At 67.8% G+C, this 110,939-nt stretch carries 122 protein-coding genes and 1 riboswitch (2 of these 123 running past the window's edge); of the genes, 55 read left to right on the top strand and 67 right to left on the bottom strand.

Features of this window, described 5'->3' with window-relative positions:
- Positions 1 to 466: the start of an alpha/beta fold hydrolase gene (locus ACH438_RS06025; RefSeq protein WP_397001726.1), read on the bottom strand. Its footprint begins 506 nt before the window's first position; only the first 466 of its 972 coding nucleotides appear in the window; the start codon lies at positions 464 to 466; the stop codon falls past the left edge of the window.
- Between the two features lie 54 nt (positions 467 to 520).
- On the opposite strand from ACH438_RS06025, the gene ACH438_RS06020 reads away from it, so the two are divergent.
- Genes ACH438_RS06020 through fadD8 form a run of 3 tightly spaced genes read left to right on the top strand, consistent with a single transcriptional unit; the run spans position 521 to position 4,248 of the window.
- Complete coding sequence (locus tag ACH438_RS06020) at positions 521 to 1,369, top strand: SDR family NAD(P)-dependent oxidoreductase (protein WP_397001724.1); 849 nt, start codon at positions 521 to 523, stop codon at positions 1,367 to 1,369.
- A gap of 44 nt (positions 1,370 to 1,413) precedes the next feature.
- A complete protein-coding gene (locus ACH438_RS06015) occupies positions 1,414 to 2,607 on the top strand; it encodes a thiolase C-terminal domain-containing protein (RefSeq protein ID WP_397001722.1) in 1,194 nt (397 codons plus the stop codon).
- A gap of 33 nt (positions 2,608 to 2,640) precedes the next feature.
- Positions 2,641 to 4,248 carry a fatty-acid--CoA ligase FadD8 gene (gene fadD8 / locus ACH438_RS06010; RefSeq protein ID WP_397001720.1) on the top strand — a complete coding sequence of 536 codons (1,608 nt, stop codon included), beginning with the start codon at positions 2,641 to 2,643 and terminating at the stop codon, positions 4,246 to 4,248.
- On the opposite strand, the gene ACH438_RS06005 is transcribed toward fadD8, so the two are convergent.
- Positions 4,249 to 4,935 (bottom strand): DUF1361 domain-containing protein, encoded by a 687-nt coding sequence (locus ACH438_RS06005; protein WP_397001718.1) that lies wholly within the window; start codon positions 4,933 to 4,935, stop codon positions 4,249 to 4,251.
- 149 nt (positions 4,936 to 5,084) lie between these two features.
- On the opposite strand from ACH438_RS06005, the gene ACH438_RS06000 reads away from it, so the two are divergent.
- Positions 5,085 to 5,372 carry a hypothetical protein gene (locus tag ACH438_RS06000; RefSeq protein WP_397001716.1) on the top strand — a complete coding sequence of 96 codons (288 nt, stop codon included), beginning with the start codon at positions 5,085 to 5,087 and terminating at the stop codon, positions 5,370 to 5,372.
- Entirely contained in the window at positions 5,365 to 5,706 is a 342-nt protein-coding gene (locus tag ACH438_RS05995) for a hypothetical protein (protein ID WP_397001714.1), read from the top strand. The genes ACH438_RS06000 and ACH438_RS05995 overlap by 8 nt, the downstream gene beginning before the upstream one ends.
- 129 nt (positions 5,707 to 5,835) lie before the next feature.
- Here ACH438_RS05995 and secG read toward each other — a convergent pair whose 3' ends face one another.
- Complete coding sequence (gene secG, locus ACH438_RS05990; RefSeq protein WP_397001712.1) at positions 5,836 to 6,069, bottom strand: preprotein translocase subunit SecG; 234 nt, start codon at positions 6,067 to 6,069, stop codon at positions 5,836 to 5,838.
- Between the two features lie 156 nt (positions 6,070 to 6,225).
- Here secG and ACH438_RS05985 point away from each other — a divergent pair, with 156 nt between their 5' ends.
- Genes ACH438_RS05985 through ACH438_RS05975 form a run of 3 tightly spaced genes read left to right on the top strand, consistent with a single transcriptional unit; the run spans position 6,226 to position 7,911 of the window.
- Complete coding sequence (locus ACH438_RS05985; RefSeq protein WP_397001710.1) at positions 6,226 to 6,705, top strand: hypothetical protein; 480 nt, start codon at positions 6,226 to 6,228, stop codon at positions 6,703 to 6,705.
- Positions 6,693 to 7,004, top strand: a complete 312-nt coding sequence (locus ACH438_RS05980; RefSeq protein WP_397001708.1) for a transcriptional regulator — start codon at positions 6,693 to 6,695, stop codon at positions 7,002 to 7,004. The genes ACH438_RS05985 and ACH438_RS05980 overlap by 13 nt, the downstream gene beginning before the upstream one ends.
- Positions 7,005 to 7,014: 10 nt before the next feature.
- Positions 7,015 to 7,911 carry a TIGR03621 family F420-dependent LLM class oxidoreductase gene (locus ACH438_RS05975; RefSeq protein ID WP_397001706.1) on the top strand — a complete coding sequence of 299 codons (897 nt, stop codon included), beginning with the start codon at positions 7,015 to 7,017 and terminating at the stop codon, positions 7,909 to 7,911.
- Between the two features lie 5 nt (positions 7,912 to 7,916).
- Here ACH438_RS05975 and ACH438_RS05970 read toward each other — a convergent pair whose 3' ends face one another.
- Both ACH438_RS05970 and ACH438_RS05965 read right to left on the bottom strand, forming a co-directional pair.
- Positions 7,917 to 9,533, bottom strand: a complete 1,617-nt coding sequence (locus ACH438_RS05970) for an MFS transporter (RefSeq protein ID WP_397001704.1) — start codon at positions 9,531 to 9,533, stop codon at positions 7,917 to 7,919.
- 51 nt (positions 9,534 to 9,584) lie between these two features.
- A complete protein-coding gene (locus ACH438_RS05965) occupies positions 9,585 to 10,208 on the bottom strand; it encodes a TetR/AcrR family transcriptional regulator (RefSeq protein WP_397001702.1) in 624 nt (207 codons plus the stop codon).
- 172 nt (positions 10,209 to 10,380) lie between these two features.
- Here ACH438_RS05965 and ACH438_RS05960 point away from each other — a divergent pair, with 172 nt between their 5' ends.
- The 4 genes from ACH438_RS05960 to ACH438_RS05945 all read left to right on the top strand — a co-directional run bounded on the left by ACH438_RS05960 (position 10,381) and on the right by ACH438_RS05945 (position 15,688).
- Complete coding sequence (locus tag ACH438_RS05960) at positions 10,381 to 11,787, top strand: lipase family protein (protein WP_397001700.1); 1,407 nt, start codon at positions 10,381 to 10,383, stop codon at positions 11,785 to 11,787.
- Positions 11,788 to 11,806: 19 nt separating this feature from the next.
- Entirely contained in the window at positions 11,807 to 12,592 is a 786-nt protein-coding gene (locus ACH438_RS05955; protein WP_397001698.1) for an META domain-containing protein, read from the top strand.
- A gap of 97 nt (positions 12,593 to 12,689) precedes the next feature.
- Entirely contained in the window at positions 12,690 to 15,080 is a 2,391-nt protein-coding gene (locus ACH438_RS05950) for an ATP-binding cassette domain-containing protein (protein WP_397001696.1), read from the top strand.
- 53 nt (positions 15,081 to 15,133) lie between these two features.
- Positions 15,134 to 15,688, top strand: coding sequence for an exonuclease domain-containing protein (locus ACH438_RS05945; protein WP_397001694.1), 555 nt, complete (start codon positions 15,134 to 15,136; stop codon positions 15,686 to 15,688).
- A 17-nt stretch (positions 15,689 to 15,705) separates the two neighbouring features.
- Here ACH438_RS05945 and ACH438_RS05940 read toward each other — a convergent pair whose 3' ends face one another.
- From ACH438_RS05940 to ACH438_RS05930, 3 genes are all read right to left on the bottom strand, one after another.
- Positions 15,706 to 15,864: a hypothetical protein gene (locus ACH438_RS05940; protein WP_397001692.1), complete on the bottom strand. Its 159-nt coding sequence runs from the start codon at positions 15,862 to 15,864 to the stop codon at positions 15,706 to 15,708.
- 289 nt (positions 15,865 to 16,153) lie between these two features.
- A riboswitch (M-box (ykoK) riboswitch) is annotated at positions 16,154 to 16,324 on the bottom strand.
- Between the two features lie 37 nt (positions 16,325 to 16,361).
- The gene (locus ACH438_RS05935) at positions 16,362 to 16,721 is read right to left on the bottom strand and encodes a hypothetical protein (protein ID WP_397001690.1); all 360 of its coding nucleotides are present in this window, start codon (positions 16,719 to 16,721) and stop codon (positions 16,362 to 16,364) included.
- Complete coding sequence (locus ACH438_RS05930; RefSeq protein ID WP_397001688.1) at positions 16,706 to 17,116, bottom strand: hypothetical protein; 411 nt, start codon at positions 17,114 to 17,116, stop codon at positions 16,706 to 16,708. The genes ACH438_RS05935 and ACH438_RS05930 overlap by 16 nt, the downstream gene beginning before the upstream one ends.
- A gap of 56 nt (positions 17,117 to 17,172) precedes the next feature.
- Here ACH438_RS05930 and ACH438_RS05925 point away from each other — a divergent pair, with 56 nt between their 5' ends.
- Positions 17,173 to 17,832, top strand: a complete 660-nt coding sequence (locus tag ACH438_RS05925; protein ID WP_397001686.1) for a TetR/AcrR family transcriptional regulator — start codon at positions 17,173 to 17,175, stop codon at positions 17,830 to 17,832.
- A gap of 13 nt (positions 17,833 to 17,845) precedes the next feature.
- Here ACH438_RS05925 and ACH438_RS05920 read toward each other — a convergent pair whose 3' ends face one another.
- On the bottom strand, positions 17,846 to 18,439 hold the full coding sequence (locus ACH438_RS05920; RefSeq protein ID WP_397001684.1) for a helix-turn-helix domain-containing protein: 594 nt from the start codon (positions 18,437 to 18,439) through the stop codon (positions 17,846 to 17,848).
- An 83-nt stretch (positions 18,440 to 18,522) separates the two neighbouring features.
- On the opposite strand from ACH438_RS05920, the gene ACH438_RS05915 reads away from it, so the two are divergent.
- Together ACH438_RS05915 and ACH438_RS05910 are read left to right on the top strand one after the other, a co-directional pair.
- The gene (locus tag ACH438_RS05915) at positions 18,523 to 19,527 is read left to right on the top strand and encodes an NAD(P)/FAD-dependent oxidoreductase (protein ID WP_397001682.1); all 1,005 of its coding nucleotides are present in this window, start codon (positions 18,523 to 18,525) and stop codon (positions 19,525 to 19,527) included.
- A gap of 254 nt (positions 19,528 to 19,781) precedes the next feature.
- A complete protein-coding gene (locus tag ACH438_RS05910) occupies positions 19,782 to 22,007 on the top strand; it encodes a thiamine pyrophosphate-dependent enzyme (RefSeq protein ID WP_397001680.1) in 2,226 nt (741 codons plus the stop codon).
- A 191-nt stretch (positions 22,008 to 22,198) separates the two neighbouring features.
- Here ACH438_RS05910 and ACH438_RS05905 read toward each other — a convergent pair whose 3' ends face one another.
- Entirely contained in the window at positions 22,199 to 24,451 is a 2,253-nt protein-coding gene (locus ACH438_RS05905) for an ATP-binding cassette domain-containing protein (RefSeq protein WP_397001678.1), read from the bottom strand.
- 62 nt (positions 24,452 to 24,513) lie between these two features.
- On the opposite strand from ACH438_RS05905, the gene ACH438_RS05900 reads away from it, so the two are divergent.
- Both ACH438_RS05900 and ACH438_RS05895 read left to right on the top strand, forming a co-directional pair.
- Positions 24,514 to 25,491 (top strand): helix-turn-helix transcriptional regulator, encoded by a 978-nt coding sequence (locus ACH438_RS05900; RefSeq protein WP_397001676.1) that lies wholly within the window; start codon positions 24,514 to 24,516, stop codon positions 25,489 to 25,491.
- Positions 25,492 to 25,571: 80 nt separating this feature from the next.
- Positions 25,572 to 26,546, top strand: coding sequence for a M56 family metallopeptidase (locus ACH438_RS05895; RefSeq protein ID WP_397001674.1), 975 nt, complete (start codon positions 25,572 to 25,574; stop codon positions 26,544 to 26,546).
- An 86-nt stretch (positions 26,547 to 26,632) separates the two neighbouring features.
- On the opposite strand, the gene ACH438_RS05890 is transcribed toward ACH438_RS05895, so the two are convergent.
- Positions 26,633 to 27,007, bottom strand: coding sequence for a BlaI/MecI/CopY family transcriptional regulator (locus ACH438_RS05890; RefSeq protein ID WP_397001672.1), 375 nt, complete (start codon positions 27,005 to 27,007; stop codon positions 26,633 to 26,635).
- A 188-nt stretch (positions 27,008 to 27,195) separates the two neighbouring features.
- On the bottom strand, positions 27,196 to 27,558 hold the full coding sequence (locus tag ACH438_RS05885; RefSeq protein WP_397001670.1) for an ACT domain-containing protein: 363 nt from the start codon (positions 27,556 to 27,558) through the stop codon (positions 27,196 to 27,198).
- Between the two features lie 113 nt (positions 27,559 to 27,671).
- Between ACH438_RS05885 and ACH438_RS05880 the strand changes: the two genes are divergently transcribed.
- A complete protein-coding gene (locus tag ACH438_RS05880; protein ID WP_397001668.1) occupies positions 27,672 to 28,493 on the top strand; it encodes a TIGR02452 family protein in 822 nt (273 codons plus the stop codon).
- Between the two features lie 9 nt (positions 28,494 to 28,502).
- Here ACH438_RS05880 and ACH438_RS05875 read toward each other — a convergent pair whose 3' ends face one another.
- On the bottom strand, positions 28,503 to 29,375 hold the full coding sequence (locus ACH438_RS05875) for an NAD(P)-dependent oxidoreductase (RefSeq protein ID WP_397001666.1): 873 nt from the start codon (positions 29,373 to 29,375) through the stop codon (positions 28,503 to 28,505).
- Between the two features lie 9 nt (positions 29,376 to 29,384).
- Positions 29,385 to 30,038 (bottom strand): TMEM175 family protein, encoded by a 654-nt coding sequence (locus tag ACH438_RS05870; RefSeq protein ID WP_397001664.1) that lies wholly within the window; start codon positions 30,036 to 30,038, stop codon positions 29,385 to 29,387.
- A gap of 91 nt (positions 30,039 to 30,129) precedes the next feature.
- Between ACH438_RS05870 and ACH438_RS05865 the strand changes: the two genes are divergently transcribed.
- Positions 30,130 to 30,573, top strand: coding sequence for a hypothetical protein (locus tag ACH438_RS05865; protein WP_397001662.1), 444 nt, complete (start codon positions 30,130 to 30,132; stop codon positions 30,571 to 30,573).
- Positions 30,574 to 30,600: 27 nt separating this feature from the next.
- Here the strand turns inward: ACH438_RS05865 and ACH438_RS05860 are convergent, their stop codons facing one another.
- Positions 30,601 to 31,287, bottom strand: coding sequence for a respiratory nitrate reductase subunit gamma (locus ACH438_RS05860; protein WP_397002310.1), 687 nt, complete (start codon positions 31,285 to 31,287; stop codon positions 30,601 to 30,603).
- Positions 31,288 to 31,503: 216 nt separating this feature from the next.
- Between ACH438_RS05860 and ACH438_RS05855 the strand changes: the two genes are divergently transcribed.
- The 3 genes from ACH438_RS05855 to ACH438_RS05845 are packed head-to-tail and all read left to right on the top strand — an operon-like array spanning position 31,504 to position 32,752.
- Positions 31,504 to 31,956, top strand: coding sequence for an SRPBCC domain-containing protein (locus ACH438_RS05855; protein ID WP_397001660.1), 453 nt, complete (start codon positions 31,504 to 31,506; stop codon positions 31,954 to 31,956).
- Entirely contained in the window at positions 31,953 to 32,315 is a 363-nt protein-coding gene (locus ACH438_RS05850) for an ArsR/SmtB family transcription factor (protein ID WP_397001658.1), read from the top strand. The genes ACH438_RS05855 and ACH438_RS05850 overlap by 4 nt, the downstream gene beginning before the upstream one ends.
- The gene (locus tag ACH438_RS05845) at positions 32,309 to 32,752 is read left to right on the top strand and encodes an SRPBCC domain-containing protein (protein ID WP_397001656.1); all 444 of its coding nucleotides are present in this window, start codon (positions 32,309 to 32,311) and stop codon (positions 32,750 to 32,752) included. The genes ACH438_RS05850 and ACH438_RS05845 overlap by 7 nt, the downstream gene beginning before the upstream one ends.
- A gap of 24 nt (positions 32,753 to 32,776) precedes the next feature.
- Here ACH438_RS05845 and ACH438_RS05840 read toward each other — a convergent pair whose 3' ends face one another.
- Positions 32,777 to 33,295: a GtrA family protein gene (locus ACH438_RS05840; protein ID WP_397002308.1), complete on the bottom strand. Its 519-nt coding sequence runs from the start codon at positions 33,293 to 33,295 to the stop codon at positions 32,777 to 32,779.
- A gap of 126 nt (positions 33,296 to 33,421) precedes the next feature.
- On the opposite strand from ACH438_RS05840, the gene ACH438_RS05835 reads away from it, so the two are divergent.
- From ACH438_RS05835 to ACH438_RS05825, 3 genes are read left to right on the top strand one after another with little or no spacing between them, the layout of a single operon-like run.
- Complete coding sequence (locus ACH438_RS05835) at positions 33,422 to 33,886, top strand: hypothetical protein (protein ID WP_397001654.1); 465 nt, start codon at positions 33,422 to 33,424, stop codon at positions 33,884 to 33,886.
- Positions 33,883 to 34,197, top strand: a complete 315-nt coding sequence (locus tag ACH438_RS05830) for a transcriptional regulator (RefSeq protein ID WP_397001652.1) — start codon at positions 33,883 to 33,885, stop codon at positions 34,195 to 34,197. The genes ACH438_RS05835 and ACH438_RS05830 overlap by 4 nt, the downstream gene beginning before the upstream one ends.
- A 60-nt stretch (positions 34,198 to 34,257) precedes the next feature.
- Positions 34,258 to 35,811 carry a dolichyl-phosphate-mannose--protein mannosyltransferase gene (locus tag ACH438_RS05825; protein ID WP_397001650.1) on the top strand — a complete coding sequence of 518 codons (1,554 nt, stop codon included), beginning with the start codon at positions 34,258 to 34,260 and terminating at the stop codon, positions 35,809 to 35,811.
- On the opposite strand, the gene ACH438_RS05820 is transcribed toward ACH438_RS05825, so the two are convergent.
- A complete protein-coding gene (locus ACH438_RS05820; RefSeq protein WP_397001648.1) occupies positions 35,794 to 36,441 on the bottom strand; it encodes a TetR/AcrR family transcriptional regulator in 648 nt (215 codons plus the stop codon). The genes ACH438_RS05825 and ACH438_RS05820 overlap by 18 nt on opposite strands.
- 91 nt (positions 36,442 to 36,532) lie before the next feature.
- On the opposite strand from ACH438_RS05820, the gene ACH438_RS05815 reads away from it, so the two are divergent.
- Positions 36,533 to 36,919, top strand: a complete 387-nt coding sequence (locus tag ACH438_RS05815; protein ID WP_397001646.1) for a cupin domain-containing protein — start codon at positions 36,533 to 36,535, stop codon at positions 36,917 to 36,919.
- A 1-nt stretch (position 36,920) separates the two neighbouring features.
- Here the strand turns inward: ACH438_RS05815 and ACH438_RS05810 are convergent, their stop codons facing one another.
- Complete coding sequence (locus tag ACH438_RS05810; RefSeq protein WP_397001644.1) at positions 36,921 to 37,520, bottom strand: class I SAM-dependent methyltransferase; 600 nt, start codon at positions 37,518 to 37,520, stop codon at positions 36,921 to 36,923.
- A 66-nt stretch (positions 37,521 to 37,586) separates the two neighbouring features.
- On the opposite strand from ACH438_RS05810, the gene ACH438_RS05805 reads away from it, so the two are divergent.
- Complete coding sequence (locus ACH438_RS05805) at positions 37,587 to 38,171, top strand: helix-turn-helix domain-containing protein (protein WP_397001642.1); 585 nt, start codon at positions 37,587 to 37,589, stop codon at positions 38,169 to 38,171.
- A gap of 16 nt (positions 38,172 to 38,187) precedes the next feature.
- Here the strand turns inward: ACH438_RS05805 and ACH438_RS05800 are convergent, their stop codons facing one another.
- Positions 38,188 to 38,994 carry a response regulator gene (locus ACH438_RS05800; protein WP_397001640.1) on the bottom strand — a complete coding sequence of 269 codons (807 nt, stop codon included), beginning with the start codon at positions 38,992 to 38,994 and terminating at the stop codon, positions 38,188 to 38,190.
- An 82-nt stretch (positions 38,995 to 39,076) separates the two neighbouring features.
- Complete coding sequence (gene secY / locus ACH438_RS05795; protein ID WP_397001638.1) at positions 39,077 to 40,396, bottom strand: preprotein translocase subunit SecY; 1,320 nt, start codon at positions 40,394 to 40,396, stop codon at positions 39,077 to 39,079.
- A gap of 197 nt (positions 40,397 to 40,593) precedes the next feature.
- On the opposite strand from secY, the gene ACH438_RS05790 reads away from it, so the two are divergent.
- From ACH438_RS05790 to ACH438_RS05770, 5 genes are all read left to right on the top strand, one after another.
- Positions 40,594 to 41,532 (top strand): EamA family transporter, encoded by a 939-nt coding sequence (locus tag ACH438_RS05790; RefSeq protein WP_397001636.1) that lies wholly within the window; start codon positions 40,594 to 40,596, stop codon positions 41,530 to 41,532.
- Positions 41,533 to 41,782: 250 nt separating this feature from the next.
- Complete coding sequence (locus tag ACH438_RS05785) at positions 41,783 to 42,256, top strand: hypothetical protein (RefSeq protein WP_397001634.1); 474 nt, start codon at positions 41,783 to 41,785, stop codon at positions 42,254 to 42,256.
- Between the two features lie 148 nt (positions 42,257 to 42,404).
- A complete protein-coding gene (locus ACH438_RS05780) occupies positions 42,405 to 43,937 on the top strand; it encodes a DNA mismatch repair protein MutS (RefSeq protein ID WP_397001632.1) in 1,533 nt (510 codons plus the stop codon).
- On the top strand, positions 43,928 to 45,409 hold the full coding sequence (locus tag ACH438_RS05775) for a DNA mismatch repair protein (RefSeq protein WP_397001630.1): 1,482 nt from the start codon (positions 43,928 to 43,930) through the stop codon (positions 45,407 to 45,409). Before ACH438_RS05780 ends, ACH438_RS05775 begins: the two co-directional genes overlap by 10 nt.
- A gap of 163 nt (positions 45,410 to 45,572) precedes the next feature.
- Complete coding sequence (locus tag ACH438_RS05770) at positions 45,573 to 45,947, top strand: VOC family protein (RefSeq protein WP_397001628.1); 375 nt, start codon at positions 45,573 to 45,575, stop codon at positions 45,945 to 45,947.
- Here the strand turns inward: ACH438_RS05770 and ACH438_RS05765 are convergent, their stop codons facing one another.
- From ACH438_RS05765 to ACH438_RS05745, 5 genes are all read right to left on the bottom strand, one after another.
- The gene (locus ACH438_RS05765) at positions 45,948 to 46,571 is read right to left on the bottom strand and encodes a DUF4232 domain-containing protein (RefSeq protein ID WP_397001626.1); all 624 of its coding nucleotides are present in this window, start codon (positions 46,569 to 46,571) and stop codon (positions 45,948 to 45,950) included.
- Between the two features lie 22 nt (positions 46,572 to 46,593).
- Positions 46,594 to 47,346 (bottom strand): SDR family oxidoreductase, encoded by a 753-nt coding sequence (locus tag ACH438_RS05760; RefSeq protein WP_397001624.1) that lies wholly within the window; start codon positions 47,344 to 47,346, stop codon positions 46,594 to 46,596.
- A gap of 55 nt (positions 47,347 to 47,401) precedes the next feature.
- Complete coding sequence (locus ACH438_RS05755; RefSeq protein ID WP_397001622.1) at positions 47,402 to 47,947, bottom strand: Clp protease N-terminal domain-containing protein; 546 nt, start codon at positions 47,945 to 47,947, stop codon at positions 47,402 to 47,404.
- 3 nt (positions 47,948 to 47,950) lie between these two features.
- The gene (locus ACH438_RS05750) at positions 47,951 to 48,181 is read right to left on the bottom strand and encodes a helix-turn-helix domain-containing protein (protein ID WP_397002306.1); all 231 of its coding nucleotides are present in this window, start codon (positions 48,179 to 48,181) and stop codon (positions 47,951 to 47,953) included.
- A gap of 123 nt (positions 48,182 to 48,304) precedes the next feature.
- Positions 48,305 to 48,685 (bottom strand): cyclophilin-like fold protein, encoded by a 381-nt coding sequence (locus ACH438_RS05745; protein WP_397001620.1) that lies wholly within the window; start codon positions 48,683 to 48,685, stop codon positions 48,305 to 48,307.
- A 248-nt stretch (positions 48,686 to 48,933) separates the two neighbouring features.
- On the opposite strand from ACH438_RS05745, the gene ACH438_RS05740 reads away from it, so the two are divergent.
- Complete coding sequence (locus tag ACH438_RS05740) at positions 48,934 to 50,694, top strand: cutinase family protein (protein WP_397001618.1); 1,761 nt, start codon at positions 48,934 to 48,936, stop codon at positions 50,692 to 50,694.
- Positions 50,695 to 50,781: 87 nt separating this feature from the next.
- Here ACH438_RS05740 and ACH438_RS05735 read toward each other — a convergent pair whose 3' ends face one another.
- The 10 genes from ACH438_RS05735 to ltrA all read right to left on the bottom strand — a co-directional run bounded on the left by ACH438_RS05735 (position 50,782) and on the right by ltrA (position 59,334).
- The gene (locus ACH438_RS05735) at positions 50,782 to 51,423 is read right to left on the bottom strand and encodes a YcnI family protein (RefSeq protein ID WP_397001616.1); all 642 of its coding nucleotides are present in this window, start codon (positions 51,421 to 51,423) and stop codon (positions 50,782 to 50,784) included.
- 78 nt (positions 51,424 to 51,501) lie between these two features.
- Positions 51,502 to 52,206: a hypothetical protein gene (locus ACH438_RS05730; RefSeq protein ID WP_397001614.1), complete on the bottom strand. Its 705-nt coding sequence runs from the start codon at positions 52,204 to 52,206 to the stop codon at positions 51,502 to 51,504.
- Positions 52,207 to 52,271: 65 nt separating this feature from the next.
- Entirely contained in the window at positions 52,272 to 52,694 is a 423-nt protein-coding gene (locus ACH438_RS05725; protein ID WP_397001612.1) for a copper resistance protein CopC, read from the bottom strand.
- 159 nt (positions 52,695 to 52,853) lie between these two features.
- Positions 52,854 to 53,477 (bottom strand): hypothetical protein, encoded by a 624-nt coding sequence (locus ACH438_RS05720; RefSeq protein WP_397001610.1) that lies wholly within the window; start codon positions 53,475 to 53,477, stop codon positions 52,854 to 52,856.
- Between the two features lie 161 nt (positions 53,478 to 53,638).
- Positions 53,639 to 54,295 (bottom strand): response regulator, encoded by a 657-nt coding sequence (locus ACH438_RS05715; protein ID WP_397001608.1) that lies wholly within the window; start codon positions 54,293 to 54,295, stop codon positions 53,639 to 53,641.
- Positions 54,262 to 55,380 (bottom strand): sensor histidine kinase, encoded by a 1,119-nt coding sequence (locus ACH438_RS05710; protein ID WP_397001606.1) that lies wholly within the window; start codon positions 55,378 to 55,380, stop codon positions 54,262 to 54,264. Before ACH438_RS05710 ends, ACH438_RS05715 begins: the two co-directional genes overlap by 34 nt.
- 5 nt (positions 55,381 to 55,385) lie before the next feature.
- Positions 55,386 to 55,874, bottom strand: a complete 489-nt coding sequence (locus ACH438_RS05705) for a hypothetical protein (protein WP_397001604.1) — start codon at positions 55,872 to 55,874, stop codon at positions 55,386 to 55,388.
- Between the two features lie 117 nt (positions 55,875 to 55,991).
- Entirely contained in the window at positions 55,992 to 56,771 is a 780-nt protein-coding gene (locus ACH438_RS05700; RefSeq protein ID WP_397001602.1) for an enoyl-CoA hydratase-related protein, read from the bottom strand.
- A 13-nt stretch (positions 56,772 to 56,784) separates the two neighbouring features.
- Entirely contained in the window at positions 56,785 to 57,672 is an 888-nt protein-coding gene (locus tag ACH438_RS05695) for a LysR family transcriptional regulator (protein WP_397001600.1), read from the bottom strand.
- Positions 57,673 to 57,936: 264 nt separating this feature from the next.
- Positions 57,937 to 59,334: a group II intron reverse transcriptase/maturase gene (gene ltrA / locus ACH438_RS05690; protein WP_397001598.1), complete on the bottom strand. Its 1,398-nt coding sequence runs from the start codon at positions 59,332 to 59,334 to the stop codon at positions 57,937 to 57,939.
- 600 nt (positions 59,335 to 59,934) lie between these two features.
- Here ltrA and ACH438_RS05685 point away from each other — a divergent pair.
- Positions 59,935 to 60,651, top strand: a complete 717-nt coding sequence (locus ACH438_RS05685; protein ID WP_397001596.1) for an SDR family oxidoreductase — start codon at positions 59,935 to 59,937, stop codon at positions 60,649 to 60,651.
- 3 nt (positions 60,652 to 60,654) lie between these two features.
- Here the strand turns inward: ACH438_RS05685 and ACH438_RS05680 are convergent, their stop codons facing one another.
- Positions 60,655 to 61,794 (bottom strand): DUF5685 family protein, encoded by a 1,140-nt coding sequence (locus ACH438_RS05680; RefSeq protein ID WP_397001594.1) that lies wholly within the window; start codon positions 61,792 to 61,794, stop codon positions 60,655 to 60,657.
- An 85-nt stretch (positions 61,795 to 61,879) separates the two neighbouring features.
- Here ACH438_RS05680 and ACH438_RS05675 point away from each other — a divergent pair, with 85 nt between their 5' ends.
- Positions 61,880 to 62,041 carry a hypothetical protein gene (locus ACH438_RS05675; protein WP_397001592.1) on the top strand — a complete coding sequence of 54 codons (162 nt, stop codon included), beginning with the start codon at positions 61,880 to 61,882 and terminating at the stop codon, positions 62,039 to 62,041.
- A 24-nt stretch (positions 62,042 to 62,065) separates the two neighbouring features.
- Here the strand turns inward: ACH438_RS05675 and ACH438_RS05670 are convergent, their stop codons facing one another.
- Complete coding sequence (locus ACH438_RS05670) at positions 62,066 to 63,259, bottom strand: citrate synthase (RefSeq protein ID WP_397001590.1); 1,194 nt, start codon at positions 63,257 to 63,259, stop codon at positions 62,066 to 62,068.
- Positions 63,260 to 63,347: 88 nt separating this feature from the next.
- On the opposite strand from ACH438_RS05670, the gene ACH438_RS05665 reads away from it, so the two are divergent.
- The 5 genes from ACH438_RS05665 to ACH438_RS05645 all read left to right on the top strand — a co-directional run bounded on the left by ACH438_RS05665 (position 63,348) and on the right by ACH438_RS05645 (position 66,783).
- A complete protein-coding gene (locus tag ACH438_RS05665; protein ID WP_397001588.1) occupies positions 63,348 to 64,511 on the top strand; it encodes a citrate/2-methylcitrate synthase in 1,164 nt (387 codons plus the stop codon).
- A 113-nt stretch (positions 64,512 to 64,624) separates the two neighbouring features.
- Positions 64,625 to 65,848 carry a cytochrome P450 gene (locus ACH438_RS05660; protein ID WP_397001586.1) on the top strand — a complete coding sequence of 408 codons (1,224 nt, stop codon included), beginning with the start codon at positions 64,625 to 64,627 and terminating at the stop codon, positions 65,846 to 65,848.
- A gap of 59 nt (positions 65,849 to 65,907) precedes the next feature.
- On the top strand, positions 65,908 to 66,126 hold the full coding sequence (locus ACH438_RS05655) for a ribbon-helix-helix protein, CopG family (RefSeq protein WP_397001584.1): 219 nt from the start codon (positions 65,908 to 65,910) through the stop codon (positions 66,124 to 66,126).
- Positions 66,117 to 66,536: a PIN domain nuclease gene (locus ACH438_RS05650; protein WP_397001582.1), complete on the top strand. Its 420-nt coding sequence runs from the start codon at positions 66,117 to 66,119 to the stop codon at positions 66,534 to 66,536. The genes ACH438_RS05655 and ACH438_RS05650 overlap by 10 nt, the downstream gene beginning before the upstream one ends.
- Before the next feature lie 106 nt (positions 66,537 to 66,642).
- Entirely contained in the window at positions 66,643 to 66,783 is a 141-nt protein-coding gene (locus ACH438_RS05645; protein ID WP_397001580.1) for a hypothetical protein, read from the top strand.
- On the opposite strand, the gene ACH438_RS05640 is transcribed toward ACH438_RS05645, so the two are convergent.
- The 8 genes from ACH438_RS05640 to uvrC form a co-directional block, all read right to left on the bottom strand.
- Complete coding sequence (locus tag ACH438_RS05640; RefSeq protein ID WP_397001578.1) at positions 66,775 to 67,341, bottom strand: hypothetical protein; 567 nt, start codon at positions 67,339 to 67,341, stop codon at positions 66,775 to 66,777. The genes ACH438_RS05645 and ACH438_RS05640 overlap by 9 nt on opposite strands.
- Positions 67,342 to 67,470: 129 nt before the next feature.
- Positions 67,471 to 68,256, bottom strand: a complete 786-nt coding sequence (tpiA, locus tag ACH438_RS05635) for a triose-phosphate isomerase (RefSeq protein ID WP_397001577.1) — start codon at positions 68,254 to 68,256, stop codon at positions 67,471 to 67,473.
- A gap of 3 nt (positions 68,257 to 68,259) precedes the next feature.
- A complete protein-coding gene (locus tag ACH438_RS05630; RefSeq protein WP_397001576.1) occupies positions 68,260 to 69,507 on the bottom strand; it encodes a phosphoglycerate kinase in 1,248 nt (415 codons plus the stop codon).
- A 4-nt stretch (positions 69,508 to 69,511) separates the two neighbouring features.
- On the bottom strand, positions 69,512 to 70,531 hold the full coding sequence (gap, locus tag ACH438_RS05625; RefSeq protein WP_397001575.1) for a type I glyceraldehyde-3-phosphate dehydrogenase: 1,020 nt from the start codon (positions 70,529 to 70,531) through the stop codon (positions 69,512 to 69,514).
- A gap of 195 nt (positions 70,532 to 70,726) precedes the next feature.
- On the bottom strand, positions 70,727 to 71,710 hold the full coding sequence (whiA, locus tag ACH438_RS05620) for a DNA-binding protein WhiA (RefSeq protein WP_397001574.1): 984 nt from the start codon (positions 71,708 to 71,710) through the stop codon (positions 70,727 to 70,729).
- Positions 71,701 to 72,747 carry a uridine diphosphate-N-acetylglucosamine-binding protein YvcK gene (yvcK, locus tag ACH438_RS05615; RefSeq protein WP_397001573.1) on the bottom strand — a complete coding sequence of 349 codons (1,047 nt, stop codon included), beginning with the start codon at positions 72,745 to 72,747 and terminating at the stop codon, positions 71,701 to 71,703. The genes whiA and yvcK overlap by 10 nt, the downstream gene beginning before the upstream one ends.
- A complete protein-coding gene (gene rapZ / locus ACH438_RS05610; RefSeq protein ID WP_397001572.1) occupies positions 72,744 to 73,694 on the bottom strand; it encodes an RNase adapter RapZ in 951 nt (316 codons plus the stop codon). Before rapZ ends, yvcK begins: the two co-directional genes overlap by 4 nt.
- Before the next feature lie 155 nt (positions 73,695 to 73,849).
- Positions 73,850 to 75,868 (bottom strand): excinuclease ABC subunit UvrC, encoded by a 2,019-nt coding sequence (uvrC, locus tag ACH438_RS05605; protein ID WP_397001571.1) that lies wholly within the window; start codon positions 75,866 to 75,868, stop codon positions 73,850 to 73,852.
- A gap of 124 nt (positions 75,869 to 75,992) precedes the next feature.
- Here uvrC and ACH438_RS05600 point away from each other — a divergent pair, with 124 nt between their 5' ends.
- On the top strand, positions 75,993 to 76,205 hold the full coding sequence (locus ACH438_RS05600) for a hypothetical protein (protein WP_397001570.1): 213 nt from the start codon (positions 75,993 to 75,995) through the stop codon (positions 76,203 to 76,205).
- Positions 76,206 to 76,296: 91 nt separating this feature from the next.
- The gene (locus ACH438_RS05595) at positions 76,297 to 76,638 is read left to right on the top strand and encodes a hypothetical protein (RefSeq protein ID WP_397001569.1); all 342 of its coding nucleotides are present in this window, start codon (positions 76,297 to 76,299) and stop codon (positions 76,636 to 76,638) included.
- A 22-nt stretch (positions 76,639 to 76,660) separates the two neighbouring features.
- On the opposite strand, the gene ACH438_RS05590 is transcribed toward ACH438_RS05595, so the two are convergent.
- Positions 76,661 to 77,872 (bottom strand): winged helix-turn-helix domain-containing protein, encoded by a 1,212-nt coding sequence (locus ACH438_RS05590; RefSeq protein ID WP_397002304.1) that lies wholly within the window; start codon positions 77,870 to 77,872, stop codon positions 76,661 to 76,663.
- Positions 77,873 to 78,024: 152 nt separating this feature from the next.
- On the opposite strand from ACH438_RS05590, the gene ACH438_RS05585 reads away from it, so the two are divergent.
- Positions 78,025 to 79,689, top strand: a complete 1,665-nt coding sequence (locus tag ACH438_RS05585; protein ID WP_397001567.1) for an FAD-binding dehydrogenase — start codon at positions 78,025 to 78,027, stop codon at positions 79,687 to 79,689.
- Between the two features lie 147 nt (positions 79,690 to 79,836).
- Here ACH438_RS05585 and ACH438_RS05580 read toward each other — a convergent pair whose 3' ends face one another.
- Both ACH438_RS05580 and ACH438_RS05575 read right to left on the bottom strand, forming a co-directional pair.
- Entirely contained in the window at positions 79,837 to 80,250 is a 414-nt protein-coding gene (locus ACH438_RS05580; RefSeq protein WP_397001565.1) for a hypothetical protein, read from the bottom strand.
- 335 nt (positions 80,251 to 80,585) lie between these two features.
- Positions 80,586 to 82,055, bottom strand: a complete 1,470-nt coding sequence (locus ACH438_RS05575) for an amino acid permease (RefSeq protein WP_397001563.1) — start codon at positions 82,053 to 82,055, stop codon at positions 80,586 to 80,588.
- 208 nt (positions 82,056 to 82,263) lie between these two features.
- On the opposite strand from ACH438_RS05575, the gene ACH438_RS05570 reads away from it, so the two are divergent.
- Positions 82,264 to 84,237, top strand: coding sequence for a gamma-glutamyltransferase family protein (locus ACH438_RS05570; protein ID WP_397001561.1), 1,974 nt, complete (start codon positions 82,264 to 82,266; stop codon positions 84,235 to 84,237).
- A 3-nt stretch (positions 84,238 to 84,240) separates the two neighbouring features.
- Here ACH438_RS05570 and ACH438_RS05565 read toward each other — a convergent pair whose 3' ends face one another.
- From ACH438_RS05565 to ACH438_RS05550, 4 genes are all read right to left on the bottom strand, one after another.
- Positions 84,241 to 84,912, bottom strand: a complete 672-nt coding sequence (locus ACH438_RS05565; protein ID WP_397001559.1) for a PH domain-containing protein — start codon at positions 84,910 to 84,912, stop codon at positions 84,241 to 84,243.
- A 3-nt stretch (positions 84,913 to 84,915) separates the two neighbouring features.
- On the bottom strand, positions 84,916 to 85,395 hold the full coding sequence (ribH, locus tag ACH438_RS05560) for a 6,7-dimethyl-8-ribityllumazine synthase (protein ID WP_397001557.1): 480 nt from the start codon (positions 85,393 to 85,395) through the stop codon (positions 84,916 to 84,918).
- Positions 85,396 to 85,435: 40 nt separating this feature from the next.
- Entirely contained in the window at positions 85,436 to 86,695 is a 1,260-nt protein-coding gene (locus ACH438_RS05555) for a bifunctional 3,4-dihydroxy-2-butanone-4-phosphate synthase/GTP cyclohydrolase II (RefSeq protein WP_397001555.1), read from the bottom strand.
- Between the two features lie 186 nt (positions 86,696 to 86,881).
- Positions 86,882 to 87,508: a riboflavin synthase gene (locus tag ACH438_RS05550; protein WP_397001553.1), complete on the bottom strand. Its 627-nt coding sequence runs from the start codon at positions 87,506 to 87,508 to the stop codon at positions 86,882 to 86,884.
- A 539-nt stretch (positions 87,509 to 88,047) separates the two neighbouring features.
- Between ACH438_RS05550 and ACH438_RS05545 the strand changes: the two genes are divergently transcribed.
- Positions 88,048 to 88,494 (top strand): hypothetical protein, encoded by a 447-nt coding sequence (locus ACH438_RS05545; protein WP_397001551.1) that lies wholly within the window; start codon positions 88,048 to 88,050, stop codon positions 88,492 to 88,494.
- Positions 88,495 to 88,561: 67 nt separating this feature from the next.
- On the opposite strand, the gene rpe is transcribed toward ACH438_RS05545, so the two are convergent.
- A complete protein-coding gene (rpe, locus tag ACH438_RS05540; RefSeq protein ID WP_397002302.1) occupies positions 88,562 to 89,230 on the bottom strand; it encodes a ribulose-phosphate 3-epimerase in 669 nt (222 codons plus the stop codon).
- Positions 89,231 to 89,410: 180 nt separating this feature from the next.
- On the opposite strand from rpe, the gene ACH438_RS05535 reads away from it, so the two are divergent.
- From ACH438_RS05535 to ACH438_RS05525, 3 genes are all read left to right on the top strand, one after another.
- Positions 89,411 to 89,833: an anti-sigma factor gene (locus ACH438_RS05535; protein WP_397001549.1), complete on the top strand. Its 423-nt coding sequence runs from the start codon at positions 89,411 to 89,413 to the stop codon at positions 89,831 to 89,833.
- Between the two features lie 212 nt (positions 89,834 to 90,045).
- Complete coding sequence (locus tag ACH438_RS05530) at positions 90,046 to 90,837, top strand: RNA polymerase sigma factor SigF (protein WP_397002300.1); 792 nt, start codon at positions 90,046 to 90,048, stop codon at positions 90,835 to 90,837.
- Positions 90,838 to 90,927: 90 nt separating this feature from the next.
- On the top strand, positions 90,928 to 93,003 hold the full coding sequence (locus ACH438_RS05525; protein ID WP_397001547.1) for an NAD(+) synthase: 2,076 nt from the start codon (positions 90,928 to 90,930) through the stop codon (positions 93,001 to 93,003).
- Positions 93,004 to 93,009: 6 nt separating this feature from the next.
- Here the strand turns inward: ACH438_RS05525 and ACH438_RS05520 are convergent, their stop codons facing one another.
- Positions 93,010 to 93,462, bottom strand: coding sequence for a YdeI/OmpD-associated family protein (locus ACH438_RS05520; protein ID WP_397001545.1), 453 nt, complete (start codon positions 93,460 to 93,462; stop codon positions 93,010 to 93,012).
- Between the two features lie 102 nt (positions 93,463 to 93,564).
- On the opposite strand from ACH438_RS05520, the gene ACH438_RS05515 reads away from it, so the two are divergent.
- The gene (locus tag ACH438_RS05515; RefSeq protein ID WP_397001543.1) at positions 93,565 to 94,290 is read left to right on the top strand and encodes a TetR/AcrR family transcriptional regulator C-terminal domain-containing protein; all 726 of its coding nucleotides are present in this window, start codon (positions 93,565 to 93,567) and stop codon (positions 94,288 to 94,290) included.
- Positions 94,291 to 94,373: 83 nt separating this feature from the next.
- Here the strand turns inward: ACH438_RS05515 and ACH438_RS05510 are convergent, their stop codons facing one another.
- The 4 genes from ACH438_RS05510 to ACH438_RS05495 all read right to left on the bottom strand — a co-directional run bounded on the left by ACH438_RS05510 (position 94,374) and on the right by ACH438_RS05495 (position 98,893).
- Positions 94,374 to 95,711: an RsmB/NOP family class I SAM-dependent RNA methyltransferase gene (locus ACH438_RS05510; protein ID WP_397002298.1), complete on the bottom strand. Its 1,338-nt coding sequence runs from the start codon at positions 95,709 to 95,711 to the stop codon at positions 94,374 to 94,376.
- Positions 95,712 to 96,277: 566 nt separating this feature from the next.
- The gene (fmt, locus tag ACH438_RS05505) at positions 96,278 to 97,201 is read right to left on the bottom strand and encodes a methionyl-tRNA formyltransferase (RefSeq protein ID WP_397001541.1); all 924 of its coding nucleotides are present in this window, start codon (positions 97,199 to 97,201) and stop codon (positions 96,278 to 96,280) included.
- Positions 97,201 to 97,776: a peptide deformylase gene (gene def / locus ACH438_RS05500; protein ID WP_397001539.1), complete on the bottom strand. Its 576-nt coding sequence runs from the start codon at positions 97,774 to 97,776 to the stop codon at positions 97,201 to 97,203. Before def ends, fmt begins: the two co-directional genes overlap by 1 nt.
- 64 nt (positions 97,777 to 97,840) lie before the next feature.
- Positions 97,841 to 98,893: a lipase family alpha/beta hydrolase gene (locus ACH438_RS05495; protein ID WP_397001537.1), complete on the bottom strand. Its 1,053-nt coding sequence runs from the start codon at positions 98,891 to 98,893 to the stop codon at positions 97,841 to 97,843.
- Positions 98,894 to 98,979: 86 nt separating this feature from the next.
- Here ACH438_RS05495 and ACH438_RS05490 point away from each other — a divergent pair, with 86 nt between their 5' ends.
- Complete coding sequence (locus tag ACH438_RS05490) at positions 98,980 to 99,528, top strand: phospholipase D-like domain-containing protein (protein WP_397001535.1); 549 nt, start codon at positions 98,980 to 98,982, stop codon at positions 99,526 to 99,528.
- Between the two features lie 75 nt (positions 99,529 to 99,603).
- On the opposite strand, the gene ACH438_RS05485 is transcribed toward ACH438_RS05490, so the two are convergent.
- Complete coding sequence (locus ACH438_RS05485; protein ID WP_397002296.1) at positions 99,604 to 100,338, bottom strand: PadR family transcriptional regulator; 735 nt, start codon at positions 100,336 to 100,338, stop codon at positions 99,604 to 99,606.
- A 113-nt stretch (positions 100,339 to 100,451) separates the two neighbouring features.
- The gene (locus ACH438_RS05480) at positions 100,452 to 101,138 is read right to left on the bottom strand and encodes an HAD family hydrolase (RefSeq protein ID WP_397001533.1); all 687 of its coding nucleotides are present in this window, start codon (positions 101,136 to 101,138) and stop codon (positions 100,452 to 100,454) included.
- A gap of 87 nt (positions 101,139 to 101,225) precedes the next feature.
- On the opposite strand from ACH438_RS05480, the gene ACH438_RS05475 reads away from it, so the two are divergent.
- The gene (locus ACH438_RS05475) at positions 101,226 to 102,026 is read left to right on the top strand and encodes an ABC transporter ATP-binding protein (RefSeq protein WP_397001531.1); all 801 of its coding nucleotides are present in this window, start codon (positions 101,226 to 101,228) and stop codon (positions 102,024 to 102,026) included.
- Between the two features lie 3 nt (positions 102,027 to 102,029).
- Here ACH438_RS05475 and ACH438_RS05470 read toward each other — a convergent pair whose 3' ends face one another.
- Entirely contained in the window at positions 102,030 to 102,608 is a 579-nt protein-coding gene (locus tag ACH438_RS05470; protein ID WP_397001529.1) for a TetR/AcrR family transcriptional regulator, read from the bottom strand.
- A gap of 78 nt (positions 102,609 to 102,686) precedes the next feature.
- Here ACH438_RS05470 and ACH438_RS05465 point away from each other — a divergent pair, with 78 nt between their 5' ends.
- From ACH438_RS05465 to ACH438_RS05455, 3 genes are read left to right on the top strand one after another with little or no spacing between them, the layout of a single operon-like run.
- Positions 102,687 to 103,544, top strand: coding sequence for an NAD(P)H-binding protein (locus ACH438_RS05465; RefSeq protein ID WP_397001527.1), 858 nt, complete (start codon positions 102,687 to 102,689; stop codon positions 103,542 to 103,544).
- A 58-nt stretch (positions 103,545 to 103,602) separates the two neighbouring features.
- The gene (locus ACH438_RS05460) at positions 103,603 to 104,043 is read left to right on the top strand and encodes a hypothetical protein (protein ID WP_397001525.1); all 441 of its coding nucleotides are present in this window, start codon (positions 103,603 to 103,605) and stop codon (positions 104,041 to 104,043) included.
- Positions 104,044 to 104,053: 10 nt separating this feature from the next.
- A complete protein-coding gene (locus ACH438_RS05455) occupies positions 104,054 to 104,500 on the top strand; it encodes a MarR family winged helix-turn-helix transcriptional regulator (RefSeq protein WP_397001523.1) in 447 nt (148 codons plus the stop codon).
- Positions 104,501 to 104,557: 57 nt separating this feature from the next.
- Here the strand turns inward: ACH438_RS05455 and ACH438_RS05450 are convergent, their stop codons facing one another.
- The 5 genes from ACH438_RS05450 to ACH438_RS05430 all read right to left on the bottom strand — a co-directional run bounded on the left by ACH438_RS05450 (position 104,558) and on the right by ACH438_RS05430 (position 108,258).
- Complete coding sequence (locus ACH438_RS05450; protein ID WP_397001521.1) at positions 104,558 to 105,541, bottom strand: Acg family FMN-binding oxidoreductase; 984 nt, start codon at positions 105,539 to 105,541, stop codon at positions 104,558 to 104,560.
- 153 nt (positions 105,542 to 105,694) lie between these two features.
- Entirely contained in the window at positions 105,695 to 106,177 is a 483-nt protein-coding gene (locus ACH438_RS05445) for a PucR family transcriptional regulator (protein WP_397001519.1), read from the bottom strand.
- A 96-nt stretch (positions 106,178 to 106,273) separates the two neighbouring features.
- Positions 106,274 to 107,134: an alpha/beta fold hydrolase gene (locus ACH438_RS05440; RefSeq protein WP_397001517.1), complete on the bottom strand. Its 861-nt coding sequence runs from the start codon at positions 107,132 to 107,134 to the stop codon at positions 106,274 to 106,276.
- Between the two features lie 91 nt (positions 107,135 to 107,225).
- Complete coding sequence (locus ACH438_RS05435; RefSeq protein ID WP_397001515.1) at positions 107,226 to 107,819, bottom strand: acyl transferase; 594 nt, start codon at positions 107,817 to 107,819, stop codon at positions 107,226 to 107,228.
- A 97-nt stretch (positions 107,820 to 107,916) separates the two neighbouring features.
- On the bottom strand, positions 107,917 to 108,258 hold the full coding sequence (locus ACH438_RS05430) for a hypothetical protein (protein WP_397001513.1): 342 nt from the start codon (positions 108,256 to 108,258) through the stop codon (positions 107,917 to 107,919).
- Positions 108,259 to 108,406: 148 nt separating this feature from the next.
- On the opposite strand from ACH438_RS05430, the gene ACH438_RS05425 reads away from it, so the two are divergent.
- Entirely contained in the window at positions 108,407 to 109,555 is a 1,149-nt protein-coding gene (locus ACH438_RS05425; RefSeq protein ID WP_397001511.1) for a hypothetical protein, read from the top strand.
- Positions 109,556 to 109,563: 8 nt separating this feature from the next.
- Here the strand turns inward: ACH438_RS05425 and ACH438_RS05420 are convergent, their stop codons facing one another.
- Positions 109,564 to 110,939: the 3' portion of a primosomal protein N' gene (locus ACH438_RS05420; protein WP_397002294.1), read on the bottom strand. The gene runs 1,009 nt beyond the window's last position; only the last 1,376 of its 2,385 coding nucleotides appear in the window; its start codon lies beyond the right edge, outside the window — the gene reads right to left on this strand; its stop codon occupies positions 109,564 to 109,566.

The following is a 110,939-nucleotide window of genomic DNA, read 5'->3' as shown; positions in this document are numbered from 1 at the left end:
GCTCCTGGAAGTAGGAGAGGTGCAGGAAGTGGCGTTCGGCGGCCTTGGTCCAGAAGGCGGAGGGCGCGCGCGGGGGCCGGGGGGCGAACGGGTTGTTCAGGACCACCACGCCGGCCACCCGTTCGGGGTGCCGCAGCGACAGTTCCCAGACGAGTTGCGCGCCGAAGTCGAGGCCGACGAACACCGCCTTCGTTTCGCCGATGTCGTCCAGGAGGGCGAGCAGATCGCCGATGACGGCCTCGTTGGTGTACGCCGCGACATCCTCGGGAACGTCGGTGCGCCCGTATCCGCGCAGATCGGGGGCCAGGGCGCGGTAGCCCGCGGCGGCGACGGCCGCGACCTGCTTGTGCCAGACGTACCAGGTGTGCGGGAACCCGTGGCAGAAGATGACCGGACGGCCCTCCCCCTGCTCGGCGACGTGCATCCGGATGTCCCCGGTATCCAGCGTCCGATGGGTCAGTTCCACTACCGCCTCCATTTTCTAGAACACGTTCCTATTTCAAGGTAGTGTCCAGAGGTCGTGAGCGAAATACCCAAGATTCTCGCCGGACAGGTCGCGGTAGTGACCGGAGCCAGCCGCGGCATCGGTAAGGGCATCGCCCTGGAGCTGGGCGCGGCGGGCGCAACCGTGTACGTCACCGGGCGCACCGTCACGCCCGGGCACCTGCCGGGCACGGTCGCCGGCACCGCCGCCGAGATCGACGCCCTCGGCGGCACCGGCATCGCGGTGGTCTGCGATCACCACGACGACGCCGCGGTGGAACAGCTCTTCGCGCGAGTGCGCACCGACCACGGCCGCCTCGACGTCCTCGTCAACAATGTCTACAACTCCCCCGCCGCCGCCCGCTGGCTCGGCCGCAAATTCTGGGAGGTGCCGGCCAAGGCGTGGGACGAGACCTTCGATATCGGCGTCCGATCCCATTACGTGGCAAGCGTCTTCGCGGCCCCGCTGCTCATCGAGTCCGGCGGGCTGATCGTCAACATCTCGTCGCCGGGCGCGGATCGGTACATGCACAATGCCGTCTACGGCGCGGGCAAGACCGCCGTCGACCGGCTCACCGCCGACTTCGCCCACGACCTCGCCGACACCGAGGTCACGGCGGTCTCGCTGTGGCCCGGCATCGTGGATACCGAACTGCTGCAACTGGTTCCGGCCGACGATCAGGGCCGCCGCCTCGTGACCCTGCCCGGTGAGGGGACCTTCGACCTGGCCACCGCCGAAACCCCGCGCTTCCCCGGCCGCGCCGTCGCCGCCCTCGCCGCCGACCCGAAACGCCGCACCCGCACCGGCAAGTCGTGGAAGGTCGCCGACCTCGCCGAGGAATACGACTTCACCGACCTGGACGGCCGCATCCCGCGCGCCGACTGACCCGAAACCAAAGACGTTCCCGCACAAGAGGAGTACAAGAAGATATGCGACGCGTTTTCGTCGTGGGTGTGAACATGACGCCGTTCGTGAAGATCGGTTCCCGCGAATGGACCTACCCCGAAATGGTCGGCGAGGCCGTGCGCGGGGCGCTCGGCGATGCGGGCATCACCTACGACCAGGTGCAGCGCGCCGCCGTCGGCTACGTCTTCCAGCCGTCGGCCGCCGGGCAGCGCGCCCTCTACGACGTGGGCCTCACCGGCATTCCGATCGTGAACGTCAACAACAACTGCGCCACCGGATCGACCGCGCTCATGCTCGCGCGCGAATGGGTCGGCGCGGGCCTCGTGGACATCGCCCTCGCGGTCGGCTTCGAGCAGATGACCAAGGAGGCCATGGCCGGGCCGGCCACCAAGCCCAAGGTCACCACGGTCGACGCGCACCTGCAGGTCAATCGCGAGCACTTCGACTTCACCGCCGCGCCGATCACCACCCAGTTCTTCGGCAATGCCGCCATCGAGCACATGAAGCGCTACGGCACCACGCCCGAACAGCTGGCGGCGGTCGCGGTGAAGAACCACCGGCATTCGACGCGGAACCCATTGGCGCAGTTCCAGGATGCCTACACCCTGGACCAGGTGCTCACCGACAAGCCGGTGCACGGGCCGCTCACCCGCTCGCAGTGCTCGCCCATGTCCGACGGCGCGGCCGCCGCGGTCGTGGTGAGCGAGGAGTACGTGAAGGCACACGGACTGGAGGCGCAGGCCATCGAGATCGTGGCGCAGGAACTCGCCACCGATGACGGCAATGCCTTCTCCACCGGCTCCATGATCGACGTCGTGGGCGCGCCCATGACCCGCGCCGCCGCCGGAAAGGTGTTCGCCACCGCCGGAATCGGCGTCGCCGACGTGGACGTCATCGAACTGCACGACTGCTTCTCCATCAACGAACTCATCACCTACGAGGCCCTCGGCCTGTGCGGTGAAGGCGAATCCGGCGCGCTGGCCGAATCCGGCGCGACCACCTACGGCGGCGACTGGGTGGTGAACCCCTCCGGCGGCCTCATCTCCAAGGGCCACCCCCTCGGCGCCACGGGTCTCGCGCAGTGCGCCGAATTGAACTGGCAGCTGCGCGGACTCGCGGGCGAACGGCAAGTCGAGGGCGCGCGGACCGCGCTCGCACACAATCTGGGTCTCGGTGGCGCCGTGGTCGTCACCCTCTACCAGTCCCACACGGCATGATCACCGGAACCGACCGGACGGAGTGAGAAACACATGACGACAATCGATCCCGAGACCCGGCTGCGGCTTCCCGTGCACAATGGCCACGCGCTCATCGCGGGGCTCGCGCGGCACAAGAACCGGCCGGTGCTCACCCTCGGCGACCACATCCTCACCGGCGGTGAGGTATTGGCGGGCGTCAGCCGCTACATCCAGGCCTTCGCCGAACACGGCGTCACCACCGGGACTCCGGTCGGCGTGCTCGCGCTGAACCGGCCCGAGGTGCTGTTCACCATTGCCGCGGGCCAGATCGTGGGCTCCCGCCGCACCGCCCTGCACCCCATCGGCGGGCTCGATGATCACGCGTATGTGCTTGCCGACGCGGGAATTTCGACGCTCATCCTGGATCCGGTGCCCGCCTTCGTGCAGCGCGCCCGCGATCTGGTGGATCGCGTGCCGGGGCTCACCAAGGTGCTGGTCCTGGGCCCAGTGCCGGATGCGCTCGCCGATGTGGGCATCGACCTGCTCGCGGCCGCGGACAAGTTCGAGCCGCAGCCGGTCGAGGCGGTCGAACTGCTGCCCGACGATGTCATCTCCATCAGCTACACCGGCGGCACCACAGGTAAGCCCAAGGGCGTCATCGGCACCGCGGTCACCATGAACACCATGACGCAGATCCAGCTCTCGGAATGGGAGTGGCCGAAGCATCCGAAGTTCCTGATCTGCACGCCGCTCTCGCATGCGGGCGCGGCGTTCTTCCTGCCGGTCGTGCTGCTCGGCGGGCAGTGTGTGGTGCTGCCGCGCTTCGAGGCCGGTGAAGTGCTGCGCGCCATCGAGGAACACAAGATCAGCGCCACCATGCTGGTGCCGTCCATGCTGTACGCCCTGCTGGATCACCCGGATTCGAAGACGCGGGATCTGTCCTCGCTGGAGACGGTGTACTACGGCGCCTCGGCCATCGATCCGAATCGCCTGCAGGAGGCCATCGATCGCTTCGGGCCGATCTTCGCCCAGTACTTCGGGCAGTCCGAGGCGCCCATGGCGATCAGCTACCTGGGCAAGGACGAGCACGACAAGGAGCGGCTCACCTCCTGTGGCCGGCCTTCGACCGCCGTCCGGGTCGCGCTGCTCGACGACAAGGACGAGCAGGTCGCCCAGGGCGAGGTCGGCGAAATCTGCGTCTCCGGACCGCTGCTCGCCGCCGGCTACCTGAATCTGCCCGAGGTCACGGCCGATACGTTCAAGAACGGCTGGCTGCGCACCGGCGACCTGGCCCGCCAGGACGAGGACGGATTCCTCTACATCGTCGGCCGCAGCAAGGACATGGTGGTCACCGGCGGTTTCAATGTCTTCCCGCGCGAGGTGGAAGATGTCGTCTCCGAACACCCGAAGGTGCTCAATGTGGCCGTCGTCGGTGTGCCCGACCCGCATTGGGGCGAGGCCGTCACCGCGGTCCTGGTCCTCGATGCCGCCACCGCCGGCGATCCGGCCGCGATCGAGGTGCTGACCGCCGAGATCCAGGAGGCGGTCAAGCAGAAGAAGGGTTCCGTCCAGGCGCCCAAACACGTGCTGGTCATCGAGGAACTCCCCCTCACCGGGCTCGGCAAGCCCGACAAGAAGGCGATCCGCGTCATCGCCCAGGAACGCCTGGGTCTCGCGTAATCACGCCTGATCGGCGGGCGGCGGTGTGAGGCGCAGGCTTCGCACCAGCCGCGCGCCGCGGCGGACGCTCTCCGCGCTCGCCTCGATCACCGCGCGGGTCACGAAGTGCCCCAGCGCCGTTGCCACGAACACGGCCGCGATCAGGACCGGCGCCCACTCCCAGGTGAGGGCGAGCATCATCCGATCGAACGCGCCCTTGGGCTGCACCACCGGTTCCCAGCTGTTGAGCCGCACCCAGCGACCGAGGAAAACGCCTACGGCACAGGCCAGATGGACGATCAGGGTGACCGGCGTCCGCCATGCGCCGAGTCCGCGGGCCTCCAGGAAGCGACCCAGTTCGGCGAGCACGATGTAGTAGGCCACGAATCCGGAGATGATGAACGCCGCGTACACGGGCAGCACCGTCGTCACCACCGGACCGTCCCCGACCGCCTTGATATCGGACCGCAGATGCACGAGATCGGTCACCACGTAGGGCGCGTTCGGCAGGAACAACACCAGCAAGACCGCGGTCGCCCACCAGCGCAGCGAGGTCGGTAGTCGCTGACCGGAAACCCGCCGGGACCGGAACACCAGCAGCGCGAGCGCCACCGGTACCCAGGCCAATACGGTGTTCCAGGCCATCCAGAGCAGATTACGGTTCACGACCCCCGCGAGGCTCGGCGCAACCGTCTTCACCAAGTCCATTCGTTCATGATGCGGTGTGCGGGCCGCGCGGACACTGGTGTTGGCACTACCGGCACACAATCCACACAAATCAGGCCGATCGGGCCGCGTTTGCACACAGCTTTGTCGACACGTAGCGACCAGCTGTTTTACGATCGTATTATGCGGCCGTGGGATATGAGATTCCCGATTGGGCCTTGGAGGCCGCGGCACGGCTCGGCGTCGCGCCGGAGGACATCATGCGCGTCCTGACCGGTCCCGGGCCACGGTGGCCGCGCCCGGTGCGCGGCACGGGCGGGCTCCCCGCCCTCATGGTCATCGGCCGCACCGGCGGCGGGCTACCGCTCGCGGTGGTGGTACGGCCGCTGTCGCAATGGGACCAGCAGGTCGTCGGCGTCCGGCCGGTGACCGGTCGGCTCCTCGCGGAGTTCGAACAATGGGAGACGGACCATGACTGACTACCCGGACCACGGATACCCGCACACGGCCGACGAGGCCAAGGAGTTCCTGGCGGACCTCACCTTCGACGACGACGCCCCGGAACCGGACCTGCCCGGCCCGGACACCCCCGTCACGGTGTTGCGCACGGTCCGCCTGCCCTTCGCCATGGATCAGCGCATCCGCGCGGAGGCCGAGCACCGCGGCGTCAGCATGTCCGACCTCATCCGCGACTTCCTCGTCATCGAACTCGCCATGCTGGACGACGACACCCCCATCAGCCGCGCCGACGCCCGCCGCGCCCTGACCGCCGCCTTGGCGAATCTGCACCCGGTACAGCACCGCCCGGCCTGACCCCACCGAACCCACACGCGCCCAGCACAAATCGGCGTCCGCCTTGCAAGCCCGGGCCACCGACACCCACCCAGCACAAGTCGCCCGGGCGTCGCTGCTGCGGCGCCCGGGCGTAAAGACCGTGTTCGGCTAGGAGAACTTGATCTCGAGGCCGATGCCCAGGATCGAGATCAACCAGATGAGGCCGATGAAGATCGTGATGCGGTCGAGGTTCTTCTCGACGACAGTGGAGCCCGACAGGCTCGACTGCACGCCACCACCGAAAAGGCTGGAAAGACCTCCGCCCTTGGCGCGGTGCAGCAGCACCAAGAGCACCAGCAGCACGCTGGTGATTATCAGGAGGATATCCAGGAACATCCGCATGCCGGACATCCTATGCGGACGTCCACCACGTAAGCGAATCAGCCCTGGTCGCACTCTCGTTTACAGCGTTCACCCCACCCGGCCACTCCGGGCACAGGCGCATCGGAACCGGGAAACTGGTTGCCGGATGGAAACCAGTTGAGGTACTTTCCACTCATGCGAGAAGCACAGACTCCGGAACAAGCGCTGGACATCGCCGCCGCTGCCACTCGCGATGCGAACCGGGCCGCCGCATTGCCCGGCTGGGCGCCGGTCGCGGCCGGTGTATCCGGGGGACTCGGTGCCGTGCTACTCGTCACGGTGCTCGACGACGGCGCGAACAACCCGCTCACGTGGATCGAGGCAATCACCGGAATCGCCTTGGTCCTGGCCTATCTCGCACTGGTGCGGTGGATGCGCCTGACCCAGCTCGCGCGCGGCGTCCTCCCTACCCCGGTGTCACAGTGGAAGCAGGAGGCCGTACCGATCGTGGTGCTGCTGGCGGTACCAATGCTCGGCCTCGCGGTCGCGGGCCTGGACGGCTGGCGGCGGGTCCTGACCGGCGCGATCCTCGGCGGATGGATCTGGTACGTGCAGGCACGGCCGCAGATCGCGGCCTGGAAGCAGCGAAGCCGGACGCCGCCGTGGAAGCACTGAACGAGCTGTTCGCCTCGCTGCCGCGACTGAAGCTGGTGGCCTTCCTGGATGGCTGCAGCGAAGCCGAATTCCTGGTCGTCACCGACCTCTGCGACCTGAACAAATCCACCCTCTCCAAGGCGATGACCGTCCTGGAGGACGCCGGATACCTCACGGTCACCAAGGGCTACGCGGGCCGCAAACCGCGAACGTGGCTGGCCCTTACGCCCGAGGGGCGCAAGGCCTATCACGCGCACCTCGCTGCTCTCACCGCCCTCACGCAAAAGGCACGCTCGAATTCCGGTGACTCGAAGGGCTAGCGTGGGATCCATGAGCGACAGTCGAAATGAGTTGACGCAGCATCCTTTTCGGTTCGCAGTGGGAATTCTGGGCGGGAAATCGCGCGCCGAGTGGCGGGACAAGGCGCGGCAGGCGGAGGACCTGGGCTTCGACATCGTGCATGTCGCGGACCACCTGGGCATGAATTCACCGTTCCCCACACTGGTCACGATGGCCGAGGCCACCGATCGCGTGCAGGTGGGGACGATGGTGTTGAACGCGGCGTTCTATCGACCGGCCCTGCTGGCACGCGATGTCGCCAGCGTGGACCAGCTCACCGACGGCCGGTTCGAGCTCGGGCTCGGTGCCGGGCCCGATTTCGCGAAGCCCGAGTTCGAAGCGATGGGCGTGCCGTTCCCGAGCGCGCGGCAGCGCATCGATCACTTGCGGGACACCCTCGGCGAGCTCCGGACCCTGTTCGCCAATGGCCATGAGCCGGCGGTCAACCGGCGGATTCCGGTGCTGGTGGCCGGGCAGGGCGATCGCATCGTGCGGATCGCGGCCACGAACGCCGACACCGTGATGCTGGCCGGCGTGCCCATCGACGCGAATATCGACTCCGATGACGCCGGGACGGCCGCGCTCGGGCGCCGGGTCGATTACGTCCGCGAGGCGGCCGGTGATCGCTTCGCCGATCTCGCGGTCGGATTGACCGTGCAGGGTCTGGATGTCACCGGTCGCAGTGACGCCGATCTGGCCCTCGCTCGCCGGTTCAACCCGAACCTCACCGAGGCGCAGCTGCGTCATCTGCCGGGCGTGCTGCACGGGACCGCACGCGATATCGCCGATACCCTCCGCCACTACCGCGACGCGTACTCCGTCACCTATTACGCCGTCGGTGAGGATCGAATGCCGGCCCTCGCGAAGGTGATCGAAGAACTGCGCTGAACCGGCTAGCGGCGGCGCACGCGGGTCACGTCGGGCGGGCCCACGGCGATCAGGTGCCGGGTCGGTCCCTCGCCGATGGTGAACTCGGAGACACGCTGTTCCGCGAGTTCATCATTGGCGGTGAGGCGGACCTGGTGCTGGTGCATGTGCTCTTCCCAGGACCGGACCACGAAGGCTTCCACATACCGGTCCTCATGGCTCACATCGCGGAACAGCCGCCATTCCATGGCGCCGGTGCGCTGACGGGAGCGGCCGACGCGGGCCATGGCCTCGATGAACTCCTCGGCGTTCTCTTCGGGGACACGGTAATTGGCCAGCACCAGGACCGGGCCGTCCTCGGGCGCGGGTTCGAAGACCAGTACCGGTTCCGGCCAGTGCGCGCTGGGGGTGGTGTCGATCGCGGAGACCCGGACGGGCCACCAGAGCACGCTCAGCGCACAGCATCCGAGCATGGCGGCGGCGATCAGCAGGGTGTCGACACTGCCGATCGAACCGGCGACCAGACCCCACACCAGTGAGCCGATGGCCTGGCCGCCCATGAACACGAGCTGGTACACCGACAGCCCGCGAGCGCGCACCCAGCCGGGCAGCAGCAACTGCATGATCGAGTTCATGGTGGACATCGAGGCCATCCACCCGAAACCGCCGATCACCAGAAGTGCGAGCACCGCAAGGATATTCGGCACCACCGCCGCACCCAGGGTGGCGAGCCCGAACCCGACGGCACTGGCCGCCAGCAGCCGGGACGGACCGAATCGGTGACGCAGCCGCCCGACTTGCGTGGCGCCGAGCACCGCGCCGACGCCGAGTGCGCCCAGCAGCAGACCGTATCCGGAGGACGACAGGTTCAACCGGCTGTGCGCGATCACCGGCAGCAGCGCCCACAGCGCACTACCCGGAGCGACGAACAGCAAGCAGCGCAACAGGACTCGCCGAATCGCGGGTGAGGCGTGAATGAATCGCAGCCCGGCCTGTAGTGCGGCGATCGGCCGCTCGGTGGGCAGCTCGAGCTCGGCCGCGGGCCGCCGCCACCGCAGCAGTACCACCAGAATGCCCACGAACGACACGGCATTCAGCGCGAACACCATCGTCGGCCCGGTCACCGCCACCAGCGCACCCGCCAGCGCCGGCCCCACCGCCCGCCCGACGTTCATCCCCATACTGCTCAAGGCCGCGGCCGCGGGAATCTGACTGCGCGGCACCAGATCCGGCTGGATCGCCTGCCACGCGGGCCCGGTCAGCGCCTGCCCGCAGCCGAGCAGGAACAGCACCAGCAGCAGCGCGGTCGGAGTGGTGTGCCCGGTCGCGGTGAGCACGGCCAGCAGTCCGGCGAGCACTGCCATGCTGGTCTGCGCGCCGATGAGCAACCGCCGCCGATCCATCAGATCCGCAAGCACTCCCGAGGGGACCGACAGCAGCATCACCGGCAGGGTGGTCGCCGTCTGCACCAGTGAAACCAGCGTCGCCGCGTTCGGCTGCTCGACCAGAATCCACTGCGCCCCGACCGTCTGCATCCAGGTGCCGAGGTTCGACACCAGCTGCGCGATCCACAGCGCCCGGAAGATATTGGACGCGAGCGGCGCCCACGCCGACCCGGCCGTCTCCGTTCGCGTGGCAGTCACCGGCTCAGCATATTCGCAGCAATGAATCCCCGGCCCGATCAGGACACGGGGTCAGTCCTGAACGCGGCGAGCGGCGTAGACGGCCATCATGTCTTCGGCCAGGCGGAGGACGGCGGTGTCGAGGTCGGCCCGGGGGTAGACGGGGTGAACCACGGCTTCACCGGAGAAGAGGTACAGCATCATGAAGAACAGAGGTTCGCGGATCTCGGCCGGGTAGCCGGAGAGCACGCCGGTGCGTTCGACGGTGGCGACCATTTCGCTGTAGTAGGTCTCGGCGATGGGCGCGATCCGGTCGCGGAGTTCGGTGTCGGAGCGGGCGGCGAGGTAGATCTCGCGCAGGGCGTGGGTGAGGTTGGACTGCTGGGCCTGGCGCAGGAACCGCAGTGCGGTGTCGAGCGCATTGTCCTGTGCCCCAAGGTGTTCCATGGCGGCGCGGTAGGCGTCGAGCTGGCGCCGGACGACCTCTTCCGCGGTGCGCACGATGAGGTCGAGGCGGGTGTCGAACTGGCGGAACATGGCGCCGGCCGACAGTCCGGCGCGGCCGCAGACCTCCTGCACGGTGGTGCGCTGATAGCCGACCTCACCGATCGCGGCGATGGTCGCGTCGACCAGCTTGGCCACGGTCGCGGCCCGGCGTTCCTGCTGGGTGCGCCGCGGTGGGGAAACTTCGCTCACGGCGCACCATCCTGCCTGGCCCGTCCGGCGGCGCTCGCAGGCGGTCCGGGGTGACCGTTGACACACTCCATGCCCGCATCTTATGGTCTCGTCACCAACTTAGAAAATGATTGCTTCCTAACTTACCTGGGGGCGAGCACTCGGCCGTGGCAGCGGCCCGGAGGAGTTCGATATGACAGCGGGGACGCGGACAGCGATAGTTCAGGCCTGCCTGGCCATGGCGGCAGGGGTCGCTTTGGCCACCAGCCCCATCGTGGCGACAACCGCTGCGGCGCAACCGATTCAGGTGCAGCCGCCGCTCCCGTTCCCGGTGCCGCCCGCGCCGCCGTATCTGGATCCCGCCTTCTACCAACCGGATCCGGCCCGGGTGGCCGCCGCGCAGCCCGGCGAGATCCTCTCCGCCCGCCAGGTGAATCTGGCAAATCTCTGGTTGCTACCGCTCAATTCCAATGCCTGGCAGCTCTCCTTCCGCAGTACCAATACCCGCGGCGAGCCCATCGCCGCCGTCGCCACCGTGATCGTCCCGCATCGCGCCGCCCCGACCGGTCAGCGCGCACTGCTGTCGTTCCAGATGGCCGAGGACTCCCTGTCGGTCAACTGCGCACCCTCCTACGCCCTGCAGATGGGTTCCCTGCCCAATCCCCTGAACCCGGTGCCGGAGGCCGAGTTCGTCGAGGTCCAGGCCATGCTGCAGCTCGGGCACGCCGTGGTGATCCCGGACCATCAGGGCCCGAACGCCGCCTACGCGGTGGGTCCGCTGGGTGGTCGCATCACCCTCGACGCCATTCGCGCCACCGAGAACTTCGAACCGGCCGGCCTGTCCGGCAGCGATACCCGGGTCGGTCTCTGGGGCTATTCGGGCGGCGCGATCCCCACCGCGCACGCGGCCGAACTGCAGCCGACCTACGCGCCGGAATTGAACCTGGTCGGCGCCGCGAGCGGCGGCCTGATGGCCGATATCCGCGCGGCCATCGACTACAACAACGGCACCTCCACCTTCGGCGGTGCGGTGCTCGGCGGCCTGTTCGGTGTCGCCCGCGAATACCCGCAGGTCGACAAGTTCATCGACGAGCACATGAACCCGCTGGGCAAGGCCCTGCGGGTGGTGCACGAAAACCAGTGCGTGGCCCTGCAATTCGCGGCCTTCCCGTTCGTGAACATCAAGGGCCTGTTCGACTATCCCGGCGACCCCATGCTGGCGCCGGAAGTCCAGCCGGTGCTCGACGAACTGAGCCTGGGCCACCGCGGCACCCCGACCACCCCCATCTACATCTACGAGGCCCCGCTGGACGAGGTGATGCCGATCAACGCGGTCGACAATGTCTACGACATCTACTGCAAGGATCCGAACGCCCGCGTGAACTACACCCGCGATCTGCTCAGCGAACACGGCATCGCCGCGGTGTCGGGCACGGCGAGCGCGGCGATGTGGCTCGACAACCGGCTCAACGGCATCCCGGCCCCGGCCGGTTGCCACAATCGCGATGTGCCCAGCGAGATCACGGACCCGGGCGCCATCGGAACATTCGTGAACGCAATCGGTCAGACACTGGCGTCGGCGCTGGGAATGCCTGTCTAGGCTCCGTACGATCGCCCCTATGCCGGCAACTCGCATGTGGTGTGGTGTGCTGCTCGCCGTGGTAGCCCTGGGCGTCGCCGGGTGCTCCTCGAATACGAGGCCGAGCGACAAGGGCGTGACGCCCATGGGCAAGACCTACGTCTCGACGGACGTCAAAGGCAGTCCGATCCCCGGCGGCGGCCCGCTCACGTTGAGCTTCAAGGACAATCGCATCTCCGCGAACGCGGGCTGCAATACCGCGACCGGGCCGGTCACCCTGGACGGCCACGTGGTCACCACGACCGACAATATGGCCAGCACCCTGATCGCCTGCCCCGGCGACCTCGCCTATGCCGATCAATGGGTGCAGGGTTTCCTCAGCTCCTCCCCCGACTGGAAGATCTACGGCTCCAACCTGATTCTGACCGGCAACGGCCAGACCGTGACGCTGCGCGACCGGCAGGTGGCGCAGCCCCCGAAGCCGCTGATCGGGACCACGTGGATCGTCGACGGTTTGATCCGGCCCGATGCCACGGTCCGATCCCGCGCCCTGGACGAGGCCCGGCCCGCGCTCACCATCGCCGCCGACAACACGCTGTCGGGTTCCGCGGGCTGCAACAGCATCACCGGCAATGCCGAGGTGAACGGCAAGGACGTCACGTTCCACGTCGCCACCACCAAGATGATGTGCGATGCCGATGTCATGGCGGTCGAGGCCGAGGTGCTGCAGGCCCTGGACGGCAAGACCACCACCAGCATCGACGGGGACACGCTGACCATCCGCAATACGGCGAACAACACCGGCCTCGAGCTCCGCGTGGAGTGATCGGGGTAGTGATCAGGAATCGAGAAGCACCGGTTAGCGCGCGGCATTTAGCCTGACTTCCGAGGACATCGAGACTCGCCCGAAGATGGAGGCACCAATGACCAAGGCCACGAGGACGGTCAAGCAGTCGACTGCAGCGTCCGCCGCCGACAGCCACGAGATCATCCGTGTGGTCGGCGCGCGCGTGAACAATCTGAAGGACGTCAGCGTCGAGATCCCGAAGCGGCGGCTGACGGTGTTCACGGGCGTTTCGGGCTCGGGCAAGAGCTCGCTGGTGTTCGGCACCGTCGCGGCGGAATCGCAGCGGTTGATCAACGAGACCTACAGCGCGTTCGTGCAGGGTTTCATGCCGACCATGGCGCGCCCCGATGTCGATGTGCTGGACGGGCTGACGACCGCGATCCTGGTGGATCAGGCGCGGCTGGGCGCGGATCCGCGCTCCACGGTCGGCACCGTCACCGATGCCAATGCCATGCTGCGCATCCTGTTCAGCCGGCTCGGGAAGCCGCATATCGGCTCGCCGCAGGCGTTCTCGTTCAATGTGGCCTCGATCAGCGGCGCGGGCGCGGTGACCATCGAACGCGGCGGGCGGTCCACCAAGGAGCGGCGCACCTTCAGCATCACCGGCGGCATGTGCCCGCGCTGTGAGGGCCGCGGTTCGGTCAACGATATCGACCTGACCCAGATCTACGACGAGACCAAATCGCTCAACGACGGCGCGCTGACGGTCCCGGGCTACAGCATGGACGGCTGGTACGGCCGGATCTTCACCGGCGCCGGTTATTTCGATCCGGACAAGCCGATCAAGAAGTTCACCAAGCGTGAGCTGAACGATCTGCTCTACAAGGAGCCAACCAAGATCAAAGTCGACGGCATCAACCTCACCTACGAGGGTGTCATCACGCGGATGCGGAAGTCGATGCTGTCCAAGGACGTCGACGCCTTGCAGCCGCACGTGCGCGCCTTCGTGGAGCGGGCCGTCACGTTCACCGTGTGCCCCGACTGCGAGGGCACCCGGCTCAGCAAGGAAGCCCGGTCCTCGAAGATCAAGAACGTCAATATCGCCGACGCCTGCGCCATGCAGATCAGCGATCTGGCCGAATGGGTCGGCGGACTGCAGGAGCCGTCGGTGGCGCCGCTGCTGACCGCGCTGCGGCACACCCTCGATTCGTTCGTGGAGATCGGGCTGGGCTACCTGTCGCTGGATCGCACCTCGGGCACGCTGTCGGGCGGAGAGGCGCAGCGCGTCAAGATGATTCGCCACCTCGGCTCCTCGCTCACCGATGTGACGTACGTGTTCGACGAACCCACCGTCGGCCTGCACCCGCACGACATCCAGCGCATGAACGATCTGCTGCTCCGCCTGCGGGACAAGGGAAATACGGTGCTCGTGGTCGAGCACAAGCCGGAGATGATCGAAATCGCCGACCACGTGGTCGATCTCGGACCCGGCGCCGGAACCGCGGGCGGCACCATCTGTTTCGAGGGCACCGTCGACAAGCTGCGGTCGAGCGGCACCATTACGGGTAGGCACCTCGACGACCGGGCAAAGCTGAAGGACACCCTGCGGAAGCCGAACGGCAAGCTGGCCATTCGCCGCGCGAAGACGCACAACCTGCAGAACGTCAGCGTCGACATCCCGCTCGGCGTGCTCTGCGTGGTCACCGGCGTCGCCGGATCCGGTAAGAGCTCACTGATCCACGGCTCGATCCCCGCCGGTGAGAACGTGGTGTCGGTCGATCAGGCCCCGATCCGCGGTTCGCGGCGCAGCAATCCGGCCACCTACACCGGCCTGCTCGAGCCCATCCGCAAGGCGTTCGCCAAGGCCAATGGCGTGAAACCCGCACTGTTCAGCGCGAATTCCGAGGGCGCCTGCCCCAACTGCAACGGCGCCGGCGTCATCTACACCGATCTGGCCATGATGGCCGGCGTCGCCACCACCTGCGAGGTCTGCGACGGCAAGCGATACGACGCCTCGGTACTGGAATACAAACTCGGCGGCCGCGATATCAGCGAAGTGCTCGCCATGCCGGTCAGCGAGGCCGCCGACTTCTTCGCCGAAGGCGAGGCCCGCATCCCCGCCGCGCACGCCATCCTCACCCGGCTCGCGGATGTGGGCCTGGGGTATCTGACCATCGGCCAGCCGCTCACCACCCTGTCCGGCGGCGAACGGCAGCGCCTCAAGCTCGCCACCCACATGGCCGACAAGGGCGGCGTCTACGTCCTCGACGAGCCGACCGCCGGCCTGCACCTGGCGGACGTCGAACAACTGCTGGGCCTGCTCGATCGCCTGGTGGAATCCGGCAAGTCGGTCATCGTGATCGAGCACCACCAGGCCGTCATGGCGCACGCCGACTGGATCATCGACCTGGGTCCGGGCGCCGGCCACGACGGCGGCCGCATCGTCTTCGAGGGCACGCCCGCGGACCTGGTGGCCGGCCGCTCCACCCTCACCGGCGAGCATCTCGCCGCCTACGTGGGCGGCTGACGGCCCGAAAATCGTTGTCGCCGGAGGGTACCGGACCGGTACCGTCCGGCGACATGAACGAACGTTTCCTGAATGTGGTGGATGTGGAGGCCACCTGCTGGGAGGGCAAGAACCCGCCCGGTATGCCTAGCGAGATCATCGAAATCGGTTTGTGTGTCATCGATGTCGAGCGGTTGGAACGGGTGGAGAAGACCAGCATTCTGGTCCGGCCCGAGCATTCCACGGTCAGCGAATTCTGTACGCAGCTCACGACTCTCACGCCGGAGCAGGTGGCGTCGGGGATTTCCTTCGCGGCGGCGTGTGAGCTGTTGCGCGCGGAGTACCGGGCCGATTCGCGGGGCTGGGCGAGCTGGGGCAATTACGACCGCACGCAGTTCGAACGGCAGTGCGGGGCAACGGAGGTGCGGTATCCGTTCGGGCAGCGGCATACCAATGCCAAGGTGGCTTTCTCCGCTGCGCGGGGTACCAGCCATCGGTACGGGATGGCAGGCGCTCTGCGGATGACGGGGCTGCCCCTGGAGGGAACCCATCACCGTGGCGGCGATGATGCGTGGAATATCGCCGCACTCGTCATCGAGTTGATGAAGCAGAGCGCCTGGCCGGTGTGATGCCGTGCCGCAAGGGATTACGCGATGCGGGCGTGGCCGCCGAGGGAGGCGGTGTAGACGGCCCCGCGCGGGCGGGTGGCGCGCAGGTTGGCGCGCTCCTGCTCGGTCAGGGTGTTGCGGCCGCCGAGGACGGAGAGAACGGTCATCGGGGTGCGGTTGAAGTTGAAGAAGGCCATGACAAGCTCCTGTTGCTTTACTGGCCGGCTCACCGGAAAAGGGTGCAGCCCAACAGATCTCCGAGCCGGATGCTCGGCAAGCGCGGCGCGGGGGCCGGGCTTCAGGAATGGGCGGCGTTCACCTGACGGCGAGACGGGTACGAACTGGGTTTTCGAACCGGACTCGGATACGGACTATCGCCGGAACTCATTCGTCCCTCACCTCCTTGCCGTCGAGACGCATGCGAACGTCAGTAGTGTTCTGCAGCACCGGAAAGGGGGGACGCGAGCAATACCGATTCCGGTACTGCGGGCACCCCTCTCGTCAGAGCTTCGGCACTGTACGACGTATCCCGGAGCCGGGAAGCCACTTTGGATCACCCCTTAATCCGGGGGGATCTGTCCTAACCCTGGGCGTCTCTCGACGTCGTCGGATCAGTGGCCTGTGTTCGTACAGGAGCCTCGCCTAGCGAGGTGCTGACAGCCGAACCTATATGTAGAAACATCGTCATGTCAAATCAGCGCCGGACCAGGCGGGCCACCGGCGCCGCCAGCACGGCCGGGACCAGGAAGATCAGGTACAGCCAGCGGGCTGCGCTCGCCGTATGGGCCGAGTCGGAGAAACTGCCCAGATTGGCGATCGTTCCCGCCAGCGCCGAGCCGAACGCGGTCGCGGTCAGCTGCACGGTGGTCGCCGAGGCGCCCGCCAGATCCTGATCACGATCTCCGGCCAGGCGCAGCACATCGGTGAGCAGGTGCGGGAACACCGCACCGATCCCCCAGCCGAGTAAGACCAGGCCCAGCGCCACCACCATGACGACCGAGATCGACTGCGAGGCAATCGGACCGGCGAACACCAGGATCACCAGCCCCAGCACCGAGAGCAGGGGCGCGTACCCGATGACGGCGGCCCGGCCAGCAACACCGCCATGCTCGGCGCGACCGTACAGACCACGCTCCCCGCCACCAGGATCAGCGCCGACCATCGATAGGCCCAGCGCGGCCCGGTGCGCGCCAGCAGCGCGGCGGCCGCGGCCGACCCGAGCACCGAGGCCACCACGAAAATCGTTGTCGCCCAGGCATAGAGCCGCTCGCCACCGATATCGGACACCACCGAAGGCAGCACGGTCGTCGCGAGATACACATTGACGGCGTGCAACCCGACGCCACCGGCCAGCGTCGCCGCAATCGCACCGTGCCGCCCGAACAGCGCACCCCACCCGGCGGGGGCAGGATCCGCGGTCGGCGTGGATATGTCCGGGGTCGAAGTCATTGCTGTCACCACTTTCATTACGGTCCGTAACGTAATCAATAGGCTAGAGTAGGCCGATGACAGCTGGCAAGACGCGCGCTGGGCGACCTCGCGACACCGGCATCGACGCCGCGGTGCAGGAAGCCGCATTGGCCGCGCTGGGCGAGGTCGGTTATCGCGGCCTGGCCATCGAGGCGATCGCCCGGCAGGCGGGCACCAACAAGCCGGCGGTCTATCGGCGGTGGCCGAGTCTGGCGGCGCTGGTGCTGGATGCGCTCGGGGCGCGATTGGGCGATATCCCCGCCCCGGACACCGGCTGCACGATCTGCGATCTGGCCGATGCGATCAAGTTGCAGCTCAATGTCTTCCGGCGGATTCCGCCGGATGCGCTGGCGGCGTTGCTCGCCGACTGCAATGCCGATCCCGCGCTGCGGGAGACGTTCATGGCCACCCTGTTCCAGCCGCCGCGCGCGGCCGTCGCCCGGGTGCTGGACACCGCCATCGCGCGCGGCGATCTGCGCGCGGAGACCAGCCGCGAGCTCATGCTCGACCTGCTGGCCTCACTCGTGCACTACCGCGCCCTGTTCGGGCATGCCGCGACCTCCGACGACGAGGTCGAGCAGGCGGTGCACGCGCTGCTGCGCGGCGTGGCGGTCGATTACGACAATCTGGTGGCGATCAGTCGCGCCAACGAGGGCGACCCGCAGTTCCACCCGCACCACGCCGAAACGCATTGAGCGACCGCGACTCTCAGTCGGCCTTCTGTTTCCCCTTGGGGCGCACCCGCATGTGAGCGCGCTCGCCCTGCTTGCCGAACAAGCTGAGGAATTCGACGGGATGGTCGTCGGCACTGCCGAACCAGTGTGGGACGTGCGTGTCGAATTCGGCTGCCTCACCGGGCATGAGGATCAGATCGTGGTCGCCCAGCACGACGCGCAACCGGCCGTTGAGGACGTAGAGCCATTCGTAGCCCTCGTGCGTCCGCGGATCGGGTTCGCGGCGGCGGCCGTCGGGCGGGATGACGATCTTGAAGGCTTGAATGCCGCCGGCCCGGCGAGTGAGCGGCACCATGGTCATGCCATTGGCGGCGACCGGGCGCATATGGATGCGCGGATCGCCGGTGGCCGGGGCGTCCACCAATTCGTCGAGGGTGACGCCGTGCGCGCGGGCCAGCGGCAGCAGTTGTTCGAGGGTCGGGCGGCGGGCGCCGGATTCCAGCCGCGACAGGGTGCTCACCGAGATGCCGGTGGTCGCGGACAGTTCCGCGAGGGTGGTCTTCCGTTGCTGACGCAGGGTGCGCAGTCGCGGGCCGACCGCGTCCAGGGCTCGATCGAGATCCTCCATGCAGCCATTTTGCCGGATCGGCAAAGAATCTTGCCAGCTTTCCCGGTCGCCGGGCATCGTCGATCACGAAGGAGGTAGTCGAGATGACCGACAGCTATGACGTGGTGGTGATCGGCGGCGGAGCCGCGGGATTGAACGGTGCGCTGATGCTCGCACGAGCCCGGCGCTCGGTGCTGGTGATCGATGCGGGCGCACCCCGCAACGCACCGGCCGACGGCGTGCACGGACTGCTCGCACGCGAGGGCATGTCACCGATCGAACTGCTCGAACGCGGCCGCGCGGAGGTGACCTCCTACGGCGGCGAACTGACGACCGGTGAGGTGGTCTCGGCCGAACGCACCGGCGACGAGTTCACCGTGACCCTGTCCGACGGCCGGACCGTGCGGGCACGGCGCCTGCTGGTGACGTCCGGCCTGGTCGACGAGCTGCCCGAGGTCGCGGGCCTGCGCGAACGCTGGGGCCGGGATGTCGTGCACTGCCCGTACTGCCACGGCTGGGAGGTGCGCGACAAGGCCATCGGCATCATCGGCAGCGGCCCGATGGCGGTGCACGGCGCGCTGCTGTGGCGGCAGTGGACCTCGGATGTCACGCTGTTCACCCACACCGTGACGCTCACCCCCGAGCAGTCCGAACAGCTTGCGGCACGCGGCATCCGGATGATTCCCGGCCTCGTGGAGTCCGTCGAGACCGCCGACGATCACCTCGTCGGTGTGCGCCTCGCCGACGGCACCCGCGTGGCGCGGGAGGTGCTGGTCGCCCCGACCCGCATGGTCGCCCGGGCCGCGTTCCTGGCCCCGCTGGGCCTGCGTCCGGCCGAACACGCCAGTGGCGCAGGCGAATACATTCCGGCCGATCCCATGGGCCGCACGGAGGTGCCCGGTGTGTGGGTGGCGGGCAATGTCACCGACCTGTCGGCGCAGGTCGGAGCGGCCGCCGCGGCGGGCGCCATGGCCGGCGCCCAGCTCAATTTCGAGCTGGTCACCGAGGAGACCGAGCGCGCGGTCGCCGCGCACCGCGAATTATTTTCGGCGGCAGTGGAAGCCGAGGTCACCGAGCAGGTTCTCGGCGACCGCGCCCACGGCATGTGAGGACGAGGGGCGCGCGCGATCTCCGCGCGCGCCCATCATCGCAGCTCGGCCGCTCCCGGCCGCGGTTCCCGCCGGCCGGTGCGCGAGGTCCGCCGAATAATCGCCGAACCGTTGCCGACTCCCCGGCCCGCGTCGATCATGGATGGCACAACACGCGACGTCAGGTCCGTAGGTGTGGAGTTGCCGCGGAAGCCTCCGTTTCACATCTAGGCTGAACCCGGCGCACGCGGCATATGAACACACACCGGGGAGAGGTGGGGCATATCAACGAGCGGGAAGCCGAACTGGATCAGTGGTTCCGGGCGGAAGTAGCCGCCGCGAAGCCGGGTCCCGTTCGCGCACAACACGAACCGGCCGCACCGGGCGCCACCCGCACCGGCGCGCAATGCCTCGAACTCTTCGACGCGCAGACCACCTCCCGGCACCTCGATCTGGCGGCCAGACGGCTGACCCGGGAGGGGCGCGGGTACTACAGCATCGGTTCCTCCGGGCACGAGGGCAATGCGGCCGTCGCGGCCGCGCTCCGGGTGACCGATCCGGCGCTGCTGCACTACCGTTCGGGGGCCTTCTTCGTGCAGCGCGCCCGCCAGGTGCCCGGCCTGGATCCGATCCGGGACGTGCTGCTGGGCGTCGCCGCCGCGGTCGCCGACCCGATTTCCGGTGGGCGGCACAAGGTTTTCGGCAGCCGGCCCGCCAATGTGATCCCGCAGACCTCCACCATCGCCTCCCATCTGCCGCGCGCGGTCGGGCTGGCCTTCGCCCTCGAGCGCGCCGCCCAGCTCCGGGTGCCGTGCGACTATCCCGAGGATGCCGTGGTGGTGTGCAGCTTCGGCGATGCCTCCGCCAATCACTCCACCGCCGCCGGGGCCATCAATACCGCCGTGCACACCGCGCATCAGGGCGTACCCGTGCCGATCCTGTTCGTGTGCGAGGACAACGGGATCGGCATCAGCGTCCCCACGCCGCGCACCTGGATCGAGCACGCCTACGGATCACGGCCGGGACTGCAGTACTTCGCCGCCGACGGCTCGGACCTGCTCGACGCCGCCGCCACCGCGACCGCCGCGGCGGAATGGGTACGCGCACACCGCAGACCGGCCTTCCTGCGCCTGCGCACGGTCCGGCTGCTCGGGCATGCGGGCTCGGATCTGGAGGCGGCCTACCGGAAGCCCGCCGATCTGGCCGCGGACCTGCGCCGCGATCCGGTCACCCGGACCGGCGAATTCCTGGTCACCGCCGGCATCGCCACGCCCGCCGAGGTGATCGCACGGTACGACGAGGTGGGCGCCCGGGTCACCGCCGCCGCCGAAATGGTGTGGAGCGAACCCAAACTCACCTCCGCCGCCGCGGTCACCGCGCCGCTGGCGCCGTCCCGGCCCACCGTCGTCCGCACCGACGCGCTGCGCGATACGGCCGCGGCCCAGCCGGGCCGCTCCCCCACCCCGGACGGCGCGACCGGTGACGGGACGCCGATGACCTTGGCGCAGGCGGTGAATCACACGCTCACGCAACTGCTGGCCCGCGATGACGACGTCCTGGTGTTCGGCGAGGATGTCGGCCGCAAGGGCGGCGTATACGGCGTCACCAAGGGCCTGCAGCAGCGGTTCGGCATGCGCCGCGTCTTCGACACCCTGCTGGACGAGCAGAGCGTGCTGGGCACCGCATTGGGTGCGGGGCTGGCCGGATTCGTGCCCATCCCCGAGATCCAGTACCTGGCGTATGTCCACAATGCCGAGGATCAGTTGCGTGGCGAGGCGGCGACGTTGTCGTTCTTCTCCGCCGGCCGGTATCACAATCCGCTGGTGGTGCGGATCGCGGGCTTCGCCTATCAGAAGGGTTTCGGCGGGCACTTCCACAATGACAATTCCATTGCGGCCCTGCGGGATATCCCCGGGCTGGTGATCGCCGCCCCGGCGCGCGCCGACGATGCGGCCGCCATGCTGCGCACCTGCGTGTCGGCGGCGAGGGTGGACGGGCGGGTGTGCGCGTTCCTCGAACCGATCGCGCTCTATCACACGCGCGACCTGTACCGGCCCGGCGATGGCGCGTGGCTGGCGCCGGTGTCCGGGTTGCGGCACGCCGAGATCGGCCGGGCCCGGGTGGAGGGCACCGGTTCGCATCTGACGATCGTGAGCTTCGCCAATGGCGTGCCCATGTGCCTGCGGGTGGCGCGGCGGCTGGCCGCGCGCGGCGTACATGCGCGGGTCGTGGACCTGCGCTGGCTGGCGCCGCTGCCGCAGGATGATCTGCTGGACAATGCCCGCGCCACCGGCCGGGTGCTCATTGCCGACGAAACCCGCCGCAGCGGAGGCGTTTCCGAGGCGGTGTGCGCCGCGCTGCTCGACGCCGGGTTCGACGGCCGCATCGCGCGGGTCACCAGTGAGGACAGTTTCGTCCCGCTCGGCCCGGCGGCCTCCACGGTGCTGCTGGACGAGGCTCGCATCGAATCGGCCGCGGACAAACTCCTGGCCATGGACTGAGCCGCGCAGACCGGTACGACGAGGTGCGGATGGGCCGGGAAACGGGAGGCTCCATGCCCATCCGCGCCGCATCGACGCCCGTCCGGTGGGCGCCCCTGTGCCGACGACAGGCGGCACAAGCTCTTCTACGATCTACGTACGTAGATAGTAATACCGGACGGGGCGCACATCGGCAAACGGTTTGCCGATTCCTATTCCGCCGCCAGCGCCCGGCCCGTCGGCGAGTCCGCACGCCGCGCCAAATCTGCTGGCACGCCCTCGAATAGAATTCGGCCACCGTGGCGACCGGGACCCGGTCCCAGATCGATCACCCAATCGGCGCGGCGGATGACATCGAGGTGATGTTCGATGACGACCAGGGTGTTGCCCTGCTCCACCAGCCGGGACAGCACCTCGAGCAACGTATCGATATCCGACAGATGCAGCCCGGTGGTGGGTTCGTCGAGGACGTAGAGGGTGTCATCGGTGCGGGAAGCGAGCTCCTTGGCGATCTTCAACCGCTGGCACTCGCCGCCGGAGAGCGTGGTCAGCGACTGACCGAGACGCAGATAGCCGAGTCCGACCGCCGACACCTGACGCAGGGCGCGCGCAATGCCGGGCGTCCGAAGGCGTTGCGCCGCTTGATCCACGGAGAGGTCCTCGATATCCGCGATGGACAGCCCGTCGACGGTGTAACCGAGCGTCTCCTCGGTATAGCGCCGTCCCCCGCAGGTTTCGCAGACGACCTCGTGACCGTCCATGAACGCCAGATCGGTGTACACGACGCCCAGCCCGCGGCAGACCGGGCAGCCGCCGGCGGAATTGGCGCTGAAGAGGGCCGGTGCCACACCGTTCCGGTCGGCGAAGAGTTTGCGGAGGGCCGTGGCGATGCCGGTATAGGTGATCGGCGTCGAGCGGCGGTTGGTGGTGACCGGGCGCTGATCCACCAGCACGGCCGGATGCTGATCGACGAGTTCGGCCACGAGACTGGACTTTCCGGCCCCGGCCACACCGGTGACGACCGTCAGCACGCCGGTGGGGATATCGACACCGAGGCCGCCGAGATTGTTGCGAGTGGCGTTGTCCACGCGGAGCTTTCCGGTCGCGGGTCGTGGGCGTCCGCTGCGCCGGCGTTGCCGGAGCGCCCGGCCCGTGCCGGTATCGGCGGACCGCAGTTCGCCGAAACCGCCCTCGAAGACCACCGTTCCGCCCGCGGCCCCGGCGCCCGGCCCGATCTCCACGATGTGGTCGGCGATGCGCATGACGTCGGGATCATGTTCGACCACCAGGACGGTGTTTCCCTTGTCCCGCAACTGCTTCAGCAGTTCCGTCATGGCCCGCACATCGTGCGGATGCAATCCCACGGTGGGTTCGTCGAAGACGTAGAGCAGCTCGGTGAGGCTGCTGCCCAGGTGCCGCACCGTCTTGATGCGCTGGGATTCTCCACCCGACAGCGTGGTGGCCGGACGTGCCAGTGACAAGTAGCCGAGGCCGATGCCCGTGAGGGCAGTGAGCTTTTCCCGCAGCGCCTCCACCACGGGCTCGACGTGCGGATCGGTCACCGCGGCAAGGAATTCGGTGAGCTCGCCGATCTCCAAGCGGCTCAGTTCACCGATGGTGCGGCCGAGCACGGTGGCGGAGCGCGCGGCCGGGTTCAGCCGTTCACCACCGCACTCCGCGCAGGGCCGGGTGCGGGTGAATCGTGCGAGCACGGCCTGCTTGCGTTCGGAGGGGGTATCGGCGGTGTGCAGGTACACGCGCTCGAAGCGTTCGATCACGCTCTCGTAATCCGAGGGCGGACGAACCGGCAAGCGCTGCAGCGCTTCTCCGCCGTACAGCAGTGCGCGGCGTGCGTCCTCGGACCATTCGCGCAGTGGTGTCTTCGGATCGAACGACCCTATGTCCGCGTACTGCCGATACCAGTACTGGCCCGCGCCGAACCCGGGCAGCAGGATCGCACCCTGCTCCAATGACTTGTCCGGATCGAGTAGCCGGTCCGGGTCGGTGGCAATGGTCTCGCCCAGTCCGGCACATACCGGGCACATCCCGGCGGGGTCGTTGAACGAGAAGTGGTTCGACTCACCGACATACGGATCACTGATTCGCGAAAACAGCAGCCGCAGGTAGGTGTAGGCGTCGGTGCTGGTGCCGACGGTGGAGCGGGCATTGCCGCCCAGCCGTTTCTGGTCGATCACCACGACCGGTGAGAGTCCGTCGATGGCGTCCACGTCCGGGCGGGTCCAGCGGGGCAGCCGATTGCGCACGAACGGCGGGTAGGTCTCGTTCACCTGGTAGCCGGCCTCGGCGGCGATGGTGTCGAACACCAGGGAGGACTTGCCGGACCCGGATACTCCGGCGAACACCACGAGGCTGTTGCGCGGGATGTCGATATCGATGCCGCGCAGGTTGTTGGTCCGTGCGGCGCGGATACGGATGGCGCGGGGCCGGGCGGGTGCGGTGGTCATATTCGCGACGGTAGGGACAGATGTGGTCGGATCTCGACCGCATTTCGAGGGATGATCGGGGTATGCCCGATGTCACCCGCCGCATGCTCGAACTGCTGGCGCAGCTGCAGACCGGCCGGCGGTTCGCGGGCGGGGAGCTGGCCGCGCGACTGGAGGTGAGCCCGCGCACGCTGCGCCGCGATGTGGAGCGGTTGCGCGAGTACGGGTATCCGGTCACGACGCAGCCCGGTCCGAGCGGCTTCTATCAGCTCGCCGCGGGACGGACCTTGCCGCCGCTGGTGCTCGATGACGACGAGGCAGTGGCCACCCTGGTGGGGCTGGCCTTGCTGGGTTCGGCCGGTCCGCCGGAGCCGGAAGGCCATTCGGGCATCGCGTCCGCTGCCGACCGCGCCTTCGGCAAGATCGATCAGTTCCTGCCGAAACGCCTGCGGCCCAGGGTGACTGCGCTACGCGCCACCGTGGAGGCCGCGCCGCAGTCCGCGCCGGCGGTGGATCCGGAGGCGCTGGCGGTGCTCGGGCTGGCGGCGGCACGGCACGAGCTGGTGACCTTCGACTACGTCGGGCGCACGGGCCGCAGCTCACGTCGCCGCGTGGAGCCGTATCGCCAGGTGCATCTGCATCTGCGCTGGTATCTGCTGGCCTGGGACATCGAACGCGCGGACTGGCGCTCGTTCCGACTGGACCGAATGAGCGGAATCGTCACCACCGCAGTGTCTTTCGGCCCGCGTCCGCTGCCCGCCCGTTCGGCCGCCGAGTATTTGCGGGAGGGCATCACCGCGCCCCGGCATCGGGCGGTGGTCACGGTCGAGGCGGCCGCGGCGGCGGTGCGTGACGCGCTCCGGTTCCAGGATTGTGAGATCGACGTGGTGACGGCTACCCGGTGCCGGATCGTCACCTGGGTGGATTCGTTCGAGTGGCTCGTGCTGAATATCGCTCTGACCGGGGCCGAGTTCACGATCGAACAGCCGGCGGAGTTCCGGGCGCGGAGTCGCGAGCTGGCGCAGCGGCTGTGGGAGGCGGGCGGTGAGAGCCCACGGTAAGGATCCCCTCAGTTTTCGCACATAGACTCTGCCGGACCGAAGGGAGCGCTGTTGCAGGGGACAGTCGAGGGAGCGGCGAGATGAGCGTCGCGGCGTGTTTGCTGCTGTACGGGTTCGCCGTGGCTGTGCTCGCACCGCGATTGCTGTGCCTGGTGGGTCACAATGGCGCGGCGCCGCATTTCGCGCTGGCGGCCTGGATGTCGGCGATCGCGACCACCGTACTGGCCTGGATCGCGGCGCTGGTCATTCTGGTCGTGGACCTGCTGACGCATCAGATCTCGAGTGTGCCGGAGCGGTTCGTCAACAGCTGCCTGTGGCATCTGCACGATGCGTGGATCGGCAGTTACGGCGCGCCGGTGCAGATCGGGCTCTGGCTGCTCACCGGGTTGGTCGGGCTGGCGATGACGGTCGTGGCGATTCGCCTGTGCCGCACACTGCTGCGGGCGCGGCGGGTGACGCTCGAACACGGGCGGATGGCGCGGATCGCGGGACGGCATCACCCCGGCTTGGATGCGGTGATTCTCGAGGTCGACCAGCCGGCCGCGTATTGCGTTGCGGGTAAACCGCATACGGTCGTGGTGAGCCGGGGCGTATTGGCCGCGCTGGACGAACAGCATCTCGAGGCGGTGCTCAGCCATGAGCGTGCGCATCTGGCGGGCCGCCATCACCTGCTGCTCGGCCTCACCCGCGGGCTGGCCACCGTCATGCCGCGCATCAACCTGTTCACGCTCGGCGCGGCCGAGGTGGCCTGGCTGCTCGAGATGGTCGCCGACGATGCCGCGGCCCGCGCGCACGGGCGCGACACCGTGCTGCAGGCGCTGCTCGCGCTTTCGGGTATTACCGGGGAGTCCGCCCCGCAGCGGGGCACGGCCGAGGTCGCACTCACCGCCCGCGTCGCCCGGCTCGCCGCACCGGCGACCATGCCGGTCCGGGCGCGAGCCCGGCTGAGCCTGACCGCGGCCGCGACCACCGCCACCTTGGTTCCGCTGGCCGCGGTGGTCGCCGCCGCCGTCGGTTTCGTCATCGGCGACCCGATGTTCGACAACCACAACTGACCGCGAACCACCGGACCCGGCAGAATCCTGCGGAACGTGACGGCGGTTCGGGCGTGCGAGACCGGCGGCCGTTCGGCCGGGCGGGGCTATGCGCGCTTGACGCGGGCCAATTTGCGGAGGGCGGCGCGTAGGCCCTCGGATTCCTCGGCGCTCATCTGCTCGACGAAATGGGCCAGGACCAGGTCGGAGCGGCCGCCGCTGCCCAGGGCCTCGCGCATGAGATGCGCGCTGTACTCCTCGCGGGAGAGCTTGGGCCAGTAGCGGTATGCCTTGCCCGCGCGTTCGCGGTCCAGCCAGCCCTTGCGGTGCAGGTTGTCCATGGTGGACATGACGGTGGTGTAGGCGATTTCCCGCTCGGTGGCGAGTTCGTCGTACACCTCGCGGACGGTCGTCTTGTCACCACGGTCCCAGATCCGTTCGATGACGACCGCTTCCAGATCTCCGAAGCCTTTCGCGCTCATGGTTGACCACTCCCTCATTTCACGAATCCGGCCGGCACCGGACCGCTAATACGTTCTACGTACGTAGACAGTACTATCGTGCATCGGGGGTGCACACGCCGCAACCTGACAAAAGTCCCGAATTGTCCCGGCGTTTCGCAACCCTTAAGACGCGATGCAGTCTCCCTTGGTCCGCGATGCGGTGTTCTCTAGTCCGCGATGCGGTGTCCCGCGTCGCGTAGCGCGTCGCTCGCCTCCTCGAGGCGGTGACTCGGCACCAGCACGAGATCGGCGTGATAGGTCGACGCCACGAAGACCGGGATGGCCGCCTCGGCCAGCGGGCCGACGACCGCGGCGAGCTGACCCGTCGAATTCGGGGAGCTCGGGCTCGCGCTGTAGAACCCCTTCCACAGCTCGCCCTCGACCCAGGCCGGCGCCTCGCGAATCACGGTGAGCCCCTCCGGCGCTCGCACCAGGGCGATCCACTCGTCATCCTCGGGGAACGTCGAATTCGGCAGGTGCTCCACCGCGAATTGCGAGGGGACGATCCGTAGCCGCTGGGCACTGGTCATTGCGACATAGTAGGTGCCCGCGCCGACAACCGCGGCAAGCCCCCGGACAAGAATTAGTGCAGGAGACTAAAATTCACGTGACTGCACGGCCCGACCGCCGTAGGGTCGCTGAAATGAGTACCAGCCCAAGGCAGATCGCCGACGAGAACGAGCGGATCGCCGACGCAGGCAGCTACCGCGCACCCGACGGTACGAGCGTGGACATCGCCGCCGCGCTCGCCGCCGCCTGCGCGGGCACCGTCTCCTATGCGCCCGCGGACGACGTCTCCGGCGGCCCGCGTGGACCTTTCGCGGGCAGCTTCGAGGTCACCGGCGAAGGCAGTATGCAGGCCGCGCGGCGCTGCTACGACGAGGGCGGGCGCGCGGTCGGCGTGCTGAACTTCGCCTCGGCCCGCAATCCCGGTGGCGGCTACCTGCGTGGAGCGCGCGCTCAGGAGGAGGATCTGTGCCGCAGCGCCCTGCTCTACCGCTGCCTGCTGCAGGCGCCCGACTACTACGCGGCCCATCGCGCGTCTTCGGATCTGAACTACAGCCACCGCGTCATCTACTCCCCCGCCGTCCCGGTGATCCGCGACGACCGCGGTGCGCTTGCGCCACAGGCGATTCCGGTCTCGTTCCTGACCTCCCCGGCGCCCAATGCCGGTCAGCTGGTCCTGCAGGCCGGCGCGGCGGTCGACGTGCGCGAGGTGCTCATCGCCCGCGCCGACCGGGCGCTCGCGGTGGCCGCACGGCACGGGATTCGCGAACTCGTGCTGGGTGCTTGGGGTTGCGGCGTGTTCCGCAATGACCCGGCCGAAGTCGCGGCGGCCTTCGATCTGGCCCTGCGTGAGCACGGTGCGGCCTTCCAGCGGGTGGTCTTCGCCGTCTGGGATCGGAACCCCGTGTCCCCCAACCGCGCCGCCTTCGCATCCCGCTTCGGCGCGGCTCTCACCTGACGGCGCGGCTCACTCCCGCAGCAGGTCGATGATCTTGCTCTCGTTCAGGTCCCCGTAGCCGGCCTCGACCAGCCGCCGGAAGTGGCCGAGCGCGGCATGACCGAGCAGCGCCGGGGCGGCGAGGGCATCGGCCTGCTCCACGCCGATGCGAGTGTCCTTGAGGCGCAATGCGGCGGTGAAGGCGATATCGCGATCGTGAACACCCTCGAGCATGAGCCGGCCGAGACGGACCACGGTGGGGCTGGCCGCGCCGCCGCGCGAGAGTGTGTCGACGACGGTCGCGAGGTCGAGGCCCGCGAGTTCGGCGGTGCGCAAAGCCTCTGCGGTAGCGGCGATCTGAACGGAACCGAGCAGATTCTGCACCAGCTTGTAGGCGGTGCCCGCACCGATGTCACCGAAGTGCACGATATCGCTGCACAGCGGCCGCAGCAGTGGGCGCGCGGCCGCCAGATCCGCGGCGGTGGCCCCCACGAAGAGGACGAGTTCACCGGCGGCCGCGGCGTCGGGCAGTCCGGTCACCGGGCTGTCGAGGAATCGAAGTCCTTGCGTATCGGCCTGTTTCGCCAGTTCCAGCAGCCACGGCCGGGACAGGGTGGAGCATTCGATCGCGAACGCGCCCGGGGCGGGTTCGCCGGCGAGCGCGCCGTGCTCGCCGAGCCAGACCGTGCGCGAGGCGGTGTCGTCGGCGACCATCGCGAAGATCGCGTCCGCGTGCCGCACGGCGTCCCGGGGCGTCGGCGCGTGCACGGCGCCGGAGGCGACCAGCTGTGCCGTCTTCTCCGGTGATCGGTTGTACACGGTCACTTCATGTCCGGCGGACACCAGCCGTGCCGCCATGCCCGACCCCATCCGGCCTGCTCCGAGAAACGCGATCTTCGCCACGACCGCACCCTACCGGGCGAGCAGGCGCGCCCGGATGCGCTCGTAGCCGATGCCGTAGGCGAGGATGGCGATCACGTACAGCACCAGCGCGGCGGCCGGCACCACCAGCCCCATGACCGCGATCAGGTCGAAGAGCACGAAACCCAGGATGGCCTGGCGGCTTTCGCGGCGCGCGTACCCGCTGTCGTAGCCCGGTTCGAACAGGGCCGGATTGCGGCGCAAGGCCAGCCACATCACGTACCAGGCCACGGTCTGCACGGAGGCGATCACGCCGTAGAAGGCGGTGGCGACGCGGGCGTTCCAGCCGCCGTCCTCGAGGTGGTGGGCCAGCACGGTGGTGGGGAACGGCAGGAAGGCCACGGTCAGCAGGAGCAGCAGGTTGCCCGAGTGCAGCAGCCCGTCCATGCGCCGGATGCGGTCGAAGAAGCGATGGTGGCACAGCCAGATCACACCCACGGTGAGAAACGAACCGGCATAGGCGAGATACGAGGGCCACAGCGCGCCCAGCTGCCGCAGCAGGCTCCCGCCACCGGTGTCGGGGAGGTGGATCTCGAGGACCAGCAGGGTGATGGCGATGGCCATGACGCCATCGCTGAAGGTTTCGACGCGGCTGGTATCGGTCAGCCGGTCTTCGGTCACGGTGGGCGGCGAAGGGTGTTGCACCTCAGCATTATCGAGGTCTCGCCGGAACCGGGGGTGTTTCGATACGCTGAGATGTGAAACGACTCCCGTCAAGCGGGAAGGACAGCGGCTGATGAGGGTGCGGCGAACGGCGGCGGGGATCGCGGCGGCTGCGGCGATAGGCGCCCTGGCGTGTGGGATGGAAACGGCTCCGGCGCAAGCGGATCCGCTGCCGCAGTTCTCGCCGTTCGGGACGACGCTCTTCACCTTCGGTGATGCGAATTTCTGTACCGGGATGATCGGCATCGCCATGGAGGCCGCGCCGGGGATGCCGGGCCATGTGCTCGCGCATGTGACTCCGCTGGGGTATCAGCGGGGGCCGTGCGGTAATACCGTCTCGTTCGGCTGGGTGGGTTCGGCGGGGGCGCAACATCAGAACGTGTACGTGTACACCGATGACACGCCCGGCGATACGGTGACGCTGGATCTCTGGGTGGGCATGGGCCCGGCCAAGATCATGGCCGATACCTGGCCGGTCCAGGGCCCGTTCGTGGACTGGTACATCTGGGTGCCCTGAACCCGGCACGTCCGCCCGGGCGAACTCCTATGCCGGACCCGGTGAGCCCAGGACGGGGTCATGGCGGCGGAAAACGCCTGTGCGCGCGAGCTTCCGGAGCAGTCGCGCGGTGGGGACGGCGAAGATGCCGGCCAGCCTGGTGTAGGGCCAGACTGCGATCAGCAGCATGACGATGAGGCCGCGCGCCTGATACATGGTCGGCGCGTGCTGCATGACCGCGACATCGGGATGCAGGGTGACGAGCGAGCGCACCCAGGTGAAAAGCGTTTCGGCCGCGAGGTATCCGTGATCGGTGGAGTGTGGATCGAAGCTGATCAGGATCGACGACAGCAAGGCGGCGATCAGGACCGGCAGCGTGATGCGATCCAGCGGGCTCACCCGGGCGTGCGCGTCGGCGGCGATCAGGGGCGGGACCAGCAGCACCGCCGCGCCGGCCACGGCCAGCGGGATCGCGATGGCCTGCAGGGTGATGAGAAACGGCCCGATATGGCCGCCGGGCCGGGAATGCGGCCCGGAGGCGAGTACTTCGGCGATGCGCGACACGAACAGCAGCGGGACGCCGATGCGGAACGAGAGTGCGCCGAGTCGCTGGGCGGTATCGGCGTACGGGCCGTAGCTGGGACCGTGGAACCGGTCGCGGCGGTAGCGCCACAGGTGACCTCCGGCGAAGGAAGCCACGGCGGCGCAGGGTAGGAGCGCCCACACCACGTACATCATCGGTCGAACCTCCGCGCCCCTGCTCCGCACTGATGCGGACTACCTTTGCACGCACATCGGCGGGGCGAAAGGGGCCAAAGCCGCCTTTTCCGAACAGATTTGCGGGGTCGCCCGACCGGTTTGCTCCATTCGCAACCGATGGTTGCGCGACCGCATTCGGTCGGCTACCGTAATACGCAACAAAAGGTTGCATATCCGGAAGGAGTCGAGCGCATGGAGTACGGCAGCATCGAACGGGAGATCTACGTGGACGCCTCGCCCGAGGTCGTCTTCGAAGTGGTCAGCAAGCCCGAGCACATCTCGGAATGGTGGAGCGACGACGCCGAATTCGAGGCGAAACCGGGTGCGACCGGACGGCTGATCTGGGGCGATGGCGAGGAGATCGTCCCGATGACCGTGGTGGATGCCGATCCACCGCGGCGGTTCTCCTTCCGCTGGTGCTATCCGGAGGGCGCGGTCGGCGGTGCCACGAATTCGCTGCTGGTCACCTTCGAGCTCGTCCCGTCCGGCGCCGGCACGACGATCCGGGTCACCGAGACCGGCTTCCGCGAAATGGGCTGGGAGATCGCGAAATTGGAGGAGCAGTACAACGAGCACGCTTCCGGCTGGAGCAAGTTCGTGCCCCTACTCGGGGAGTACGTCACGCGGCTGGTCTCGGCCCGATGACCGCTGTCGTCGACGACGATCTGTGGTCCGCGGTCGGGGATCCGACCCGGCGGCGCATGCTCGACCTGCTCTTGGCGACCGGCGATGGCACGGCCACCAGTCTCAGTGAGCAGTTGCCGGTGACACGGCAGGCCATCGCGAAACATCTCGGCGTGCTCGACCGTGTGGGCCTGGTGCACGCCACGCCCGCGGGGCGGGAACGGAGGTACCGGGTGGACGAGGCACAACTTGCCCGCGCGGTCGCGCAGCTCTCCTCGGTGGGGGCGGCGTGGGATGCCAGGCTGCGGCGCATCAAGCGGATCGCCGAGGCAATTCAGCAGCAGCAAGATCAGCAACGGAAAGAAGAGCGGACATGGTAGATATCCTGCACCGGATCGGCATCGAAGCGCCTGTGGCCGAGGTCTATTCGGTCTTGACCACCAACAAGGGGCTGACCGACTGGTGGACGAAGGACACCGAGGGTGAAGGCGGGGAGGTCGGCGACGAACTCCGATTCCGTTTCGCCGCAGGCGGATTCGATATGCGGGTGCGCGAACTCGATCCGGGCAAGCGGGTCCTGTGGGAGGTGGTCAGCGGACCCGAGGAATGGGTCGGCACCCACGTGGACTGGGTCCTCGATCAAAAGGACGACTACGCGATCATCCTGTTCACCCATCAGGGCTGGCGTGAACCGGTGGAGTTCATGCACCACTGCAGCACCAAATGGGCCGTGTACCTGTTGAGCCTGCGGTCACTGATCGAAACCGGTACGGGCGCTCCGCACCCGCATGATGTCCGGGTCGACGAATGGGACTGACGCCCACGCCGATCCGCGGCGGTACTACTGGTGGATCGGCGTCTCGTCCTCCGCCGCAGCGGGTTTCACGGCGTGCGGGAAGACGAACTTGCGCATCGCCCACCAGCGGAAGCCGGTGGCGAGCAGGGTGCCGATGAGGGTCGCGCTGATGAAGTCGGCGACGTTCTCGGCCAGCATCGACACGTGCGGGGTCTGCAGGTCGAGGGCGTAGCGCGAGACGGCCAGGGGTAGCTGGTTGATCACCAGGCCGACGCCGGCCACCACGAAGAACAGCGCCGCCTCGTGCCGGGGCTGGCGGCCGCCGCGCTCGGTGAAGGCCCACTCGCGGTTGAGCACGTAGGACAGCACGGTTGCCAGCAGGACCGCGATGACGTTCGCGGTCACCGGCTTCCCCTGCAGCACGGTCCACTTCAGCCCGAAGAACAGGACCGATGTGGTCACGAAGGCAATGGCCCCGACGGTGAGGAACTTCAGCAGTTCCGCATTCCGCACGAGCACCGTCAGCAGCCGCTTCGGCACTCTGGCCGCGACCAGCTCAGCTATAGACACATGGTCAGGCTAGCGGAGAGGGCTGCGAGCTACTCGAGTGAACCGTGTCTCGGCCGCCATTGACTTTCCTACCAGGAAAGTGGGACTCTTACTTTCCAGGTAGGAAAGTGAGGAGTTGTCATGGACAACGTTGCTCCGGACCAGGCCCGCGCCGCCCTCGACGCGGCGGAAAGGGCCAGGCAGCAAGTGGCGGCGGAGGTGGGACTACCGCGCTGGTACTGGTGGGGAATGGCGGGCGGCTGGCTCGTCCTGGGCGCGATCGGCGAACTGGGCCCGCAATGGCTGACGATCGTGGCGACCGTGGCCTTCGGTATGGGCCACTCGACAGTCGCCTCGCGACTGCTCGACGGACGCCGTCGTACGGACCGGCTACAGGTCAGTGCGGCCGTCGCCGGGCGGCGGACACCGATCGTGGTCATCGGGATGCTGCTCGGGCTGGTCGCGCTCACCGTCGGTGCGGCGCTGGCCCTGAACGCCGACGGCGCTCGCCACCCCACCATCTGGGCGGCGGTGCTGATCGCGGCGATCATCGGCTTCGGCGGGCCGGAAATCCTGCGCACCCTGCGGCATTGGGTACACGCATGACCGAGGCGCGTTTCGACGAGCTGATCCACCCCAGCACCCGGCTGTCACTGGTGGCGACCCTGGCGGCAACCGACTGGGCGGAATTCGCCTTCCTCAAAGAGCGGCTGGGACTCTCGGATTCGGCCCTGTCCAAACAGCTCACCACGCTCGAGGAGGCCGGCTACGTCACCACCGAACGCCGCCTCGACGGCAGCCGTCGCAAGGTCCGCGCCCAGCTGACCGATACCGGTCGCGAGGCCTTTCACGGGCATATCGCGGCCCTCCAGGAGATCGTCGCCGGGGCCACTCCGCCCGCCGCCCGGCCCAATTGACATGTACCGTCCCGTAACTCGATCTTGAGTTGCGGGACCGGCCACGCATAGGGTCGGTGCATGGGAGGACCGATCGGCAGCGAGGAGTCGATGCTGCGCCCCATGGTCGCGCTCGCACCGCTGCGTCCCAGGCCCGAACCCCAGCCGAGCGACACCGCGCGGGGCTGGCTGGTCACGATCGCCCTGACCCTGTTCGCCGGGGTCCTGCGATTCGCCCGCCTGAACTACCCGACCGACGGCGGCACGCCGATGTTCGACGAGAAGTACTACGCCGATCAGGCCTGGCAGATGCTGAGCGGCGGCCGCGGCATCGAGGACAATCCCGGATACGCGCTGGTGGTGCATCCACCGGTCGGCAAGCTCCTGATCGCGCTCGGCGAGGCGATCTTCGGCTACACGCCGCTGGGCTGGCGCTTCTCCGCGGCGGTGGCGGGCACGCTGCTCGTGCTGCTGGTGATCCGGATCGTGCGGCGCATGGCCCGCTCGACCCTGATCGGCGCCATTGCCGGAGTGCTGATGCTCGCCGACGGCGTCACCTTCGTGAACTCGCGCATCGGACTGCTCGATATCTTCCAGACCCTGTTCGTCACAGCCGCATTCGGCTGCCTGATCGTGGACCGCGATCGGATGCGGGAACGAATGGCCCGCGCCGATGCGGCCGGCCGCCTCCTCGCGCACCGCTTCGGACCGCGACTCGGCGTGCGGTGGTGGCGCTTCGGCGCGGGCGTGCTGCTCGGCCTGGCCTGCGGAACCAAATGGTCCGGGCTGTATTTCGTGATCTTCTTCCTGGTGCTGAGCCTGGGCTTCGATATCGCCGCGCGGCGGGCCTACGGTGTGCGGCAGCCGTGGCTCGGCACGGCCGTGCGTGATCTGGCGCCCGCGGTGTACGCGCTCGTGTTCATCGCTCTCGCAGTCTATTTGGCGAGCTACGCCGGATGGTTCGCCGATGAGACCGCGGTGGACCGCTACGAGGTCGGGGTGCACGTCGGGCCGGGCGGCCCGTTCTCGTGGGTGCCGGACGCGCTGCGATCGCTGTGGTTCTATCAGGGCGCGATGCTGGATTTCCATGTCCAGCTGACCAATACGAACGGTTACCACCATCCGTGGGAGTCCAAGCCGTGGACCTGGCCGATGGGCCTGCGGCCGACGCTGTACTACTTCCCCAAGCCGCCGGAGACCACCGGCTGCGGCCAGGCCTCCTGCGTGCGTGCGGTCATGCTGGTGGGGACGCCGGTGATCTGGTGGCCGGCCTTCCCGGTGCTGGGCTGGTCGCTGTGGCAATCCGTGGTGCGCCGGGACTGGCGTTTCATCGCCGTGCTGACCGCTTACGGCGCCGGCTGGCTGCCGTGGTTCGCCGACCTGGATCGGCAGATGTACTTCTTCTACGCCACCGTGATGGCGCCGTTCCTGGTGATGGCGCTCGCTCTCACGCTGGGGCAGGTACTCGGGCGGCCCGGGCAGTCGGCGGAACGCCGGGGTATCGGATTGCTGCTGGTGTCGATCTATCTCGCGCTGGCCATCGCGAATTTCGCGTGGCTGTACCCGATTCTGACCGGCGTGCCCATCACGCCCGCCACCTGGAATCGCGAATTGTGGCTACCGAGTTGGCAATAGGCCGGCCACCAGGGCGCGCAGTCCGGCTTCGTAGGTGTCCATGGCGGTGAGTTCCGCCCAGCGCTCCCCGACCTCGGCCAGGCGCGGGAATTGCGCGGCATCCACGTCGTCGAAGATGCGTTCCCGAAAGGTCTTGCCGGCGTTCGCGGTTCGCCGCCGGGCCGCCGAGGCGTGCACGAGGATCTCGCCGACCGTGTAGTACCAGATCTTCCGGTAGGCGTGCACGGCCTCGTCGAGGCCGAGTCCGCCGGCCATGGCGGCCTCGATGATGGTTTCCGGATACCACAGTGCGGCAGGCGAGAACAGGTCGTCGGAGGTCAGCACCTCGACGATCCACGGGACCCGCGCGAGGGTGTCGTGCATGGCGCGCGAGGCGATGACCAGCCGCTCCCCCGGCTCGCCCGGCAATTCGGGTCGTTGCATACCGGCCGCCGCTTCGTCGAGGACCAGCAGCAGCAGTTCGTCCTTGTTGCGGACGTGGTGGTACACCGCCATCGGGGTGGCGCCGAGCTCGGTGGCGAGCCGGCGCATGGTCAGCGCCTGGACGCCGTGGGTCTCGATGAGCTCGCGCGCCGTGGCCGCGATCTGCGCGCGCGACAGGCGTGGCGGCCGTCCGGTACGGGTTTCCACCGCACCATCTTGGCACGCGCTCTCGACAGCGGGCACTCGCGTGGACTAATTTTTTATACGTGTACAGAAAGTCTCTACATGGAGGAATGCCATGCAACTGACCCCGATCGACCTGTTCGCCCGCGGCGTGCGCCTGCTCCCCGACGGCCGGGTCTTCGACGAGCAACGCCGCATGAGCGGTGATATCGACGGCTGGACCATGGCCACCTTCCACGTCGAAACCGATGCCGAGGCGCACGGTGATCACTGGGAGATCCACCCGCACGGGCAGGAACTCGTCGCCGTCCTCGCCGGCGGGATCCGCATGTACCTGCGCCCGGAAACGCCCGGCGGCGAGGAGGATTCGGTGACCGTCGGCCCCGGCGAGACCTACATCGTGCCGCAGAACCGCTGGCACCGAATCGAACTCGACGAGCCCACCGACCTGATGTCGGTCACCCTCCGCCGCGGTACCCGCCTGACCCCGCGCGCCGAATGACTCATCGCCCGCGCTGCGCCCGGAGCACCACATCGTGGGCGTGCCCGGTGCCCGCCGGAGCGGGATCCACGCGCGGGCGAGTCTCATCGACCACGATGGTCCACTCCGCACCGAGCAAGGCACCGACCTCACCGGGCAGATAGAAATCCCCCGGATCCAGGTCATCGCCATGGTGCGCACCGAGATCCGCGAGATCGTGCCCGGCGAAGAGCAGCGTTCCGCCCGGCGCCACGGCAGCCAGCAACCCGCGCAACGCCCGGTGATCACGCTGCCGTGGCAACGGAAAGTACAGTGCCGAAACCAGATCGAACGCACCCGCGGGCGGCGGCGTGACGGTCAGGTCGGCCCGCATCCACGCCACCCGCCCGTCCGCGCCGGCCGCCGCCGCGGCCCGCCGCAACGCGACCTCGGAGATGTCGATCGCGGTGACCTGCCATCCCCGCCCGGCCAGCCATCGCGCATCCGCGCCTTCCCCGCATCCGATATCCAGGGCCTGCCCCGCCGTCAGCTCGGCCACCTCGATGACCAGCACCCCATTGACGTTCCCGCTGAACAACTGCTCGCGGCCGGCGTACCGCTCGTCCCAGAATTCTGCATCCATCCCGCCAACCTGCCCTGCCCGCCGGCCGCTTGACAAAGTTCTTTGCCGAAACGGCAAAATGGCGGAATGAGCGACGAGTTCGAGGCGGTACTCAGCGCGATCGGCCCGCGAGTGCGCGAGCTGCGCCACCGCCGGAACCTGTCGCTGGCCGAGGTCGCGGCCGCCACCGGGATGCCCATCAGCACGCTGTCACGGCTGGAGTCGGGCCTGCGCAAACCGGGTTTGGAGATGCTGCTGCGGCTGGCGAAGACCTATCAGGTGCCGCTGGACGAACTCGTCGACGCCCCGCAGACCGGTGATCCGCGCGTGTACCCGCGCCCGATCAATCGCAATGGCATGATCATCGTCCCGCTCTCGGGCAGACCCGGTGGGCTGCAGGCCTTCCGGCACATCCTCCCGGCCGGGCCGAACGATCTCGAACCGGATCCGCGCTCACACGAGGGATATCACTGGCTCTGCGTGCTCGACGGGCGGCTGCGCGTGGTGCTCGGCGACAAGGAACTGATCCTGAACACCGGGGAGGTCGCCGAATTCGACACGCACCTGCCGCATTGGTTCGGCAATGCGGACGACCGGCCGGCCGAATTCCTCAGTATCCTGGGCCCGCAGGGGGAACGGTTCCGGATCAAGGCGCGGTGGCGGCCGACCTGACCAACAATGTTGCCGGTCAGACTGTTTCAAGGGGGACGACGCGGCGGGTGTGCGCGTAGACCACGGCCTGCACGCGGTCGCGGACACCGAGTTTGGCCAGCACGTTCGAGACATGGGTCTTGATCGTCTGCTCGCCCACGCCGAGGGTGCGGGCTATCTCGGGGTTGGTGTAGGCCTTGGCCATGAGCAGCAGGACCTGATGTTCGCGGGTGGTGAGGGTGTCGACTTCCGGTGCGGCGGGGAAGGGCTCGATGCCGTAGGACAGGCGGGAGACCAGGTTCCGGGTCAGGCGGGGGTCGATCAGCGCGTCGCCGCGGGCCACGGCGCGGATGGCGGAGATCAGATCCTGGGAGGGCAGCGCCTTGGTGAGGAAGCCGCTGATGCCGAGTTGCAGTGCGCGGTACAGGTTCTGCTCGGTTTCGCCGGTGGCGAGGGTGAGGATGCGGGTGGTGTCGGCGAGGGCCGCGACCGACGCGATCGCGGCGGGGTCGTCGAGGCCGGGCATGTCGAGGTCGAGGATGGCCACGTCGGGTCGTAGTCGCTGGATCTCGCTGATGGCGGTGAAGACGTCGGGAGCCTCGGCGACGCAATGGATGTCGGGCTGGGCGCCGATCACGGCCCGCATGCCCGAGCGGAAGACGATGTGGTCGTCGGCGAGCAGAACCGAGATCGTCGACTGCTGTGCGGCGTGCAGGACGCTGTCCCGGCCGGCGACCGTGGTCTCGGCTTGCGCGTAGCCGACCGACAGCATGGTGGCGGTGATCGCGAGCAGCAGCGAGGACACCACCCGGAGCAGCGTGCGGGTGGACGTGGTCGTGGCCATATTGTCAGACCGTAGATACAAGATCCGTCCGCGTATATAGGCAATCGGGCGTATCCGGGGCTCCCCCGATGGAGGGAGCCGGTCAGCGCAGGAATCCCGCGTAGTTCCGGTTCATGAGTTGGCTCTCCAGCTGTTTGACGGTGTCGAGGCCGACGCTGGACACGATCAGCAGCGAGGTGCCGCCGAAGGTGAGGGTCTGCACGGGACCGGCGGCGCCGAAGTGCAGCAGCAGATTCGGCAGGACCGCCACGGCGCCGAGATAGATCGAGCCGGGCAGGGTGATCCGGCCGAGGACGAAGTTCAGGTAGTCCGCGGTCGGCCGGCCGGGGCGGTAGCCGGGGATGAAGCCGCCGAACTTCCGCATCTCGTCGGCGCGCTCCTCCGGGTTGAAGGTGATCGCGACATAGAAGTAGGTGAAGAACAGGATCAACGCGATGTATATCCCGACATAGACGGGGTTGCCCGGATTGACCAGATACTTCTGGATCAGCTCCTGCCACTTCGCCGGATTGCCGGTGCCCTGCTGCGTCAACCGCGCCAACAGGTTCGGCAGATACAGCAGGGACGTCGCGAAGATGACGGGAATGACGCCCGCCTGGTTGACCTTCAACGGCAGATACGTCGAGGAACCGCCGTACATCTTCCGGCCGACCACACGTTTGGCGTACTGCACCGGAATCCGGCGTTGCCCCTGCTCGACGAAGATCACTCCGACCAGCGTGAGCAGCACCGCGGCGCAGATCACGGCGAACAGCAGTCCGCCCTCGCTGTCCAGAATGGCGGTGCCCTGGGCCGGGATTCGCGCGGCGATACCGGTCAGGATCAGCAGCGACATGCCGTTGCCGATGCCGCGGTCGGTCATCAGCTCGCCGAACCACATGACCAGTGCGGCGCCGGCGGTCATCACCGCCACGATGGCCAGCATGCCGAAGATCGATCTGTCCGTGAGTATGTCGGTCTGGCATCCGCGCAGCAATTGCCGGCGCGCGGCGAGTGCCACCAAGGCGGAGGCCTGCAGTATCGCCAAGGTGACGGCGAGATATCGGGTGTACTGCGTGAGTTTGGCCTGGCCGGTCTGGCCCTCCTTGCGCAGCTCGTCGAACCGCGGGATCACCACGGTCAGCATCTGCACGATGATTCCGGCGGTGATGTAGGGGACGAAACCGATTGCGAAGACCGAGAGTTGCAGCATCGCACCGCCCGAGAACAGGTCGATGAGCTGGTAGATACCGGCGGAACCGCCATCGGAGACGAGATGCAGGCAACCGCGGACGGCCTTGTAGTCGACACCCGGTGACGGGAGCAGTGCGCCCAGCCGGAACAGGGCGAGTATGCCCAGGGTGAAGAGGATCTTCCGCCGTAGGTCCGGGGTCCGGAAGGCCGAAACGAAAGCGGAGAGCACAGATCCTCCTTGACGTGGGACGGACCGAATCGGTCTGTATTGCTGCGACCGTACGGTCGGCGGGGCCCTCGGCACGTCGGCCGGGAGTCGGACTTCGGACTCCCCCGATAGCGGGAATTACCGCTGGTACAGGCGTTTTCGTTGGGTCGGCGAAACTCGGGTGACAAGCGCTCAGCTCGTCTTTAGCGTTCTGATGCGTGGCAGTGACGACCTCCGACCGTGCCGTCCGGCAACGGGTCAGATCCGGTGTGGTGTGCGCGGTGGTCTCCGCGTCGTCGTTCGCGGCGTCCGGTCCGCTGGCGCGCGGAGTGCTGGACGCGGGCTGGAGTTCCGCGGCCGTGGTCTCGGTCCGGGTGCTGGTGGGGGCCGTTGCGCTGGCGCCGATCGCGGTGCGGCAGTTGCGCGGCTACTGGCGGATGTTGCGCCGCAATGCATCTCTGATCAGCGCTTATGGGCTGATCGCGGTGGCCGGGACGCAGCTCGCGTATTTCAATGCGGTGGCGCGCATGAATGTGGGTGTGGCGCTGTTGATCCAGTTCGCGTCGCCGATTGCCGTGGTGGCCTGGTTGTGGCTGCGGCATCGCCAGCGGCCGGGGGTGGCGACGCTCGTCGGCGGCACGATCGGGCTTGCCGGTCTGGTTCTGGTTATCGACCCGCATCCGGGTCTGGCCACCAGCTGGTCCGGTATTGCCTGGGCGCTGCTCTCCATGGCCGGTGGGGCGGCGTACTTTCTGCTGTCCGCACGCGCCGGCGGGACGCTACCGGGGACGGTGCCGGCCGCCGGTGGGTTGCTCGTCGGTGGCCTGATTCTGCTGGTAGCCGGGGCGATCGGGGTCGTCCCGCTGCACGCGACCACCGGACCGGTTGTGTTCCAGAACTTCACGACTTCGTGGTGGGTGCCCGTGCTGGTGCTGGGTACCGTGACCGCGGCGCTCGCCTACGTCTCCGGTATCGCGGCGACTCGGCTGATCGGGTCGCGGCTGGCCTCGTTCACGGCATTGCTGGAGGTCCCGGCGGCGCTGGCCTTCATCTGGGTGCTGCTGGGCGAGGCTCCCCGGGTCATCCAATTGCTCGGTGGCGCACTCATCCTCGCGGGTGTGGTGGTCGTCCGCCGCGGCGAGAACGGCGACCACTAGGTGATCACCCCGAGGTGCTACATCCTTCGGCACCCGCAGATCCACCCAGGGGTGGACAAATCGAAGACCAAGGGTCGATGACCCGGGCCGGATTTCGGCGCAGAATTTCTGGTATGAGCTCGTGATCACAGGGTGCTCTAGGGAAGCTCTCAGCCGCAACGGATTCGACACACAGGTGCGGATGTGAGGGTAGTGATTGCGACAAATGTCAACGAGTGAACACGATCAACCTGGTGAATGGGAGAACACAGTGGCCACAACGTTTCCGAGCATTGTCCCCTCGGCAACTTCGCACGCTGTGCAGGACTACCGCAGCCTGGGCTGGAATGTCACCGAGACATCCACCGGTATCGACCTGACCACCGACAACCGGATCGCCGCCGTGGAACTCACCGGCGCCCAGGCCGCCTCCGTCCGCCGCTACCTGCGCGCGAACAACCTCTCCGGCCCCGTGATCGAACTCCGCGGCCCCCACCGCCGCGAAATCCACCTCGTTGTCGGCGCCGCCAAGGCCGCCCTGGCCATCGAGGCCCTCCGCGCCGCCGGCGCCACCGTCCACACCGACGGCGCCACCATCGCCCTCCCCCACACCAATGCCGCCATCACCTGGGGCGTCTCCCCCGCCGAGGCCCGCTGGACCCCGCCCCTCGTGGCCCTCTCCGCCGCTGTCCGCGCCACCGCCGCCACCACGATCCGCCCCCAACTCCGCAACGTAGCCTGCTGACCCCTACTCCCCCACGGAGATCGACTGCTCGGGGAGCGCGGCGACAGCTTCGATCTCGATGAGAACTGGCGGCAGGTGATTGCTTGACGACCGGCAAGGTAATTCTCTAGCGTGCTGAGGGACGACGCGGGAGACGGAGGTGGGGACCTTGACGGGTGTCAGTGTGTTGTGGCCGAGGGGAATTGAGGCGGCCGGAGCTGTGGGGGTGGAGTCGGCGGGGCGGGAGGATCTCAATATCGGGGCGGTGATCGGGGCCGTCGTGAAGGCGGATGCGTATGGGCTGCGGGGGTGGTTCGAGCGGCCTGTGCGGGATCCGGAGGTGGTGCGGTATCGGCAGGAGGTGTTTGCCGATGTGATGGATGCCGGGGTTCGGGGGGTGTTCGAGACCTTTGCCGGGGATCTGCGGGTTGTGCGGAAGCGGTTGGAATGGATTGGGCGGCAGCAGCATCCGTGTCAGCGGGAGCGGTGGCTGGTGGGGGCCGCGGCGGAGTATGTCGAGGCGGTGCGGCGGCTGGCGGACGAGCTGGGGGCGCTCACGCTCGAGTCGCGGGGGTTGCGGGGGTGGCGGGAGTTTGTCAGCGCGTACGTGAGTGGGGGCGAGTTCGGGCGGCTGGCCGAAGAAGTGGGGCGCGTCCAGCGGAGGCTGGATGGGGTGCGGTATGGGCTTCGGATTGTGGGGCGGAGCTTGGAGGTGGGGCCGGCCGGGGATGAGGCCGATTACAGTGCGGGGATTTCGGAGCTGTTCTCGCGCTTCGGAACCGGTGCGCCACGGGCGGCTCGGGAGCCTTCGGAGTGGGACGAGATGGCTCAGATGGAGGAGCAGGTCCTCGATCGGGTCGCCGCGCTGAATCCTGATGCCTTCGCGGAGCTGAGCGAATTCGCCGAGGAATACAAGGAATTCGCTGATGCCGAGGTGCTGAGGTTCGATCGGGAGATTCAGTTCTATCTGATGTATCTGGCGTTCGCGCGGCGAGTGTGCGGGGATACGCGGGCGATGTGCTTGCCGGAGTTGGCGTCTGGGCGGGACGAGGTGCGGGCCGAGGGGATGTTCGATCTGGCCTTGCTCACTCGGCGCGGGCGAGGCGCAGACACTGTGGTGTGCAATGACTTCCGGCTGTCGGGGCCGGAGCGGGTGCTGGTGGTTACCGGGCCCAATCAAGGTGGGAAGACCACTTTTGCTCGCGCGTTCGGGCAGTTGATGTACTTCGCGGCGCTGGGGTGCCCGGTACCGGCGCGTAGTGCGTGCCTGCCGTTGGCGGATCGGGTGTTCACGCATTTCGAGCGGGCGGAACAGGCCACCGATCCGGATGGGCGGCTCGCGGACGAGCTCGTCCGCATCCGGGATGTGCTGGAGCAGGCCACCGCGGACAGCGTGATCGTTCTCAATGAGAGTTTCAGTTCGACCAGTACCGCCGATGCGGTGCGGATCAGCGGGGATGTGCTCGAGCGGATCGCCGAGCGTGGGTCGATCGCGGTGTGGGTCACCTTCTTCGACGAACTGGCTCGCGGCGGTCCCGCCACGGTGAGCATGGTTGCCGCCACCGATCCGGCTGATCCGGGACGGCGCACGTTCTCGATCGAGCGGCGCGCGGCCGATGGCAATGCGCACGCGGTGGTGCTCGCCGAGCGCTTCGGGCTCACCTATGACCTTGTCACAGCGAGGATTACGTCATGCAGGTGAATCTGCTGCAACCGGCCGGCTGTCCGGGCAGTCCGGCGGCCAATGGCGACAATGCCTTCGACGATCTCGGCCTCGAATCGCTCTGCGCCGTGCTCGCCGCGGACCCGGTGGTCCTAGAGGCGGTGCGGGAGGCGCTGGCGGCGCCGGTGACCGATCCCGAGGTGATCCGTTATCGCCACGCCGTGCTGGCGGACTGCCACGCCCATCCGGAGATGGTGCGCGAGCTCTACCGGATCGCCTGCGACGCAACAGAGCTCAAACGCTGGCGGGTGGGCCCCGCGCATCACGCCAATGGCAAGCTGGTGCTCGCGCTGCAACCTCTCACCGAGCTGGTCGGATTCCTGCGTCAGTTGCGCGCGACGTGCGACCGGGACGGCCGGGTGTTCGGTTCGGCCGGATTCACCGATCTGATGGCCGCCGTCTCCGCCGAGCTCGACGATCGGTATCTCGACACCATCGAAGCACAGCTGGCCGCAATGGATTTCGAGCACGGCCTGCACATCAGCGCCGGACTGGGCGCGACCAACAAGATAGCGCGCATCGTGCTGCACGAGCCGATCCGGCGGCGGCGCTTCGGATTCGATCGCCGCGGCGGCTACACCTTCCGTGTCATCGAGGAACCGCAGCCGGAGTTCGATCCGGTCATGCAGTTGCGCGACCGCGCGCTGAACGTGATCGCCGATGTCGTGAACGATGCGGCCGACCATGTGCAGGACTTCTTCCGCCGCCTGCGCACCGAACTGGCCTTCTATCTCGGCTGCCTCGCCCTGCACGACCACCTGACCCGGGCCGGGCTACCGCTCTGCCTGCCGACCCCGCACCCGGCGGGCGCGCCGCGCCTGCGCTGCACCGGCCTGCGCGACATCACGCTGTGCCTGTCCCGCGCTCAACCGGTGGTAGGCAATGACATCGACGCCACCGGCCGCTCGCTGATCGTGGTCACCGGCGCCAACAGTGGCGGCAAATCCACCCTGTTACGCGCGATCGGCGCCGCCCAGCTGATGATGCAGGCCGGCATGTACGTGGTCGCCGACAGTTTCGAGGCCGAGGTGCACGCGGGTGTGTTCACCCATTTCGTCGCCGATGAGGACCGCACGATGTCGCACGGCAAGCTGGTCGACGAGCTGGCCCGGATGAGCAGGATCATCGATCGGATGGGCCCGGCTTCCCTGCTGCTGTGCAACGAGTCGTTCTCCTCCACCAGCGAAGCCGATGCCACCCGTATCGCGCTCCCCCTCATCGACGGTCTCCTCACCAGTGGCGTGCGGGTCGTCTTCGTCACCCACCTGTACGAATTCGCCGACCAGCGAAGCCGATCCGCCCACCCGGCCGACCTGTTCCTGCGCGCCGGTCACCATGCCGACGGCACCCGCACGTTCCGCTTCGTTCCCGCACCACCCGAACCCACGAGTCATGCCGCCGACGTCTTCCGCCAGGTGTTCGACCGTGCACCGGACGCCGCGGTGCATTGAAAGTGCTTGCGCCCGTCCGCTACAGTGGTCGGCGATGATAACCGGGACGGCCTCGAGCCACACACGGATTGGTGACCCGGCGCTGCACTGAGCGCCGCACGTGCACCGCCTCCGGCCTGATTGACCACCAGCAAGAAGGATCAATCGAGCCGAGGAGGCATTCATGACCGCACGTTTCAATCACACCATTATTGCCGCGAAGGACCGCACCGAGTCGGCCGCGTTCTTCCGCGACATCTTCGAACTGGACGAAGCCCCGTCGTGGGGTGTGTTCGCCAATCTGCTCTGCGAGGACGGGGTGCTGCTGCAGTTCGCGGAACCGCCCGTGGAGATCCAGATGCAGCACTACGCGTTCCTGGTCGACGACGAACTGTTCGATCGGGCCTACGCGCGACTGGTCGACCGCGAGATCGAGCACGCCGCCGACCCGTTCTTCCAGCGGATCGGGCAGATCAACTCCGAGCACGACGGCCGGGGCGTCTACTTCCGGGATCCGGCCGGGCACGGGATCGAGATGATCACCCGGCCGTATCTGTGATCAGTTGCCCTGGACGCCTACGGGATACACGTAGGGACGCAGGTGGGTCGAGCCGAAGAGGTCCTGCACCTGCTGCCCGGGCCAGGGCCACGGAAAACTGACCGTGTCGGTGGTATTCGGCGGCGTCACCAGCAGCCGGTCGGGATCGACGGTGAGCGAGGTGCTGTTCTTGTCGGGGTGGTCCGGATCGTAGATGCCCAGGCCGCCACTGGTTTTCGCCGACACGGTCTGTCCGGGGGCAACGGTCACCTCGATGGGCGGCTTGAAGGTCTCGCGATCGAAGTTATCGGTGCCCCCGTCCTTGGCGACCACCGCGATGCCCGGGAATCCCTGGAGTGTGCAGGATGCGGCGGACACATTGGTGAAGTCGATTTCGGCGACCACCGTTGCCGGAGCGGGCTTGTCCCCCCAGCCCGGAATGGTCACCTTCAGATCGGCGCCCGCGCACTGGCCGAGCGCCGCGGTGGATGTCGACGGCGCGGCACTGGCCGAAGCATTCGCCGAGGTGCTCGCGACAGGTGCGGTCGTGGTCGGCGACGCCGTCGTGCTCGACGTGCTGGAACAGGCGGCCGATGCCACAACGGCACAGGCCAGGACGAGCGGCAGCGCAGCCGACCTTCGCATACGGAACATTCCGGATCCCCCTTCAGCCACGGCCGATGTAAGGCATGGCATTCGCCATGATCGTAAGGAACGGCACATTGGTGCTCAGCGGCAGCTCGATGGTCTGCACCACGAGCCGCGCCACATCGTCGGCCGCGATGGTGGGCTCGGGCCGGATGGTTCCGTCGGCCTGCAGTGACCCGCTGGCGATGCCGGCGGTGAGTTCGGTTGCGGCATTGCCGATATCGATCTGCCCGGCCGCGATGTCATGGGCACGGCCTTCCAGGGACAGCGACTTGGTCAGCCCGGTGATGGCGTGCTTGCTCGCGGCGTAGGCGACCGTGTCGGGCCGCGGCACATGCGCGGACAGCGAACCGTTGTTGATGATCCGGCCACCGCGCGGGTCCTGCTGCTTCATCACCCGGAAGGCCGCCTGCGCGCACAGGAAGGCGCCGGTGAGATTGGTGTCGATCACGCGCCGCCAATCCGCCACGGGCACTTCGTCTATGGGCAGGGTGGGCCCGAAGATGCCCGCGTTGTTGACCAGTACGTCGAGCCGTCCCCACCGCTCGACGACCTGCGCGAACAGCGCCTGCACGGCGTCGGGGTCGGCGACATCGGCGGGGACGGGCACGATGCTCCCCGGCCCGGCTGCTGCGGCGACGGTCTCGTCGAGGGTCGCGGCGGTGCGCCCGACGGCCACCACCCGGTGACCGGCCGCGCTGAGTGCGACAGCGATGGCGCGGCCGATACCGGAACCGGCGCCCGTGACGAGAACGATCTTGGAAGTGGACACGACCCGAGGGTAATGGTTCACCCCATCGACCCCCGGGCCGCCGGGCGCATCCGGATCAGGAAGCCCGCCGGGCCAGCCGATCGAGCGTCGCCGAGCGCAGGGCCGCGGTGTCCACGCCGAGCGCGGCGAGGGTCTGCGCGGCAATCGAATCCGGATCGGCGTCGAGCAGTCCGAGCAGGATGTGCCCGGTGTCGATGCGCTCGTCGCCGAGTTCCAGCGACTCGCGCAGGGACTCCGCCAGCAACTGCTTCCCCTGCACGGTGAATGCCGGTCGGGGGTAAAGGAATACGCCGCGGCCGAAGCTGTCGTCCGCGCGCCGCTGGATCTCGGTGACGTCGATCCCGATCGAGGAGAGTGCGTCGATCGCCACCTGTCCCCCGGTCCTGGAAACTCCGGCCGCCTCGGACTGCCGGATGACTTCGGCCCGGACGAGGCCGAGTTCGGCGCCCTGGGCGTCGAGCACTTCCCCGGCGGCTCCGGAGGTGGCGGCCAGTCCGAGCAGGAAGTGCTCGGTGCCGATGAAGTCGTTGCGCATCGAGATCGCGGCGTCCTGCGCGACCCTGATGACCTGTTTGGACTGTTCGGTGAGTCTTTCGAACATCGGCTATTTCTCCTTACCGGTGACCTGCCGTCGTCCCGCGTGTTTTTCGTGCACGGTCTGCTTGCTGACCTGCAGCGTGTCCGCAATCCGCTGCCAACTCCAGCCCTGCTCGCGGGCATTGTCCACATGCACGCGTTCGAGTTCGGCCAGCAGCCGGCGGAGTGCGACCACGGCCTGCAGGCCGATTTCGGGGTCTTTGCTGGTGACCTGTCCGGCCAGCACGTCGGGCGGCATCGCGTCTGCGTCATCCACATTGTCAGGATATCCTGACGGCAAGGGCGGGTCAAGAAAACCTGACGCACGGCGATCGGTGCGCCAGGAGTCTTGCGAATCCGGTTCGGCCGGTATCGGTTTCGGCTAGGCGAGCTCGACGCGGATCGGGTCACCGTCGCGGACGGTGGCCAGCAGGCGCGGGTCGCCGTCGATGCGGCCGAGCAGGTTGCAGGGGCTGGCGAGGCGGCATTCGTCGCCACGGGAGAGCGGGGTCGGGCCGAACGGCAGGGCCAGGGCGTCACCGTCGGTCCAGAAGGCGACCGTGCCCGCGTCCACGACCTGCTGGGCGTCCGGCTCACGCGCGACGCTGACGCCGGTGCCGAAGTACACCTCGTCACCCCAGGTGTTCGCGGTCGCGGCGAGCGGGAGCGCGGCAGAAAGGGCCTTTACCGTGGGCGTATCCCCCAGGGTGGCGGTCAGCTGACCGGCCGGCCAGAGGATGCGGATGCGGGTCTCGTTCGACATGCGCACATTCAACAATATGTTGAAATCGCCGGGAAGGGTTCCAACCTACGAACCCCCGCCCGCACCGCGCCCGCCGCACTGTCGGCTCCTCCGAAACCGGCCGCGGCGAGACCCGCGTCACTGTGTTCAATTGCGAATCATTTGCGTCCGTAACACTTTGCGGACTCGGGACGACGTCCCTTCTGAACATGCCCCTTCGGGGTGGGGCCGTCCGTTCGCATATCGTTTGTTGGAATGGGGATTTGGGCATGGCTTTTGGCGATTACTTCGCGCGACACAGGATTGCGACGGCAGCAGCGGCGCCTGCCGTCATGGGCATTGCCGCAATAGTTGCCGCGTCGTGGACACTGACTGCTACCACCTCGAAGACGGCCGATCCGCAGTTGACGGCCTCGGTCACGGAATGCCATGACATGGTGACGATTTCGGTCGCCGGACGCAATGATTCGCCGCAGGCGGGGACGACGAAACTGCTGGTGGACGCCAATGGCAACGAGTTGCCCGCGGCGCAGGCCGACGATTACCACAGCCAGTGGGTCGACCCCGTGGTCAATGCCCCGAATGGCGCGGTGAATCCGGGTTCGTACTCCGCGGTCTATATTTCCTATCCGGCGAATCTGTCCACCTACGAGGACGCGGTCAACACCGGTGTCGCCAATACCGAGAAGGTCATGGAGCAGATCTCCGCGGCCTGCCCGAACACCAAGTACTCGATTGTCGGCTACAGCGAAGGCTCCGATGTGGTGCGCCGGGTCGCCATGCAGATCGGTAATCAACAAGCCGGTCAGAACGGCAAATACGGCATTGTCGACCCGAATACCGTGCTCGGCGTGGTCATTCTCGCCGACTCGGGCCGCTCGGCCGGCGAGGGGCCGTTCCCGGGTGCGAAGGACCCGTTCAGCAATCCGGACGGCTACGACGTGAAGTACCAGAACGGCACCACGGCGATCCCCGGCCAGGGCGCGCTGCCGGGCAATGCGGGCGGCTTCGGCGCATTGAACGGCAAGATCGCCTCGTTCTGCTCCGACGGTGACCTGACCTGTGCTGCGCCGCAGAACATTTCGCTGCTGCAGCTGGCGGTCAACGTGGGCCGGCAGGTCAATGCGGACGCCCTGCAGAACGACGGGCTCAACCCCACCACCGGGATGGATGTCGCGGTGGCGCTGGGCCGGATCACCATGGCCGCCTTCGCCGATATCGCCGCCCAGCCCAACTGGATGGCGAGCAACGAGACGTTCCTGCAAGTGCTGCTGAAGGTTTCGGACCCGAACTACAAGCCGGGCTCGGACCAGCCGGCGCCCGCACCCGCGAGTTCCATTCAGGCCACCTCGCTCTCGCCGCTGGCGTTCCTGCCGCAGAAGGTGTTCAACGAGGTCGTCGGGCTCATCGTGACGAACCAGAACACCATCCCGGTGCTCCTGAACGACCCGTACAACCTGACCCTGGGACCGAACGGCACCGGCCACCACTTCGACTACTGGCGTGACTCGGACCCGAACAACGGCAAGCCGCTGACCTCCGCCGAATACGCGGCCGCCTGGCTCACCCAGCTGGCCAAGCAGGCGCAGGCCGGCATCACCACCACGACCACCACCACGCCCGCGCCGAATGTCGAGCGTGCGGCGCTGAAGGACGCGCCGGCCACCACCACCACAGACCCGAGCAAGACCACCACGACGACGCCGACCACGACCACCACCACGAATCCGAGCACCACCACCAAGCCGGGCACGACCACCACGAAACCCGGTACCGGAAACGATCCGAAGGACGTGGCCTCCGTCGTCCCGCAGCCCACGACCACCACGGTAACCACCACACCGACCACGACGACCACGACGACCCAGGTCCCCGCGCCCACCACCACGGTGCCGACGACCGCAGATCCGACCACCACCACGACCGACCCCACCACCACGGTGGCGCCGACCACGACCACCGCACCGACCACAACCACCACCACACCGACCACGACGGTGGCGCCGACCACCACCGCAAAGGCGAACTGACTCCGCTACAACGGATTCAGCTCGACGCCGGCGGATACGGGAACTGCCCTCCCGGATCCGCCGGCGTTCTTTTGATCCGACGCCGCTTCAGCCGCGGCGCCGGGCCACCGCCACCGCACCGGCGGCGCCGCCGAGTGCGCCGACCGCCAGCGCGATACCGATCCCGCCGAGCCAGCGCGCGGTGCCGTCGTGATCGGCCGGCGCGGCGGCGGCCGGGTGCTCATCCGAGCCCTTGGCCGCCAATTCCAGTGCGGGAACGGGACGTTCGGGCTCGGTGCCGTCCTTGTTGTCCGGCATATCCCACTTCACGACCTCGCCGTCCGAGTAGGTCTGGGTGGCCGGGAAGGTCAGGCGATCCTGATCGGGCAGATCGTCGGCGAAGACCTGGAACTGCTGGAACTGCCCCGGCGCGATACCCGCACCAGGATCGGCGGTCCAGGTGATGCCGGTGATCTTGCCGCCGGAGTCCTTGGCGATGACCGCCTTCCAGCCCGGAATCGGCTGGGTGTCGACGGCGAGCAGGCCCGGGAACTGCACGCTCAGCACGGTGGTCAGCGCATTGTCGCCGGATTCGTTGGGGACGCGGAAGGTGAGCACGGCATCGCCGGACTGCGTCGCGCCGGGCGACGAGACGGAGACGTGCGCGGAGGCGACGCCCGCGCCGGCGAACAGGGCGGTGGCGCCGAGGGCGGCGGTGGCGAGAACACGGGACAGGGGTGCGAGTGCCATTTCGGGAAATCCGTTCGGGTATGGCCGGATTCGCGGGAGCCCGGGTGCCCGCCGCAGCGGGACACCCGGGCGCGCGGATCAGTTCTGGCTGGTCGTCAGGGTGTTGTACATCTGGATGGCGCTGATCACGGTCACCGGAATACCGACGGCGAGCGTGCCGATGGCGGTACCGAGGCCCGCGCCGACACCGGCGCCCGCAATGCACCCGCCGGGCGCGCCGACCAGGAAGGCCGGCGGCATCAGCGTGGTGCCGACCACCGCGCCGGCCACACAGCCGCCGGCCAGGCCGATGGCCGCGCCGATCATGCCGCCGACCGCGGTGGCCAGGCCGATCTGGGTGCCGGCCACGCTCATGGCGTCATTGAAGTCGTCCTGCGAGAAGATCGGCTTCAGCTCCGGCGTGGTGGCGGCGACGGCCTGCGCCGGATCGGTGCCCGGGGTGAGCGTGAGGGTGTGGCCGTCGGCGTCGAGCTGGGCGGCGATCGGCCAGTCCTGCTTGTCCCGCCGGTAGGTCAGCGGCATGCCGAAGGCCAGGTTGCCATTGCCGTCCAGGATCTCGAACTGGTTGCCGCGCACGTTGATCCGGCCGCCGTCGGTGCGCAGCACGACGGAGTGATCGACCACATTGGCGGTGTAGTGGATGCCGGGGGCGACATCCGTGCTGACCGTCGCGCCGGGCCGCTGGGCATTGTCCGGGACGTCCGCGGACGCGGTGCCACCGGCGATGGTGAGCGCGGCGATCGCGAGCGAGGCGGTGGCGGCGACGGTGTTCATGGTCTTCATCGGGAGGTATGTCCTTCCTCGCGAACGGCCGGTTCGCGAGCTGAAAAGTATTGGGGGAAAGAGAATTACTGCTGCGGCGGGGCGCCGGGGCCGGGCTGCGTCAGCGTGAAACTGCGCGTGCCCTCGATGCGGTGCCCGTCCTTCGACGTCACCGTGAACTGGGTGGTGTACACCCCGGCCGGGCCCAGCGGCGCCAGATCCAGGCAGTGCGTGCGGCCGTCGATGTGCAGGCCGCCCTGCGACCAGACCTTGCCGTCCGGACCGGTCACGTTCATGACGGGGTCTTCGACCTTCTCGTTGAAGGTGACGCAGACCTGCGGCGGTCCCGCCGGCAGCACCGCGCCGTCGGCCGGTTCGGCATGCGTGACATAGGAATGCGCGTCGGCCACACCGGCGCCCAGTACCGTCGCCGCGATAGCGGCTCCGGCCAGCACGGTGAGCATCGGGCGCACGGCGCGACGGGGCCGCGAGTATCTATTGCTCGGCAAAACATTTCCTTTTCTGCGCAGCACAAATCAGCGAATTGCCGGAAGGCATTTCGCGTACTGGGCGATTCAGGCAGCGGGCAGCGCAAATCAATTGCCGTACCCGGCCCGGCGTGAAATGAAAAGAAATCGCGGATGCGCGTGAAAGAGGATCCGAACGGATCAGGAGAACGCGATCGCGGACCGGCCGAGCGGTGGGCCGCGTGGGGAAATGGCGCCGGGCAGCACGGAACCCGGGGGCCGGGCGTCGGCGCGGGGAATACGGGCCAGCCGGTCATCGGCCTGCGGTAGCGGCCCGAAATCGGCCAGCAGCGTCCGGACCACCCGCGAGGCCATCGCGTAGACGCGCTCCGCGGCCGCGATGACCAGCGCGCACACCAGTGTCGCGAGGGCATGCACGGCCAGCATGAGCAGTCCGGAACGGCCGGATCCCTCGGCCATGGCATGAGCGGCCATCGCATGACCGTTCATGGCTCGACCGGCCATGTTGTCCATGGTCATCGAATGAGCTTGATGCGCACCGGATGTCACCATCAGGGCGTTGTGCACCAGGAACTGCCCGAGCCCGAGGATCGCGAAAAGCCCGATCCGGCTCCGCCCCGCCGGTGAACCGACCGCCGCCCCGACCACGCCGCTGACCACCAGGACCAGCGCCAGGGCCGTCGAATCCGGTAGCGCCCCTTCACATCCGTGCGCGGCAATCGCCAGCAGGCCACAGAGAATTCCGGCGAGACCGCCCCGAATACGGTCGCGCGACGTGTCACCGACACTGGTGCGCAACATCATCGACGGCAACCTTTACGAACTGCGGGGCGTGGATCGTCGAGAACTATAACGGGTGGATACCGTAATTCCTAAAGCCCGTGCCATTCCCTGAAATCGAAATCACACACCCCCGAATTGCTTCCAACGGGAAGTAATTCGAAGTCTGCCCGCGGCGCCGGTCGTCAGCGCGCCAGACCGGTGCGATGGGCGTACGCAATGGCCTGCCCGCGATCCCGCACATTCAGCTTGGCGAACAGCGAATTGATATGACTCTTCACCGTGCTCACCCCGATGAACAATTCCTTCGCGATCTCGGAGTTGTTGCGGCCCTGCGACATCAGGCGCAGCACATCCAGTTCGCGATCGGTGAGATCGGCCGGCGGCGTCTGCGGCGACTCCAGCGCCGACACCAGGCGGGCGCCCACATCCGCGGCCAGGGTGGTGTGGCCCGAGGCGACCGAGCGGATGGCGGCGGCGATCTCGGCGCGGCCCGCGTCCTTGGTCAGGTAGCCGCGCGCCCCGGCACGCAGCGCGCCCGCGATCGAGGCATCGTCGGCATAGGTGGTCAGCACCAGCACCGCGGTCCCGGGATGGTCGGCCGTGATGGTGGCCGTCGCGGTCACCCCGTCGGTGCCGGGCATGCGCAGATCCATCAGCACCACCCGCGGCGACAGCCGCCGCACCAGGTCCACGGCCTCCGCGCCGTCCCGGGCTTCCCCCACCACTTCCACATCCGGCAGCAGGGACAGCACGGTACTCAGCCCGTCGCGGACCGTGGTCTGGTCGTCGGCCACCACCACCGTGATCACCTGCGCGGCACCCGGATCCGCACTGTCCACTGATCGCCCTCTCTTCCGGCCTCCGCCGTACCGGCCACCGCCGCCAGGCGTTCCCGCATACCCAGTAGTCCCGCACCCACACCGGAGGCGGCGAGCGACCCCAGCCGGGTCGTCATCGGATTCGACACCAGCACTTCGAGTTCCTCGCCCGCACCCCGCAAGGCGAGCGTAACCGGTTGCCCGGGAGCGTGTTTACGGGCGTTGGTCAGCGATTCCTGAATGGCCCGCGCGACGGCGATGGTCGCCTGCTCGTTGGTGAGCCGCGGGTCGGTCTCGACCTGCAGCAGCAATTGCCCACCGGCGCCGCGATGCTCCTCGGCCAGACGCCGCAGTTCGGTGGGCAGATCGAAGACTTCGGAGCGCAGCGTGCCCACCACGCGGCGGGCGTCCTCCAGACCCGAGACCGCCAGGCGGTGCGAGGCGCGCACCCGTTCGGCGGCGCGGTCCACCTCCCCCGCTTCCAGCAGCGCGTCCGCGGCGTCCAGCTGCATGACCAGTCCGCCCAGCGTGTGGGCCAGCACATCGTGCATATCGCGGGCGATGCGGCCGCGCTCGGCGAGGGCAGCGGCCCGGTCGCGTTCGGTGCGGATCACCCGATTCTGTTCCACCAGCAGGCGATTCTGCTCGGCGGAGATCCGCGCCTGCCGCCGGCTCCAGCCCATGAGCGCCAGCACCGCCACACCCGCCAGCAGACCGAGCAGGCCGGTCACCGACGTACCCGCGATGGCGGCGGATACGCACAGGCCCAGTATCACCGCCAGCGTGAGCAGCCATCCGAACATCCTGGGCTGCCGCAGCTGCGACAGCGCGGCCACCACCGCGACCAGCGCGCTGATCGTCGCACCCGTCTCCTGCGCGGCGGCCACCGAACCGATCGCCATGGCGCACAAGTAGATCCGTTCGAGACCGACCGCGTCCGGCGGGCACAGCACGAAGATCGCCCAGCCCACCCAGATCACCACCGAGACCGCCAGCACCCACGGCCGATGAAAATTCGCCGTGCCCGCCGTAGTGGCGAGCACGACGAAGAAACCGATCAGGCGTAACAGCCGGTTCAGCAGGGTCGGGATGGACGAGTCGGTCATCGGTTTCAGTGTGCCGCAACCATTCGCAGTTCTTCGGAACGCCGGGCCAGGATCAGCGTGCGGCCCGCCCGGTTCAGCGCGATGAAGATCATGATCGCGCCCGCCGAGGTGACCAGCGCACCCGCGTTCAGCACATGCCCGGCCACATCCACGCCGATCCGCACCGCCAGCATGACCAGCCACAGCATCGACCCGGCCACGCCGGTCCGCGCCTCGACCCGGCCCTCGAACTGCCGCACCTGCGACATGGTGCCCATCAGCAGCCCGACCCCGACGGCCAGCACCGCCGACACCACCAGCAGCACGACCGAGATCGGCTGCACGGTCGTGGTGCCCACCGCCGACTTCAGGCTCAGCGCGCCGATGATGCCCAGAATGATCGGCAGCCGCCACAGCCGCGCATGATCGAGGGCCTGCCACTGGGTCTGCCGATACACGACCCACCCGATCACCAGCACCACCAGGACGATCTCGCCCACGTTCTGCATGTTCATGACTGATACAGTCGCGCGAACGGGCCCGCCGACCCACCACCCCGGGGTGGAACCAGGGTGGAATCACACGGTCACAACCTCCACCCGCTTACCGATCGAGCGGACCGGTTACCTGGGTCAGTCCGGCCAGACCGGGTGGCGTTTCTGCAGGAAGGCGGCCATTCCCTCGCGGGCGCCGGGCAATTGGGAGGCGGCGGCCATGACCTCGCGGGCCAGGGTGTAGGCGTCGGCCTCGGGGCGATCGAGCTGGGCGTAGAGGGTGCGTTTGCCGAGGGCCTTGCTGGCCCGGGAGCCGCGGGTGGCACGGGCCAGCAGGTTGGTGACCGCGGTATCGAGGTCGAGATCGGGGACGGCGTAGTTGATCAGGCCCCAGTCGACGGCCGTGCGGGCGTCGACGGGATCGCCGGTGAGGGCGAGCTCCATCAGGCGCTTGCGGCCGATCGAGCGCGCGACCGGCACCGCGGGGGTGTGGCAGAACCAGCCGCCCTTGCCGCCCGGCAGCGCGAAACCGGCCGATTCCGCGGCAATGGCCAGATCGCAGGAGGCGACGAGCTGGCAGCCCGCGGCGGTGGCCAGGCCGTGCACGCGCGCGATCACCACCTGCGGGACCGATTCGATGGTGGTCATCACCTGCTGGCAGCGCACCAGCAGCTCCCGCACCTCGAGCAGGTCCCGGGCCGCCACATCGGCGAAATCGTGGCCGGCGCTGAAAACCGGTCCGGCAGCGGCCAATACGATACCGCTCGCATCGGTCTCGCCCGCGGCGCGGAAGGCGGCCAGCAGTTCGGTCAGATGATCGGCGGACAGCGCATTGCGGCGGTCCGGCCGGTTCATGGTGATGGTGACGGTGTCGCCGTCGCGCTTCACGAGCAGATGCTGATACTCCTCGACGCTCATGGAACCACGGTAGCTACGCCGGCATCTCCGCGGCGGCGAGCTCGGCGAATTCCTCGATGAGCGGGGAGTTCCGGCCCGCCGCCCACGCCAGGCTCACCTGATTGGGCGCGATATCGGGGACTTCGGCGTAGGCGATGTCGGGGCGGGTGTAGAAGGCCTTGACCGACAACGGCAGGAAGATGATCCCGCGGCCCGCCGCGACGTATTCGAGCTTCTCCTCGACACTGCGGAAGGCCGGCACGGGCGGGTGATCGGCGCGCAAACCTCTTGCCGCAGGGGACCATTCGAGTGCCACGTCCCGCCATTCGGGGACGATCTCCGGATCCTGGAGCAGATGTTCGGCGGCGAGGTCCGCGATCCCCACCGTCTGCTTGGCGGCGAGGGGGTGGTCGGCGGCCATGGCGACCACGCGGGGTTCGGTGTACAGCGGCCGTACTTCGAGGCCGCGCGGGTCGATGGGCAGGCGCACCACGCTCACGTCGACGCGGCCGTCGTGCACCACATCGGTCTGGTCGTCCCAGGTGGTGCGGATCGGGTCGATGACGAGACCGGGATGCCGCTCGGCCAGCGCGCGCACCACGCCGGTCACGATCAGGCCGGGCATGAAGCCGACGGTGAAGGTCTCTACGCCGCCGTCCGCGCGAATCACCCTGCGGCGCAAGGCGTCCGCGTTCGCCAGCAATGGCCGCGCGTCGGCCAGCAGCTGCTCGCCCGCGGCCGTGAGGGCGGTGCCGCGCCGGTCGCGCTCGAACAGCCGCACCCCGAATTCGTCCTCCAGCGCACGGATCTGCCGGGACAGCACGGGCTGCGCGATGAACAGCTCTTCGGCGGCGCGGCCGAAGTGCAGATGTTCGGCCACCGCGACGAAGTAGCGCAGCTTGCGCAGATCCACATCGGTCATGATGCCTCCAGGGTATTACAGGGCGCGGAATAGGTCTTGGACGCGGGGACCGCGCGAAAGCCAAGGTGAACAGGCAAGGCCGAAAGGCTTTTCTCCCGGTCGGGTCGGGAACTGGAGTAGCGAATGATCTCTGACGGTAGGACCCAGGGCCTTCGTGCCGCCGGTTTCCCGGTCGGTTGTGCGTCCCCTGATGCCCGTGGTCAGGCAGTCACCTCTCCAGCTCCCGCCGCCTCAAACCGTGCATGCGGTTCTCCCGCACACGGCTTACCTACGCCGTTCACCGCCGGTATTCGGTTTCTCCCGCCAGGGCTTGTTCGCCCTGGGTGCCACGACAGTCCCGGTCAGGTCCACCAGCCCACATCCATCCGGCGAGTGACACATCGCGGTCCAGCCGAAGCCACGGCCGCGTTTGTGCTTCTTACCGATGAACAGGGCAAGTCGCAGACGAGCGTGTGTCTCGATCAATTTGAAGCGGGTAGCGCTGTGACCGTAACGGAAATATCCGGTCCATCCGCGCAGGAACCTGTTGAGGTCTTTCACCACTTCCTCGACCGGCAACAACAACCGGGACCGCCTCGTCAGCTCGGCGATCCGGTCCCGTGCTCGTCGCATCGCCCGATCACTGGGCCAGCGAGCCAGAAACACCACACCGCGCCTACCAGTGACACCCCGCGACCGCACCAGCCGATGATGAAAGCCGAGAAAATCGAAACCCTCTCCGCCCTCGACCAATTCGACGATGCGTGTCTTGGCTTCCTTCGGCGACAAGCCGAGTTCAGCCAACAACTGCCGCAGCCGCGCGAGCGCGGCCTCGGCTTGGTACCGGGATTTACACATCACCAGCAGATCATCAGCGAAACGCACCAGCATCCCGAATGCGCGTGTGTCCCAAGCCCGATCGAGCCGATGCAGGTACACGTTGCACATCAAGGGACTGATCACCCCGCCTTGCGCGGTTCCGGTATCGGAGTGTTCGACCACACCGGCATCCATCACTCCCGCGCGCAGCATCGCTCGCAGCAGTTTGAGCACCGACTGGTCACACACCCGTTCGGAGATCGCTTGCATCAACCCGTCATGCGGTATCGCCGAAAAGCAGTTGGCGATACCGGTTTCCACCACCCACCGGCGGCCCCGGAAACTCTCGTCCATCAGGACCTGCAATCCGTCGTGCTGACTGCGTTTCGGGCGGAACCCGAAACTGCAGTCAGCGAAGTCGGCCTCGAAGATCGGCTCGAGCACGATCTTGACCGCCGCTTGCACGACGCGGTCACGCACCGCGGGAATCGACAGTGGCCGTTGCTCTTTCGTTCCAGGCTTCGGGATGAACACCCGACGCGCCGGCAACGGCCGATAGCGGCCTTCCCGCAGTTCGGTGGCCAGTTCGTCCACGAGCCGGTCCGCGCCGTACTCGTGTTCGATCCAGTCCAGGGTGATCCGGTCGATGCCCGATGCGCCGTTGTTGGCGCGCACCGCGATCCAGCCTCGCCACAGGACGTCTCTGCGCGAGACCTTGTCCCACAGCGCATGGAACCGTCGTCCGGGATCGGCCTTGGCCGTCCGGTAGAGCATGTGTTGCAGGGCACGCACCTTGTCCACCGAAACCCTGCCCACGGCACGGGTTTCAGTAGCGGCGGGACTAGCCAGCTTGAGGGCACTCACCGAGCACTTCTCCTGTCAATCGCATGCATCGACGTAGTAGTGGCCCTTCCCTCACCGGCGGTTATGTTGTCCGCTCGGCTCGATCGGTACTACGGCCACCTCCGACGCCCTTCCGGCTGGCTTCCACTTCCCGGCTCCTCACCGGTTATAGGTCGCCGCACTCCGGCAGCACTGCGCAGTCTGCTGGGCCGGGGAGGGCCTCTCCAGTTCCCGCCGTCACTATCCGAACGTTCCGAGCCCTCTACGCCGGAGAGTCCTTCACGGCTGCTCTTCCAGGGTCTTCACCGCTTCCATGGCCTTCGCCCGTCCTTTCGGGGCTCGGCACTCTCTCGCCCCATCCGTTTCCGGGCAGGTCAGGTAACGACGCGGCAGGCTTCACTTCACGTTACGGACCGTTCGGTTGCACACCCCACACACGAGGGTGCTCGACGCTGGGCTTCGACCCCGCCCGTTTCCAGACGAGACCGCCAGCCTGCTACCGGGCCTCCTGGCAGCTACCCGGACCGGACTTCCACCGGCAAGCGACGACGAGCTTACGAATCAGCCGTCAGTACTTCACATACCAACCACCTTTCCTACTGGACGCACAAAGGAATCCCGATGTCTCTCGCAGGCCAGCAGGTCCTCGTCCTCGGCGGCACCTCCGGAATCGGCCTCGCCGTCGCGCAGGCCGCCGCCGCACAGGGCGCGAAGCTCACCATCGCGTCCAGCCGCCAGGACAGTGTGGACAAGGCTCTCGCGCAACTGCCCGAGGGCGTCACCGGTCGCGCGGTCGATCTCACCGACGGCGACCGGGTACGGGCGCTGTTCGGCGAATTCGGCGCGCTCGACCACCTCGTCTACACCGCGGGCGAACCGCTGCTGCTCGCCCCGCTCGCCGACCTCGACGTGGCGGCGGCGCGAAAGTTCTTCGAACTGCGCTACTTCGGTGCGGTGACGGCCGTGCAGGCCGCGGCGCCGCACCTCACGCCCACCGGGTCCATCACCCTCACCACCGGCACCGCGGGGCCGCGCCCGGTGCCGGGCTCGATCATCACGTCCAGCATGTGCGGTGCGGTCGAGGCGCTCACCCGCGCGCTCGCGGTCGAACTCGCGCCGCTGCGCGTCAATGCGGTGATGCCGGGCGTGGTGCGCTCGCCGCTGTGGAACTTCCCCGAGGAGATGCGGGAGCAGTTCTACGACGACACCGCCGCGGCCACGCCGCTGCAGCGCATCGCCGAGGTGGCGGATGTCGCCCGCGCCTACCTCTACCTGCTGACCCAGCCGCACGCCACCGGAACGATTCTCACCGTCGACGGCGGTGGCGTGCTGAGCTGAGGTTCAGCAGCAGTCGTTGCAGCACTCGTCGGCGCAGCAGCAACCCTCACCGCAGCAGAGGCAGTCATCGCAGCAGTCGCAGCAGGCACAGCACGCCATGCCCTCGCAGAACGGCAGGCAGGAACTGCGGCGACGCTGCGGTGGACCGTAATAGCCGGGCGGCGGGCCGTAACCCTGCGGCGGGCCGTAGTAGCCACCGGGAGGCGGCGGCGGATAACCGCGGCGGCGATCCCAGCGGCTGATCGGGCGCACCGGATTCAGCGTGGTCTGATTGGTGGCGCAGGCGTGGCTACTACCACCGAAGGTGCGCTGCACCGAGCGGCGCAACTCATGGGTGAGCAGTTTGTGGATCAGCCGGCCATCGCTGAATTCGACTTCCTTCAGCGCCAATTCGATGCCCAGCAGGGCGTCGGTGCACAGCCGCTGCGCCTCGGCCGCCTCGGTGCGGGTGATCACCAAGGGATTCCACTTGCCGTGCTCGACGTCGTCGTACAGATCCTCGACGGCGTCCAGGAGATGCGCTATGCGGCCGAACATCCGGCCCACCTCGGACAGCGGCTGCTGATTTCCGGGGCGGCCCGCCACCACGGCGGTATAGCCGAAGGCCGCGGCGGTCGCGGTCTCGGTGGGCTCGGTGATCTCCAGCAGCGGGGTGCTCGGACCGGCCGCCAGCTCCATGGCGGTCTGCCGATCCACCGCGGTCAGCAGCACACCGGTGTCGAAACCGAGTCCCACACCGGAGGATTCGCCCTGTCGCGCCCAGCGTTGCGCGATACGCCGTGCGGCGGGGCGGATTCCGGCGGTCCCGGCCATGCCGTCGCCGTCGTCGATATGGTCACGCACCTTGGCGGCGGCCAGCACCAGCGACACGGTGGCCGCCAATCGCACGGAGTCGCCGGTGGCCACATCGGCGCGCCGCATACCGCGCAGCGGGCAGGGGCCCGCCGCACGCCGGGTGGGTGGCGCGGTCGACTGCGCTTCCACCAGGGCGGACACGACGAGACCGTCGTAATTGGTTGCTATACGGGCGCTTTGACCGTGGTCGTCGCGTAGCGACAGACAGAGTCCGCACAGTTGCGCCAGCCAGGCCCGCCCGAGTTCCTCGCCCAGTCGATGACGACAGGGTCGGATGATGCCGAACACATCAACGAAGGTAACCGCTCCGCGTGAATCCGGCTTGCCGAATGGATGTGGACATCCTGAGGACTAGTGTGGAGGCGTGGGTGTCATGGGCGAACTTTTCGGACCGAAGCTTCTCGACGAGGGCAGTGAGGACAGCGACGGGCAGAAGCACCGTCCGCGCCTCGCCCTCGACCTCGACGCCGGAGTCATCCGGGTGTCTCCCCGGCCGCAGGCCGAAGCGAAGCAGACCGGCGAACAGCAGGACTGAGCGCGCGGGGGTGGTGTAGTCCCCCTACGGCGCAGGAGATTCCGGCGAACGGACCGGGCGGAATCGCATGGGCGGTTCCGCGTACTCCTCCAGCGTGTGCGCGACCCAGCCGATCGTGCGCGCCACGGCGAAGATCGCCTCACCCGCGTCCGGGCGCATCTCGAAGGCGTGCATGAGCGCCGCCAGCGCCAGATCCACACTCGGCACCCCCGCCACCGACGCACCCAGCTGCGCGGTGATCGTGTCGATGGCCTCCAGCGCCGGAGTCGCCGCCGGCACCGAACGCAGCATGGTGAGCAGCAGTTCCGCCCGCGGATCGGACTCGCGATACACCAGATGCCCGAAGCCCGGCAGCTGACTGCCCGTCCGCAGCCGCTCCGAGACCGCGCCGACCGGATCGGTCAGCGCCTCGGTGAGGAATCGGTAGGCGAGAGTGCTTGCCCCACCGTGATATTGACTGTCCAGCGCACCCAACGCCGCCCCGACCGTGCCGTAGGGGTGTACGCGCGCGCTCGCCGCCACCCGGGCGGCGACCGTCGAGATCGCCAGGCCGTGATCGGCCAGCAGGGTCAGCGTCGTATCGAGGATGTGGGTGTGCGCGGGATGGTCGGTGAGCGCGGGCCACAGTCGCTTGGCAAGGGTGCCGGAATCCTGGGGAACCGTATTGACGGCATCGACCTCGACCGCGAGCAGGATCCCCGCGACCCGCAGCACGCCCTGCGGTGACAGGTCGAAACGCAACCGGTCGGTCGACCCCGCGACGGCGACAGCCACTCGCATCCGATCGGTGAGCCGGGCCTCCGGCGGCAGGGCCGCCACCGCCGCGCGCGTGATCGCCAGCATCTCCGGCGGCGCCGTGAATTGTGTCGAGGCGGAGGACAAGTCGCCGGTCCACAGCAGATCGGCCACCGAATCGACCCGATAGGCCGCCACCAGATCGGCGACATTGTGCCCGCGGTAGTACAGCTGATCGTGGTCGAGCAGCGAGATCCCGGAGGTGATGTCCTCGAGCGTGCCGCGCGGCCCGCTCCCGGGCCGGCGGCTGCGCGCGAGCCGCGCCACCTCGTCCTCGCTGAAACGACTACCCCGCCGATCCGACGTCGAGACCTTGGTCAGCAGACCACGGCTGACATAGGCGTAGACCGTCGCGGGCTTGATATCGAGACGCGCCGCGACCTCACCGGTGGTGAGGTAACGTCCGTCACTTTCCTCGGGCATGAGCTGCGCCTTCGTAAGTCATGTTGACTGGATCAATATTGACTGTAGTTGATGAGACTCGCACAGTTCAGTCCAGGAGGTCTGAACAATGACGATCAATACCGAACCCGTCGACGAACTGATCGAGGTGCCTGCCGGACTGCGGCATGTCATCGCCGCCGAGACCCGGCTGGGCGATGTTCGCGGGCGCGAAGGGTTTTATCACTACCGGCAGTACTCGGCCATCGATCTCGCGACCGGGCGCACCTTCGAAGAGGTGTGGTTCCTGATGCTGGAAGGGCGGCTGCCGACGCCTGGCGAACTGGCCGAATTCACGGGGACCATTGCGGGACTGCGGGATCTGCCCGCGGAACTGCTACCGGTCTTGACGGCCGCCGCGACCGCGGGCACTCGATTCCGGCCGATGGCCGGACTGCGCACCGCGCTGTCGATGCTGGCCGAAACGCTGGAGCTGCAACCGCTCTGGGATTCCGGCCCCACCGCCCGGTCGCGTGACGCGTTGCGCATCTGCGCAGTGACGCCGACCATTCTGGCCGCCCTGCATCGGCTGCATCAGGGGCTGGAACCTGTTGCGCCGCAACCGGAGCTGTCCACGACCGCGAACTGGCTGTACATGATCTCGGGCGAGCTGCCGAAACCCGCGGCGGTGCGGGCGATCGAGCAGTATCTGATCGCGACGATCGACCACGGGTTCAATGCCTCCACCTTCACCGCGCGGGTGGTGGCCTCGACCGGGGCCGATATCGCCGCGGCGCTCATCGCCGCCATCGGCGCCTTCACCGGGCCGTTGCACGGCGGTGCGCCCGATCGCGCGCTGGACGGGCTGGACGAGATCGGGACGCCCGATCGGATCGACGACTGGGTGCGGGACAAGATTTCGCGCGGGGACCGGATCATGGGGTTCGGGCATCCGGTCTACCGCACCGACGATCCGCGCTCGCTGCTGTTGCGCGATATCGCCACCGAGATCGGCGGGCCCCTGGTCGATTTCGCGACCACCGTGGAGCGGCGGGTGGTGGAACTGCTGGCCGAACTCAAGCCCGGCCGCACCCTGTACGCGAACGTCGAGTTCTACGCCGGGGTGGTGATGGAGCTGTCCGGCATTCCGCGATCCATGTTCACGCCCACCTTCGCCGTCAGCCGGACCGTCGGCTGGACCGCGAACATTCTGGAGCAGGCGGAGAGCGGCAAGATCATCCGGCCCGCCGCCCGCTACGTCGGGCCGCCCGCGCCGGAACCGCTGCCGCACTGAATCTGCGCTCGTAGCGGGCGGCCGAGCAGCGGAAACGGCGCTGCGCCAAGGGAATCGGTAGCGTGGGTGACGCAGCACCCCGAGCCTGGTCACGCTACCGAAGCGAGAACGAGATGACCGACAGCGCAGCGACGGACCTGGTCGAAGAGGTCGGCGACGATTTCTTCGACGACCCGCACCGGTACTACCGGCGGTGGCGGGAAGGCGGGCCCGTCAAGCACATCCGGATGCCCGACGGCTGGGAATCCTGGGTGGTCCTCGGCTACAACGAGGCCCGGACCGCGCTGACGGACCCGCGCGTGCGCAAGGGAGTCGGCGGGCTGCGGGAGATCGCGGCGCACAAAGGCTATGCGACCAATGCGAGTTCGGATGCCCGGATGCTGGGCGAGCACATGCTCAACAGCGATCCGCCCGACCACACCCGCCTGCGCAAACTCGTCGTGAAGGCGTTCACCCCGCGCCGCACGGCGGAGTTGAAGCCGCGTATCGAGGAACTCACCAACGCCCTGCTCGACGATCTCGAAGGCAAGGGCGAGGTCGACCTGCTGGCCGCCTTCGCCAATCCCCTACCCGTGCAGGTCATCTGCGAACTGCTCGGTATCCCGTTCGAGGACCGCGCCTCGTTCCAATACTGGACCAAGGTCCTGGTAGGCCTGCTGGGCGACCAGCCCGACCGTGAGAAGGCCGCCGCCGAAATGGCCGGCTACCTCCGCGCCCAGATCGCCGCCAAACACGCCCACCCCGGCGACGACCTGCTCTCCGCCCTGGTCCACGCCAGCGAGGACGGCGACGCGCTCACCGAATCCGAAGTGATCGCCATGTCCTTCCTCCTGCTGGTCGCCGGCCACGAAACCACGGTCAACCTGATCGGCAACGGCACCTACAACCTCCTGCGCAACCCCAGCCAACTGGACCTGATCCGCGCCGACCCCGCCACCATCCCCAACGCGATCGAGGAATTCCTCCGCCACGACGGCCCCGTCAGCTGGGCCACCCTCCGTTACACCGCCGAACCGATCCGCCTGGGCCCCACCGAAATCCCAGCCGGCGAATACCTCTTCGTGGCCCTGGGCGCCGCCAACCACGACCCCACCCGCTACCCCCACTCCGACACCCTCGACATCACCGCCGACACCTCGGCCCACATAGCCTTCGGCTACGGCATCCATTACTGCGTAGGCGCCCCCTTGGCCCGCCTGGAAGCAACCACCGCCTTCACCGCCCTCCTGACCCGCTACCCCCACCTCCGCCTGGCGGACCAAGCCTTCACTCCAACCTGGCAAGCCAACCTGGTCCTGCGAGGCCTGGCCGAACTCCCGGTCATCCTCTCCCCTTAGCCGTTCCGCCCAGTCCGTGGGCAATGCCCTGATATCGTTGATATCAGGAGGTGAGGGCTGTGACAGATATCCTGATCCGGGACGTTCCGGATGCTGCGATCGAGGAGATCGATCGGCGTGCCCGGGACTTGGGTGTTTCACGCAGCGAGTTCCTACGACGTTGGCTGAGTAGAGACTTCCGGTCCGCAGTTCCCGTCACGATGACCGATCTGGATCGTCTCGGCCGGCTTGCGCGTGATCTCGAGGATCCTGACGTCATGGGGAAGGCATGGGATTGAATCGTCCATGGTTGATCGACAAATCGGCACTGGTACGTCTCGGCCGATCGCCCGATGCCGCAGCGTGGGCCGAACGCATCGAACGCGGACTCGTACGCATCACGACGGTGACCGTGTTGGAGACGGGCCATTCCGCCCGGTCGGCAAAGGACCTCTCCGATCTCCTCGATCTACCCCCACTTGCGAGCATGCCCTTGGAGTACCTCACCCCCGCGGCCGAGGATCGAGCCGTCGAGGTGCTGCGGGCGCTCGCCGACCAGGGCCACCATCGCGCGCCATCGATCCCCGATTTGTTGATCGCGGCGGTCGCGGAACGCGCGAAACTCGTGGTTCTCCACGCCGACAAGGACTTCGAGCTCATCGCCGAGATCACAGGCCAACCACTCGAGCGGCTCTACTTCGATTCCTGATCGCTCGGAGCAGTTTCCGAATGTCTGGGGAAACTCCTCACTGCGGAACGCCGCGGCCGGGACGCTCGGACTGCTGCTGGCTGCACTGTTCGGACTGTGGGCCGATATGCCCGCGCATCTCGCACCCGCCGTTGCGGGGCTGGCGGTGGGCGGCCTCGTGATGGCGGTGTTCCATGGGCTCGGCGGGGCGTATCGGCTCAATGCCGCGCTGGGTAAGGACAATCCGCCGCGCGGGGTGTCAGCGTAGGGCGCGGGCGAGGACTTCGGCGAAGATGTCGAAGCGACTGACCAGCATGGTGTCGGCGGTGGAGTCGCCTGCGGGCCAGGAGATGTCGATGCCGGCGAGGTCCTCGGGGGTCATTTCGCGGACTATGTCCTCGCCGCGCGGGTCGCCGTAGACGGGGCGGTACGGTTTGGCGTCCTCGCCTATGTAGATGGCCTTGTTCAGGGTGTAGGGACCGTAAGCGCCGGAGATGATCCAGGTCTTGAAGGTGGTCTCGGGGTGGGCGGCGGTGCGCTTGATGAGGTGTTCCGTGCGGCGGGCCTTGGCTTTCGCCGCGTGGTCACGGCACAGGCGCTCGAATTCGGGGTAGCCGCGGCGAGCCTGTTCGAGTTTGCGCGCCCGCTGTTCCGCGATGCGCTGGTCCGAGCGTTGCTTCTCCAGCTGGATGCGGGTCAGGGCGAGGTCGAGGTTGTCGGCGCCGGCGGGGCTGCTCGCGGGATTACCGGCATTGCGCCTGCTGGTCCACCACCAGAGCGCGCCGCCGATCAGCGCGATCCAGAACAACACGTTCAGAACGTCCACGGCACGCCTCCCACGCGCTCCGATATGAAAACACGTTACGCCGCCGAAGGAGGGGTGGGAACCGTTGTGCGAACGTCGAAGGGGCCGGACATCGCGGAGATGTCCGGCCCCTTCGGCGAGTGAAAACCCTTACGGCAGTGGGCCGCCCGCCGCGATCGCGGACAGGGTGGCGAACTCGTCACCCTTCAGGGAAGCGCCACCGACGAGCGCGCCGTCGATATCGGTCTGACCGACCAGTTCGCCGACGTTCTTGGCATTGACCGAGCCGCCGTAGAGCACCCGGACGCCCGCGGCCACCTCGGGATCCGCCAGCTCGGCGAGCTCCTTGCGGATGGCGCCGCAGACCTCCTGCGCGTCCGCGGGGGTCGCCACCTTGCCGGTGCCGATGGCCCAGACCGGCTCGTAGGCGATGACGATCTTGGAGATCTCCTCCGCCGTCAGCCCCTTCAGCGAGTTGCGCAGCTGCTCGAGGTTGTACTCGACGTGCGTCTTGGACTCGCGGACGCCCAGGCCCTCCCCGATGCAGACGATCGGGGTGATGCCGTACTTGAGCGCCTGCTTGGTCTTGTCCAGCACGGTCGCGTCGGTCTCGTTGTGGTACTGCCGGCGCTCGGAGTGCCCGACCACCACGTACGAGCAGTTCAGCTTGGCCAGCATGGACCCGCTGATCTCACCGGTGTAGGCGCCCGAATCGTGCGTCGAGACATCCTGCGCGCCATACGTGATCAGCAGCTTGTCACCCTCGACCAGGGTCTGCACACTGCGTAGGTCGGTGAACGGCGGAATCACCGTGACGTCCACCTTGGCGAAGTACTTCTCCGGCAGTGCGAAGGCGATCTTCTGCACCAGGGCGATGGCCTCGAGGTGATTGAGGTTCATCTTCCAGTTGCCGGCAATCAAAGGCTTACGTGCCATGATTCAGTCCTCCAACACCGCGATGCCCGGAAGTTCCTTGCCCTCCAGATACTCCAGCGACGCACCGCCACCGGTGGAGATGTGCGAGAAACCGTCGTCCGGCAGGCCAAGCGTGCGCACGGCCGCGGCCGAATCGCCGCCGCCCACCACGGTGAACGCGCCCTTCGAGGTGGCCGACGAAATCGCCTCCGCCACACCGCGAGTGCCCGCCGCGAAGTTCGGGAACTCGAACACGCCCATGGGACCGTTCCAGAACACCGTCTTGGCCTCGGTCAGCAGCGCCGAGAAGCGCTTCACCGACTCGGGACCGATGTCCAGGCCCATCCAGCCGTCCGGAATCTCGTTGGCGGCGACCACCTTCGAGTCCGCGTCGGCGGCGAACTTGTCGGCCGCCACGATGTCCACCGGCAGGTGGATGACGTCCGCGTACTTGTCCAGCAGACCCTTGCAGGTGTCGATCATCTCCGCCTGCAGCAGCGAGGTGCCCACCGGAAGACCCTGCGCCGCAAGGAAGGTGAAACACATGCCGCCGCCGATGACCAGCGTGTCCACCTTCGGCGCGAGCGCCTCGATGACCGCCAGCTTGTCGGAGACCTTCGAGCCGCCGAGCACCACGGCGTAGGGACGCTCCGGGTTCTCGGTGAGCTTCTTCAGCACCTCGGTCTCGGCCGCGACCAGGTTTCCGGCGTAGTGCGGCAGCAACTTCGCCACGTCGTACACCGAAGCCTGCTTGCGGTGCACCACTCCGAAACCGTCGGACACGAAAGCGCCGTCGTCGCCGACCAATTCGACCAGGGCCTTGGCGAGCTTGGTGCGCTCGGCATCGTCCTTGCTGGTCTCGCGGGGGTCGAAACGCACGTTCTCCAGCAGCATCACATCGCCGTCGGTGAGGCCCTCGGACCGCGACAGCGCGTCGTAGCCCACCACGTCACCGGCCAGCTGGACATTGCGGCCCAGTTCCTCGGCCAGCCGCGCCGCCACCGGCGCGAGGGAGAACTTCGGATCCGGCTCACCCTTCGGGCGGCCCAGATGCGCGGTCACGACCACCTTCGCGCCGGCCTCGGCCAGCGCCTTGATGGTCGGCGCCGACGCGATGATGCGGCCCGGGTCGGTGATCACACCGCCGCTAGCGATCGCTTGCGGGTCGCTCGAAACGGCACTGTCGAGGGGCACGTTCAGGTCGGAGCGCACCAGCACGCCCCGACCCTCGACACCCTCGTTCAGCAGATCTTGGAGTGTCTTGATCGCCATATGTTTACAGCGACTTACCGACGAGACCGATGAGGTCGACCAGGCGGTTCGAGTAGCCCCACTCGTTGTCGTACCACGAGGAAACCTTGACCTGCTTGTCGATGACCTTGGTCAGCGGCGCGTCGTAGATCGAGGAGTGCGGGTCGGTCACGATGTCGGACGAGACGATCGGATCGACGTTGTACTTCAGGATGCCCTTGAGCTTGCCCTCGGCGGCTTCCTTGAACACGGCGTTGATCTCGTCGACCGAGGCCTGGGTGCGCAGATCGGCGGTCAGGTCGGTGATCGAGCCGGTCGGAACCGGCACGCGCAGCGCGTAACCGTCCAGCTTGCCCAGCAGTTCGGGCAGCACCAGGCCGATGGCCTTGGCCGCACCGGTGCCGGTCGGCACGATGTTCAGGGCCGCGGCGCGGGCGCGACGCAAATCCGAGTGCGGGGCGTCCTGCAGGTTCTGGTCCTGGGTGTAGGCGTGGATGGTGGTCATCAGGCCACGCTCGATGCCGAAGGCGTCGTTCAGGACCTTGGCCAGCGGGCCGAGGCAGTTGGTGGTGCAGGACGCGTTCGAGATGATGTTCTGCGAACCGTCGTACTTGTCATCGTTGACGCCCATCACGATGGTGATGTCCTCACCCTTGGCGGGCGCGGAGATGATGACCTTCTTGGCGCCGGCCGCCAGGTGACCCTTGGCCTTGGTGGCGTCGGTGAAGATGCCGGTGGACTCGACGACCACGTCCACACCCAGGTCACCCCACGGCAGGGCCGCCGGGCCCTCCTTGATGGCGAGGGCGGTGAGCCGGCGATCGCCGACGACGATGGTCTCCTCGCCGTCGAGCGAGACATCCTGCGGCAGGCGACCGAGAATCGAGTCGTACTTGAGCAGGGTGGCCAGCGTCTTGTTATCGGTGAGGTCGTTGACCGCGACGATTTCGATGTCGGTCGTGCCGAGCGCCTTCTGCGCCTCGACCGCCCTGAAGAAGTTGCGTCCGATACGGCCGAAGCCGTTGATGCCTACCCGGACAGTCACGTTATCGCTCCTCAGCTTTCAAGCGGATCGTTTCCGTTGCACTCACACCCTAGACCCGTAACAGATACATCACGGACACGCCCCTGCCACGTGTGAACCTCGAAGCGTTCACACGCGTCCCAGCGGGCACGCAGCCGCCGCAACTCACCGAGTTGCGGCGCTGACAGCGTTATTCACATCCCGCAGCGGGGTAATTCACGCCTCTTCGAGGAGCTCTGCGGTGACGGCGGATTCGGTGTCCGGGACACCGAGTTCCTTGGCGCGGCGGTCCGCCATGGACAGCAGCCGCCGGATGCGGCCCGCCACAGCGTCTTTCGTCATGGGCGGCTCGGCCAGCTGGCCGAGTTCCTCCAGCGACGCTTGCCGGTGCAGCACGCGCAGCTTGCCCGCGGCGGCCAGATGATCCGGCACATCGTCGCCGAGTATTTCGAGGGCGCGTTCGACGCGGGCCGCCGCGGCGACGGCCGCACGGGCCGAGCGACGCAGGTTGGCATCGTCGAAATTCGCGAGCCGGTTGGCGGTCGCACGCACCTCGCGGCGCATGCGACGCTCCTCCCAGGTGAGGCGGGTGTCCTGCGCGCCCATCCGGGTGAGCAAGGCGCCGATGGCCTCACCGTCGCGTACCACCACGCGATCGGTGCCGCGCACTTCACGCGCCTTGGCCGAGATGCCCATCCGGCGGGCGGCGCCGACCAGCGCCAGCGCGGCCTCCGGACCCGGGCAGCTCACCTCGAGGGCCGAGGACCGGCCCGGTTCGGTGAGCGACCCGTGCGCGAGAAACGCACCGCGCCAGGCGGCTTCGGCATCGCCGATACTGCCGCCCACCACTTGTGCCGGCAGCCCCCGCACCGGGCGGCCGCGCACATCGAGCAGTCCGGTCTGGCGCGCGAGCGCCTCGCCTTCCTTGGAAACCCGCACCACGTACCGGGAGGTTTTCCGGAGCCCGCCCGCGCCGAGGACATGCACATCCGAGCCGTATCCGTACAGCTCGAAGATCTCCCGGCGCAGCCGGCGCGCGATGGAACCCATGTCCACCTCCGCCTCGACGATCACGCGACCGCCGACGATGTGCAAGCCACCGGCGAACCGCAATAGCGCGGAAAGTTCGGCCTTGCGCGAGCTCACCTGGGAAACGGTGAGCCGGCTCAGCTCGTCCTTCACTTCCGCTGTCATCGCCACGAGACGCGCTCCTTTCCACCCAACCCGGACCGCACACGTTGGCCCATATGCCGTCCTTCGACTCGAAGCCCTGCCAATTCCGGCCGAGGTTGCCGGATCACCTGATCCAGTGCGGCGGCAAGCTTTCCGGGGTGGTGCCGGTCTGTCCCCGCCTCGGCGACATCAGCGAAGGTTACTCGTGCACGCAGCTGTTCGGCAGCTCTTGCCAGATGTTCGCGTTCCCTACCCTCGGGTACGGATTCGGAATCGACCACCACGTGATCCACTGTGAAATCCGGTGCGTGCTGGGACAATACATGCAGGTGCCGTTCCGCGGAGAATCCGGCCGTTTCGCCCGGTTCCGCAGCCAGGTTGAGCACCAGCACCTTCCGCGCCCGGGTGTGCAGCAGCGCTTCGTGCAATTCGGGCACCAGCACATGCGGGATCACACTGGTGAACCAGCTACCGGGGCCCAGCACAACGACATCCGCGTGCTCGATCGCCGAAGTGGCCTCCGGACAGGCCGGAGGGTCGGACGGGATGAGCCGCACCCGCCGCACCTTGCCCGGCGTGGTCGCCACCGCAACCTGACCGCGAATGCAGCGGCTGACGCGCGGATCGCCTTCCAGCCCAGCCACATCCGCCTCGATGGTGAGCGCGATCGGCGACATCGGCAGCACCCGCCCGGTGATCCGGAGGATCTTGCCGGCCTCGTCGAGCGCGGCCACCGGATCGCCGAGCTCCTCGGTGAGCCCGGCCAGAATCAGGTTGCCCACCGAATGCCCGGCCAGGGCTCCGGTGCCGCCGAAGCGGTGCTGCAGGGTGCGCGCCCAGATGCCGTCGGCCTCTTCGGCCAAGGCCGCCAAGGCCATTCGCAGATCGCCCGGCGGCAGCATGCCGAGTTCGGAACGCAGTCTGCCACTGGAGCCGCCGTCGTCGGCGACGGTGACCACGGCGGTGATCTTGCGGGTCAGCCGCCGGATCGCCGTCAAGGTCGAATAGAGCCCATGTCCCCCGCCCAGCGCCACTATCGCCGGGTTCGTCTCGCGCGCGGTCACTCTCGCCCCAGATCCCGGTGCACCACGCGGACGACGTCCCCCGAACCGTCGTCCGTGGCGGCCAGGGTTTCACCCAGGGCCTCCGCTATCGCCACACTGCGGTGTTTACCGCCGGTGCAGCCCACTGCCACGGTCATGTATCGCTTCCCCTCTTGGCGGTAGCCCTCGGTGGTGAGATCGACGAGGTGACGCGCGGTGCTCAGATAGTCCTGCGCACCGGGTCTCGACAGCACGTATTCACTCACCGGAGCATCCTGTCCGGTCTTCTCGCGGAGTTCGGGCACCCAATGCGGATTGGGCAGGAAACGCAAATCCAACACCAGATCGGCGTCCAGTGGTACTCCGTACTTGAAACCGAACGATTGGATTGTGAGCTGGAGGGCGGTGGCCGCGCCGCCGCCGTACGCCTCCTCGAGCTTGCGGTGCAATTGATGAATGGATAGGGCCGTGGTGTCGATGACCAGATCCGCGGCCGTCTTCACCTTCGACAGCCGTTCCCGCTCGGCGGCGATACCGGCCGTCAAGGTGCCGTCGGCGCTCTCGCTCTGCAGCGGATGCCGGCGGCGGGCGAACCCGAAGCGGCGGATCAATACGTCATCGCTGGCCTCCAGGAACAGAATTCGCGTCCGCACTCCGGCCGCGCGCAACTGCTCCGACACCGCGGTCAGGTTCCCGGTGAAGAAGCGGTTACGGACATCCAGGACCAGAGCCAGTTTTCGGATCGGTGGATCGGCATGTACTCCTAGCTCGACCATGCGGACGATGAGTTCGGGTGGCAGATTGTCGGCGACGTAATACCCGAGATCCTCGAGTACACGCGCCGCGGTGCCGCGGCCCGCACCGGATAGCCCGGTGACGATAACGACCTCGACAGTGTCGGCTGCCTTGTTGTTGTCAACCGCAGTGCTGTTTTCGACCGCAGTGGTACTGGCTTCGACGCGCGTCATGTCCTACCGGTTCGTGTCTGGGGGTTCCCTCGATCATCCTGCACCGATGCGGGTTTCCGTGGCAGGCGCACGCGGGGAGCGAGATGCAGCTGTGATTATTGCTCCCGACCTGCACACACGGCGTGTCGCAAATTTGCCGCTCGGCGTGTCGGACTCTACCCGTTCGAAGCGCCGAGCGCCTCGAGAACCGCCCGCGCGGTGGCCACTCCGATACCCGGCACTTCGATGATCTGTTCCACCGTCGCCTGCTTCAGCTTGGCGACCGATCCGAAGTGCGTGACCAGCGCGGTCTTCCGCGCCTGCCCCAAACCGGGCACCGAATCCAGCGCGGATTCGGTCATCCGGCGGGACCGCTTGGAGCGGTGGAAGGTGATGGCGAAACGGTGCGCTTCATCACGCACCCGCTGCAACAGATATAGGGACTCGCTCGTGCGCGGCATGATGACCGGATCCGGCTCGTTCGGCACCCACACCTCTTCCAGGCGCTTGGCCAGGCCGATCACCGCGACATCGGTGATGCCGAGTTCGTCCAGGATCTCCGCGGCCGCGTTCACCTGCGGCTGACCACCGTCGACCACGTACAGATTGGGCGGATAGGCGAACCGGCGCGGCCGGCCCGTCAGCGGATCGATGCCCGGCAGCACGGGTTCCAGTGCGCCCGAATCGGATTCGGACTCGGCCGCGGCCAGGTCGGCGGCCTCGGCGGCGTCCAGATCCCGGCGCAGCTTGGCGAAACGGCGGCGGGTGACCTCGGCGATGCTGCCGACGTCATCGGAGCGGCCGTCGCCGGCGGCCTCCTTGATGGTGTAGTGCCGATATTCGGATTTACGCGGTAGCCCGTCCTCGAAGACGACGAGCGAGGCCACCACATCGGTGCCCTGTACGTGCGAGATGTCCACACATTCGATTCGCAGCGGAGCGCTGTCCAGATCGAGGGCATCTTGAATCCCTTGCAGCGCAGCCGATCGCGCGGTCAGATCACCGGCCCGTTTGAGCTTGTGCTGCGCCAGCGCCTCCTTGGCATTGCGCTCCACGGTCTCGGCGAGCGCCTTCTTGTCCCCGCGCTGCGGCACCCGCAGCTGCACCGCCGACCCGCGCAGGTCGGACAGCCACTGCTGCACCTGCTCGGCGTCCTGCGGCAGCGCCGGGACCAGCACCTCACGCGGCACGACCGCACCGGGCTGCTCGTCACCGGACTGCGCGGCCACCGAGGTCTGCTCACCGTAGAACTGGGTGAGGAACTGCTCGACCAGCGTCGGCAGCTCGCTCCCGGCCTGCGCGACGTCCAGCGCGTCACCGGATTTGTCGACCACCCAGCCGCGCTGACCGCGCACCCGGCCGTCGCGCACGTGGAAGATCTGCACGGCCGCTTCCAGCTCGTCGAGCGCGAAGCTGATGACATCGGCGTCGGTCCCGGTGCCCAGCACCACGGCCTGCTTCTCCAGCGCGCGCTTCAGCGCCTGCACGTCATCGCGCAGGCGGGCGGCGGTCTCGAAATCGAGTTCGTCGGAGGCCTCGTGCATGCGCCGCTCCAGCTGCTTGACCAGCCGGTCGGTCTTACCGGAGAGGAAGTCGCAGAAGTCGTCCACGATCTGCCGGTGCTCGCCGGCGGTCACCCGCCCGACGCACGGCGCCGAGCACTTGTCGATATAGCCGAGCAGGCAGGGCCGCCCGATCTGGTTGTGCCGCTTGAAGACTCCCGCCGAGCAGGTGCGCACCGGGAACACCCGCAGCAGCAGATCCAGGGTCTCGCGAATGGCCCAGGCGTGCGCGTACGGGCCGAAGTAGCGCACCCCCTTCTTGCGCGCGCCCCGGTAGACGAAGACCCGCGGGTACTCCTCGTTCAGGCTCACCGCGAGCACCGGATACGACTTGTCGTCCCGATAGCGCACATTGAAGCGCGGATCGAATTCCTTGATCCAGTTGTATTCCAGCTGTAGCGCTTCGACTTCGGTGGACACCACGGTCCACTCCACGCTCGCCGCCGTGGTCACCATCTGCCGGGTCCGCGGATGCAGGCCCGCCACATCGGCGAAGTACGAGTTCAACCGGCTGCGCAGGCTTTTCGCCTTGCCGACGTAGATGACACGCCCGTGCGCGTCCCGGAACTTGTACACGCCGGGTTCGACGGGGATGGTGCCCGGCGCGGGCCGGTACGTCGCGGGATCTGCCACGCTCACCAGGTTAACGACACCATCCGACACTCCGGCGGCGCCTACCGGCAAGGCCCGCGCCGCCCATCCGTCACCCGGTCCGCGACGAAGTATCGGGCAAGATCACCGCCGAGAGGGGAGCCCCATGATTCGCCTTCGCCGTCCGCGCCGATCCTTCGTGATCGGGGCGGCCGCATTGCTGGCCGCCGCCGCACTCGTGGGGGTGACCATGCCGGAGGCGGCGGGTTCCGGCAGCGGAACGTTCTTCGGTTACGGCGATCATCTGAAACGCGACTCGGTGGTAGCCGTGTGCGCAGGTCCGGCGCGAATCATGCCCGACACGGCCACGTTCGCTTAGCAATTCGCGGGACTCGGCGGCGGACAGGGCCAGTATGGACGCGTTGTTGTCCTTGCAGATCTTGTCCGAACACTGAGGGGAGCTAGTTTCGATGAACCGTCTCCACCTGCGCCGCCGATCCTGTGCGATCGCCGCCGCACTCGGTCTCGGTGCGACCGCGCTGGTCTTCGTGACCGGCGCACCGTCCGCCGGCGCGGCGGACGCCTGCCGCATCGACCGGACGCTCGACACCGCCACCTACACCTGTCCCGCCAATACCTGGTACGCCGCGGTCCTGCAGTGCCTGGGCACCCGGCAGGTCGGCACCGGCACACAGATGCCGACCTATATCATCGGCGATTCACCGCGGCCACTGATTCCGATGACCCTGGAATGCAATGGCGACGGGCGTAAGGGCATCGTGCTCAACGCCTACCTGGACGGGCCGTTCTGATCTGTTCGCCCCGGCAGGGGTTCTAACTCAGCGCGAGCGTCAGGGCCGCAGCGAGATCGCCGCGCTCCCCCGTCTCGACGGTGTCGAGTTCGAGCCACTCCGCCATTTCACGCAGTGCCGACGCGAGTTCGGCTGCGACCCTTTCGGTGTCGCAGCCGGGCTCCGCGAAGGCCCCCGGCACCAGCAGACGACCGGTCCCCCGCTCCGCGCGCAGATCCACGCGCGCAACGATTTCCCCGTCCAGCAGGAACGGGAACACGTAATAGCCGTGCACGCGTTTGTGTTCCGGCGTGTAGATCTCGATGCGGTAATGGAAATCGAACAACCGCTCGGTGCGGGCACGGAAGAAGATCAGCGGATCGAACGGGCACAACAGGGCCCGGCCGACGACCCGGCGCGGCGTCCGCGCACCGCTGTGCAGATAGGCGGGCTTGTCCCAGCCCTGCACCGAAACCTGCTCCAGCTCACCGGAATCCAGCAGCTCCGCGATGGCGGGCTCGGTCTGCTTGCGGTTCAGCCGGTAGTAGTCGCGTAGATCGGTCTCGGTACCGACACCGTGCGCGGCGGCAGCGCGGCGCACGAGTTCCCGCACCGCCTCCGCCTCGTCCACCTCACGGTTCAGCACCTCGGCGGGGATGACGCGTTCGCTGAGATCGTAATACCGCTGGAAGCCGACACGTTTGGGGACCGTCAGCTCCCCCGCCGAGAACAGCGCCTCGCAGACCACCTTGGTGTCGCTGTGGTTCCAGCCCCAATTCTCCTTGGTGCGTGGACGATCCAGCTCGAGATGCTTCTCGACCTCACCGGCGGTGCTCGGCCCGAATTCCTTGATCACCCCGAGGATGTCGTCCGCCAGGGTGGGATTCCGGTCGAACACATGCCGGAAACCGCTCCAGCGCCCGCGCCGGTAATCGACCATGCGCCAGCGCATGAGCGACCAGTCCCGCACGGGCAGCAACGCCGCCTCGTGCGCCCAGTACTCGACCAACTGCCGGGGCCGTCGCGCGGTGTGCGTCCAAGCGGCGTCGTCCAGCAATGTGCGGTCATAACTTCCGATCCGGCTGAACACCGGCGCGTAATGCGCACGCACCACCGCCGACACCGAATCCAGCTGTAGCAACCGGGTGCTGTCCAGCACCTTCATGACGGTCCGGCGGGTCGGCGCCGCGCTGGGTCGTGCGGCGGCGAAACCCTGGGCCGCGAGCGCGGTACGGCGCGCCGCGGCGAGTGTCATGGTCCCGGGGATGGAAGTGGGCACACTCAGACCATGCCATGCCCCACCGACACGAATCCGCCGTACCCGGCCGACACGGATGCGCCCTGTCCCACCACCGCCAATGTTCGATACATTGGTGTATCGAACCTCTACGAACCAAGGAAACGGGCATGATCGAGAACCCGGATGTCATCGTCGTCGGCGCCGGTCTGGCCGGACTCGTCGCCACTCACGAACTGGTCAAGGCCGGCAAGCGGGTGCTGATCCTGGACCAGGAGAACCGCGCCAACCTGGGCGGCCAGGCCTTCTGGTCGCTGGGCGGGCTGTTCTTCGTGGACAGTCCCGAACAACGGCGCCTCGGCGTCAAGGACTCGCTCGAACTCGCACTGCAGGACTGGTACGGCTCGGCCGGCTTCGACCGCGAGGACGAGGACCACTGGGCCCGGCAGTGGGCGCGCGCCTACGTCGAGTTCGCCACCCACGAGAAGCGGGACTACCTGCACGAGCTCGGCCTGCGGGTGACCCCGCTGGTCGGCTGGGCCGAGCGCGGCGGCGTCTTCGCCGACGGGCACGGCAACTCGGTGCCGCGCTTCCACCTCACCTGGGGTACCGGGCCGGAGGTCGTGCGCGTCTTCCTGGAACCGGTACTGGAGGCCGAGAAGCGCGGGCAGGTCGGCTTCGCCTTCCGGCATCGCGTGGACGAACTCGTGGTCGAGGACGGCATCGTGACCGGCGCGCGCGGCAGCGTGCTGGAACCCTCGACCACCGAGCGCGGGGTGGAGTCCTCCCGGGAGATCGTGGGCGAGTTCGAGTTCCGGGCCAAGGCCGTCATCGTCTCCTCCGGCGGCATCGGCCACAATCACGAGCTCATCCGGCGCAACTGGCCGGTGGATCGGCTGGGTCCCTGCCCCGAGCACATGATCTCAGGCGTGCCCGCGCACGTGGACGGACGTATGCTGGGCATCACCGAGGCGGCCGGCGGGCGCATCGTGAACCGGGATCGCATGTGGCACTACACCGAAGGCATCCACAACTGGAATCCGGTGTGGCCCGATCACGCCATCCGGATCATTCCGGGACCGTCCTCGCTGTGGTTCGACGCCAATGGAAAGCGCATGCCCGCACCGGCTTTCCCGGGTTTCGATACCAACGCGACCATGAAGCAGATCCTGTCGACCGGCTACGACTACTCCTGGTTCATCCTGACCCAGTCGATCATCGAGAAGGAGTTCGCGCTCTCGGGCTCCGAGCAGAATCCCGATATCACCGGTAAGGACCTGAAACTCACCTTCCGCAGCCGGGTGGCCAAGGGCGCGCCCGGACCGGTGGAGGCGTTCAAGCAGCACGGCGTGGACTTCATCGTGTCCGACAATCTCGCCGATCTGGTGGCCGGCATGAACAAGATCGCGCGCGGCCCGCACCTGGACTACGCCGACATCGAGCGCCAGATCATCGCGCGCGACCGGGACGCGGAACACAAGTTCAGCAAGGACGCACAGCTCATGGCCATCGGCAATGCGCGCCGTTACCTGGGCGACAAGCTGGGCCGCGTCGCCACCCCGCACAAGATCCTGGATCCCGCGCACGGCCCGCTCATCGCGGTGCGGCTCAATATCCTCACCCGGAAGACCCTGGGCGGCTTGCAGACCAACCTGGACTCCCAGGTCATGCGGCCCGACGGCACCCCGTTCCCCGGCCTGTACGCGGCCGGTGAGGTCGCGGGCTTCGGCGGTGGCGGCGTGCACGGCTACAACGCGCTGGAAGGCACCTTCCTGGGCGGCTGCATCTTCTCCGGCCGCGCGGCCGGGCGAGCGCTGGGCCGCAGCCTGAAGTAAATCCGATCCTCCGCCCGGACATTGTCCGGGCGGAGCGCGACAACTGATTTCGCGCCCGTCCGGGTAACTCGCCGGGTACGCCCAGAATCGGTTCGGCACCCGACCGCCGGCACGGGTGCAGGAGGGTCAGCGGCTCTCAGCCGCCCGCTAAATCTTCGGGGAGGCGGGACTGAACCAGCGGTAGCAGTCGCGGCGCAGCAGCAGCGCGAGCACCACACCGGAGGCCATCACGCCGGCCAGCACCGTGTACGGTCCCATGCCCGTGGGCATTTCGGCCGAGACCAGGGTGAAGATGCACAGGAATGCCTGCAGGCTGGCGAATCCCAGCGCGGCGATCCATACCCAGCGCGAGCGGGTGCCGAAAAGCAGTGCGACACCGCCGGTCAGCCAGGCGGCGAAGAAATGGCCGAGACTGCCGAGCGCGCCGTCCACCCCGCCGATCAGCGCGAGCAGGAAGTGCAGTACCGCCAATCCCGTTGCGGCCAGGGCCGCGTACTGGGTTTCGCGCACCTGGCGCGGAAACACGATCTCGGAACCATCACGACGCAGGTTCCGGGCCAATCCGGTGAATCTATCGAAACTCCTGGCAGGAACACCGTTTCCCGCGTCTGTCGTCGGCATTTCCACCTCGTCGACCACAGCCGTTTGCGAACTCACAGCACTCCTCATCGAGCCAACCCGTGCGCGCCCCCTGCGAACGCGGCAGCACCTGACGCTAACCAACCGTTCGGATTCTGGACAATCGCGGCGGGGAAGTTATGACTATGACCACGCCGATAGTGCGCACGGGTAAACAGTGATCTCGAACACATAACGGCCGCACGCGAATTCCGCGTGCGGCCGTCGTAAGCGCAGGTCCCCCGGCGGTTTTCCAGTCTACCGCCGGAAGCCGGAAACTACTTGTCGTCCATCGGGATCGGCGGAATCACCGGGAATTCCCCGGTGTAGCCCTCGCGCATCTTGGCGATGGCCAGCACCCGCTTCTTGGCGAACATCCAGCCGATGATCAAGGCCGGGACGATGATCACGAGGCTGCCCACCGTCCACGATCCCACCGGGTGATCGAAGGCCATCAACACCAGCACGGCGAACAGGAAGATCAGCGTGGCGATGCCGGTGTAGGGCGTGCCCCAGGTCCGGAACGCCGGGCGTTCCATCCGTCCCTGCTTCCACCACCACCACAACTTCAACTGGCACAGCACGATGGTCGCCCACGAGGCCAGAATGCCCAGCGACGCCACGTTCAGCACGATCTCGAACGCCTGCGACGGCACGATGTAGTTCAGCCAGATGCCGAACAGCGCGATGCAGCTGGTGAGCAGGATGCCGCCATAGGGCACACCGGCTTTCGACATCCGCGACGTGAACTTCGGCGCACTGCCGTTCATGGCCATCGACCGCAGAATGCGGCCGGTGGAATACAGACCGGCATTGAGACTCGACAGCGCGGCGGTCAGCACCACGAAGTTCATGATCGAACCCATGTGCGCCACACCGAGTTTGCCGAAGAAGGTGACGAAGGGGCTCTCTCCCGCCTTGTAGGCGGTGTAGGGCAGCAGCAGCGCCAGCAGGATCACCGAACCGCAGTAGAAGACCGCGATCCGCACGATGACCGAGTTGATGGCGCGCGGCATGATCTTGGCCGGGTTCTCGGTCTCGCCGGCCGCGATGCCCACCATTTCGACTGCGGCATAGGCGAACACGACACCGGAGGTGACGGTCACCAGCGGCAGCACGCCGGTCGGGAACCAGCCGCCGGCATGACTCACCATGCCGAAACCGGTGGTGGCGCCCTCCACGTCGAAGCGGCCCGCCAGGAAGACGGTGCCGACCACCAGGAAGGTGACCAGGGCGAGCACCTTGATCATGGCCGCCCAGAACTCCATCTCGCCGAACCACTTCACCGAGGCGAGGTTGATGCCGAGCACGATGATCAGCGCGCCCAGCGCCAGGATCCATTGCGCCACAGGCTGGAACGGGCCCCAGTAGTGCAGGTAGGTGGCGACGGCGGTGGTGTCCACGATGCCGGTCATGGACCAGTTCAGGAAGTACATCCAGCCGGCCACGAAAGCGGCCTTCTCACCGAAGAATTCGCGCGCGTACGACACGAACGAACCGGAGGAGGGACGGTGCAGCACCAGCTCGCCCAGCGAGCGCAGGATGAAGAATACGAAAACACCGCAGACCAGGTACACCAGGAACAGCGACGGGCCCGCGCTGGCGAGGCGTCCGCCCGCGCCGAGGAAAAGCCCGGTGCCGATGGCGCCACCAATGGCAATCATCTGCAACTGCCGAGGCTTGAGGGCTTTGTGATACCCGCTGTCCTCGGCGTTCAGGTTGGTGGCAGTAGTCCGGATCTCGGTCATTCGCCGGTAAACCCTCCGCAATCGTCAAGTGTGAGGCGACCCGAGAGTACCTTGCGATTTGCTGAGAGCCACATCGCCGCTCCGTCGCAGGTGATGAGCTCGCGAAACACCATGTCAACCGACCTTATGGTCGTCTTCTATGCAATAGCCTCGGAAACGCTCGAGCATGACACCGAAGAACACCTGATCATGGCGATACAGTCCGATCATGAGGCGCACGAAACCGCAGACCTGGGGTGGCGCGGCCGCCGCCGGGCTGCTGCTGCTCGGACTGGTCACCGCTTGCTCGTCGAGCCAGGGACAGGAACAGGCTTCCTGCACCGCGACTCCCAACGGTGTCCCGGTCACTTCCGGTGTGCCCGCGGGTCCCTCGTCGACGAATCTGTCCCAGCATCCCGAGATCGCCACCGGCTACCGCACCAGCATGAAACCCGTGCGTACCGGGGGTTTCGCGGTCTCCACCGCCAATCCGGTCGCCACCGAGGCCGCCTGCAAGGTACTGCGCGACGGCGGCACCGCCGCCGATGCGCTGATCGTCGCGCAGACGGTGCTGGGTCTGGTCGAACCGCAGGCCACCGGCATCGGCGGCGGCGCGTTCCTCCTCTATTACGACGCGAACACCAAGACCGTCGACGCCTACGACGGCCGCGAAACCGCGCCCGCGGCAGCCACACCCGATTACCTGCGCTACATCAGCGCCACCGATCAGACCGTGCCCCAGCCCAACGCACGCGCCAGCGGGCGATCCATCGGCACCCCGGGTGTGCTGCGACTCCTCGAACTCGCGCACAACGACCACGGCAAACAACCGTGGAAGGACCTGTTCACCCCGGCCACCGAAATGGCCGATCAAGGCTTCGCGATCGGGCCGCGGATGGCGAGCCAGATCGCCAGTTCGGCAACCGATCTCGCCAAGGACCCCGGTGCGCGCGCCTACTTCCTCGAGCCCGACGGCAGCCCCAAGGCCGCGGGCACCACGCTGACCAATCCGGCCATCGGCAAGGTCTTCTCCGCCATCGCCACCGACGGCGCGAACGCCTTCTATACCGGCGCCATCGCCGCCGACATCGTCGATGCCATCAACACCACCGGCAGCGGACGCACCGCCGGTCTCACCACCACCGCGGATCTGGCCGCCTACCAGGCCAAGAAGCGCACGGTCGTGTGCTCGCCCTACCGCAGTCACGATATCTGCGGCATGCCCAACCCGTCCTCGGGCGGCATCACCGTCGAATCGACCCTGGGCATCCTGTCCAACTTCGATCTGGCCTCGATGAAACCGGACAACATCACCGGCGACAGCGACGCCGCCCGCAATGGCGGCAAGCCCACCGCACAGGCCGTGCACCTCATCTCCGAGGCCGAACGGCTCGCCTACGCCGATCGCGACAAGTACGTCGCGGACTCGGATTTCGTTCCGCTGCCGGGCAATTCACCGCAGACGCTGCTCGATCCGAACTATCTGAAACAGCGCGCCGCGCTCATCGACCCCAACCACAGCATGGGCCACGCCCAGCCCGGCGACTTCGGCCCGGTGCAGGTCGGCAACGGACCGCAGCAGCCCGAACACGGCACCAGCCACATCTCCATCGTCGACAAATACGGCAACGCGGCCTCGATGACCACCACGGTGGAGTCGGCCTTCGGATCGTTCCACCTCGTCGACGGATTCATCCTGAACAACCAGCTCACCGACTTCTCCGCCCAGCCCGTCGACAAGGACGGACTCCCCGTCGCCAACCGGATCGAGGCAGGCAAACGACCACGCAGTTCCATGGCGCCCACCCTGGTATTCGAACGCAACCCCGACGGGTCCCGCGGGCAACTGCAATACGTCACCGGCTCCCCCGGCGGCTCGGTCATCATCCAGTTCGTGGTGAAAACCCTTGTCGGCATGCTCGATTGGGGCCTCGACCCGCAACAGGCCGTATCCATGATCGACTTCGGCGCCGACAACAGCCCGGTGACGAATGTCGGCGGTGAACACCCCGCCGTGAATGCCGCCGACAACGGCGACCACGACCTCCTGGTCCAGCAGCTACGCCAACTCGGCCATCAAGTCTCGGTCTTCCCGCAATCCAGCGGACTGTCCGCACTCGTCCGGGAAGCCAACAGCGACAACTGGACCGGCGGCGCCGACCCCCGCCGTGAAGGCGTGGTGCTCGGCGGCCCACCCAGCTAGCGGCTAGTCGGCGGTTTCACCGGTGTACTCGGCGCCCAGTTCGCGGAAGCGATTCATCGCTTCCACGGCGCGCACCTTGTCATTGGTGCGAATCGCCATCACCGGCGCGTACTCGTCGTACACCAGTTCCAGGCGGGGCCAGGACTTCTTGTCCGCGAAGGAGATCCCGCGGATGTCCTTCCACTCGTAGAAGGATTCGCCCACCACATTGCGCACCTCGACCCCGCGCGGGCCGACGCGCACTCGCGGCCGGGTGAACAGCAGGGCCGAACCGCCCAGCAGCAGGCCGAAGATGATGAGGCCGATCTGGTCGGAGATGCGGAAGTTCACGCCGGTCGAGCCGTGCCGCAGCACGATGCCGCCGAAGATGAAGATGGCCGCCAGCACCACCGCGGTGATCCGGGCATTGCGGATGGATCGCAGCGGCCGCACCTCGAGATCCCACTGCGCGGCATCGGTTTTCGTCTCGACCATGGGTTCCTCGGGCTCCGCGTTCTCCTCGTCGCCGGTGGACTCGCCGTCCGGCTGCTGCTGTGTGGCCGGCTGCCGGCCCGATTCGTCCGGTGCGGCAGGCGCTTTCGCGGTATCCGCCGCCCGCTTCGTTTCCTGGGTCGTCGCCGGTTTGCGGGGCGGCTCCTCGGAGCCGCCGCGCTTCCAGATCCGGACGACAGGCACGACTTACACCGTCTGGCTGAGTTCGCGCAGGGTCAGCGCGGCATCGAGCGCGGCCGCGGCGGCCTGCTCACCCTTGTTCTCCGCCGAACCGGGCAGTCCGGCGCGATCGAGGGCCTGCTCCTCGGTGTTCACAGTGAGCACGCCATTGGTGACCGGGGTGCTCTCGTCCAGCGACACCCGGGTCAGGCCCGCGGTCACCGAATCACAGACGTACTCGAAATGCGGTGTGCCACCGCGGATCACGACGCCCAGCGCCACCACCGCGTCATGGGTGCGGGCCAGCGCCTGCGCCACCACCGGCAGCTCCATGGCGCCCGCCACCCGGACCACCGTGATGTCCGCGACGCCCGCCTTGCGCGCGGTCTCCTCCGCGTTCGCGACCAGCGCGTCACAGATGGTGGTGTGCCAGCGCGACGCGACGATGCCCAGCTTCAGGTGCTTGGCATCGGCGAGCTCGAAAGTCGGTACGCCCGTACCGCTCATCGTTGTTCCGCCCTCTCGGTAGTCAGTTCGCGGTCTGGAATCAGTTCGCGGTCTCGCCCAGGTCGAGATCGTCCAGGCCCACCAGATCGTGGCCCATGCGATCCCGCTTGGTGCGCAAGTAATGCAGGTTGTGGCTGTTGGCGCGCACCGGCATCTGCACCCGCTCGGTGATACTCAGACCGTAGCCCTCCAGCCCGGCGCGCTTGTCCGGATTGTTGGTGAGCAGTCGCATCGAGGTGATACCGAGATCCACCAGAATCTGTGCGCCGGTGCCGTAATCGCGGGCATCGGCGGGCAGGCCCTGATCCAGATTGGCGTCCACGGTGTCGAGCTTCTTCTCGTCCTGGATCTGGTAGGCCTGCAGCTTGTGCATGAGGCCGATGCCGCGGCCCTCGTGCCCGCGCATGTACAGCACCACGCCACGGCCCTCGGCCGCCACCATCTGCAGGGCGGCATCCAGCTGCGGGCCGCAGTCGCAGCGCAGCGAGCCGAAGACATCGCCGGTGAGGCATTCCGAGTGCACGCGCACCAGCACGTCCTCGCCCTTGCCGTCGGCGCCGGCCAGATCGCCCATGACCAGGGCCACGTGCTCGGAGTCGTCGTAGGAGCTGCGGTAGCCGAAGGCGCGGAAATCGCCGTGCGCGGTCGGAATCCGCGCCTCGGCGATGCGCTCGACATGCTTCTCGTTCTTGCGGCGCCAGGCGATCATGTCGGCGATGCAGATGAGCGCCAGATCGTGTTCGTCGGCGAAGACGCGCAACTCCTCGGTGCGCGCCATATCGCCCTCGTTCTTCTGCGACACGATCTCGCAGATGACGCCGGCGGGGCTGAGCCCGGCCATGCGGGCCAGATCGACCGCGGCCTCGGTGTGGCCGGCGCGGCGCAGTACGCCACCGTCCTTGGCGCGCAACGGAACCACGTGACCCGGGCGGGTCAGATCCTGCGCCTCGGACTTCGGATCGGCCAGCACGCGCATGGTGGTGGCGCGGTCGGCGCCGGAGATGCCCGTGGTGATGCCGTCGCGGGCATCGACGGAGACGGTGTAGGCGGTGCCGTGCTTGTCCTGGTTGACCGCGTACATGGGCGGCAGGCCGAGCCGGTCGCAGTCGTCGCCGGTGAGCGGCACACAGATGTAACCGGAGGTGTAGCGGATCATGAAGGCCACGAGCTCAGGGGTCGCTTTCTCCGCCGCGAAGATGAGGTCGCCCTCGTTCTCCCGGCTCTCGTCGTCGACGACGACGACGGCCTTACCGGCGGCGATGTCGGCGACTGCGCGCTCGATGGTGTCGAACCTGGTCACGTCTGTTGTGCTCCATCTCGAGATAGTTGCCCACTAACACTAGGCCAGCAGCTGCGTCTGATTTGCGCCGCCTCCGGCGTCGCGGATTCGCGGCCCTGGAGTCTCGGCCTTCCCTCCTCCGCTCCTCCGCTGCGCTCCCCCGCTCCGTCAGTCCAGGCCGAGACGGTCCGCGAATCTTGCAGGTGATCAGCCGCGCTGGACCAGCCGCTCGACGTACTTGGCGATGATGTCCACCTCCAGGTTCACGGTGGTGCCGGCCGGGGCGGTGCCCAGGGTGGTGAGCTCACGCGTGGTCGGGATGAGGGAGACCTCGAACCAGTCCTTGCTGCCGTCCGCGGCGGCCTCGTCGGCGATGCCGATACCGGAAACGGTCAGCGAGATGCCGTCGACGGTGATGGAGCCCTTCTCGACGACATAGCGGGCAATGCTGTCGGGCAACGAGATTCGGACGACTTCCCAATTCTCGTAGGGGGTACGGGAGACGATGGATCCGGTGCCGTCCACGTGGCCCTGCACGATGTGACCGCCCAGGCGGCTGTTGACGGCCGCGGCGCGTTCCAGGTTCACCCGGGAGCCGGCGGCCAGGCCGCCGATGCTGGAGCGGTGCAGGGTCTCGGCCATGACGTCGACGGTGAAGGTGTCACCCTGCACCTGCTGATCGACGACGGTGAGACAGACGCCGTTGACGGCGATGGAATCCCCGTGCCCGGCATCGGAGGTGACCAGGGGGCCGCGAATGGTGAGTCGCGCCGAATCGTCCAGCTGTTCGGTGGCGACGATCTCGCCCAGCTCCTCGACGATGCCTGTGAACATCTGTTTACCTCTCCTGTCGCCTCGGCCCCCGATGCGGGCCCGTCGCTCCGGCCAACAGTCGCGGGTGCCGGGGGTATTCCCCCGCGCGGCGGCTGTCACCACCAGCCTAACGACGCCGGGTCGTAGGCGACATGCGGCCTCGTTCACTGGAGCGTTCGATACCGGTGGGCGGGACGAGTCGGACGAAGCCGACGAGTCGCATGGAAATGTCCGGAATTACACGGGATTACCAATTGAAATGTCGAGATTTACCGTGTTTTCAAATTGCCGAGGTGTAAACAAAGATCGCGACGCTACCCACTCCGCGAGTCGCTTACACCAAAATCTTGCGCGGGGGCGAAAATGGTCGCAAGATTGTTATGCAGCTGATTCCCACAGTTCAACTTCTCCGCCAGCAGTTCAACGCAGAACCGTCTCGGCGTCCACGGCCGTTCAGGCCCCTGGGCGATCATCGAAGCATTCGAACCGAAGGAAGGTTGGACCCTCGCGGGTCGGATACAGGTGGCAGACAAGACAATCGGCACAGATGGGGGTGCGGCGTGACCACGCTTCTCGATTCGACACTCGAAGTTCGCTGCGTGCAGTATCGGCGTGAATTTCATCTGCCGGCATCGATAGACCCGACGTCACGACACATCCTGCTCGACATAGGCAACCGTTACGGCGCCATCACCATGCCCGCCGAGCTGGGCGAACGTGTCCAGCAACGACTGGAGCAAGCCGAACTGGCCGGTCCGGTCGTACACCATCCCCGGGCCCGGCGCTGGACCTTCATCACCGGCCCCGCGCGGCCGGAGACCCTCAACACCTCGATCACGGCCCGGCTCTTCCGGCTCTACGCGACCGTCGCCTGCGCGGGCGCACAAGTGGTGCTGCCCTCCGCCGACGACGAACGCACCGGATACCGCACCTGGGTACAGCCGCCCGAGACCGTGTCCGCGGTACCACCGCTCGAATCGGTCATCGAGGCGCTCCTGGTCCGGTAGCGGCGGACCCGCGGGGCCCGCGGGCCCCGGGACCTCCGTCGCTACCGGGTTGCCAAGCCGCCGTGGACTATTCGGCGTTCGCGGCGGCCTCGATGGCGATCGCCTTCTGCCGCAGCACTTCCACCGTCGCGGCCGGATCGGCGGTGCCGTAGACGGCCGAACCGGCGACGAAGCAGTCCACGCCCGCCTCGGCGGCCTGCTCGATGGTGTCCATATTGATGCCGCCGTCGATCTCCACCACCAGGCGCAGCTCACCCGCGTCGACCAGACGGCGCACCGTACGCGCCTTGTCCAGCACGTCCGGGATGAAAGACTGCCCGCCGAAACCGGGTTCGACGCTCATCACCAGCAAGGTGTCGAACTCGCGCAGGATCTCCAGGTACGGCTCGATCGGCGTGCCCGGCTTCACCGACAGCCCCGCCTTCGCGCCCGCCGCGCGGATATCGCGCGCGACCGCGATCGGATCATCGGCGGCCTCGGCGTGGAACGTCACGTTGTACGCGCCCGCCTCCGCGTAGCCCGGCGCCCAGCGGCCCGGGTCGTCGATCATCAGATGGCAGTCCATCGGAATATCGGTGGCCCGCAACAGACTCTGCACCACCGGCAGACCCAGCGTCAGATTGGGGACGAAGTGGTTGTCCATCACATCCACGTGCACCCAATCCGAGCCTTCGATCGCCTGCAGTTCCGCGGCGAGCCGCGAGAAATCGGCGGACAGGATGGACGGTGCGATCATCGGCGCGGGCCGGGAGAACGGGGAGGAAGAGGTGCACACAGGCGGCAGTGTATCGGGCAGCGCGCCACGCCCGAGCGGCAGTAGCGGAACGACATCCCGTCGGTAGCAGAACGACATCGGACCCGCCGAACACCCCCATTGGCCTGATTGCCGAGCGCCGGAATGGGTAGCCTCTACAAGGTGATCAACATTTCGGCGGAACAAGGGTTGCGCGCCACCCCGGTCGAGATCGGAGTCGCGGCATCCGTCTCCCAGCTGCCCATCGTGCGTGGACTCGCCGAAACTCTGGTGCTGCTCAGCGATTTCACCCTCGACGAAGTCGCCGACATCCGGCTCGCCGTCGACGAGGCCGCCTCCACCCTCATCGCAGTCGCAGCGCCCGGCACCACCCTGCAGTGCCGCTTCACCGTCGGCGAGACCGATTTGCTGGTACAGGTGAGCGGCATCGCCGCCACCGAAGGGCTACCGGATCAGCGCAGCTTCGGCTGGCATGTACTGCGGACCCTCTCCGATGAGGTGAAAGCCGCACAGGGCGACTTCGATCCGGCCATTTCCGGCTACCCGACCACGGTGGAGTTCCGGCGGGTCCGGGGGAAGGGCTAGTGGCCGACGGAGACATCGTGTTCGCATCCACCGACGCATCCGAGCCCGAACCACACCAGGAAACCGCCACCGGAGCCACCGGAGCCGGTGAGATCGGCGTGCCCGAGAACACCACCGGCGAGAACGGCAATGCCGACAACGGCAATGGCGAACCCGGCGCCGAGAACAATGGCGAGGCCGAGGAGAACGGCGAGGACGCCGCCGACGAGGCCATCGACGAGGAAGAGGCCGAGGAGGTCGCCCGCAGCGTCTCCGGCTACGACGATGTCAACGCGCTCTTCGTGCAGCTGTCCAATGCCGCACCGGAGTCCGCGCGCCGCACCGCCATTCGCGCCGAACTGATCAGCCGCTGTATTCCGCTGGCCGACCACATCGCCCGCAAGTTCAGCGGGCGCGGGGAACCGTTCGACGACCTCACCCAGGTGGCGCGGGTCGGCCTGGTGCACGCGGTGGACCGCTTCGATATCTCCCGCGGCTCCAACTTCCTGTCGTTCGCGGTGCCGACCATCATGGGCGAGGTCCGGCGCTATTTCCGCGACAACACCTGGGCCATGCGAGTTCCGCGGCGCGTCAAGGAAACCCACCTGCGCATCGGCGGGGCCATCGACGCCCTGTCGCAGCAGCTGGGCCGCTCCCCCACGGCCAAGGAGATCGCGGCCGAACTCGATATCGATCCGGACGAGGTGACCCAGGCGGTCATCGCCGGCAATGCGTATCAGCCCAGTTCCATCGACGCCGTCTCGGTGGGCCGCGATACCGAGGCCTCGCTGCTGGACACCCTCGGCGAAGAGGAATCCCAGTTCGACCGGGTCGAGGAGTACGTGGCCATCCGGCCGCTGCTGGCCGGGCTGCCCGAACGGGAGCGGCGGATTCTGACCATGCGGTTCTTCGAATCCATGACGCAGACGCAGATCGCGCAGCAGATGGGCATCTCGCAGATGCACGTCTCCCGCATCCTGTCGAAAACCCTTGCCCGCCTGCGGGAGCAGTCCGCCCGCGAGTGAAACCGGCATGGCCGGTGCGGCGGCCCGCGGCGATTCGGTTAGATTGCGATCAACCATGATCGACTCTCCCGGGACGCAAAGGGGTCGGTGTTGACACAGCAACCGCCGCGCGAACACGCTCTACCGTTCGATTCGCTGTATCGGCACGGATTCGCCAGGGTCGCCGTGGCCGTGCCGCCGGTGCGAGTGGCCGATCCCGCCTTCAATGCCGAGCAGACTCTGGTATTGGCCCGGCGGGCCGCGGCCGAGCATGCCGTACTGACCGTGTTCCCCGAACTCGGGTTGTCCAGTTACACCGCCGACGACCTCTTCCACCAGGACGCCCTCGACGATGCGGTCGGGCTGGCGCTCGAACAGATCGTGGCCGAGAGCGCGGCCATCGACACCGTCCTGGTCGTCGGCGCGCCGGTGCGGGCGCAGGGACGACTGTTCAACTGCGGCATCGTGATTCAACAGGGCACGGTGCTGGGCGCGGTACCCAAAAGCTACCTGCCCAACTATCGCGAGTTCTACGAGAAGCGGCAGTACGCGGCCGCGCGAGAAGCCCTGGACAACCACATCGACATTGCGGGACAACGGGTTCCGTTCGGCGACGACCTGCTGTTCACCGCCGCCGATGTGCCCGGATTCGTCTTCCACCTGGAGATCTGCGAGGACGGCTGGGTGCCGTTGCCGCCCAGTGGTTTCGCCGCCCTGGCCGGGGCGACCGTGCTGGTCAACCTGTCCGCCAGCAATGTCGTCATCGGTAAGGCGGACTACCGGCGCGAACTGTGCGCCTCACACTCGGCGCGGTATATGGCCGCCTATCTGTATTCCGCTGCCGGGCACGGTGAATCGACCACCGATATGGCCTGGGACGGGCAGGCGCTCGTCTGCGAGAACGGCAATGTGCTGGCCGAGGGCGAACGCTTCGCCGACCATCCGCATCTGGTGACCGCCGACCTGGACCTGCAGCGGCTGGCCGCCGACCGTCTGCGGATGACCAGCTTCGCCGACAATGTGCACGATCACCGCGAGCGGCTCGCCCGCTTCCGGCGCATCGAGACACGACTACCTGTCCCGACGCAGACCGTGACTCTCGAACGCGAAATCCCGCGCTTCCCTTATGTTCCCGCAGACCCGGCCGTCCGCAACGAGCGCTGCGCCGAGGTACACCGCATCCAGGTCGAAGGTCTGAGCACGCGACTCGCGGCGACCGGTTCCCAGCACGTTGTGATCGGCGTGTCCGGCGGCCTGGACTCCACGGTCGCGCTCATCGTGGCCGCCAAGACCATGGACCGGCTCGGCCTGCCGCGCTCGAATGTGCTGGCCTACACCATGCCCGGCTTCGGCACCAGCAGCCGCACCCTCGAGGACGCCCGCCGCCTCATGCACGCGGTCGGCGCGACCGCACACGAGATCGACATCCGCCCATCCGCCATGCAAATGCTGCGCGACCTGAATCACCCTGCCGCCGAAGGTGTTCCGCAATACGACGTCACCTACGAGAACGTGCAGGCCGGCGAACGCACCTCCCACCTGTTCCGCCTCGCCAATATGCACCACGCCCTGGTGATCGGCACCGGCGACCTCAGCGAACTGGCCCTCGGCTGGTGCACTTTCGGCGTCGGCGACCATATGGCCCACTACAGCGTGAACGCCTCGGTCCCCAAGACCCTCATCAAGTACCTCGTCGCCTGGACCATCGACACCGAGGGTCTCGGCCCCGAAGCGGGCGAAGTCCTGAAATCCGTTCTGACCACGGAGATCTCCCCCGAACTCATCCCCGGCGATGGTGACGCCCCCGCCCAGAGCTCCGAGGCCACCGTGGGTCCCTACGAACTCCAGGACTTCCACCTCTACCACCTGCTCCGCTACGGCGACCGCCCCAGCCGCATCGCCTACCTGGCCCGCCACGCCTGGTCCGACAACACCCGAGGCCGCTGGCCCGACCTGGTCCCCGCCGACCAACGCCACGAATACGATCTCCCCACCATCAAGCACTGGCTCGCCGAATTCCTCCGCCGCTTCATCCAGACCAGCCAATTCAAACGCTCCACCCTCCCCAACGCCCCCAAGGTCGGCTCCGGCGGCTCCCTCTCCCCCCGCGGCGACTGGCGCGCCCCCAGCGATGCCGTCGCCACCGCCTGGCTCGACGAACTCGCCCGCAACGTGCCCGACGCCTGACGGCGGTTACGACGCGGCGAGCTCGGCCGCGGCCTTGTCGATCCGGCGCTGCCGGGTCTCGGGAGTCTTCGCCTGCTCGATCGGGTTCACCAGGCGCTGTTTCCGGCTGTTGGAGAGTCCCTCGAAAACGCGTCGCTGCGAATCGTCCAGGGCCGCAGCGAGATCGGCGGGCAACTCGACAATGCGTGCGACGGTGTCGAGGGCGAGCTCGACGTCCACTCGATCGCCCGCGCCGACGCCGGCCGCCGCGCGCACGTCGGCGCTGACACTGAGCAGGTGGCGACCGGCCATCACGCCGATGGTCGTGCGATAGGTGTAGTCGTTGATCCGCGCCGTGACCGGCGGGCGACCGCCCGCGCCCAGCGCGGCGAGGAGGTCCGCGGGGACCTCGATTCCGGTGGTGGTCTTGCCCGTGGCCTCGACGGTGGCATGGAACTTCAGCGGAGCCGGAACACTCATGACTCTCTACTTTCTGCACTCATCAGTACCAGAGATAGTGCACCGTACAGTACCCATCGACACGATAGGGTGCAATAGTTCGTGGACAAGGCAGGAGGCCCGATGACGGAGACGGATCCCGACACCCCCGATGACGTGCTGGTGGTGCGGATTCCGATGGCAGCGCCGGGCACAGCCGCGAGCCGCGGCCCCGACCCCCGCGTCGTCCGGACCAGGACCGCGATCGCCACCGTCGCGACGACACTGTTCCTGCAACAGGGCTACCAGGGCACCAGCATCGACGAGATCGCCGCCGCCGCAAGGGTTTCCAAACGCAGTGTCTACAACAACTTCGGCGACAAACAGCGCTTGTTCACCGAGATCGTGCTCGGCGCCACCCCGACCGCCGCCGAATTCACCGAACAGCTGGTCACCGGCCTCGCCCACGCCGACGACGTCCCGGCCGCTCTCCGCACAGTCGCCCGCCGCCAACTGGCCGCCGTGGCCCAACCCCGCGTCCTGCAGCTCCGCCGGCTCATCATTCTCGAAGCCGCCCGATTCCCGGACCTGGCCGCCGAGTACTACCGACGCGCACCCGGGCGCGTCATCGACGCACTCACCACGGCCTTCGCCGCGTTGCACGCCCGCGGCGAACTACACGTCCCCGACCCCCGCCGAGCCGCCGAGCACTACTCGTACCTGGTCCTCGGCGCGGTACTCGACGCCGCGCTGTTCGCCCCCGGCACGCCCCTCCAGACCGCTGCGGAGCTGGACGAGATCGCCGATAGCGGCACCGCCGCCTTCCTCACCGCGTACCGTCCGAAACGACCACGAGAGGGTGAGTCGTGATCAATGGGAGTCGGTGCGGCTGAATCGGGTCGGGGAGGCCGACCCGATTGCCGCTGTGAACCTTCGTTATCGGCCCGTCTAGATCAGTTCGGCTGCACTGGTTTACGCAGGGCGGCCAGGAACATGGCGTCGGTGCCGTGGCGGTGGGGCCAGAGCTGAGCGCCGGGGCCGGCACCGAGATCCGGTACGCCGGGGAGCAATTCGCGGGTGTCGAGTTGCTCCGCGCCCGTGCGGCGGACCATGTCGGCCACCACCGAGACGGTCTCCGGTAGGTGCGGGGAGCAGGTCGAGTAGACGACCACACCGCCCGGGCGGACCAGATCCCATGCGGCAGCGAGCAATTCACGCTGCAAGGTGACCAGCTCACGGACGTCGGAAGGCTGGCGGCGCCAGCGGGCCTCCGGGCGGCGGCGCAGGGCGCCTAGGCCGGTGCAGGGGGCGTCGACCAGGATGCGGTCGAAGCCGGGGGTCAGGCCGGTGTCGCGGCCGTCGGTGACGTGGATGTCGACCGGCATGTCGCGGGTGGCCTTGCGGACCAGTTCGGCTCGGTGCTCGGCGGGTTCGACGGCGTCGACTCGGAAGCCGTCGATTTCGGCGATCGCGCCCAGCAGGGCGGTTTTGCCGCCGGGGCCGGCGCACAGGTCGAGCCAGCGGCCGCCGTCGGGGCCTTCGAGCGGGGCCTTCGTCACCGCGAGGGCGACCAGCTGGCTGCCTTCGTCCTGAACGGCGGCCATGCCCTCGCGGACGGGTTCCAGCTTGCCGGGGTCGCCGCCGTCGAGGTACACCGCGTACGGCGACCAGCGGCCTTCCTCACCGCCGGTGACGAGCGCGAGCTCCTCGGCGGTGATGTCACCGGGCCGCGCCACGAGATGCACCGCGGGCCGGGCGTCATCGGCCTCCAGCACCTCGCGCAGTTCACCGGCCTCCGCGCCGAGCGCATCCGCGAACGCCTGCGCGATCCACACCGGGTGCGCGTACTCGAAGGCCAAGTGCCCCAGCGGATCCTGCGGCGCGAGCCGCTCCACCCACTCCTCGGGCGTCCGCTCGGCCACCCGCCGCAGCACGGCGTTCACGAATCCGGCCCGCCCCTGCCCGAATTCGGACCGCGCCAGCGCCACCGACGTATCGACCGCCGCATGCGCCCCGATCCGAGTCCGCAACAACTGATAGGTCCCCAGCCGCAGCGCATCCAGCAACGGCCCGTCGATCTCCTCGACACTCCGCCCCGCGCAATCCGCGATCACCGCATCCAGCAGCCCCTGCGACCGGCAGGCCCCATAAGTGAGCTCGGTGGCCAAGGCAGCATCCCGCCCACTGATCCGCCGCTCCCGCAACAACCCCGGCAGCACGAGATTCGCATAGGCATCCCGCTCCCGCACGGCCCGCAGCACATCCCGCGCCACCAACCGCACCGGATCCACCCCATGCTCGTTCCGCGCCCCCGCCCGGCCACCGTTCCCGGCCCCGCCACGCGAGCTGTCGCGGCGGCCGGCAGCAGATTCATTGCCGCGCCGCCGATCCGGCTGCGCCCCATACGATTCGCGCGCGCCACGATCGCGGTCGCCGCGGGCTCCGGCGCGATCGGGCTTGCCCGAACCGCCGCGCTCAGTCGCGGACCAGCCGCCGGTACCGGTATCGCGCGACCCGCGGCCGCCCGCACCACCACGCGCGCCGGAACCGTTCGCGCCGAAGGCTTTACCGCCCTCGCGCCGATCGGAGCGCCCGGTGGATGAATCCCGGTCACGGCGGGGACCACGTCCCTGCGCCGAACCGGTATCCGACTTCGATTCACCGAACCGGCGACCGCCGGATTCGGGTGTACCGCCGGAGGTTCCGCGGCCGGCGCGTTCACCGGTGCGGCCCGCGGCGGACTCACCATTGCGACCGGAGGCCGGTTTGCCGCTGCCTGCGGCCGAGCGGCGGAAGCCGCCGGTCTTGGCGCGGCCCGTGTCGTTGCGGGGCTTGTCGTCGCCGTTCTCGGGGCGGGTCATCCGATCACCGTGCCCGGCTCGAGGCGGGCGCCGCGGGCCCAGTCGAGGGCGGGCATCATGCGTTTGCCGGGTGGCTGGATCTGGTCGAGGCGGACCGCGGTGGTGGCGGTGCCGATGTAGACGCCGGTCTTACGGACGTCGACGGTACGGACCGGGAGCTGCTCCTCGACGAGTTCCACGGGGCCGAGCTTAAAGCGTTTGCCGTCGATTTCGGTCCAGGCGCCGGGAGCGGGGGTGACCGAGCGGATCAAGCGGGAGATGGCGAGGGCGGGCTGGTCCCAGCGCACGTGGCCGGATTCCGGGAGCACCTTGGGCGCGTAGGAGACGCCCTCGGCGGCCTGCGGAACCGCCTGCACGATGCCGTCTTCCACCGCGTCGAGGGTGGATTCCAGCAGGTGCGCACCGCTTTCGGCGAGCCGTTCGAGCAGGGCGCCGGAAGTGTCGTTCACCCCGACCTTCTCGACCAGCGTGCCGTACACCGGGCCGGTGTCGAGCCCCTTCTCGATACGGAAGGTCGACGCGCCACTGAACTCGTCACCGGCGAGGATGGCCGCCTGCACCGGCGCGGCGCCCCGCCATGCGGGCAGCAGCGAGAAGTGCAGATTGATCCAGCCGTGCTCCGGAATCTCGAGCACCTTTTCCGGCAGCAGCGCACCATAGGCCACGACCGGGCAGCAGTCCGGCGCCAAAGCCGTGAGCTGCTCGACGAATTCGGGCTCCGACGGCCGCTTCGGCGTGTACACCGGGATCCCGTGCTCATCGGCCAGCAGCCCGATGGGTGAGCGGGTGACCTTGCGGCCCCGTCCGGCGATCGCATCCGGTCGCGTCACCACCGCGACCACCTCGTGCCGATCGGATTCGATGAGCCGCCGCAGCGACGGAACCGCCGGCTCGGGGGTTCCTGCGAAGACCAGACGCATCAGCGGCTCCGTTCCTGAGTGCCGGCCTCGGCGCGACGGCGGCTGCCGCCGAGCTGCGAGGCCGAGAGCACTGTGATTCCCTGTGCGAACCAAGAGGATTCGCGCACCGCGCGCATGGCGTCCTTGCGGGCGGCCGGTTCCAGCCGCTGCAGGAACAGCATTCCGTCGAGGTGATCGGTCTCGTGCTGCACGCAGCGCGCCAGCAGCCCCTCGGCCCGGAACTCCACCGGCTTGCCGGTCTGGTCGACGCCGCGCACGAGCACCGTCATCGCGCGCGTAACGTCCTCGCGCACACCGGGAATCGAGAGGCAGCCCTCGACCCCGGTCTGCGTCTCCTCGCCCGCCACTTCCCAGACGGGATTGATGAGATGCCCGTGCGCCTCACCCGTGTCGTAGACGAAGACCCGTAGCCCCACCCCGATCTGCGGTGCGGCCATCCCGACCCCGCCGCTCTCGTACATGGTGTCGGTCAGGTCGGTCACCAGCTGGCGTACCTCCCGATCGAACGTCTCGACCTCCGCCGCGCGGGCGCGCAGGATCGGATCGCCGAACAGGCGGACAGGCTGGATGGTCACGGGCAGCTCCCGATTGCGAACGAATACGGTCGTCTCATTTTACGGACGCCGCAGACCGCCCCGATCAGGAATGCGCTGCCAGCACCACATCACTGATGCCGGTACCCAAGGCGACGGGCACACAGTTGGGTGCGACGGCCCGATCGGGAGCCAGCAGGTTGACCACCGTCTGCTGCACGAACGGGTCGTAGACCATATGGAAATGCCCGGTCAGGTCGGCGGAACAGAGATCCTGCAGCACCAGATTGGTGGCGCCCGCACCCTTCAACGCGATATTGCCGAAGGGCTGGATCATTTCATCCACCCGGCTACCGATCGTGGTATATCGCACACCCGGAACGGTGTCACCGCCGGAGTTGAGGTCGTTCATGAACGGTGACCCGGCCGCCTGCTGCACCGCCGCCAGCGAGGACGCCGCCTGCACGAGTTTGTAGATACCCGGCACCTTGTCGGCCACCGGAACCAGGCCGTACATGACGCCGCCATAACTGGGCGAGGCCAGCCCGATCCACTGATCGACCTTGGGTGCGCCACCGAGCTTGTCGATGTAATAGCGGGTCACGCTCGCGCCCTGCGAGAACCCGACCATGTCGACCTTGGGCGCGCCGGTCGCGGCGAGCACCTGATCGACGAACGTGCCGACCTGCGCCGAGCTGTCCCACACGTCCTCGGTGCCGTAGCTGTCCTTACCGGGCTTGCCGCCGTAGTTCATGGCGAACACGCACAATCCGGCCTGCGCGAGTTGCGGGCTCAGGGCCGACCAGTCGCTGTAGGCCGAGGAATCGGTCCCGTGCGCGAGCACCACCGGGTACGGGTGCTGAGCGGTCGGCTTGCAGCCGAAGTCGTTGGCGCCCTGCGGCGCTGCGTCCGGATGCTGTTTCAGATAAGTGGCAGCCCCCAGATGTTCGGTCTGTGGCGGCCCGGGCACGGTCGGCACCATCATGATGCTGTCGCCGTTCGGTAGCGCCTGTGCCTGCGGCGCCACGATCGGCGCCGCCCCGATGACGGCCGCGGCCAATGCCATTACCCCCGCCGGCGCGACGCGGCGCAGTGCGCGCGCGGTCCGGCTCCCGTTTTGTCCCGTCTCACAGTGCGCGACGGGGCCCAATTGTGCCATCTCATAATCATCTACGAGGGCGCGCCGAATGTCCCGGTGCCAGCGCATGTTTCGCCGCCCCAAGTTCTGGGGTTATCGTGGCCGCCATGACCTTCGTGATAGACGGTTCGATGACCTGCTATCTCATGCCCGATGATCACGACGCGGCCAAACAGAAATTCCTGGAATTGGTGGCCGCACCTGGGGAAACCTGGATCATCGCCTACACGTTCACCCTGCAGGACGCCACCGACGAGTTGATCGCGGCGCACCACAACGGGGTTCCATTGCATCTGTATCTGGACCACAGCCAGTCGGTCGGGCACAGCGAAAAGCCGCTCGTCTCACAATTGGTCGACGCGGGTATCGAAGTGACGATCGGCACGAGTACGGCTGGGCGGCAATATATCTGCCACACCAAGGGCCTGGTGACCGACTCCCCCGCCGGGCCGCAGTGCTGGGAGGGCTCGGTCAACTTCTCCACCACGGGCTGGCAGCAGGTGAACACCGCCATGAACTTCGGCTCGCAGCCGTGGCGGGATCATTTCGTCGCACAGTTCGCGACGCTGGTGAACTACGCGTGGTCGCAGGAGAGCGATCTGCAGGTCATGCCGCATGCGCCGGCGGTGGCCACCGCACTGGCACTGAACGCCTGACCGAATTCCATTGCCGGAGACGCGAAAGGCCTTCCCCGCGGCATGGCAGGGAAGGCCTGAGGCGTGATCACCGGATCACTCGTCGGTCGACGGTGCGTCTTCGGTCGACGGCGCGTCGTCCTCGGCGAGGATGCGGTACAGGGCGCGGCGGGCCTCGGTGAGGACCTCGGCGGCCTTGCTCGCCTGTTCCGGGTTGCCGACGGCGGCGACCTGAGCGACCGCACCCATCAGCTGTCCGACCAGTCCGCGCAGATCGAGCGCCTGATCGCCGACGCCGTCCTTGACGTCCTGCCAGGGATCGCCGAGATCGGTGCGGTTGGCCTCGATGTAGGCGGTGCCCGCCTCGGTGAGCTTGGCGGTCTTCCGGCCGGCCACGCGCTCGATGAGGATCAGGCCCTCGTCCTCGAGCTGTGCCAGCGCGGGGTAGATGGACCCCGGGCTCGGGCGCCAGACATCCTGGCTGCGCTCGCGGATCTGCTGGATGAGCTCGTATCCGTGCATCGGCCGTTCCTGCAGCAGCAGGAGGATGGCCGCGCGGACGTCGCCACGCCGGCCGCGTCCGCCGCGACCGCGTCCGCGGCCGAAGTGCGGGCCGGGGCCGAAGCCGCCCGGGCCGCCGAAGCCGCCGGGACCGCCGAAGCCGGGACCGAAGTCCGGGCCGAAACCACGGCCGTGGCCGTGCCGGTGCGGGCCGTGCTCACGCGGATCGCGTGGGCCGCCTCGCCGTGCTCGCGGGTGTTCGCGGCCTTGCTGCTCTTCTGTGCGCAGTCGCCGCCAGGGGCCGCGGCCCCATTCCTGGTTGTTGTCCATGCGTTCCATGGTGTGCCTCCTAAGGCTCGTTGTTCTATCTGTTGCTATCGACGATATATCGTCAATCTATCCAGAACAATGTGACGCGTGACACAGACCAGCCGGTTTTGACTTTAGATGAGGAGACCCCGCGCGCGGACGATATCGGCCAGGGCGGACGGACGCTGCACGGTCGGCACCGGATCCACCAGCGCGAACTCGCAACCGAGAACCGTTGCGCCGCCATCGGCTTCGGCACTGTCACCGATCATGAGCGCATTCGAGGGATCCACGCCGAGCCGGTCGAGGGCGCCCTTGAAGATACGGACATCCGGCTTCATGGCCCCCACTTCGAAGGACAGCGCGAAATCGTCGATCACGCGGTCCCAGCCGCGATCGACGAAGGCGGGACGGATATCGAAGGCGATATTGCTGACGATCCCGACCTTCAGGCCGTTCTCGCTGAGACCGTGCAGTACGTCGCCGGTGTCCGGGTACGGCGTCCAGGCGGTCGGGTCCAGCAGCCGCGCATACAGTTTCTCCGCCGCGCCCTCGGGCACACCCGACTGTTCCAGCACCTCCATATAGGCGGTGCGATGCAGGGCCGGGTCGAGATCCCGGTTGTCCCAGGCGTATTGGCCCGCCTCGTCGAACTGGACGAACTGCCCGACGGGAGCCGTCATGCGGCGCATGATCTCCGCGATCTCATGGGTATCCAGGGCCCGGCCGCCGGTATCGGTGAGATCCACGTCCCAGAATTCCGATTCCTCCAATCGGAACACCGTGCCGGAGAAGTCGAAGAGCACCGCCTCGATCGCCATGCCGACCACCCTACACAGCGGGCTCACGGCCCTTGCCCGGCGAAAATCACACATCAGCTTGTCTGAGGAGTTTGCTACCGTGGGGCCATGACGGACTCACCGGTGCTGAAGGTCGACGCGGTCGACGTGGTGCGTGGCGGAAACCCCATCCTGCAAGGGGTTTCGCTCACCGTACGGGCCGGCGAGCACTGGGCGCTGCTCGGACCCAACGGCGCCGGTAAGACCACGCTGCTGCGCATGCTGGGCGCCTTCGAGCATCCCACCCGCGGCAGCGTCGAGGTGCTGGGTCATCGGCTGGGGCGCGTCGACATGCGCGCACTGCGCGCCGGAATCGGGCACGTCGACCCGCGCCACACGCCGGACAGCCATCTCACGGTCCGCGAGGTCGTCCTCACCGGCGCGACCAATACCGCCGATCTGATTCCGCGCTGGGAAGCCACCGCCGAGCAGCTGGCCGAGGCCGACCGGCTCATCGACCTGCTCGGCTTGAGCCATCGCGGCGACGCCGGCTGGCACATCCTGTCGCAGGGTCAGCGCGGCCGCGCCCTCATCGCGCGCGCCCTGATGCCCAGCCCGCGGCTGCTGCTCCTGGACGAACCGGCCACCGGGCTGGATCTGGCCGGGCGCGAACAACTCCTGGAACGGATCGACCGGCTGCAGCACGCACATCCGGAACTGGCCTCGGTGCTGGTGACCCATCACCTCGAGGAACTGCCGCCGGGCACCACCCACGCCATGCTGCTGCGCGACGGCCGCGCGGTCGCCGCCGGGCCGGTGGACGAGGTCATCACGACCGAGCACATCAGCGCGTGTTTCGATCACCCCGTGCGCATCCTGCGCCAGGAGGGCCGCTGGAGCGTGCGCCCGGCCCAGCCCGCCCTGAACTGAATCTCAGGCCAGGGAGTCGATCCACGCTTCGAGGCGACGACCCTCTGCTTCCATCATGTCCGGATCCCGGAATGTATTGGTGAGCAGGGAAATTCCCTGATACGCGGCCAGCAGCGCCACGGCGAGTTCCCGCGCGTCGTCGCGTCCCATAGCGGTGAATTGCGCCTGGATCCAATCCAGCAGTCCACGCATCACCTCCGCGAGTTCCGTATCGAGCCCGTCGGCGCGCTTGTCGAGTTCGGTGGCGAGAGTGCCTGAGGGGCAACCGAATCGGGCGGCCGTCTCGCGTTGGTCGACCCAGCCGCGAACCAGCGCCTTCAGCCGTTCCGCGGGCGCGTCGTACTGCTCGAGGGCGGCGATGATCTGCTGTGCCGTGCGGGCGTGCGCGCCGATCGCGGCCTGGACCAGCTGGTCCTTGGTCTTGAAGTAGTAGTAGACGTTGCCGACCGGTACATCCGCTGCGCGGGCGATATCGGCGATGGTCGTCTTCTCCACTCCCCGTTCGTGGAACACCTGCGCCGCCGCGTCCGCCAGCCGCTCCCGCTTGCCGGGGGCCGCCGTCCGCGCCACTGAGTCAGTCATACGACTAACTATAGACATCACCCGGTCGCATGCCTTAAGCTTCGAGTTAGTCAGCCAACTAACTCAGGAGTGAGACACATGATCGTGGTAACCGGAGCAACCGGAAACGTCGGCAGTCAGCTGGTGCGGACCCTCGCCGAACAGGGCGAGAAGGTGGTCGCGGTATCGCGTGGCGAGAAGCCCGTGGATCCGGCCTGGGGCAATGCGGCGGGCGTGGAGTATCGGCGGGCCGATCTCGATGATCTGGACAGCCTCGCCGAGGCCGTGAGCGGTGCGCGGGCGCTGTTCCTGCTCATCACCGGACCGCAGTTGATCAGCGGCCCGGAACCCACCCGGGTGCTGGAAACCGTTGCGGCGGCGGGTGTCCGGCGGGTCGTGTTCGTGTCCTCGCAGGCCGCGGTCACGCGATCCGACAGTGCGGGCTATGCGCGGACGCTCGAATTCGAACGCGCCCTGGCGGATTCGGATCTCGAATGGACGGTGCTGCGGCCCGGCGCCTTCGCCACCAATACCTTCGCGTGGATCGAGCCGATCCGCGCCCAGCGCATGATCCCGGCGCCGTTCGGGGATGTCGGACTGCCGGTGGTGGATCCCGCCGATATCGCCGCCATGGCCGCGGCGGCCCTGACCGGGACAGGCCATCACGGACAGGCCTACACCGTCACCGGCCCGGAGCTCATCACCCCGCGGCAGCAAGCGCAGGCCATTGCCGAGGCGTTCGGTGAGCCGCTGCAGTTCGTGGAGCTGACGCGGGAACAGGCGCTGGGCAACATGATTCGTTTCATGCCCGAGCCCGTGGCCGAGCACACCCTGGAGATCCTCGGCACGCCGACGCCCGAGGAGCAGCGGATCAGCACGGATGTCGAGCGCGCACTGGGCCGGCCGGCGTCCGGTTACGCCGCATGGGCGCAGCGCAATATCGCCGCGTATCGCTGAATTGCGGTGCGCCGGCGACCCCTTGCCTCAATAGTATGCATCTGCCTATCGTATGCAGATGCAGACTATCGAGGTTTCCGAACAACTCTTCTCCGAGGGCACCGTGCTCATGCCCTGGCAGCCGGGTCCGCGGCACGACCTGGCCGGGCCGGTATTCCTCAGCGTCACCGACTTCCTCGCCGGCTCGGAGGAGGAAGTCCGGCGCATCTACGAGACGGGCATGAAACTCGGCCGGACCTGGCCGGTCATGCAGGGCGCGGTGGGCCTGTGGCTGTGGGGCCGGCCCGCCGAGCGGCGCGGCGGATCCATCACCGTGTGGGAATCCGAGCGGGACATGCGGCGTTTCGTGCGGTGGCCGGTGCACGGCGCGATCGTGCGCGAATGGCGGGGCAAGGTGCGGATCGGCACCGATTCCTGGCAGGCCGAACAGTTCGAACCGGGCCGGGTGCTCGAACGCGCTCGCGACACGCTGGAACGGCCACACCGCAGCCTGACCTAATCTTGTCCGCATGCCGACACCCCGTCCGGACCTCGCAGCGATGATCGCGCCGCTCGCCCGCGCCCTGATGGCCGCCGAGCAACCCGTCCTCGACGCCCACGAACTCACCATGTGGGCCTACGTCGTCCTGCTGCACCTGGACGAGGACCCGGCACGCGGACAGGGCGCCCTCGCCCAGGAGATCGGCGCCGACAAGACCCGCATCATCGCGGTCCTGGACGACCTCCAGGAGCGCGGCCTCATCGAACGCCGCCCCGATCCGGCCGACCGCCGCGCCCGCCTCCTCACCCTCACCCCGGCCGGGCGGCGACGACGCGACGACGCTCAGGCCGCCATCCAGGCCAAAGAGGAACTGCTGCTCGGCAAGCTCTCCCCCGCCGACCGCACCGGGTTCCTGAATGCCCTGCTGACCCTCGCAGCGCTACCGCGCGAAGAGATCATCGGCGACGACGAGTAGCCCGAAGCATGGTGTCCGGGATCCCGAACGGCATGCGGCACTGGACCATTCGGGTAGTCAGGACACCGGCAGTGCCGTATCGATGATGTCGGCGAGCGGACGCCTGGGCGTGCGCGGCAATGGCGCCGCGTGCGAGGACACCCAGCCGAACCGGACCAGCGCCTGGGGAAAGGCGCAGTCGAACATGACGTCGGCGCCGATGGTGGCGGCCAGGTCGGGGATGCCCAGGGGCTCGGTCTGCAGGCAACTGGCCAGGCCGTAGCGGGTCGCGGTCAGCAGGAGGGCACTGGCGGCTTCGCCCGCGCGCAGGCGGGCGCGCGGGTCGTCGGCCGGGGTGCCGAGGACCAGCCATTCCGAACCGTCCGAGGTCTCGGGAATATCGGTCAGTTCCGGACTTGCGAACGCCCGCACCGTGATTGCGTCGCCGAGGCGCTGCGGCGGCGTATTCGCCGCGGGCACACCGTCGGGCGTGCCGTGGCGACCACTCCAGGTCGCCAGCTCACGCTGATACTCCGGATCGACCGCGTGCCGGGCGGCCGCATCGTGGGTGATATCGGCCAGCGGCGTGCGCAGCGGTGGCGGGATCAGCCGGGCGACGACGCCGAAATGCGGTGCGGAGGAGGCGACCGCGCGCAGGATCGCGCTGGGTACCGGCCGGGAATCGTAGCGGCGGCGATCCGACTCCCGGTGTGTGATGGCCGCGGCCAGTTCGATGTCGTCCTGGGTCGGGTCGGCGGGCGTGACGGTGACGGTGGCCAGGTGATCGGGATCGGAATCGTCGGGCAGGTAGGCGACCGCGGCGGCCAGGCCGTGGACCGACAGCGCCACACGCAGGTGATGCAGGGTCGCGCCGCAGCTCATCAGCAGGGCGCGCGAGGTGGGGTCGGTGGCCTGCAGGTGCCGGTCGCGGTCGGCGTGCAGTTCGATGGCGTCACCGGTGAGCCGCCACCGCCACGGCTGGGTGTTGTGCACCGAGGGGGCACGCACCGCCATGGCGATGGCGGCCGCGAATCGTCGTTTCCGTACGAGGTCCTCGACCATGTGCCGCCACCTTCCGAATGCCTGGATCACGCTCGGCATCGTCGCCGAAACAGCCGCGTCGAGCGGCTACCTTCAAGACAACACCGGGGCCGGCGCGCGTGATTCGGAATAGTTCACAAGATTGCCCGCCCGAGTTTTGGCAGATTCTCGGGGTCAGGACTCGGCGGCGCGGCCCGGCCGGGCGGCGCGAGAGGCGTCGAGCTCACGGTAGCGCAGCGCCCACCACACCTGGAAGGCCACCTCGGGATCCTTCAGGCTGACCCCGGTGAGTTCCTCGAACCGAGCCAGGCGATAGCGAACCGTGTTGTGGTGCAAAAACATCCGATTCGCCGTCTCGGACGCATTGAGACCCGCCGACAGATAGCAGTCCACCGTCTCGAGAATCGGGGAGGCGTCGGCATCGCGGACGGTGTCGAGATAGCGGGCCGCCAGCACATTCCCGACCTCGGTATCGCCGACGACGGCCGCGCGCAAGCCCAGGTCGGTGAGCGTGTGAGCGCCACGACGGTCGAACAACCGCGCGGTCTCGGCGACCCGGCCCGCGATACGGAACGACCGGGGTAGCTCGGCGAGTTCGACGCTCGGGCCGATGCCCAGATATCCGTCCGGAACCTCCGGACCCCCGGTCGCGTGCAACCGGGCTCCCCGGTCGAATGAGCAAGTATTGAGCTACCGCCAATTCGACCATAGCAGTGCACAGATCGCGCTCACCGCGGCGTTCTCGCGGACACGTCAGCGCAAGAACTCGGTCAGGGCCGAAGCGACCGCAGCGGGATTCTCCACCTGCGGGTAATGACCCGTCGCCGGCGACTGGTCGAGAACCACCAGCCGCGCGTGCGGCAGGCGCTCGCGCAGGCGGGGCAGCACATGTCCGCCGCTCACGGGATCGGCTGGGCCCCAGACGAACAGCAGTGGTCCCGGGTACTGCTCCAGCGCCGATACCCAGCTCTCGCCGTGGGTGCGGCGGTCGTCGATGTAGCGCAGCAGGCTGTGCTGAATGCGCTTGCCGCCGTTCATGGTGGTGGATCGCCACATATCGTGCAGATCGGCGTCGGAGACCGGGCGGCCGAACAGTTCACGCAGGGACTTCCGGTACAGCGGCTCGGTGGTCAGGTACTGCGCCACCGCGCCCGCGGGGCCGTACAGCAGCTTCTGAGTTCGTATGGGGCGGTGCAGATCCGGGTAGAGGCCGCCGTTGAGGAAGGCCGCGGCGGTCAAGCGGGCCGAGTCGCGGCGCAGCAGTTCCTGCGCGACGGACACGCCGTAGTCGTGCGCGACCAGCGCGGTACTACTGATACCCAGGTGCTGCCACAACTCTTCGACGATCGACGCCTGCTCGACGATCCGGTAGTCGTGGCCGGCGGGCTTGTCGCTGGCGCCGAAGCCGAGGAAGTCGAGAGTGGTTACCCGGCAACCCGATTCGATCAGATCCGGGAGGATCGGTGCCCAGTCGTGCGAGGAGGTCGGGAAGCCGTGCAGCAGGGTGACCGGCCGGCCGTCGGCGGGCCCGTCCTGCCGGTAGAAGATCTCGTGGCCGCCCAGCCGGGTGCGTTCGCCACCGGCGATCCATTCGTCGAGCCTCACGTGTGTCACCCGCTATCCATACCACGCGGCCTGTGACCGGGCGGTCGACGCCATTGTGGCCCTCCTCGCGCAGGACGCCTGCGGTACCCGTCCGGCGGGGTCAGTCCCAGACGCCGCTGTCGACGACCCAGATGCCGTGATCGCCCTGCGTTGCGGGCTGGGTGAGGTGCAGGGATACCTTGGCGCCGTCGGAATTGGTGACGAAGACGACCATCGGTGCGCCCATGCTGGTCTGCACGCTGGTCCAGCCGAATCGGGCTTGTACGAAGGACTTTGCCACCTGGACCTGGTCGAGTCGCCAGGGTTGGTGACCGCTGTTCACCGCGGTCTGCAGGTCGGTGGCTTGCTGGGGCGTGAGACCTTCTCCGGAGAAGGTGGTGCCGGACGAGGGCGAGACCGGTGAGGTCGGCGGCACCAGCGAAGTGGTGACCTCCGGAGGCGTCGTGGTGTCCGGGGCCGTGGCTGTCGTGGGCACTACGGTCGTGGACGCCGGGGCTGTCGGCAACGCCGTGATCTCGCCGGACTGCGTGACCGGCACGGACGGGGTGGTCGTGGACTGGCTGGGTGCCGGCGAGGTGGTCGAACTCGTGCAGCCGGCGATCGCGGCGGCACAGGTCGCGGCGCCGACCGCGGTGATCAGTAGCCGGCGCAGCACAGGGCGGGGTGCAATGCGGTCGGGCTTGGCGTAAGGCATGGGATTCCCCCGGTCGTGTTTCCGATCCCCGACGACGATTCACGACGAACCGTTGTCTTCACTTCGTATCGGCAGCCCGGATCGTTAATCCGCGAGGCTAGTCGGGCAGCAGCGCGAAGACCTTCACCACGAACGAACCCCCGCCCGAGCCGGACGGGCCCGCGATATAGAAACCGCGGCGGGACAACGACTTCTGCTCGCGCGGCACCGGGGTCTTCGACCCGGACACGATGTTCGACAGGACACGCTGGTCGTAGTTGGCGCGCACATCCGCCATCACGCTGAATCTGATCGCCGCGATATGGGGTTCGGTCCGCCACACCAGGGCTTCGGCGCCCTCCGGGATGGCGGCCAGCGAGAAGTTCGGGCTCGATCGATCCTTCTGCCCCGACCTGGGACGATCATCCGATCGAACCTCGGCGACCAGGACTTCCCGCATCCGCGTACTCCTTCGTGCCCAGAGGGTTTTCGCTCGGTTCGACCCTATCAACCAGGGTCGACGCGGGCGATTACGAATTGTCGGCGTTCACTTCGGGTTCCGCGCCGTCCGCGACCGTATGTCCGATACGCCACATACGATCGTTCGGGTGAGCGCTCGAGGTGAGGGCGAGCCGTGGCGGCTGCTCGACGACATCGACCGGCTCGTCGACGAGAGCATGCGGGACGGGGAACCCCGCACCGGCTACGACTACGGCGACCCGGCCTTCCCCGACTGCCCGAACCCGTACTGCGACGAGACCTGGCACGGCCTGGCCATCACCACCCACATGTACCGGATGCGGCTGCGCGGCAATGTCGATCCCGACTACGACCACCGCACCGATGACAGCCCGGTGCTCTGCCCGGGCTCCGACTATCGCGGAGAATGGGAGAACCCGGGCGTGCTGTGGGCCGAACTCCGGAATCCCCGCGAGGACGGCGAGCCCGACTGCGACGGTCAGGCGGCCGAGCCGGAATCGGGCACGGACGCCGACGTGGACGATCCGCGGAAACTTCAGGCCGATGCGATGTGGATGGCGGTCACCCGGCCGGCCACCGTCGTGTGGACGACGACCCTGCTGGTGGCGCTGGCGTCGATGTTCCTCACGCCCGCGCACTGGCGGTGGCTCACCCCGGCGATCGGCATGGCGGCACTGGTCGCGATCGCCTGGCTGCTGGGTTCCAAGCGGCGGCGGTTCCCACCGCGCTATCTGCGCGAAAGGCTCTGCGCCAGACCGGAAACCCTGTTCGCGCTGGTGCTCATGCCTGTGGCGGGCTGGCTACCGGCGCTGTGGTGCTGGCGCACTCCGATGGACACGACACGAGACCTCGCCGATGCCTACCGCGTGCTGTTGATCGCCTGTGCGGTGGCAGGTGTGGCACATGCGATCGTGCAGCTGAGCCGGGTGCGCCAGGTTCCCCGCGAGATGGTCGACGGGGAAGGTGAGACCGACCTGTCGAAGCACAGCACGAATATGCTTGCCCTCGCGATACTTTGGCTGCTCCTCGCGCTTCCCCTGGTCCTGCTCCTCGGACTGACCTTCGGCAGGCTGACCTACCAGCCGGACGCGGTGTGGGCCGCGACCGGTGTGCTCGCCGTGACGATGCTCTGCTTCCTGCTGGAAACCGCTGTGCTGGCGCGAATCAACCGCGACGGCGGTGAGACCGTCATCAGCATCTTCCTGTTCTTCGCCGTCAAGGGGCTGCTGTTGTGGTCGCTCCATGTCATCGGCACAACGCATTTCGCGCTGGGGTAGGCGGCTGGTCAGCCGATGTCGATGGGGTCGATCTGGACGCGCAGCGGGTCGTCGGACTTGTGGGTGCTGCGGACGGCTTGCGCGGCGGCGAGGGCGCGGGACAGGCCGGCGCCGTGGGATCGGTCCACGCGCAGGATCATGCGTTCGACCTCGGCGGGGGAATCGCCGCTGCTGAACGGCTTTCGGGCGCCGGGGGGCAGGGGGACCGGGCCGAGGACCTCGACTTCGCCGGGAAGCTTTGCCTCGGCCAGCAATTCGGCGATCGAGGCGGTGGTGCCGTCGATGGCGGCGAGGCGGACGGCGGGCGGGAAACTCACTTCGGTGCGGCCGTCGAGTTCGATTCGCGCATGCCACACCGGATCCCAGCGCAGCAGCGCCTGCACCGTGGGGATGCCCTGATCGGCCATGACGATGACCCGGCCGTCCGGGCGCACCAGCGCGGCCGCCGACATCCAGCGGCGCAGGGCGTCCTCGGCGGCGCGCAGATCGGCGCGGCCGAGCAGGGCCCAGCCGTCCAGCAGCATGGCCACCGAATAGCCGCCCGGCACCGGCGGTTCGGCGCCGATCGTCGAGACGACCACCTGCGGTCCCGCCGGGACGGTGTCCAGGATCGCCGAACCGCCGGAACCTCGCACCGGCACACCGGGGAACGCGCGCCCCAATTCCTCGGCCGTACGCGCCGCCCCGATCACCACCGCACGCAATGCGCGCGAACCGCAGGTCCCGCAACGGAATGCCGCCTCGGTGATGCCGCACCACCGGCACGCCGGGCTGTGCGCCTCCCCCACTCCCCCGCCGCTGTGGCCGACACGCCCGCCGGCGCGGGCAGACCCGTTGTCCGGCAGGGCCAATGGGCCGTTGCAGTGCCGGCACCGCGCGGGTGTCCGGCATTTGGCGCAGGACAGCGCCGGAATGTATCCGCGCCGCGGCACCTGCACCAGCACCGGTCCACCGGCCGCCAGCGCCTTCCGCGCTTCCATGAACGCCACCGCCGGAATACGAATGGCCTTCGCGATGGGATCCCGCTCCAGCGCGGCATCCGAATCGCCGGGTGCGGTGATCCGCGGCATCGCCCGCCGCAGCTCCGCCCGATCCGCGAGCAGGTCATGCGCCCAACCGGATTCGACGATCGCCTGCACCTCGGCGGTACGCGCGAATCCGCCCGCGACGAAGGCCGCCCCCGTTTCGTGCGCCCGCAGCATCGCCACCTCCCGCGCATGCGGATACGGCGACCGCGGCTCCGCGAAGGTGTCGTCCCCGTCATCCCAGATGGCGATGAGCCCGAGATCCTGCACCGGTGTGAAAACAGCACTCCGCGTCCCCACCACCACCCGCGCGGTCCCCCGCAATGCCGCCAGCCACCGCCGATACCGCGCCGAAGGCC

This window comes from Nocardia sp. NPDC020380 (assembly GCF_044386975.1).
Classification (GTDB): Bacteria; Actinomycetota; Actinomycetes; order Mycobacteriales; family Mycobacteriaceae; genus Nocardia.
Note: the sequence above shows the minus strand (reverse complement) of the source record. Positions and strands in the feature narration are given on the sequence as shown.

Bases quoted from the DNA above. Each gene is read 5' to 3' on its own strand.
- ACH438_RS06015 (WP_397001722.1), top strand. From the start codon at position 1,414: ATGCGACGCGTTTTCGTCGTGGGTGTGAACATGACGCCGTTCGTGAAG.
- fadD8 (WP_397001720.1), top strand. From the start codon at position 2,641: ATGACGACAATCGATCCCGAGACCCGGCTGCGGCTTCCCGTGCACAAT.
- ACH438_RS06005 (WP_397001718.1), bottom strand. From the start codon at position 4,935: ATGGACTTGGTGAAGACGGTTGCGCCGAGCCTCGCGGGGGTCGTGAAC.
- ACH438_RS05995 (WP_397001714.1), top strand. From the start codon at position 5,365: ATGACTGACTACCCGGACCACGGATACCCGCACACGGCCGACGAGGCC.
- secG (WP_397001712.1), bottom strand. From the start codon at position 6,069: ATGCGGATGTTCCTGGATATCCTCCTGATAATCACCAGCGTGCTGCTG.
- ACH438_RS05985 (WP_397001710.1), top strand. From the start codon at position 6,226: ATGCGAGAAGCACAGACTCCGGAACAAGCGCTGGACATCGCCGCCGCT.
- ACH438_RS05975 (WP_397001706.1), top strand. From the start codon at position 7,015: ATGAGCGACAGTCGAAATGAGTTGACGCAGCATCCTTTTCGGTTCGCA.
- ACH438_RS05960 (WP_397001700.1), top strand. From the start codon at position 10,381: ATGACAGCGGGGACGCGGACAGCGATAGTTCAGGCCTGCCTGGCCATG.
- ACH438_RS05955 (WP_397001698.1), top strand. From the start codon at position 11,807: ATGCCGGCAACTCGCATGTGGTGTGGTGTGCTGCTCGCCGTGGTAGCC.
- ACH438_RS05950 (WP_397001696.1), top strand. From the start codon at position 12,690: ATGACCAAGGCCACGAGGACGGTCAAGCAGTCGACTGCAGCGTCCGCC.
- ACH438_RS05945 (WP_397001694.1), top strand. From the start codon at position 15,134: ATGAACGAACGTTTCCTGAATGTGGTGGATGTGGAGGCCACCTGCTGG.
- ACH438_RS05940 (WP_397001692.1), bottom strand. From the start codon at position 15,864: ATGGCCTTCTTCAACTTCAACCGCACCCCGATGACCGTTCTCTCCGTC.
- ACH438_RS05930 (WP_397001688.1), bottom strand. From the start codon at position 17,116: ATGACTTCGACCCCGGACATATCCACGCCGACCGCGGATCCTGCCCCC.
- ACH438_RS05925 (WP_397001686.1), top strand. From the start codon at position 17,173: ATGACAGCTGGCAAGACGCGCGCTGGGCGACCTCGCGACACCGGCATC.
- ACH438_RS05920 (WP_397001684.1), bottom strand. From the start codon at position 18,439: ATGGAGGATCTCGATCGAGCCCTGGACGCGGTCGGCCCGCGACTGCGC.
- ACH438_RS05915 (WP_397001682.1), top strand. From the start codon at position 18,523: ATGACCGACAGCTATGACGTGGTGGTGATCGGCGGCGGAGCCGCGGGA.
- ACH438_RS05905 (WP_397001678.1), bottom strand. From the start codon at position 24,451: ATGACCACCGCACCCGCCCGGCCCCGCGCCATCCGTATCCGCGCCGCA.
- ACH438_RS05900 (WP_397001676.1), top strand. From the start codon at position 24,514: ATGCCCGATGTCACCCGCCGCATGCTCGAACTGCTGGCGCAGCTGCAG.
- ACH438_RS05895 (WP_397001674.1), top strand. From the start codon at position 25,572: ATGAGCGTCGCGGCGTGTTTGCTGCTGTACGGGTTCGCCGTGGCTGTG.
- ACH438_RS05890 (WP_397001672.1), bottom strand. From the start codon at position 27,007: ATGAGCGCGAAAGGCTTCGGAGATCTGGAAGCGGTCGTCATCGAACGG.
- ACH438_RS05885 (WP_397001670.1), bottom strand. From the start codon at position 27,558: ATGACCAGTGCCCAGCGGCTACGGATCGTCCCCTCGCAATTCGCGGTG.
- ACH438_RS05880 (WP_397001668.1), top strand. From the start codon at position 27,672: ATGAGTACCAGCCCAAGGCAGATCGCCGACGAGAACGAGCGGATCGCC.
- ACH438_RS05865 (WP_397001662.1), top strand. From the start codon at position 30,130: ATGAGGGTGCGGCGAACGGCGGCGGGGATCGCGGCGGCTGCGGCGATA.
- ACH438_RS05860 (WP_397002310.1), bottom strand. From the start codon at position 31,287: ATGTACGTGGTGTGGGCGCTCCTACCCTGCGCCGCCGTGGCTTCCTTC.
- ACH438_RS05855 (WP_397001660.1), top strand. From the start codon at position 31,504: ATGGAGTACGGCAGCATCGAACGGGAGATCTACGTGGACGCCTCGCCC.
- ACH438_RS05850 (WP_397001658.1), top strand. From the start codon at position 31,953: ATGACCGCTGTCGTCGACGACGATCTGTGGTCCGCGGTCGGGGATCCG.
- ACH438_RS05845 (WP_397001656.1), top strand. From the start codon at position 32,309: ATGGTAGATATCCTGCACCGGATCGGCATCGAAGCGCCTGTGGCCGAG.
- ACH438_RS05835 (WP_397001654.1), top strand. From the start codon at position 33,422: ATGGACAACGTTGCTCCGGACCAGGCCCGCGCCGCCCTCGACGCGGCG.
- ACH438_RS05830 (WP_397001652.1), top strand. From the start codon at position 33,883: ATGACCGAGGCGCGTTTCGACGAGCTGATCCACCCCAGCACCCGGCTG.
- ACH438_RS05825 (WP_397001650.1), top strand. From the start codon at position 34,258: ATGGGAGGACCGATCGGCAGCGAGGAGTCGATGCTGCGCCCCATGGTC.
- ACH438_RS05815 (WP_397001646.1), top strand. From the start codon at position 36,533: ATGCAACTGACCCCGATCGACCTGTTCGCCCGCGGCGTGCGCCTGCTC.
- ACH438_RS05810 (WP_397001644.1), bottom strand. From the start codon at position 37,520: ATGGATGCAGAATTCTGGGACGAGCGGTACGCCGGCCGCGAGCAGTTG.
- ACH438_RS05805 (WP_397001642.1), top strand. From the start codon at position 37,587: ATGAGCGACGAGTTCGAGGCGGTACTCAGCGCGATCGGCCCGCGAGTG.
- ACH438_RS05800 (WP_397001640.1), bottom strand. From the start codon at position 38,994: ATGGCCACGACCACGTCCACCCGCACGCTGCTCCGGGTGGTGTCCTCG.
- ACH438_RS05775 (WP_397001630.1), top strand. From the start codon at position 43,928: ATGCAGGTGAATCTGCTGCAACCGGCCGGCTGTCCGGGCAGTCCGGCG.
- ACH438_RS05770 (WP_397001628.1), top strand. From the start codon at position 45,573: ATGACCGCACGTTTCAATCACACCATTATTGCCGCGAAGGACCGCACC.
- ACH438_RS05765 (WP_397001626.1), bottom strand. From the start codon at position 46,571: ATGCGAAGGTCGGCTGCGCTGCCGCTCGTCCTGGCCTGTGCCGTTGTG.
- ACH438_RS05755 (WP_397001622.1), bottom strand. From the start codon at position 47,947: ATGTTCGAAAGACTCACCGAACAGTCCAAACAGGTCATCAGGGTCGCG.
- ACH438_RS05750 (WP_397002306.1), bottom strand. From the start codon at position 48,181: ATGCCGCCCGACGTGCTGGCCGGACAGGTCACCAGCAAAGACCCCGAA.
- ACH438_RS05745 (WP_397001620.1), bottom strand. From the start codon at position 48,685: ATGTCGAACGAGACCCGCATCCGCATCCTCTGGCCGGCCGGTCAGCTG.
- ACH438_RS05740 (WP_397001618.1), top strand. From the start codon at position 48,934: ATGGCTTTTGGCGATTACTTCGCGCGACACAGGATTGCGACGGCAGCA.
- ACH438_RS05735 (WP_397001616.1), bottom strand. From the start codon at position 51,423: ATGGCACTCGCACCCCTGTCCCGTGTTCTCGCCACCGCCGCCCTCGGC.
- ACH438_RS05730 (WP_397001614.1), bottom strand. From the start codon at position 52,206: ATGAAGACCATGAACACCGTCGCCGCCACCGCCTCGCTCGCGATCGCC.
- ACH438_RS05720 (WP_397001610.1), bottom strand. From the start codon at position 53,477: ATGATGTTGCGCACCAGTGTCGGTGACACGTCGCGCGACCGTATTCGG.
- ACH438_RS05710 (WP_397001606.1), bottom strand. From the start codon at position 55,380: ATGACCGACTCGTCCATCCCGACCCTGCTGAACCGGCTGTTACGCCTG.
- ACH438_RS05705 (WP_397001604.1), bottom strand. From the start codon at position 55,874: ATGAACATGCAGAACGTGGGCGAGATCGTCCTGGTGGTGCTGGTGATC.
- ACH438_RS05700 (WP_397001602.1), bottom strand. From the start codon at position 56,771: ATGAGCGTCGAGGAGTATCAGCATCTGCTCGTGAAGCGCGACGGCGAC.
- ACH438_RS05695 (WP_397001600.1), bottom strand. From the start codon at position 57,672: ATGACCGATGTGGATCTGCGCAAGCTGCGCTACTTCGTCGCGGTGGCC.
- ACH438_RS05685 (WP_397001596.1), top strand. From the start codon at position 59,935: ATGTCTCTCGCAGGCCAGCAGGTCCTCGTCCTCGGCGGCACCTCCGGA.
- ACH438_RS05675 (WP_397001592.1), top strand. From the start codon at position 61,880: ATGGGCGAACTTTTCGGACCGAAGCTTCTCGACGAGGGCAGTGAGGAC.
- ACH438_RS05670 (WP_397001590.1), bottom strand. From the start codon at position 63,259: ATGCCCGAGGAAAGTGACGGACGTTACCTCACCACCGGTGAGGTCGCG.
- ACH438_RS05665 (WP_397001588.1), top strand. From the start codon at position 63,348: ATGACGATCAATACCGAACCCGTCGACGAACTGATCGAGGTGCCTGCC.
- ACH438_RS05660 (WP_397001586.1), top strand. From the start codon at position 64,625: ATGACCGACAGCGCAGCGACGGACCTGGTCGAAGAGGTCGGCGACGAT.
- ACH438_RS05650 (WP_397001582.1), top strand. From the start codon at position 66,117: ATGGGATTGAATCGTCCATGGTTGATCGACAAATCGGCACTGGTACGT.
- ACH438_RS05645 (WP_397001580.1), top strand. From the start codon at position 66,643: ATGCCCGCGCATCTCGCACCCGCCGTTGCGGGGCTGGCGGTGGGCGGC.
- tpiA (WP_397001577.1), bottom strand. From the start codon at position 68,256: ATGGCACGTAAGCCTTTGATTGCCGGCAACTGGAAGATGAACCTCAAT.
- ACH438_RS05630 (WP_397001576.1), bottom strand. From the start codon at position 69,507: ATGGCGATCAAGACACTCCAAGATCTGCTGAACGAGGGTGTCGAGGGT.
- rapZ (WP_397001572.1), bottom strand. From the start codon at position 73,694: ATGACGCGCGTCGAAGCCAGTACCACTGCGGTCGAAAACAGCACTGCG.
- ACH438_RS05600 (WP_397001570.1), top strand. From the start codon at position 75,993: ATGATTCGCCTTCGCCGTCCGCGCCGATCCTTCGTGATCGGGGCGGCC.
- ACH438_RS05595 (WP_397001569.1), top strand. From the start codon at position 76,297: ATGAACCGTCTCCACCTGCGCCGCCGATCCTGTGCGATCGCCGCCGCA.
- ACH438_RS05590 (WP_397002304.1), bottom strand. From the start codon at position 77,872: ATGACACTCGCCGCGGCGCGCCGTACCGCGCTCGCGGCCCAGGGTTTC.
- ACH438_RS05585 (WP_397001567.1), top strand. From the start codon at position 78,025: ATGATCGAGAACCCGGATGTCATCGTCGTCGGCGCCGGTCTGGCCGGA.
- ACH438_RS05575 (WP_397001563.1), bottom strand. From the start codon at position 82,055: ATGACCGAGATCCGGACTACTGCCACCAACCTGAACGCCGAGGACAGC.
- ACH438_RS05570 (WP_397001561.1), top strand. From the start codon at position 82,264: ATGAGGCGCACGAAACCGCAGACCTGGGGTGGCGCGGCCGCCGCCGGG.
- ribH (WP_397001557.1), bottom strand. From the start codon at position 85,395: ATGAGCGGTACGGGCGTACCGACTTTCGAGCTCGCCGATGCCAAGCAC.
- ACH438_RS05550 (WP_397001553.1), bottom strand. From the start codon at position 87,508: ATGTTCACAGGCATCGTCGAGGAGCTGGGCGAGATCGTCGCCACCGAA.
- rpe (WP_397002302.1), bottom strand. From the start codon at position 89,230: ATGATCGCACCGTCCATCCTGTCCGCCGATTTCTCGCGGCTCGCCGCG.
- ACH438_RS05520 (WP_397001545.1), bottom strand. From the start codon at position 93,462: ATGAGTGTTCCGGCTCCGCTGAAGTTCCATGCCACCGTCGAGGCCACG.
- ACH438_RS05515 (WP_397001543.1), top strand. From the start codon at position 93,565: ATGACGGAGACGGATCCCGACACCCCCGATGACGTGCTGGTGGTGCGG.
- fmt (WP_397001541.1), bottom strand. From the start codon at position 97,201: ATGCGTCTGGTCTTCGCAGGAACCCCCGAGCCGGCGGTTCCGTCGCTG.
- ACH438_RS05495 (WP_397001537.1), bottom strand. From the start codon at position 98,893: ATGGCACAATTGGGCCCCGTCGCGCACTGTGAGACGGGACAAAACGGG.
- ACH438_RS05490 (WP_397001535.1), top strand. From the start codon at position 98,980: ATGACCTTCGTGATAGACGGTTCGATGACCTGCTATCTCATGCCCGAT.
- ACH438_RS05485 (WP_397002296.1), bottom strand. From the start codon at position 100,338: ATGGACAACAACCAGGAATGGGGCCGCGGCCCCTGGCGGCGACTGCGC.
- ACH438_RS05480 (WP_397001533.1), bottom strand. From the start codon at position 101,138: ATGGCGATCGAGGCGGTGCTCTTCGACTTCTCCGGCACGGTGTTCCGA.
- ACH438_RS05475 (WP_397001531.1), top strand. From the start codon at position 101,226: ATGACGGACTCACCGGTGCTGAAGGTCGACGCGGTCGACGTGGTGCGT.
- ACH438_RS05470 (WP_397001529.1), bottom strand. From the start codon at position 102,608: ATGACTGACTCAGTGGCGCGGACGGCGGCCCCCGGCAAGCGGGAGCGG.
- ACH438_RS05465 (WP_397001527.1), top strand. From the start codon at position 102,687: ATGATCGTGGTAACCGGAGCAACCGGAAACGTCGGCAGTCAGCTGGTG.
- ACH438_RS05460 (WP_397001525.1), top strand. From the start codon at position 103,603: ATGCAGACTATCGAGGTTTCCGAACAACTCTTCTCCGAGGGCACCGTG.
- ACH438_RS05455 (WP_397001523.1), top strand. From the start codon at position 104,054: ATGCCGACACCCCGTCCGGACCTCGCAGCGATGATCGCGCCGCTCGCC.
- ACH438_RS05450 (WP_397001521.1), bottom strand. From the start codon at position 105,541: ATGGTCGAGGACCTCGTACGGAAACGACGATTCGCGGCCGCCATCGCC.
- ACH438_RS05435 (WP_397001515.1), bottom strand. From the start codon at position 107,819: ATGCCTTACGCCAAGCCCGACCGCATTGCACCCCGCCCTGTGCTGCGC.
- ACH438_RS05430 (WP_397001513.1), bottom strand. From the start codon at position 108,258: ATGCGGGAAGTCCTGGTCGCCGAGGTTCGATCGGATGATCGTCCCAGG.